This window comes from Peribacillus simplex (assembly GCF_001578185.1).
Taxonomy (GTDB): Bacteria; Bacillota; Bacilli; order Bacillales; family DSM-1321; genus Peribacillus; species Peribacillus simplex_A.
The window spans coordinates 2,797,958-2,913,300 of the sequence record NZ_CP011008.1; the positions used below are offsets into that span (position 1 = coordinate 2,797,958).

A 115,343-nucleotide genomic window follows, 5' to 3' on the forward strand; every position below is an offset into this window, starting at 1 on the left:
TTGATTGATAGTTCGGCCTCGAAACTATCCCTTTGGCGGCCAAACCCGTTTCTTTTCACGGAAATGTCCATTAGTTCAAGATAGGCCTTCTCATCACCATTCAATTCTTTGGCCGCCAATACCATCCCCGCACATGTACCGAAAATAGGTTTTTTATGTTCGAAGAAAGTTTTGATCGGTTCCATAAATCCGTATCGATCCATTAGCTTTCTCATCGTAGTGCTTTCCCCGCCTGGAATGATTAAGCCATCGATTTCATGCAACTGTTCGGGTTTTTTTACTATTATTGCTTGTTGGCCGGCAGCTTTGATTTGGTTCAAGTGTTCTTCGACTGCACCCTGTAATCCCAAAACACCGATAGTTATCATATTACCATCCACGTTCCTGCATCCGTTCTGCTGGAGCTAGTTTAGAAATATCAATTCCTTTCATTGCACTGCCCAACTCTTTGGACAAACGGCCAATCAACTCATAATCGGTGAAATATGTAGTAGCTTGAACGATTGCCGATGCGAATTTTTCTGGATTCTCTGATTTAAAAATACCAGATCCCACGAATACGCCATCTGCTCCCAATTCCATCATAAGCGCTGCATCTGCTGGAGTGGCAATTCCGCCAGCTGCAAAGTTAACTACAGGCAATTTTCCTGTCCGTTTGATTTCTCTTAAAATTTCGTAAGGGGCACCGATATTTTTTGCTTCAGTCATTAATTCATCATCACTCATGATGCTCACTTTACGAATTTGGGACTGTACCTTTCTCATATGACGCACAGCTTCCACAATATTACCCGTACCTGGTTCTCCTTTTGTACGAAGCATCGATGCTCCTTCACCAATACGGCGTGAAGCTTCGCCTAAATCACGGCAACCACAAACGAAAGGAACTGTGAAATCACTTTTTAAAATATGGTATTCTTCATCGGCAGGAGTCAGCACTTCACTTTCATCGATATAATCCACTCCCATGGATTCCAGAATCCTTGATTCAACAATATGGCCAATCCTTGCTTTAGCCATGACCGGGATAGATACAGCATTCATTACTTCCTCAACGATTCGCGGATCCGCCATTCTTGCTACTCCACCAGCAGCACGAATATCTGAAGGTACCCTTTCCAATGCCATAACTGCAACAGCACCTGATGCTTCAGCGATTTTTGCTTGTTCTGCATTAATGACGTCCATAATTACGCCACCTTTTTGCATTTGTGCCATTCCTCTTTTTACAGTGTCAGTCCCTAATAATTTTTCCATTTCTCTTCCCCCTAATATTTGCATTTTTTAGATTTGTTAGGCTTAGTATAAAAAAATGTTGACCGCATTGAAAGTGTCAGTTTTAATAAATTTAATGGGTTCAGTTTATTTTATCTAAAAAGGTGGAAACAAAATGAATATGCTAACTTGTGATTTAAATCGATTTAGTGAAGTTCCTTTGTACGAACAATTATATTCACATATTAAAAAAGAAATCATTGATGGCCGTCTACTTTACGGCACAAAACTGCCCTCGAAACGTAAATTGGCAGAGTTCCTTCAGATTAGCCAAAACACTGTCGAGACTGCATATGAACAATTAACTGCTGAAGGATACGTTGAAGTCATACCAAGAAAAGGTTACTATATTCAAACATTTGAGGATCTAGAGTATACACAAACCAACCAAGTTTCCTTGGAAAAAATTAATGATAAACAAGGGGAAGTGTTGTATCATTTTCATCCCAGCCAAATTGACACGGAAAACTTCCCATTTGAAAAATGGAGAAAATACACGAAAAATAAAATTGATGAAGCACATCAAGAACTTCTTTTATTGGGGGATTCTCAAGGAGAATATGAATTACGATGTGAAATTGCCCATTATTTGTATCATGCACGCGGAGTTCAATGCGTTCCCGAACAGATCATCATTGGTGCTGGAATGGAAATTTTATTGCAGCAGCTTGTCCTTCTTTTCGATAAAAATACCATTTATGGTGTTGAAGATCCAGGGTATCACTTGATTCACCGGATATTACGCAGCTACCCAAATGAAGTCCATCCACTGCAAATTGATGAAGAAGGCGTAAAGGTCAACCCAATTGAGAATTCAAAGATCGACGTAGTGTATGTCACTCCATCACATCACTTCCCCTATGGGACAATCCTATCTGTTAACAGACGGACTCGATTGTTGAACTGGGCTCAAGGTGCAGCAAACCGCTATATTATCGAAGACGATTATGATAGTGAATTTCGTTATAGTGGAAAAACAATTCCTTCCTTACAAAGTATGGATGCTGGAGAAAAGGTGATTTACTTAGGATCATTCTCCAAATCTTTGATGCCATCAATTCGGATCAGTTATATGGTTCTTCCCGCCCCATTGTTACAAATGCATCAACAGGAATTATCCTTTTACCATTCAAGCGTTTCACGGATTGATCAACATGTGTTGACACAGTTCATGAAGGAAGGGGATTTCGAAAAGCATTTAAATCGGATGAGGAAAGTTTACAGGCGCAAGTTGGATAAAGTGATCGATCTGTTTAAACCCCATGAGCAAATAAACATCATTGGTGAACGCTCAGGATTACATATCGTTCTCATCGTTAAGAACGGCATGGACGAACAGACACTTATTCAAAAGGCAAACAAAGACCATATTAAAATATATGGACTTTCCACATATTCAATCGAAAAAATTGACGAAAATCCTCCAAAAATCATATTAGGCTTCGCGGGGATTCCTGAAGATGAATTGGAAAAGGCCATTCACCTTTTATTGAAATCATGGGGTTTATAAAGACTTGAACTTCTTTAAGTTTGTCGATTAAAATGGGGTTTGGAATGCTCTAATCCCCCGATTCCCTTTCATGATTTTAATACAAGACTTTTATTTGTGATGAAACCACATTAGATTGAAGAATTTTGCAACACTCCTGCCGAAAGTCTGAAGCCGAGCCCACGCTAGATTCTTGCGGTGAAGAGGTTTGGCAAGAATCCGGCTGAAAGGGCGCGATTTCAATATGTGGACCGCAAAAAGAATGCTACGGAGTCCGAATAATCGGGACGGTCGAATAAAGTGCGATTTAGGACGAAAAAGTACTGTGTACGGCCGAATTTTTGCTCCGGCTGAAAACAACTGAGACGTTTTTTTAAAAAAAATACTGCAGGCAAACTCGCTTTTCTTCGAGTTTGTCTACAGTCTGAGAAGTTCACTGTCGTGAACTTCTTTTTTTAACTATTAGATAAATATTGTTCCAACATATCCTTTGGTACCATGCTACCACCTGTCGCCAAGATGATATGTGTGGACTGGTTCATTTTATCCAGCAGTAACATGGAAGTCATCATACTGGAATCTAATCCTGAAGGCCTTCCGATAGCCAGTCCATCCGCTTCCGTCAAATTATCGATTCCAAATTCCTGTGCCATGACTTTATCATGAAGGCCTGTCATCAATCCGGGGGTCATGCATGGTGAATGCGTGGCTCTGCAAAAAAACAATGAACAGCATCTTCGAAGGCCAGCTTGAGCCCATATTTGATACCACCGGGACCGCCGCCGACTCCGGATGGTAAGTACACAAATAAAGGGTGATCTTCGTCAATTGGAATTGACATATCTTTCAGCTGATTCTTCTGGCGTATTACAGCCGTCGCGTAACCGAGCAGCAGATCGATTGAATTTTCATCATCAATAAAATGGCAATCTGGATTAAGTGAGCTTCATTACGGCCTTCTTCTACAGCTTTACTATAATCATCATCATATATCTTTACAATGACACCAGGACTTGTCATTTTATCCTTTTTCCACTGTTTGGCATCTGCCGACATATGGACGGTTACGAAAGGCATTAACAAAATAATTTGCGAACCTATCCAATCTGTCCTCTGCAAATTTAACCCTGTTCCTCTTGACGATTGGATCTTCTTGATCTGCACCAATCTGGATTCATCCAGAAGACTTCCATCCATCTTTATAAGGTTTTAAGGTAATGGATCTTTCGCCTTCCACTTCGTCATCGATAAAACCTGCGATTTTTTGCTTCTCCATAGCAGCCCCTCCCAGAATATGTATGAAACAGTATTCATCATCTGCTATAACGCAACAAACTGCCATGGAGATTACATCATTTTTTTAGGGGAAATCAGCTTAGAATGTCAAATTCACTTTTAATTTCCCTCGCACACTATTAATAAACCAAATTTCCTCAGCGCTATTAAGGTCAGCTTTTAAAATGGGTTTTTCCTTGATTTCCTTCTTCCTTATTAATTCTTGACGAAAAGTTCCAGCGAGCAGACCTGATTCCACAGGAGGGGTATAGTAGTCACCATTTATCTTCACCACTACATTCCCGTTCGAGAATTCCGTGATGAATCCTTCTTCATTCCAAAGTAGAACGTCATCGAAGTCAGGATTATTCTTTTGAAAGCCTTCATATACATCACGATTAGTCGTCTTATGAAAAAGAAAGGGATTTCCACTTGATATTGGAGTTTCAGCCAAGATAGCCGTTAATTCTGAATCAATGGGCTTAATTGCTTGTCCTGAAACTTCCATTTCTCCATTTTCTTTAAGCAGTACCCTTACCTTTTGCAATTTGCCTTGGTTTAAATCCGCATACTTTTGGAGTTCATCTCTAAATTTCAATTCAGAGAACTGATAATTGAAGTAATTAGCAGATTGTTTCATTCGATCGATATGATCATTCAACAAATAATATTCGCCATCGCTTAGCTTCATCGATTCCAATAATTCGTAAGCAGGCCTTTCCACCGTCAATAATTTGGCCTTTAAAAAGGCTTCGTCATATTCTTCGGTTAACTCAGAATCCCAAGTGATTCCCCCGCCTACCCCATACTCGGCATTACCTGTTTCCTTTTCGATCACGACCGTACGGATCGGCACATTAAAAACGGCTTCGGATTCAGGGGTGATAAACCCGATTGCACCGCAATAAACTTCACGTGGTGAATTCTCGATATCAGTGATGATTTCCATTGTTTTTATTTTAGGTGCACCTGTTATCGAACCACATGGAAAAAGAGCCTTGAATATATCAATGATTGTTGTTCCAGGTTTCGTATCAGCTGTTATTGTGGAGGTCATTTGCCAAACGGTCGGATATTTTTCAATTTCCTTAAGTTGTGGAACCTTGACGCTTCCTGGTTCTGCAATCATTCCCAAATCATTTCTGAGCAGGTCCACAATCATGTAGTTTTCAGCTTGGTTCTTTTCCGAGGCTGCTAACCAGTCTGCATTGTATTGATCCATTTTCAGTGTCGTTCCCCGCTTTACCGTTCCTTTCATAGGCCTTGTTATTAGCTGATCACCTTCCCAGCGGAAAAATAACTCGGGTGATGCTGAGAGGATTCGATGTGTCCCCACGTTCAAATATGCACTATAATTCGATCGTTGAGCTCTCTTCAAGCGATCAAAGAAAGCGAAGTCGTCCCCTTCGAACTTGGATTGCAAACGCATCGTATAATTCACTTGATACGTATTGCCTTTCTCAATTTCGGATTTTATTTTTTGAAAGCCTGAATGATAGGTAGTTGAATCCATTTCTGATTGCCATTCAGCTAACTTAAAAGCCCCTGGCATTTTTTCAGGTAATTCTTCCGGTTTATCAAAAATACCGAACCATAATAATGGCATTTTGGCTCCATCTTTTACTTTAAAAGATTTTTCAAAAGCAGGTGCCGCTTCATAGGATACATATCCCGCTGCATAATGCCCCTGGTCGATCGCTTCCTGGACTTTTTGAAATTGAGGAAGGACATCGCCAATGGAATGGGCAGTGAACACTTTTTTCGGGTTCGTAAAATAGAGCGGCCTGCTCTCACCTTGTTTATCTGTGAAGTGAAATATTAAGGATATAGGGTCTTCTCGTTTCATTCTTCTCTCCTAACTTTGTTTAAAGAGTCAATCGGTATGTATTTTATAAAAAAGCTTGCAGATATGTGATCTGCAAGCTCATTCATTGACACTTATTTCATTCCAGTAACTTCTGCAATGATTTCATAAGAACGAAGGCGCGCATTCTGATCATAAATGGCAGAGTTTATAATCATTTCATCCGCCTGTGTTTCATTTAAAAAAGTCTGCAACTGCTCTTTTACCTCTTCCGGATTTCCGATAATGGAGGCATTCAATTGTTTCATGACAATGGACTTTTCATATTCTGTCCAGATGCCTTCCATCGTATCAACTGGAGGAGCAAGTTGTCCAGGTGTGTTCCTTATCAAATTCAAAAACTGCTGTTGATAAGATGTGGCAATCCTTTGTGCCTCATCAGTTGTATCAGCTGCAAATACATTGACACCAACCATCACATAAGGTTTATCGAGAACGTCGGATGGTTGGAAATTATTGCGGTAACGAGCTAAAGCCGGTTGAGTATTTTCAGGGGAAAAATGGCTTGCAAATGAAAATGGCAATCCAAGCTGTGCTGATAATGCTGCACTGAAGCCGCTTGAACCAAGAAGCCAAATCGGGATATCCTGTCCTTCGCCAGGGATGGCCCGAACACGATTATGTTTAGAATCCGCATCTAAATAACTGCGGAGCTGCGCCAATTGTTCAGGAAAATCCTGTCCATTATTACGCACATCACCCCGGAGCGCCATGGCAGTATATTGGTCGCTTCCCGGAGCGCGCCCCAGTCCTAAATCTATTCTACCGGGATACATTGCTTCCAATGTTCCAAATTGTTCTGCGATAACCAGTGGTGCATGATTTGGTAGCATTATGCCTCCAGAACCCACACGAATTCTTTCTGTCTTCCCTGCAACATATCCTATCAGCACGGAAGTTGCAGAGCTTGCGATCCCAGGCATACTATGGTGTTCTGCAACCCAGAAACGGTTGTAGTTCCATTGTTCCGCATGTTTTGCTAAATCTATTGTATTTTTAAAAGCTCCCGAAACTGTACCACCTTCAACAATTGAAGCTAGGTCCAGTACGGAAAAAGAAATGTCGCTAAGTTTTTTTCCATGTTGATCAGCATTCATATCTTCAACTTCTTTCAATTATGATATTAAATGGACGCAAAGTCATCATATAGAAAATGCACACAAAATGCACATAAAATGCTCGAAGGGGATTAATTGTTAAGGAGTTCCTTAGCAATCAAGCGATAAGAATTCAGCCTGTCCTCCAATTTATGAGTGATGGTTATCAGCATTATTTCATCTGCTTGATATTTTTCCTGAATTTCCAAAAGGCGATACTTCACTTGAGAAGGTGTACCAAAAATCAGTTTTTCATGCATGGTTTCCATCAGTACTTTTTCTTTTTCAGTCCAATCATGATTCCTTACCTCTTCTATACTTGGAACCTGTTTTCTGTTCCTTTGTCCACTTTGTATTTTCCATAGGGTGTTGCTAAGAGCGATTTCTTTCGCAAGTTCCTCTGTTTCTGCACATATGGCCGCAACCGAAACGATTGTTTTTGGCCCTTCAAGAAAGCCTTTTGTTTGGAAGTTTTCACGGTACTGTTGAAGACTCTTCAATCCATCATTTTCACTCATAAATTCACCAAATGCGTATGCAGTACCATTTTCAGCAGCAAGTTTTGCACTTTTCCCGCTTGTTCCCAATATCCACGGTTCAGGCGGTACCTTTGGGATAGGAGCAGCAGAGGTATTTGAAAACAAATGTTCTTTCGGAAATTCATCTCTAAGAAAATTCAACAGCTCCTCAACAAGTTCAGGCATTTTGTAAACATTCTGCAAAAAATTATCGGATAATGCCATCGTAGCTTCGGCAGATCCCCCAGGAGCACGTCCTATGCCCATATCGACCCTGCTTGGAAATAGGGTGGCAAGCATATTATAAATCTCTGCTATCCGATATGGCTTATAATGAGGAAGCAGAACTGCCCCAGATCCAATTCGGATATTTTTTGTTTGCGCACCAATATAGCTTATCAATACCTCTGGAACGGAACATGCCAATCCCGGCAGATCATGATGTTCAGTTAACCAGATCCTGCTATAACCGAGTCTATCTCCTTCTTGTGCAAGTTGCAGTGAAGCCTGCAATGCCTCTTGTGCTGATTGTCCGGTTGCAATTGGTGATTGATCTAAAATGCCCAGTTTCATTTTGTTACCTCCTTTCTTCTCTTTCGTAACGTAATGGTAAATCATAATTAGCCGAAAGTCGCCTGAAAAGCTTGGTTTGTTATTTTAGTTTGCAACCTTTAGCGGAAATTATATGGAGTTGAATCCAGACTGGAGTTTGTGAGTGGAATATATATTCTGACGAGGTCTTTGGTTTAATATATTGTTATTTTAGAAGGTGTTCCTATTAATATTTATTCTATCGAGGTCACTTAGGGAATATACACTTTGAAAAATGAAGAAAAGCCCTAATATAGGGCCTTTCCAGAGCTATTCACTTTTTATGAACTGAGATAGTAATTCATCAGCCATTATTTGCGAATCCAAACGAGCCGCTATAAATGGGGGCTGGATCCGATTATTGGACTCTACGGGCAAACCTAACCAGATTACTCGTTTATCAAAGATGATAAAGGAAAAGGAAACTGGTGAACAAATAAAATGATCAGAGATGATATCAGGGTTCCTTTTTGCTGATATGATCGTCAATTTCACTGCAGGGTTTCGTTTCATTAAAAACTCTTGCCATTCTTCCGACAAACTGTTCAAATCTGGCACTGCCATTACCAACTCTTGTTTTGTTGATTCAATATCTTCCAGAAAATCGCTTAACTTACGGGCATGCATCCATTTTAATTTCGGGTGCTGGTGTTTAACCCATTTTCCAATGTCTTTCTTTGACACAATCTGATCATTTTGAATTTGATGATCGACAAGTTGACGAAGAGTTTTGCTGCGATAAACATGTTTGTTAACAAATGAATTGTCACTAACATGTACGAACTTACCCTTAGTCCTTGTTATTGCAACGTTAATGAGCCTTTCACTTTCTCTTCCGGTCAATAACATTCCTGCCCTGTTTTGCGGATAACTATCAACTGTGTCAAAAATCATCATCTCCCGTTCGCTTCCCTGGAAACGATGTACAGTTGCAGCGATGATATCGGCCGTTTGCCGTTCTTTGGCATATAAATCATCCAATAGTTTTTCCATCAAGTCTGCCTGTGCACGATACGGAGCGACATAACCAATTGACCTTGTCCCTCCCACATAAGCTTCATGAATCAGTTGAAAAGATAAAAGTAATTGCCATATATTCATTCTCGAGTGGGAAGTGCGTTCCGTGATGCAATATTCACCTGATAAGCTAGTATCTACAAGTGCCGCCGCCTTATTGGCAAATGGTTCCGCCAGCATTATGCTCTCCCTGCTTGTGGCAACACTTTCATGATCACCTACAAAATTGTTATAGACGACACGATTAGTGAATGCTGAAATATCCGGATGCATGCGGCGCTGTTCTTTTAGTAGGAATAAATGAGGATGAAGTTCCCCTTCCTCCACAGACTGAGCAACACCCGCCCGATGAAAGATGTCTTCCTTTAGCCAAAGTTTCACAAGTGAATCACGAGCGGAAGCAATGGGCGGCAATTGTTTGAAATCACCACAAACGATAATATGTTTGGATAACGCTGCAGCGAAAGCCACCTGTGGTACGTAAGCCATGCTCGCTTCGTCCAAAATTACTAGATCATACTCCTTTTGATAAACCGTTTCATCATTTGCGGCCTTTGCCAAGGTCGTTCCGATGATTTTTGCTTCTTTTACGAATTGCATCTCTTTATGGCGTATTTTCTCCAAAACTTTTGCCAGTTTTTTCTCTATCTCGATTAATTGATCCGTATCCCTTTTGCTGAAGGAGCCAGCCAAGTCATGTTTTAATAAACGTTTCTCTTCAGCTAGCTGTTCTTTTTCGTTAATTAATGCCGGTTCATGTTTACCTAATAGTTGCCCCGTAACAATATCATCATGGATGGCAAGGGATTCACCGATTTGAGACCCATAGCGAAGCACATCGCCTTCTTTGAAAAGATCTTTCTTTTTAATGAATGAAGAAATTTCAGCCATCAAAACATCGACAGCCTGGTTGCTATGGGACAAGACCAGCACTTTTTTATCTTGTAAATAATGATTGGCTACCGTACGTGCCAATGTATAGGTTTTTCCTGTTCCAGGTGGACCCCAGACAAATGTGACAGGATTGAATTTCGAGCGGGCATATAATTCTTTCACACTGCTTAGTTTTTCATTTACAGGATGTTTTTGCGGCATGGACGGATCCATCAGGCGTTTGATCCGAAGCCTTTTCTTTTTGCTTCTCTTGATTTCGTCCAAGCGGATAATCAATTGTTCAAGCAATTCCCATGGATCATGGTATAAAAAGGCTTCGCCGATCATATCGCCTAACGAGCGATCAAAAACAATGATTATACTTTTCCCCTCCGATGAGAGTATCCTGCCATCCTGTTTAATTCCTCCCCATTCAAGTCGAACGACGGAACCGACAGGAACTTTTATCGATGAACCTGTTTCAAAATAATAGCTGAAAGAACCGTCACTTGTAAGCAGATGACCGTTCGAAACCAGGTATTTTGTGCTGCCATATTTTTTTAAATGCAGGATTTCAAGCTGAAGTGCCTGCTGCCATTCTTTTATAAAATTAACTGTTGAATTCATTTTTTCACTTTCCTCACAAAATATGCCATTGAAGTATTAAGAAGCTGGCCCAGTGGCTAGGCTCTGATGTAAAATAATTTACTGTCCATATGGAATTGTTTACAAAGGCACCTGTTTTTTTACCATATAAAAGAAGGCCCAATCAAAAGATTGGGCCTCTCATACGCCAATAGTGTAACTATAGCATTTTTATAACAGACATACCATGGGCTCTTTTGGAAGAAATGGTTTAGATTAGCCCTCTGACAACTCTGTGAATTCGTCGACAAGATCACTGAAAATTCTCATTGCGTTTTCGATTGGATCAGGTTTAGTCAAATCTACGCCTGTTTTCTTAAGCAGCTCCAATGGGAAATCGGAACTCCCGCTTTTCAAGAAGGTCAAATAACTTTCAAGAGTTTTTTGGTCCCCAGAAAGGATCTTATCTGCGATTGTAATTGCTGAAACGTAACCAGTGGCATATTTGTAGACGTAAAACGGACGATAAAAGTGTGGGATGCGTGACCAGCCAAACTTCACTTCTTCATCAAAAATTATCTCATCCCCATTATAAGCACGGAATATCGATTCATAAGCTGTGTTAAAAACCTCGGCATTTAGAGGCTCATCATTTTCAGCTTTTTCATGTACGATCTTTTCAAATTCCGCAAACATCACCTGTGTGAAGAATGTTCCTTTAAAACTATCTATGAAATGGTTGAGTAAGTGTTTTTTCTTTTTCACGTCTTTTGTTGTTTTAATTAAATGGCGAATCAGCAGGATTTCATTCACTGTGGACGCAACTTCAGCAACAAAAATGGAATACCCTGCACTTATTTGCGGCTGGTACTTTGAGCTATAGTATGAATGCATGCCATGTCCGGATTCATGTGCAAGTGTAAATACACTGTCTAAATCATCACGGTGATTTAATAAGATGAAAGGATGAACACCATAAAGTCCTAAATTATAAGCGCCTGAACGTTTTCCAGGTGTTTCCCTGACGTCGATGTATCTTTTTTCCTTAAAGGTTTTCAGAATTGTGATATATTCTTCGCCAAGAGGTTTCAATGCTTCCATCATCAAAGCAAATCCATCATCGTAAGAAATCTCCTCTTTAGCACCTTCGACCAATGGTATACTTAAATCATATGCACGAAGTTCTTCTACCCCGAGCAATTTTTTTCTTAAATTGATGTATTTATGCATGGGTCCAATATTTTGTTTAGTAGACATAATCAAATTATCATATACTTCTTTTGGAACCTTATCTCCGAATAAGGATTTTTCCAAGGCAGATGGATAATTTCTTAATTTTGAAAGATTCACATTATTCTTGATTGCCGTAGAAAGTGTGGAAGCGATGGTATTTTTCAACTGTACATATGGCTGATAATACGCGATATACGCCTCTTTTCTCTTATCACGATCATCGTGTTCAATCAATTTGGAATACATTCCTCGTGTAAGCTCAACCCTTTCGCCGTCTTCATTCGTGACTTCCCCAAATTTAATATCAGCATTGTTGATCATCCCGAACGTTTTTTGTGGTGCTGAAAAGGCTTCGCCTACTTGAGAAAGGACCTCTTCTTGTTCTTTCGTTAACACATGGGATTTATAGCGATAGGAATCCAGTAGATCTTCTTCAAAATATTTTAAGCCCTCGATTTCTTTTATGTACCCTTTTAATGTTTGTTCTTCAAGGCTCAAAAGAAATGGCATGAAAAAGGCAGATGCATTACTAATTTTTTGCCCTAACTGACCTGCTCTATCTTGTAATGCCTGCGATGAGGTAACCCGTGTATCCAAATCTGTTTGCAGCATGGCATATACATATAGCTTGTTATAAATGTAGCCGAGTTCCTCACTTAATCGTAAATACTCGAACAAATCTTTAGCAGACTGAATATGCCCATCATAAGTTTTTAATTTTTCTGTCATCCTAAGGACTTCTTGATAATCTTTTTCCCAATTGGCCTGATCATCGTAAATATCCTTTAAGTTCCATGTTTCTTCTTCTTTGATTTCATCACGTGATTTAAACGTTTGCATATGACACTTCCTTTCAGGCTTATAGGCTTACCCTTTATTATAATCGACTTTCAGAAAAATCTGCATAGAAAAACCAGTATGCTAAAAATACATACTGGTTTTCCTTTTTATCAATTAGAATTTTGCTGCAGTTTCAGCAACCTTTGCCAATCCTTCTGCAACGATATCCTGTGTACGGTCTGGATATTGATTATGTCCCTCGATAACAACTGTTTCCGGGTTCGTTATGCCCCATAATTTTAAATTCATCGTTACGTATTTCACTGCCATTTCAGCAGCTTCCATTCCAGGTAAAGCATAATCCGATCCGCGAGCATTAAGTACAGCCACTTTTTTCTCAGGAATAAGACCAACTGGGCCTTCAGCAGTGTATTTAAAAGTTGTACCCGCTTGGGCAAGATAAGAAATATATGTTACGAGTGGAGCTGGTACAGTTGCGTTCCATAGTGGGAAGGCAAATACCACTTTGTCGGCAGCAAGGAATTGATTCAAGTATTGTTGCACGATATCAGCAATCTCCACTTCTTCCTCAGTCAATTCCATACCTTGGCTGCGTTTATAAAGGGCAGTAATCGCTGTATTCCCATAGTATGGTAAGTTCAGTTTAAATAAGTCCAATTCAGTTACTTCATCGTTACTATTCGCTTCCTTGTATGTGTTCAAAAAAGCTTCATACATTTTCACGCTAATGGCTTGATCCGCTGGACGGTCATTTGATTTAACAAATAATACTTTAGACATTGTCAGTTCCCCCAATAGTTAATTTTTATATATTTGCCATGAAAAAATAGTACAGTTTCAAAATAAATATTCAATCCATATATCTCGAATTAACTGCAATTACTACATTCACATTATAAGACTGATAATCCAAGAAGGCAAGAAATATGTTTTTTATATTAAAATGGGCATTTCAGAAATTTTCTCTTGGTTTTTTTACAACCCTAAAGTCATAATAAACCGAGAGCAATTTGCCCTCGGTTAAGTTAACTCTTTATGATGGAAGGGACATTTCCCTTTTATCGGCTCTATATCATCCCCGATGAAAAATTGTTTCCATTCATTATGATCTACATCACCAAAATGACTGATATCAGGATGTTTAGGCAGGTTATCCCATTCCTCTACTCGTTCACGAACTTTTTCACGTGACATAATCCCGCCTTTTTCCGTTCCTTCTAATCCTTCAAAAATCATCCGGGGTTGAAATCCAAGAACAAGGCTATTTCCTAAATCACGGGTTTTTCGTTGTTTATAAGCAGGTGCATTGCCAAAGACGAAGATTGGTTCACCTGCAAAATGATAGTCCCATAAATAATGCTCGGGATCTTTCGGCTTTTTAATTGGCCAAGGTTTTTTATCCTCTTTATGTAGGTATTGCAGGATATCCCAAAACTTTTTTCGGTACAGTCCTATATCTCCCTCTATTTGTTCAGGCTCCATAAAGACAAACAGGCCATGCCTGATATATGGTGGTTCTTGAAATAAATCCAGAAAGCTTTCCACTGCTTTTGGAAGATTGGACCAATCTTCCTGTGTGATATAAGCATAACGAAGTTCCCCTTTATTTTCAGCTTTCATACCAAAATAACAAGGAAACGTTTTATCCGTCACTGTATTATGGAAAGTTTGATATTCTTTAATTAGCCATTGCGGCACTCGATCGGGATTTGTCATATCTTCTTTCGTTAACAAATTTGAATTAACAGTCAGCATCATTGTTCTCCTTAAATCGTTTTACTAAATGATACCCGCTATAAATAAACTAAAACATCTCTCGAACTGCCAATCACCACAATCAGGTACACCTCATGTAAATTCTTCTTTATTTAAGATTTGATAAGTGCCTCCCCGTTCCATTGTGATTCCAATTCCCACTCAAGAAATGTAATACCGGTTCAGCAAAAAAACAATTGACTCCGCATGATAATCATTTTCTTTCCTTTAGGTTAACCTAACAAAAAACAAGGAGTGATGTTTGATGGCAAGGAGAAAAAAAATTCTGGTAGCTGAAGCGCGAAAAGGACTCGATGATTTAAAAGCCAAAGTTGCTGGTACAAAGAATCCTGAAGAGGCCAAGTTTGAAGTAGCAAAAGATATTGGCGTACCGCTGAAAAAAGACTATAACGGTGAGCTGACATCCAAGCAGAATGGAAAAATAGGCGGAAAGTTAGGAGGCGGCATGGTCAAGGAACTTATAAAGATGGCACAGGAAAACTTAGGAAAAAAACATTAACCTTTCAATCCAAAATGTTACGCTCGCATCAGTAGACATATCATCGAAAACTGACAAAACGAATATTTTGGGACTTATCATGATGGAGGGCAGTTATTGCACTCGCAAAAAAGCTACCCTTCTTGGGCGGCTTTTTTTAAAAATTAATGATGGTCACGGGTAAAACTCTTGAAATTTCTGAGCTTATTAATTCCGACGACTTCGGATAGTTAGTGACAGCTGTATCCCTCAATATTACAGTCAGCATTCTCTCCATATGTGTCTGGCTAATTCCATATCACTGAAGTCAGAGGATGCCCAAGATCAAATAGGGAACCCGGAGCTTTTCTACCACTTTCGCTAAGATCCCTTTTGAATCTTCATCATGTATTTTCACTTTAAAGGCTTTGGCTCTCAATTCGTCTATGGCAGGTATTACTTAGGGAATTTACTCCATGACAACCGGTTATAACACCGCATTGGCCAAACCATTCGGAATACGTCATACCGCTCCATATGCCTTTATGAACCGGAATCGCATTTAGCGGACTTCAAAATGCAGTGATTCCCATCATGCTTCCACTTATCATTTCCATTCTTGCCTTAATCTTTTTCCATCCTTCACCGCTATCAGTAATTTTTTCCAATAACCCAAATCGCCTGAAATGCATGAGCAACAGTTATTGATGTCTTTGTAGGTGGAACGATCGCTTCAATTGCACTTGACGATGCATCTGTACCAGTAAACGCCGTAATATCAGGCGGAAGGCCGACTGTTAACTCGGGATTTAGAATGGCCACATCCGAACTTACGAAAACATTGCATTTATTCATTTAACTTTTTTTATGCTCATTATATATGACTGTTATTAGGGATACTTCCGAACCGGTGCCTGCTGTTGTGGCCATGGGGTGCCCATATGTGGGGCTTTTGGAAAACCCTCATACAGATAACCTCCTGATATCGCATCATTTATATCCGTAATCCCTTTAAATAATCCCAATTTCAATGCGGTATCAATGACACTCCGCCAATAGCATGTATGGCATTGGCATTCACTTCGTGTGCATATTTCACGCATTCACTTGCTGCATCTTGTGTAACATCGAGAAACTGCCCAACTATTTCAGCTTTGGTGCCTAAAGACTGCTCAAAAATTTCGGAACTTTTTAACGACACCTGCATTATCCAAACCCACATCACTCACGAGAATAATCCTATGGGCCCCATGACCATTGACTAGGTCCGGAATGATTGAACGAGTATTGGGACCACTGTAAATCTAAGGCATTAACCAGAAACTAGGATTTCCATTCACCATAGATAAATTTGTCTTTATTTACGATTAAGATTTTTCAATTCAAGCTTCCAGGTTCCTGGTATTCATTGTGGAATCCTTCTTTAGCATCCAAAATCAGAAATGCAGCATAGTAACCTGTATCTGCTTCACAAAACCCCATATTCCTTTACGTTACTTTGATAGATTTCTTCAATGCCCTTTCCTTTTGCCCTTGCCAAGATCTCCATCCGTACTGATAATTGTTTCATGGTAAAATCGAAAACAGCTTGTTTGTCATTACCAAATGGATTGCCTAACCGATCATATCCCTCTGTATTTAACGCGATTGCCAATGGTGAAAGTTCCTCCATCCTCTTTTCAACTTGTTTAAAGATATGTGGATGTTCACTGATGATTCTCTGTAGCAGGAAAGTCCCATAAGCAATATGGCGTGATTCATCTTTTTTCAAAAGACCCACACCCTTTAATAAACCAGGCATCATTTTATTAGCTTCGAGAGTCTGATAGAACCCGAAATATCCAGTTTCTGCAAGAACGCCCTCTGTAAACATATTATAAACAGTGGCCGCTTCTGCCAATGCTTCAGGGGATTGGTCTGATAAAAGTTTCCCCATCGCTTCCGGCAATATTTCATAAAAAATGGATTTATAAATGTCTGAGTGATAAACCGACAAATCACCCTTTTCACCAACTTGATCTAATGCATGTCGAAAGAACTCCATATGCTTCGCTTCCTCGAATAAAAATGTCGTTAAATACATTTCTTCCTCGATTCTACCTTCTTTGGCTATCGTCATAATGAGGGGGAGCAAATCCAAAGTCACGGCTTCTTCTCCGCCCTGAAAAAGGGAGATGATCCGTAATAATACTTCCCTTTCATTATCAGTAAATGACTTCCAATCTTCTTTATCTTGGCTGAAATCAATGTCACGGGGATTCCATATACCGAATTTCTTTGCCTTTTGATAAAGTTTAAATGGTAGGGTATCTTCTCTAAAACTCCGGCTGGTGGTCGTTAAATTCTTTCTTTTCATGTAAATGCCTCCTTGAAATATGATCTGAAAACTTCTGAATCCATAAGGAATTATTTAATTTGTAAGAGTTTTCATTATATTGTAAGATATTACTAGCATTTAGCCTAGCACTGAAAATGTAGGGAGGAATAAAGTCGAATGCTTGAGGAAACCCTGATGAATCATGTAAAAAAGATTTCCCAACAAAAGGATATGGCAAATAAATCACAAATGATTGTAAAGGGCTGTGTGAATTTTTTTTCTTTTCAACGTGCATCTTTATTCAGTTACTCATGTTTAACAGGAGTGGGTGAAGGAATATGCGCATGTACTGGTGAAGATACTTTTTCATTACATAATATTAAAGAAAACATTCATGATATATACCCTATCCACCAAGCTGTCATCCATAACAAACCCATATACTTAACCATTCAACATGCGCAATCCTCCATTCCTGCAAAATACGTTAAAAAATTTTCCATCTCATCATTGGCAATCATACCGATAATTGTAAATGACATGGTCATCGGTTTTGTTTTGGTTGACCCCATTCAGGCAAACGAGCCAGTTACCAAGAATGATTTAATGAAGCTGTCCCATTATTTGAAACTGGCTGTCAGTTCAACATTGGATTCGGCTCCTCCCACTTACCTTCTAAGTAAACGTGAAACGGAGGTCCTTCAATATTTAGCCAATGGTTTAGGATTAAAGCAAATGGCATCAAAAATGAGCGTTAGTGAATTTACTGTCAGAGATCATATTTCTTCTGCAATCAGGAAATTAGGAGTGAATCACCGGACTGAGGCCGTGGCTGTTGCAATAAGGCACAAAATGATTATGTGAAAACAAAAAAACCTTCAAAGAAGGTTTCAGTTTGTCGACAAAAGGGGTTCGGAATGTATTAATTCCGAACCCCTTTTGATATTTTCTTGGAATTTTGCTCAAGATTAAGAGCTTGGGTCTCTACGAGCCCACTATGTTAGGCCATTTTTGGACCTTGCCATGTCCAATTGGCCATCTTCTTTACATTCATGGCAGCGAAAGTAAGCATCGCCTGCATCTACAATTTTTTAAGTCCCCTTAAAGTAGTCCAACGCATACCATGCTTTTCTTTTGCATCTGCGAATACACGCTCAATCGTTTCCTTGCGTTTCGCATAGATAGGTTTTACATCTTGATGATGACGCAGGTGATCTGCTTCTTCCATATTTTCTTGCCAGATATGGCGCGTCACCATTTTTTGATGGTCTTTGCTTTCTGTACACTGTGATAAAAATGAACATGTCTTACAAATGTGTTTGGGAGATTTGTACTCACGATATCCCTCTTTATTTGTTGTTGAGTACTTTAAAATCTCGCCCGATGGGCAAAGGTAACAGTCAAAATGTTCATCGTAAACATACTCATGTTTGCGGAAGAATCCTTCTTTTGTTCGAGGCCGTGTATAGGGTAAAGCCGGTGTGATTTCTTTGTCAAAGAGGTAGCTTGTAATGGCTGGTGTTTTATAAGCTGCATCTGCGGCAACAGCTTCAGGCTTTCCAACTTTCTCAATCACTTGTTCAACCAGTGGCTCTAACATATGGCTATCATGCGTATTTCCAGGTGTTACAATCGACCCTAGCACAAAACCATTGCGGTCTGCAGCCGTGTGAAATGAATAGGCAAACTGTTTTGTCCGTTCATCTTTCACATAGTAACCACTCTCAGGATCTGTTGTACTTTCTTTAATCTCTTTGGTTTCTTCCTTATAAAATTTATCTGGTGGAAAAGGTTTCTTTCTATGGTTTTCACGATCTTGATTTATTTCTTCTTGAAGGCGTTCTTGATACGCTCGTGTTTCCTTGCGAACGACTTTCTTTGCGAACTTTCGCTTATTTGCACTGGCTTTCACATGAGTGGAATCAACGAATACATGTTCAGCACTTATTAACTTTCTTTCGGAAGCTGTCATTAAGATGCGATAGAAAATCTGTTCAAACAGGTCAGTATCTTTAAATCGTCGCTCGTAATTTTTCCCGAACGTTGAGAAGTGAGGCACTTTATCATGGAAACCGTAACCTAAAAACCAACGGTAAGCCATATTCGTTTCAACTTCTTCAATTGTTTTACGCATCGAACGAATACCGAAGGTATATTGAATGAATGTCAATTTAACTAAAATAACTGGATCAATACTTGGGCGCCCTATCTCTGAATACATATCTTTCACCAAGTCATAAATGAAAGTGAAGTCAATGGCCGCCTCAATTTTACGAACCAAATGGTTCGCTGGCACTAGTTGATCCAAAGTAATCATTTCAAGTTGATCTCGCTGAATAGAATTATGTTTCGAAAGCATCGTCATCACCTCAAGTTTTAATACTCCTATTTTAAAACAAAAAAGACTGTAGCGAAAAGCGGTTATATCTAATTGTTAAAACAAAGTTGATTGGAACGGAAGGCGCGAGACTCCTGCGGGAAAAGCGCGTCCAAGGGAGACCCCACAGGCGCAAAGGCGCCGAGGAGGCTCCCGGACCGCCCGCGGAAAGCGAGTGCCTGGAGTGGAAATCAACGTTCGAATTTTTAAAACCCTCAAAAAAACTGTAGACAAACTCGATTTTCATCGAGTTTGTCTACAGTCTGAAACCTTCAAAGAAGGTTTTTTTGTTTAAGTATCATTGAGTCACTTTTTCTTCAACTTTCGCAGTCCAATTTAACTCGTCTGAAATTTTACCTGTTTGGACACCTGTCAGTGTATCATAAAGCTTTTTAGATAGTTCCCCAGTTTCCCCGCTTTGAACGATCATTTCTTCACCATTCCATAAAAATTCACCAATTGGCGATATAACCGCGGCTGTACCCGTTCCGAAGGCCTCTTCCAGATGACCTGATTTATATGCTTCTTTGACTTCCTCCATGGAAATACGTCTTTCCGTCACGGGAAGATTCCAATGTTTAAGCAATTCTATAATGGAATCACGGGTAATACCCGGAAGGATACTTCCATTTAAAGCAGGAGTGATAATTTCACCATTAATTTTGAAGAAAACATTCATGCTTCCAACTTCTTCAATATATTTTTTCTCTACCCCGTCTAACCAAAGAACTTGGGCATAACCCATCTTTTCGGATACTTCCTGGGCTTTAAGGCTCGATGCATAATTCCCGCCCGTTTTAGCTTCTCCTGTACCACCATTAACTGCACGTGTGAAAGCTGACTCCACGGCTATTTTAACTGGATGAATGCCTTCTTTATAATAAGAACCTACAGGTGACATGATGATGATGAACTGATATTTTTCTGATGGAGAAACTCCAAGGTAAGGCTCAGTAGCTATTATGAATGGCCTGATATATAAGGATGTACCTTCTGCCTGAGGAACCCAATCCTTATCAACGCTAATTAAAGTTTTTAAGGCCTTCAATGCAAAATCAACGTCGATATCCGGTATGCACAATCGGCTATTTGAACTATTTAAGCGTTGGAAATTCTTTTCCGGACGGAATAAGATTATTTCATCTTCTGGTGTTGCATATGCTTTTAATCCTTCAAAAACAGATTGACCATAGTGGAAAATCATAGCTGACGGCTCTAGTGCGAGCGGTTGATAAGGAACAATTCTTGGATCATGCCACCCTTGCCCTTGTGTGTAATCCATAATAAACATATGATCGGTAAACTGCTTACCGAACTCAAGCTGGTCCGCCTGTGGTTTTTCTTTCTTTGTTGTACTAAGCGTGATTTGCATGTCATGTTCCTTCATTACCAAAACCCCTTGTTGAATAAATTTACAAGATTTCACTTCCATAAAATCTATCTTTAATTAGTTTACTCCTATCAGGAATCATAGTTCAAGCCTTTTGACCAAATTTTCGGAATTTTTTAAAATAAACGAGTTAGACTTCCTACTATGATTCCTGAAAAAAGAACCGGTTATTCCTAAAACTTCTCAATAAATATCAAAACCGGTTGTTCGTTCAGGTTTCTTGAATTCCTGAATATTAGGGTTAATTTTAACAAATTATCAACAATAATGCCAATGCGAATTTTGTATTTCTTTCAACATGGAACAGGCAGTAATCCGCTTGTCGTTTCCACTCCTTTAAAATGGAATGACTGAATAAAAAGATGTGTAGCGGATTCCTTATGAGCTACCGCATCCGAACCGATACTCAACTTAATACTTATATGTATATTAACAAGGAACATATAAGGAATGAAACACTTTCTATACCATTTCATAAAGTGGGATCATGAATGGTTTTTTAGATATATTTCCAATTTCAATCCATTATGGTACATAGATACAAATTTGTCGTTAAATTCAATTTAGTAGTTTACTACTAAAAAATAATCTTATATACTTATCCCCAAGATAGATAAAACGCATGCAAATCAAAATATTATAGATAAAACGCATGGTACTTTATTATTTTTGACGAAAAGGGGTAACAACATGACAAAAAACAGGTGGTTAATCGCTTTATCCGCTATCGCTATTCACCTTTCCATTGGCGGTGCATACGCATATAGCGTATACAAAAAACCTTTGGTTGAGACTATGGGGTGGTCAGAAACTGAAGTCACGTTAGCATTCACAATAATGATGGCGCTTGCAGGAACTTCTGCAGCCTTCTTTGGGAAATTTGTAGAAAAAAATGGTCCAAGAAAATCAGCTTTGGTCGCGGCTTTATTATTCGGTTTAGGACAAGCTGGTTCCGGGTTGGCTGTAATGGTCGATTCACTACCACTTTACCTATTGACATATGGGGTTTTAAGTGGTCTTGGTATGGGGATCGGGTACATTTCACCAGTATCCACTTTAGTTAAATGGTTCCCTGATCGCAGGGGATTGGCGACAGGAATGGCAGTATTAGGTTTCGGTGCCGGTGCCCTCATAACAGCCCCAGTAGCTGCAAGCCTTATGGAATCCGTTGGCATTTATACAACTTATTATATTTTAGGCGCAGGCTATTTCATCCTAATGTTCTTAGGTGCAACCTATATTGCACCTCCAAAGGCTAACTGGCTACCTGAAGGAATGATGAGAGATATTGAGTCCGGTAAAAAAGAATTGAAGAAAGACCTAAGGCAATTAACTGCAAAAGAAGCGGTTAAAACTAAACACTTCTGGATGTTATGGTCAATGAAATTAATTAATACAAGTGCGGGTATCATGATGATTTCGGTAGCTTCACCTATGGCTCAAGACGTTGTTGGGCTTTCTGTGGCAGGTGCTGCAACATTAGTCGGTATTATGGGAATCTTTAATGGCGGAGGTAGACTTGGCTGGGCAGCGGCCTCTGATTATATAGGCCGTCCAAATGTCTTCGTCATTTTCTTCATCATACAAATTGGAGCGTTCCTTTTACTTCCAACTACTACAAATACACTATTGTTCCAAGGACTCATCTTGTTAGTCGTTAGTTGTTATGGGGGAGGATTTTCAAATCTACCTGCATTTGCCGGGGATTTATTTGGAACCAAGGAAATTGGGGCCATTCACGGGTATCTTTTAACTACATGGTCTCTAGGCGGAGTTTGCGGACCAATGTTGGTTACTGCGATTAGGGAAAGTACGAACAGTTATATCCCGGTATTCTACGTTTTCGCCGTATTAATTGCGATAGCATTCGCCATCTCTATCTGGTTGCGTTTGGACATTAAAAAAATGCAAAGAAGACAGAAACAAGGATTAACGAATACATTAAGTAAAATATCCTAATTTATAACAAGTATCTTATGACCTGGAAAAAAGGCATTTCTCAAGTAAACTTCCGAAAACGGTGGTTAACTTTGATGATGCCTTTTTTTAGTTTTTTGAACTTTATCCAATAAATATAAGTCTTCACAAGCATCTGGATAGACTCCCCTTTCCTACCTTGGCGCCCGTCAAAAATATGGGAACTTCAAAAGTAAAAGAAATTCGAATTCCAGCCCTGTTACTGGTCATAGGAAACTGAACAAGTTATATAGTTTAACATGAAGCCAAATAAGGGAATCAAGTAAGAGATGGAATTAGGGGGGGATTGTTTTGTGGATCAATAAACCGTTTTTTAAATATGCAAGCGGAATAATTTTGATCATTTTAATTATATTTTTACTAGGTAAGATTGATTATGTTTTGCTCCCGCTACAAAAAATCATTGCAGCTATATTCTTCCCTATTATAGTGGCTGGGCTTTTATACTACATATTACGGCCAGTCGTTAACTTTTTAACTGAATATATCCCTAGGACTTTTAGCATCTCCATCGTCTTTTTGATTATATTCAGCATGATTGGGATGGTAAGTTACTTTGGAAGTCCTGTAATTGTGGACCAATTTCAAAAATTATCTGAAAACCTCCCAAGCAAAGTCAAGGAATTCTCTAAAGAATCCGAAGAGATAATTGAAAAAAATGACTTTGGCATGGTTAATATGGAAGATCTGAAAGTAAAAGCGGTTACACATTTAAAAGATTACTCGGAAAAACTCTTAGGGAATGTCCATACTATTTTCTCCACGATCACTAGTGTATTGACCGTTTTGGTCATTACACCATTCATTTTATTTTATTTCTTGAAAGATGGAGATAAACTAAGACCATTTCTATTAAAATTTATTCCGAACGACGTAGAATCAGAGGGGAACACGATTTTAAAAGACGTTGATAGAGCTCTATCAATTTATATTATCGGACAATTCATCGTATCAATCGTCATTGGGACTTTGATGTATATTGGCTACCTTATTATCGGTCTCGATTATGCACTCGTATTAGCCCTATTCGCCATGATTTTTACTGTTGTACCATTCCTTGGTCCATTTATAAGCATCATCCCTGCTCTTTTCATCGCCTTACAGCAAGACATTGGATTGGCAGTGAAAGTGCTCATTGTACTTACAGTCGTTCAACAGGTCGAAGGGCATTTGGTTACACCGAATATTATGGGAAAACGGCTCAACATTCACCCACTGACGATTATTTTATTGCTGCTTGCTGCAGGATCAATATATGGTTTCATTGGCATTTTAATAGCTATCCCCACTTATTCCGTAGTAAAAACGATTATAGGAAACTTCAGGAAGTTTTATAGGTTACGAAAAAGGATCACATAATCAGGAATGGTTGTCTCCCCCTTATCCACCAATTTAAGGGGACCTATCCTAGAACTGCACCCCAATTGTTAATCACCATCTAACAATTGGAGGTTTTTTATGACCAATTCTTCATTAAGATAAATGTAATAGCTGTTTTTCCATAAAAGCAAAGGATTCTTTTTCAACGGTTGCCACTGAAATATATTGTTAATCTAATACTTAATAAAGAATTGGGAGGCTCAATTTAAAGAACATGGCAATGTTAGTTTGGTGTCTAACATTTTCGGGGCAGTTCACTTTTGCCTGCGGTCTTTTTTGTTTTAAAATAGAAGGATTAAAACTTGAGGTGATAAGGATGCTTTCTAAACATGATTCTATTCAGCGAGATCAACTTGAAATGATTACTAGCGAACCATTTGGCTCGTAAAATGGAGGTCGCCATTGTTTTGGGGACAATTGTACACCTGGAAATACGCATGATAGTCACATCTTAGAGCCACTTGTTGGACAAGTAATTGAAAAAGTTGGGAAACCAGAAGCTGTTGCAAGCAGATGCAAAAGAAAAGCATGGTCTGCGTTGGACTACTTTAAGGGGACTTAAAAATTGTCGATCAGGCGATGCTCACTTTCCCTGCAATGAAAGTAAAGAAGATGGCCAATTGGTCCTGGCAAGGTGTAAAAATGGCCTAACAGCTCGTAGAGACCCAATTCCATAAAAATTGAGAAAAATTCAAAGGGAATTTCAAAAGGGGTTCGGAATGTTTTAATTCCGAACCCCTTTTGTCTACAAACTGCCTTATCCGATTTTTTTTGTTTTCAATAGGTGTAATGAGTATGGATCGAGATTGCCAATTTTAAAAATTAAGTGCCTGATTTCAGAAAAGAATAGTGTCCGGCCGCAAGAAAAAGCAAAAGTAGTTTACGGGCTAAGGGAAGATATTTAGTTAGGCAGCATGAACCCGATAATCTCGGGCCCATGCCTTAAAATTTCAGCTTGATTCGTTGATGATTGCAGGAATGTATATAATCTTCTAGCTCTTGTCTAAAAAATGCACAATGCTCTCGAATTCCTGTAAATAAAGTAATTCAGATATTAAACATCTGTGACTCATTTTTAGGCTTTGTTCTTCAGTGTTTGTTTAATATTTTTTTAATCCACCGTTTGAAAAACGCTTTGACGCTTTTCTTTTTTATTACTTGAATGGCTTGATTTTTCTTCTCAATATAAATTACTTCATTGTTTATGGCGTTATTTTCTGCTAGTACTAGACCCAAAACGGAGTTATGGTCTTTGTTGAGAACAATTTTGTAAGGAATATTATGACTTATTGCCAATTTAATATATTTCCCTAGATATTGATAGTCCATCTGACCATTTAAAAACAAATTTGAACGGGGATGCCGCTTCATCATTTGCTCAATCTCCGGATATACATTCATTTCAAAGACTTGGCTTTTTTTTAGGACGATGACGACTCGCTCTCGTAATGTACCCAGGAATTCCCTTCGTTCGCCAGGCTTGATTTCTTTTGGACCGTAGATTCCTTGCTCTAGATAGTCCTCCACTTTTAGGCGTGACAATTCTTTCCCACCTCCGGTTTCACTTCAATAATGTATGAAAAATGGCCAAAAATAGTGCCCATCTCCTTTGGAATGCTAAATGTAAAAAGTGGTTGGGGTTAACTTTCCCCTTTTGTAGTCTACCCTTCCTTAAAAAAATTGTCACCCTAGCTTCGCTTCATGCATAGGATAGTATATGTGTGAATGTAGGTTGCTTAAAAGAGGGACGGGGAAAAACATGAAAAAATTAATTGTATTTGTATTGATATTCGCCTTTAGTTTTGTTGCGTTCAGCAATACTTCAGGTGCAGCGGCAAGACAACTGATCATCATCAATAAAGCCAATAACCAGCTAGCCTATTATGAAAATGATAAATTGGTGAAGGTGTTCATCGTGGCGACAGGAAAAAAAGCCTCCTATACTCCTGAAGGAAAGTTCAAGGTCGTGACAAAGATTGTGAATCGTCCCTATTATAAAGGCAACATAAAAGGAGGAGACCCAAAAAACCCTCTGGGGAAACGATGGCTGGGGATAAATGCACGGAATACACCAGGTAATACGTACGCAATACACGGCAATAATGATTCTAAAAGCATTGGCAAATATATAAGTGCCGGTTGTATTCGCATGTATAACGATGATGTTCAATGGCTGTACGATAAAGTGGGAATGAACACTGTTGTCTTAATTGCCAGTTCGAATAAATCATTTGCTTCCATAGCTGCTACGAATGGATATAAGGTAAGCGGATCTAAAAGCCTACCTGTACAGAATACCTACATTTTCCTGAAGAAAGGAAGTAGTGGCCCCCAAGTAATTGAGCTACAAAAAAGATTAACGAAACTTGGATACAGCACTAAAGGAATTGATGGGGGATTTGGAAAAAATACCGAAATGGCTGTAAAGAAATTTCAAAAGGCTAAAAATCTTACATCTGATGGGGTCGTCGGACCACAAACAAAAAAAGCACTTGGACTTAAATAATTACTATTACTGATATCCCCTGATTAGAGGATATTTTTTTTTGTCTAAACTGTAACAAACCATACATTATTACCCATATTGTCTGTAATTTCCCACCACCACTTATTGGCTTTATGTTATAATTTTTACATAAACAGCTAATCATAATCGCACTGCATTACATATAAGGAGGGAATACAAATGTACGATGAACTTCTCATATTATCCATTAAGTCAATTTTTGTTATCGGCACCATCGCAATGTTTGTGATTTTAGGATTCGTAAAAGGACGCAAGTTTTAAATTACCCAATTCTTTAAAATATCCTTATTGCCTGATTACTTGTATTATGTTCATACTGGTAATCAGGTTAATTTCACTCAGAAAAAAAAAGCATATCCTCACTGGGCATGCTTTGCTTTACCAATTCCAGTAATCCGTTTTATCTAAAAGTTGATCAATATCAAATGTATCAATAAGGATTGGAACTGATTCTTCTGCAATCTCTTCAGTCGCTAGCAATAATTGGTCGATATCAATAATGGCCAAAATAGTCCTCTCCCTTTTTTAATGGTCTTTACCCTCATTTTTAATACATTAAACAGTTCGTTCAAAAGATATTTTATTAGAGGGTAGCCCTTTAATTTTACATTTGACAATTATTTAAGGTGCAGTGAACCATTTTTTTCAGATCCTTCCGGAGAAAGCGTATGTATCAATTTAACCAGTTTATAAAATGTTCCACTGCAGATGGTTACCTCGGGCAGATTATGAAAAATTGATTTTTTATTAATATGATAATTGTCTTTCTCAGGTGAATACAAAATAATTTTCTTATTTAAAGATAAAGCATATCCAAGCTCATAAAGATTGCCTTTACCTGCAGTTAGGAAGATCAGCATGAAATCAGCTTCCTCAATCCCCCTTTTTTCATATTCTCCAATACCTTCAGCAATTTGGTTATTCTCATCATCCTCAATTAAATTCCAGTCATTCACACATGTAAATCCTTTTGAAGTCAATTTCTTGATCAATGACCTTACTTGCTTCAAATTTTTTTCGTCTGATGCTATATAATATTTCACTCATACACCTCCAAAATATTTAACTATTGATACTTTTTACCTATATTAACTATACTATACATATTCGTTATAAAGAACGCAATATCCTTTCCCTAAAAATTAAAAATAATTAAATGACACCGTTTCAATCAAAGAAATTTGAAGCGAAAAAAACCATCATTCCTTTACAGATAATGATGGTTTTTCGTTAAAAAAATTAAATTCCGGAGCTAACCTTACAAAAAGGATTATGTACTTATGTAAAAAAAATTGATGATTTAGGGCTATTAGAATCCACCGATCCATTTTGTATAGATTTTCATTCTTATAAACTGATATTCCGGGTGATAAAGTATGATTAACCCTTCAAGAAATCCAAAATAAAAACCTTGTCCTCTACCCGGCAAGGTTTTTTTATTTTTCATATGTGATATTTTCTATTTCAATCCTGAAGGGTGCAGCCTCACATATATTAATTCCCCTATCTAGATTTACCTTTTCCAAATCACTTGCATCCGGTATTGTTTTTTTATCATGAATAAAATGTTCGACCATGGATTCCAATAATTCTTGAGCGCAAGCTAAGGCATCTACCCGATTCCTACCGCTAACGGTAGAAATAATTCCTTCTCGCCTAAAATCCGGGAAACAAACTTGAACGGAAAAAGAGTCGATAATCAATGGGTGTTTTTCATAATAGAATACGGCTGGATACTCAAATATTTGAATGGTCAAAATATCATCCCTTCATACAATATATAGCATTTTAGTTAATTATAACATGAAATTCTATTAAAAATAGATTTACTTACTTTTTCTTTGTTTGTCAAGATTATTTTTACATTCAATAGGTTGTTATGTCCGTATCTACTACGAAACAAAAAAACACCAGAAAAATCAAAATCACGATAACATTAAGGATTATTCCAATAATGCTGCACACTTTACCAGCTGTCACTAAACCATTTCCGGATTCACCAGTAAGATTAATTTCTTGTTTACTCTTAGATGCAAATATTAAACCTAGAATACCCAATATGATGCCGATGAATGGAATAAGCAGGGACAATACCCCCATGATTAATGATACAATCGCTTTGCTGTTGGTTGGTTTAATTTCCGACATAAATTCCACCTTCTTTCTTCCCCTTATATATACGGTTATTAAAAGCAAAAGATTCATATTTTTGTATTCACCATCTCTAAGATTCCTTGCTACCCTCCCGGTAAATTCCATACCCTTGGTCGGATCCTTACATTTATACCAGTTGATTTCAGAAATCCGTCCCCTTTTCGCCAACTGTCTGACAAGGCACCTCGCCGAAAGCGTCTGTGAGGCCTCCGCCAGCCAGTTATTCGGCAGGAGTTTCGCGAATTTCGTCAATTTAATGAGATTTTCATAAAACAGGGAAAAACCATAAAGTATAAACTAGTCCTAATTAAAGGTTCGGGATCAGACCTAGCCTACAGTTTTTTCTTAAAACGTTCCAGTTGATGGGAACGGAAGGTAGAAGACTCCCCCTGCAGGAAAGCGTGTCCAAGGGTGACCCACAGGCGCAAAGAACGCCGAGGGCCGTAAGCATATCGAGCTTTAAATGAAAAAAAGACAGCAATCGCTGTCTTTTTCGTCAATCCTTTATCGCATCTTCAAATGGCGCTGAAAATAAACCACTTGGCGCCAACATATCCGTATCCGATTCACGGCTTTCCCCAACTACAATATATGAACCAGCTGGAAAAAAATCAAACATATCACTTTCCTTATGTATGATCAAGAAATATTCATATAAATCATCCATAAGTTCCTGATGTTCGTCTAATTTCATGATTTCTCCACATTCATCGATTTCAAAGTTTTCATTAATTGCATCTTGGAGTTCTTCATTATTTGAATACGCGATATAAAAATCCACATCTCCACACTCCATGCATAGCAGGAGTTTTTCTTCTAGTGCTTCTTCATAGGATTTCTGAACGACCGCTTTTAAAATGGCATCAATCCTTTCAGGATTAGTTAGTTTAATTTTAGTCTTGAACACAAAATCCCTCCCCAATTAAATACAATGCCATTGAAAATTATATGACAGTTGAATGAAAAATAAAAAAAGTAAGCTCATACTTAGAGTACTAATAATCGAAAATCGGTACCTGTCCGTTTCCTATTAAATCCAAATACCATAGTTCGTTCCTTTTCCAGGGCACCGGTTCCCTTTGTAGTTTCCTCCCTTATTATAACTTGATAGGAATCCTCCGCGCATATATTAATTTTGCCCGTATATTTAGAATGATAATCTTCTATAATACAAAGAAAAAGATGATCGGAAGCGTAATCAAGCTTAATGAAGTACTAATGAACGTAGCACTTGATACGAATTCAGGCTCTGTATTGAATTGGAGTGCATACATCGTAGTGTTGGCCGCCGTTGGCATGGCAGCTACGATGATCATGATATGCCTGACCATATCATCCACTGGTAAGGCAAGTGATAACAGGAAAGCAATGGCTGGGGAAACAGCAAGTTTAAGAAGCAGTGAAACTGATAGTTTTCGGTAAGCAATATTTTTCAGTGAAATGTTGGCAAGCTGCATCCCGAGTGTAATCATGATTGTCGGAATCGCTGCATTTGCAACTAGGTGAATAGCTTCCAAAACCGAATTGCTTAAAGGAATGTTCACTAACTGAAAAACCGCACCTGCAATAGCCCCATACACAATAGGCATCCTACATACTGCTTTAAGCGCTGTTTGAACCCCGTTTCCTTCCGGGCTGCCCTTCGCAGCGAAATAAATGCCAATAGTACACATGACTAACTGTTGACCCACCATCAGGATAATTGCATAATCAAGGCCTGCCGCTCCGAATAGCAGGAAAATGACAGGTGTTCCATAATTCCCGTTATTCATGAATGCGGACGCCAAAATCATTCCGCTTGTTTCAGTGACTGTATACTTACGGAAGAACGATATAATATAGACTAGCAAGACGAGAGAAAGGCAGAGCACTATCGTGAATAAGAACAGGTAAAAATAATTAATCGAAAATTCTGCTGAATAAAAGGTTCGAAACACAAGAAAAGGTGACATTAAATATAATGCCATCGTGGAAATGGATTTTGTATCAAGTTTAAACTTTTTCTGACCGACGAACCCTAAAACAAAAATACCGAATATCGGTAAAAGAACACCCAAAAACCCCATAATATCACCTTCATAATCCTAATGATTTTATTCTAACAATATCAGTTTTATAATTTTTTGTAAAAAATTCTTTCATACCGCTCCTGATTGAAATGTTATATATTCTCGTTAAGTAATTAATTTCCTTTATTTTCAGAAAATTCACTTCGGTTTTCGTCTTCAAATGGTATATTTTTATAGTATTCACGTTAAAAGAAGTAACATTAAGCTTTTGGCTTATTAAATATGAAGGGGTGTTTTTTAATGGATGTAAAATTCATGGAGATGGCTGTTCGACTTGCATATGAAAATGTATTGGCAAAGAACGGAGGACCTTTTGGTGCAATAATCGTAAAAGATGGCACAGTTGTAGGAAGAGGATGTAATAATGTCACAACAGTCAACGATCCAACAGCTCACGCCGAAGTACAGGCGATTCGTGATGCATGCAGGCACCTCAACAGCTTTCAGCTTACAGATTGTGAAATATACACTAGCTGTGAACCTTGCCCAATGTGCATTGGTGCCATTTATTGGGCACGTCCAAAAGCCATTTATTACGCATGTACGAAAGAAGACGCTGCACACATCGGCTTTGATGATCACTTTATCTATCAGGAACTTGGCCTGCCAATGGAAAAGCGCATAATTAAAATGGAACAAATGTCTTTTAATAACCACGATTTACCATTCCGAACATGGGAGACCTATATTGAAAAAGTGAAATATTAATCGGTTATATTTTTGCCAAAGGGGTTTCAGAATAGATGTCGCCGCAGGGAAAACGCCTGCAGATTGCGTCATTAAAAACGGTCAGATAATAGTTGTAAATGGTGATGCCCTAAACAGGCGACATAGCTATCGTCGATGGTTTTTTCGCTATCATCGGGAGTTATGAGCGTCTTTCAGAAATCGATGCTGCCGGAAGATTCGTCTCTCCTACATTCATTGATGGCCATGTCCATATTGAATCTCCGATGGTCAGGCATTCTGAACTCTCAAACATTCCCCTTTTTCGTGGTGTTACCTGCATCGTTACAGATCCCCTTGAAATAGCCAATGTTTCTGGTAAAAAGGCATTCAATTTATGATTGAACAATCCGAGCATCTTCCTTTTGACTTCTACTTCATGATGCCATATTGTGTACCTGCGACGGCGTTTGAACATTTTCGTGCTGCCTTAAGAAGTGAAGATTTAATTTCATTTTACCAAAACAAGAAAGTGATTGGTTTAGCCGAAGTGATGGCTTTCCCGGACGTTTCACATGCGGAGGAGGATATGCTGCAAAAATTATACGATTCAAATAGACTAGGCAAAAGCATTGATTGCCACTTAGCTGGATTATCCGAACAACAGCTCGATGTTTATATGAGTGCCGGCATTAAAACGGATCATGAATGCACTGCATCGGAGGAGGCAAAAGAATGACTGCGAAAGCGAATGTATCTTTATGATCAGGGAAGGCACCGTTGCCAAAGACTTAATAAACCTGGTTCCAGCAATTAATGAGAAGAAATCCCGCCGTTGTTTATTCGTCACCGATGATCGGCACCTGGATGATATTGTATCTAAGGGGAGTATCGACCACAATGTTCGAATATCCTTAGAAACAGGTGTCCAGCCTATTACCGCCATTCAAATGGCGACCATAAATGCAGCAGAATGCTTTGGTTTAACGGAACATGATGTCATAGCACCTGGATTCAAGGCAGACTTCCTTCTATTAGATGATCTTGATTCAGTCATCATCCACTCGGTCTTTAAAGAGGGAAGCTTATGGTGCAAAATAATCGTTTACTTAACTTTCCAGCTGAAAAGGAACAGGCTATTGACGACGAGTTGAAGCACTCCGTTCAATTTCATGAAATAACGGAAGATGATTTGACGATACCTTTTAAAAATAAGCTTCCTTCTATTAATATTTAAAACTACAAACAGTTTGATTACAAAGCATTCGATTGAACCGGTTAGGGTTAATCATGGTCTATTCCAGTTCCCTGAACAAGTTGATCATATAAAACTGGCTGTAATTGAACGGCATCATTTGACCAACCAATTAGGTCTTGGGATCGTTAAAGGGCTCGGATTGAAATCAGGCGCAATTGCCATGACAGTAGCCCATAATTCACATAATTTAATCATTGCCGGCACGAATGACCAAGATATGCTAATGGCCGCATAGGAAATCAAAAAGACTCAGGGTGGATTGGCCGTAATTCAAAAAGAGAAAATACTAGCCTCCCTCCCACCCCCAATTTCTGGATTGGTGAGTAAATGAACTTATATGATGTCGTTCATTCATTGAAACGAATCGATGGTGCCCTATTGAAACCCGGTGCAAACAGGCATTTCAACCCTTTCCTTACACTTGCTTCCTTGGCGTTACCTGTCATCCCGGAAATTAAACTGACTGATCAGGGCTTATTTTCCGTTTCTGAGTTTAGGCATATTCCTATCGAAGTCTCAAAGCCAGTCGATAAAATTTGACCCCCTTGTCGTTTTTTTTCTTCTCGCCCCAGTAATTTCTAAATGAATCAGGTTCCAACTCGACTTAAACCGGGAAAAGGATATAATGCGTATCATCTATGTTAAAATAAAAATAAACACAAATCTTTCTTGGAGGAGATAAATATGGCAAAACATGATCAACAAACCATAATTGGATACATTGGCACTTACACAAAAGGAAACAGCAAAGGCATTTACCGCTTTACTTTAGATACAGCAGAAGGAAAACTCAGTACACCGGTTCTTGCAGCAGAATTAACCGATCCGACTTATCTCGCCATAAGCCAGGACAAGAAGAATCTCTACGCCATTTTAAAAGAAGCGGGCAGCGGTGGAGTTTCAGCCTATTCGATTAGTGAAGAATCTGGTGAGCTTACCTACTTGGGCAAACAACTGACACCAAATGGTTCTTCCTGCCATATAAGTGTCGACAGCAAGAAACAGGTTTTGGTCACTTCCAGTTATGGAGAAGGCGTGATTGAATCATATCCGCTTCAGAACGAAGCGGTCCCTTTACCTGTATCATCCACTGTTCGACATGAGGGTCACGGACCTAATGAAGAACGTCAGGAAAAAGCACACACTCACTTCGCTGGTTTTACACCGGACGAAAGATTCATTGCTGTAGTCGATCTAGGAATAGATAAAGTGATAACTTATAAAATACATAATGGGATTATGGAAGAAGTAAACAGTTTATCCGTTGCACCAGGCAGCGGACCACGGCATTTGACCTTCCACCCAAACGGAAAATTTGCGTATGTCATGTCTGAGCTTGTACCAGAAGTCATTGTTTTAAGTTTCGACAGTCTAACCGGGAGTTTTTCTGAATTACAAACGGTCCGGACCATTCCCGAAGATTTCAAGGAAAACAGCCAGGGCAGCGCCATTCATATTTCTGATGACGGGAAATTCGTATATGCCGCAAACCGCGGACATGATAGTATAGCCGTTTACCAAATCAATCAAGAAACAGGGAAATTGGCATTCGTGGAACTGGTCAATTCCGAAGGGCATTGGCCACGAGATTTTTCATTGGACCCTAGCGGAAAATTCCTGATCGCTTCTAATGAACAATCAGGAAACCTGACACTATATGCACGGAATGAACAGGACGGAAAATTAACATTATTGCAAAAAGATGTTCAAGTTCCCTTTCCCGTTTGTGTGAAATTCCTTTAAAATCTCTCATTAAAAAAGGATTGAAGCTTTTACCACAGCTTCAATCCTTTTTTTATAATTTAATTCCATTTCTCCGCCATTTCGGGGAAATCTATAAATGGGTTTCGATTACCCTGAATCTCATGTATAGCCTGGTTTCTATGTTTTTCATAAGTGCTGACCGGAAAGAGCCGGTGCCATTCCATTAGCAGTGCCAGGTCAATATTGCCGTTATCGATGATTCCCTCATACCTGAGTAAAAAATACATGGTAGCCCTCGCTACGATGCCTTTCCCGTATTCAGGTTCGAATTTACCTTCGTCCGATTTCCCGCAACCCGCTTTTATTCCTGCAGCCGATGCTTCTGGGATATAATCCTCAAAATCATGGTATGGATAGTTACCCCGGCTACTGTTACAAGTTGGTTCGCAGGCGAACAGATGGTGCAAATCCCCCCTCATCGGTTCTTTTTTATTGAACCATGATTGAGGTACGACATGTTCACAATTAACGAGCATGTTCTCCATCTTCGTTGATTCAATCCCTTTTGACAACTCTTCTAGGATACGGATATCTTCCTCAATGACTTCTATAGGATCCATTCCTTTACCGGAATACAGGCTTTTCAGCTTGCCATTTTCCTGTAAGTCAACCCAAGGGTAAACATGACGATGTGGTGAGTAGTTCAGCTGGTTTTTATGGGTTGCTACTAGTAGTTTCTTCAATCCTTCTCGGTCCAAGGAACCATCTTGATAGTATTCTCGCTTAAGTTCCTGATCTTTCGTTTCATCGTAGTATTCGCGGTTTTCATTGAAGTTCACATGCGCAGCCATTGCCATTTCCCGTTCTTTTTCAAGTATTTCAAAACTATTCTTCATCCACTCATCCCCCCGATTCTATTAAAACCTAACTTTTACCATAATTTAAGTTTAATAGAAATCCATTGAGAAAAAAAGGTGCTTTAGAAGTGTCTAACGAAGAATTTCTATAAAATGGGTAAGGATTTTCGCTGTCATTCCCCAGATTACTCGATCGTTATATAAGTAAAAATATTCTTCCATTTGTTTTGGCTGCCATTTATAATTCTCCCCGCCAACAATTAAATCTTGGGGGAAGTTTTCATGTGGTTCTATTTTATATTTCACATGATATATCTCTGGCGGTTTTTCCATGAAAAAGGAAAGCGGTACACTAAAAATGGTTTCTACCTCAGCTGGATTAGGGATTATCCGTTGATAGTTACGAACAAATCCTGCATAAGGATATACAATCATCCCAAAAGGGGATACCAAATAATCAATTGGAAAGACATTATAAATATCTTCTTTTTTCAAACCAAGTTCCTCATATGTTTCCCTAAGGGCAGCCGATTGTTCATCATGGTCCGACTTGTCTATTTTCCCGCCTGGAAAACAGATATCCCCTGGCTGCCTCCTAAGTGTGTGTGAACGCTCTTCAAAAAGAACATGTATTCCATCTTCTTTTTCTATAAGCGGAACCAATACAGCATACTTTGAAAAACTCTCACTACCTAAAATTTCAGGGGTATGTAATGTGAGTTTTTTTGTTATATCTTCATTCTTCATGTACCACACCTCTTCTGAAGTTAATATTGACAATATGAAATCGGTATTTTTCAACCAATCATTATCATTCCATTTTCAAACATCCGCTATAACTAAGCAAGGAAAACGATTCCAAAAATCCCCCCTTTAATTCGTCATAGATCTCTTATTCTTTCTATCCTTGTTATTTCATATAAATATAGGCCTTTTAAAAATCTAAGTGATAGAGGAATTAAATCTTATCCATTACTCCAAATCTAACTTTTCGTCACGAAAGGGAAATTCATTTTCTATTTAACCTACGGAAAAGCTAATTTATGTATGGACAAACCACAGGCTTTTAGAGTTTTTTTACGCGTTATACCCGGTCCTTTGACCATATATAAAAGCACCGTTCAAAGTTTCTGAACGGTGCTAAAACTAAACGCAGCATCCTCAATTAAAAGGAAATATTTCCGAAAAAAACCGAATGTTGAAATAGGGAAAATCAACAAGTACATATTGAACTCTATTTATATACCGAATTTTCAGGAAACGTATTTCAAGGCCACCTATTCTATTTCTGAAGTTTTTTTATTTATAGTTCTGTTAGTGTTCGCTTTACAGTCGTTACGATGAATAAGAAATCCTCTTCAGTGATACTTAGTGGGGGAGCGAGAGTCAGGACATTATTGAAGCCTGCTACTGTATCACCATTTTTACCTATAATCAGCCCCTTTTCTTTGCATGACGCAATCACTTTATTGATTTTGGAAAGATCGATCGGTCGTTTTATCTGTTTATCTTCCACTAGTTCAATCCCTACCAACAAACCTTTCCCGCGTACATCCCCAACATTAGGATGAGATTTGATTTCTTCAAACTCTTGCAGAAAGCGAAGCCCTAACTCTTCAGACCGTTCTATTAGTTTTTCATTTTCATATATTTCAATATTTTTTAAAGCAAGGGCACAGGAAGCTGGATTGCCACCAAATGTATTTACATGTCGAAAGCGATCATATTCATCTGAACCAATGTACGCTTCATAAATTTCACGTTTGACGGCTGTAGCGGATAATGGCAGGTAAGCGCTTGTGATTCCTTTAGCCATTGTTACGATGTCCGGTTTTACATCATAATTCATAAATCCGAATTTCTTTCCAGTACGGCCAAACCCGCAAATGACCTCATCCGAAATGAGAAGGACACCATTTTTCTCACAAATTTCTTTTACCCGCTTCATATATCCATCAGGTGGCATCAGGATTCCGCCTCCAGTGATGATTGGTTCCATGATTACCGCGGCCACCGTTTCGCCCAATTCCCATGTAATGGTACGGTCAATTTCAGCCGCACTTTTTTCACCGCTTTCATCCTCTGGGTTTCGGTATGAATCCGGCGGTGATACATGAAGAAAACCTGGGGCGAGTGGTTCATATTTAAACTTTCGTTGTGCTTGCCCGGTAGCTGCCAGTGCCCCCATTGAATTGCCATGATAACCTCGATAACGGGAAATGAATTTATAACGTCCATGTTCACCTTTTTGCTGATGATACTGCCGAGCAATTTTAAAAGCTGTCTCATTTGCTTCTGAACCGCTGTTAGAGAAGAAAATCACATAATCCCCATCCAGCCATTCATTTAACTTCTCTGCTAGCTTAATAGCCGGGATGTGGCTGTTCGTTAAAGGGGCATAAGGAAGCTCTTTCAACTGCTCGTAAGCTGCCTCGGCCAGCTCCGTGCGACCATATCCTACGTTGACACACCATAAGCCTGACATCCCATCCAGGAAACGATTCCCATCAACATCCGTAATCCATGCTCCTTGCCCTTTTTGGACTACCATTTTCCCAGGGTTGGGTTCAGCCCCTTTCATATGATGCCACACATATTTGCCATCCATCGTTTTAAGATCATGACCCTGTTTTTCAACCGGCATATGCCACACTCCTCCTATAATAATGTATAAAGCTATAAAGGAAGGCCGACCACAAATAGCGTCGACCCCTTTTTCCTATCAATATCTTGCCGTTAACATTTTCTTTCTAGTGTAAAATTCCACGCCGTCCTTCCCATTGGCATGAAGGTCTCCATAAAATGAACTTTTATAGCCGGAAAAAGGAAAGAATGCCATAGGCGCGGGTACGCCAAGGTTAATACCAAGCATCCCTGCATCAATTTCTTCACGAAATTCCCGGATGGCTTTTGCACTATCCGTATAGAGGCAGGCACCATTGGCAAATTCGGATTGATTGGTCAAATCGATTGCTTCTTCAAGCGTATTAACCCTTACTATGGATAAAACAGGGGCAAAAATTTCATCCTTCCATATTTTCATGTTTGTTTTTACATGGTCAAATAATGTCGGCCCAACATAATAGCCATTTTCCTGATCGCCTTCTTTTCTGCCATCACGAAGGAGAACCGCTCCTTCTTTTTCCCCGATATCAATATATTGTTCTGTTCTCTTTTTATGAGTATCACGGATCACAGGGCCCAAGAAAACGTCCTTATCCATTCCATTGCCAATCTTGATGTCATCCGCTGCAGCCTTTAATCTCTCAACAAGCAAATCTCCCACTTCTCCTACCGCAACAACCACCGACGCGGCCATGCAACGCTCGCCTGCTGATCCGAAGGCGGCATTCGTTATGTTCGTTACGGCATTATCCAAATCCGCATCAGGCATGACGATTGAATGATTTTTCGCTCCTGATAAAGCCTGGACACGTTTTTTATTGGCAGCTGCCGTTTTATATACATACTCTGCTACAGGTTGGGATCCGACAAATGATATCGCTTTAATGTCTTCATGCTCCAAAATTCCATTCACGACATCGTGGGCACCATGGACAATATTGACAACACCATTCGGAACGCCGGCCTCCGTCAGTAATTCTACAAGGCGGTTGGCTAAAAGCGGGGTCCGTTCTGAAGGTTTTAAGATAAACGTATTTCCACAGGCTATTGCAAGCGGGAACATCCAACAGGGAACCATCATTGGGAAATTAAATGGCGTAATCCCGGCAACGACACCCATTGGATAACGATACATGCCAGATTCAATTCCAGGGGATATATCAGGAAGCTGACTGCCCATCATCAAAGTAGGCGCACCTGCAGCGAATTCTACGCATTCAATTCCACGTTGAACCTCACCATATGCTTCTGTATAGCTTTTTCCATTTTCTATCGTGACCAGCTTTGCAAGTTCATCCCAGTGTTCTATCAATAATTGCTGGTAACGGAATAAGAAGCGCGCTCTTTTTGGCACGGCCACCTTTTTCCATTCTTTATACGCCTTTTTAGCAACCTGCACCGCCTGGTCGACATCTTCCTTTGTGGAAAGGGGTACGATTGCCAAAGCTTCTCCTGTTGCCGGATTAGGCACTTCTTCATGTTTCGATGTTGTGGAATTCACCCACTTGCCACCGATATAATTTTTCAACGTTTCTACATCATTGATAACAGTCATTAAAGAAACCCTCCATTTCAACACGATTTCATAGTTTTATTATATTTTTCAAACGGGCTTTTTACATTAGACGTTTTGTATAGTTTTTGATTCAATATTTGCACAAATTGTTTGATTTCGATTTTCCTATATTCATAATAATCATGAAAAGAAATTTCCCCACTCAATACTCATGGTAAAATCCGCTTTTAACCTTTTTAGAATATTTCTTTCCCTTTAATCAGCAGGCTTTCAAATCAACATTTAATAATCGAGTATAACTTTAGGTCCTCATGCTTTCCTTTAACAAACATCCCTTTCCTTATGATTCCCTCAAAAGACATTCCAGCCTTTTGCATGACTCGCTCCGAACCCAAATTTCCTACAAAGCAGCGTGCTTGTATTCTGACAAGGTTCATATTATCGAAGCCAAATTCGATTATCTTTTTGGCTGCCTCCGTCACCAAGCCATTCCCCCAATATTCTGGTGCCAGCACATATCCAATTTCAGCTCTATGATGATCAACCTGCCATGAAACAAAGTCAATAGTGCCAATCAACTTACCACTTTCCTTGTATTGTATTCCCCATGGAGCGATTTTCTTATCCTCATAATTCTGTAATGCAAATCGGATAAAATCCCTTGTATCGCATAGGGAACGATGGGCTTCCCATGTGACGAAGCGGGATACATCACTATTGGATGCATAAGCGAACATGTCTTCGGCATCATTCATGGTGACTTTCCTCATAACTAAACGTTTTGATTCTATGGTAGGCAGCTGTCCATATATGTCTTTCACGTTCATGATTACACCCCATTCCATTAATTATTTGTATTATAGCAAGATTGGAAAGCAATCACTGTTCCCAATTGAAATATCATTGAACTTATGTTTAATTCAGAAAAATAGGCAGGGGGAGGATCATGCCAAGAAAACTCATAATAAGCCAAGCTTGAATGGACCTTTATTACAGAGAGTTAAAGAATTGGTACCCGAGTGGATTGTGATTTCCTGAAGATCTCCGGAAATTTGGAAGGATCATATTACCGATTCGGAAGTGATCGCAGGCTGGAAAAAGGAAATGTCTGAATCAATTGACACAAACGAAATAAAAAGGTTCCAGACACGGAGTGCCGGAGTGAATGCTTTACTCCTGGAAAACTTAGAAAAAAAGAATGTGCAGATTACAACTGCAAATGGCGTCCATGCCCCCCCATTCTAGAAACCATTTTTCTTGTTAATGCTTGCTTTAACAAGAAAAATACATGTACTAAGCAAAAGCTGGAAAAGGCTTGGCATCACGCAAATATAAGCAGGAAATTCATGAAAAGACCATCGGAATCATCGGTATTGGGAAAATCAAAAAAGAAACCGCTAAAATTGCCAAGTCTTTTCCTTTGACCGTATTATGAATGCCCATTCCGGTAAATCAGAAATTGTCGATGAGATGTTCACACAAAACAATTGAATCCCTTCTTCCTAAGTGCGATTATATTGGCGGGACATTACCCGCACACATCCGGAAATACGGAATTTTACGAGCAACGGCTTATTCAGGATATATTTTCATGGCGAATTTAATGAACGATCTTAATGGTAAAAAACCCTTCAACAAATTTACTTGATTACAAAAAAGGGCATTAATAATTTTTTAACATCTAGCATTATAAATAATCTTGCTTTGTTTACTTGCAGATTCCGACAATATCTGTTATATTTAATAAGAATTATTTTTGTTCGGGAAGATTGATAAGTGAAACACTTTTCGTCTAATGATTGAGCAAGGGTAGTAACACAATGTGTGGATTCACACTAGGAGGCAACAACAATGGAACAAGGTAAAGTAAAATGGTTTAACGCAGAAAAAGGATTTGGCTTCATCGAACGCGAAAACGGAGACGATGTATTCGTACATTTCTCAGCTATCCAAAGCGAAGGATTCAAATCATTAGACGAAGGTCAAGAAGTTACTTTTGAAGTTGAGCAAGGTCAACGTGGACCCCAAGCTACTAACGTTCAAAAAGCATAATTTTAAATACAATATATAACGGACTCTACTTGTAGAGTCTGTTTTTTTTATTGAATTGCAATAATTAAAAAACCCCTATTCACAGGGAATAGGGGAACATGAAACAAGTTTAGTAAATGGTAAACACAGTATAACACACTAAGAAACGAAACCCTAATTTATCCGAAAAGTAAAAATTATCACGCACTTCCCTAGGCTTTAACCCTACCATTCATTTCTTATCCACTTCATATGTTCGATCCGTTCCCCAAGGATAAAACGGGGGCATATCGGAGCTGCTTTTCATTTTGAAATCAGCTTTCCTTTTTTCAAGGAAGGCTTCGATCCCTTCTTGTGCATCCGCTTGTTTTCCGGTCCAATGAATCATTTTCGATTCTATTTTATGCGATTCAACAGGATGGTTTGCACCGAGCATGGTCCACATTAACTGACGGGATAACGTCACTGAGACGGAAGATGTATTTTCCGCAATGTCTTCTGCAATTTCCATTGCCGCAGACATCAATTCATCCGGCTCAACGATCTTGTTTACCAATCTTCCCTCATATGCTTCACTGGCAGAAATCATTCTGCCGGTAAAAATCCATTCGGAAGCTTTGCCCATTCCGACAAGCCTAGGTAAGAACCAACCGCTGCATGCTTCCATCGTTATCCCTCTCCTCGCAAATACAAAACCCATTTTTGCATCTGTTGAAGCAATTCTAATGTCCATAGGCAAAGTCATTGTTATCCCAATCCCAACTGCCGCTCCATTAATGGCTGCTATCATGGGTTTCTTCATCTCAAAAATCCGTAATGACAACATCCCCCCTGCATCTCGGTATTCAACCAAAGGGGTATGATCCATAAAGGTTTCTGCACCTTTCTCCAAATCCATTCCAGCACAGTAAGCATCCCCAGCGCCAGTTAAAATAACGGCTCGTACGTCATCACTTTCATCCGCTTCATCTAAAGCAAGAATCATCTCCTCACACATCTTTTCATTGAAAGCATTCATTCTTTCAGGACGATTAAGAGTAATTATCATGACACGATCGACGATTTCACTAGTTATCGTGGAATACAATATCAGTCCCTCCTTCTCTTACAAATTGGTACAAGAAACAATTATTTATTTTTACATATAATTACATTTTATATGTTTTATTTTCAGATTCCTAGTTATTTATTTTGACATACTATAAAATAATTTATTCTTCAAGATAATCGCTTATATCTAAAAATATTTTAAATAAATATGTAAAAAAGGACCAGTCGCAAACGCAACTGGTTTTTTTGTTTACCAATATAAATGACAAGCTACGAAATGTCCCGGTTTTTGTTCTTTCCATTCAGGTACAGCACTGGAGCATATCTCCATCGCTTTAGGGCAGCGAGTCCGAAATACACAACCGCTCGGCGGATTTATCGGACTTGGTACATCGCCTTTAAGTACGATTCTTTCCCGTTTAATAGTGGGATCCGGAATCGGCACTGCAGAAAGCAAGGCTTGCGTGTATGGATGTAGCGGATCATTCGTTAAAGAATCACTATCCGAAAGTTCCATCATCCTTCCAAGGTACATGACTAAAATGCGATTTGAAATATACTTGACCATCGATAAATCATGTGCGATGAATAAATAGGTCAAGCCCATTTCTTTTTGTAGCTCTTTTAATAAGTTAACCACTTGAGCTTGTATCGAAACATCCAGGGCAGAAATCGGTTCATCACAAACGATGAATTTAGGATTTAATGCCAAAGCCCTTGCAATTCCAATACGCTGGCGTTGTCCACCGCTGAATTCATGCGGAAAACGAGTGATATGTTCCGGACTTAAACCAACCAGCTTTAATAGGTCTTCCACCCTTTTTCTTCTCTCTTTACCTTTTGATATCCCATGTATGGCAAGTGGTTCCCCAATCAATTCCTCCACCTTCATCCTTGGGTTCAAGGATGCGTAGGGATCTTGGAAAATCATTTGTATTTCACGGCGGATTTGTGACATTTCCCCCTGTTTGTAATCGAAAATATTTTTCCCCTGAAAAAGAACTTCGCCATCTGTCGGTTCATATAGCCTTGTGATTGTACGCCCTGCAGTCGATTTACCACAACCGCTTTCCCCAACCAGACCGACAGTTTCCCCCGGATAGATTTTGAGATCCAAACCATCTACCGCTTTCAGCGTCTGAGAACCAACGGGAAAATACTTCTTCAGATTCTTTATTTCAACAAGAGGAGAATTTTCGTTGACTGTCTTTTCTTTAACTGACTTATTTTTTAGTGAAACCATTGGTTCTCCTCCTTTATACATTAGTCGGTGCTTGTACCTGTGTTGCTTTTGCCATTGGGTGGTGCAGCCAGCATGCAGCTGTCTGACCCTCTTCCACTACTTCAAGTTCCGGATCATGGTCTTTGCACACTTTCATTGCGGATTCACATCTTGGATAAAATGGGCATCCTTTTGGCGGATCCAATAAATCCGGCGGTGATCCGATAATGGGAACCAACGGAGCCGTTTTTTCCATATCCAGCCTTGGCACCGTTTTAAGCAGGCCTCTTGTATATGGATGCTGTGGGTTTGAAAATATAGCTCCTACCGTTCCCGTCTCCACAACCTTGCCTGCATACATGACGACTACCCGTTCACAAGTTTCCGCAACCACACCTAAATCATGAGTGATTAATATAATGGAAGTATCCATTCTACGTTGGATATCTTTCATCAGTTCCAAAATTTGCGCTTGTATCGTTACATCCAATGCCGTTGTAGGCTCATCCGCAATTAGCAATTTCGGTTCACAGGCTAAAGCCATTGCTATCATTGCCCTTTGGCGCATACCACCTGAAAACTCATGTGGATATTGTTGCATCCTTTTTTCCGGCTGAGGAATACCTACAAGTTTAAGCGTCTCCAACGCCCGTTCGTATGCATCTTTTCGGGACATATTTTTATTATGCTTTAAAATACCCTCCATGATTTGGCTGCCAATTTTTGTCGTTGGATTAAGCGAAGTCATTGGATCCTGAAAAATCATGCTGATTTCATTTCCGCGAATCTTCTGCATTTCCTTTTCACTCATTTTAATAAGATCTTTACCGCCAAAGTTTATAGACCCTTTTCCATACTCTGCTGGAGGTGTTTCCAATAATCTCATGATGGATTTCGCAGTAACACTTTTACCGCATCCGGACTCTCCAACAATGGCGACGGCTTCCCCTTTTTTAACTTCAAAGTTCACGCCGCGAACCGCCTGCACTTTTCCTGCATAAGTATGGAAGGTGATGTGTAAATCATTGACTTCTAATAGGTTCTCCATCATCGTCCCTCCTATTCTAGTAATATCAAATCTTTATGTTAGGACTCTATTATTTCCGAAGTTTTGGATCCAGGGCATCCTGCAGTCCGTCACCAGCCACATTGAACGCGAACATGGTTAAGGAAATCAATATTGCCGGGATTAAAAGTTGATAGAAATTCCCTACCAAAATGCTTCCCAGGGCATCACTTGTCAATGTTCCCCAGCTTGCTTGAGGCGCTGGCACTCCAAGACCCAAAAAGCTTAGTGTAGCTTCGGCAAAAATCGCAGTGGGTACAGTCAACGTTAAATTGACCAGGATCGGTCCCATTGTATTTGGAATCATGTGTTTTCTTAAAGTCCAGCTCGTATTGGCTCCAGAGATGGTTGCTGCATGGATATATTCATTCTCTTTAAGTTGTAAGACCTGTCCCCTTACTAGTCGTGCCATGGGAATCCACCCTGTAATCGACATCGCAATGATGATCGGCAGAATACCAGGTTTTAATACGACCATCATTAAGATAACCATCAATAGGTAAGGGATTGCATAGATCACTTCAGCAAACCGCATCATGATATTATCTGTGCGTCCGCCACGAATGGCTGAAATCCCGCCATAAAGGACACCAATCAAGAAGTCAATCAGCGCAGCCATCAATCCAATGAACAACGATATCCTCGCACCATACCAAGCTCGCGTGAATAAATCCCTTCCTGAAGAATCCGTTCCAAACCAATGCTCGGCATTTGGACTAAGATTCTTTTTCTCGAAATCTTGTCCATAATAAGTATACCCGTTAATATATGGACCAAAAATCGCCAGTAAGACCAAGAGGATAATAAGTACGAATCCCGTCATTGCCAATTTATTTTCTCTAAAACGACGCCAGACGTCAGACCAATATGAAACTGTAGGTCTGGCAATTTTTTCAGCTTCCTTAAAGTTTCCTTCAGCGGGTTGGAACATATCTTCGGTTAAATGCACTTTATCTGCCATTATTTCTTCTCCCCCGTCACTTTAATTCTTGGATCAATCAACGTGTAGGCTATATCAACGATGAATATCAATAGGATAAGCACTGCACTATACACAATTGTGGAACCAAGAATGACCGGGTAGTCTCGGTTGGATATTCCCTTTACGAACATATCTCCCATGCCCGGAATACCAAAAATACGTTCAATGATGAAGCTTCCTGTAACGATATTAGCCGTCAGGATACCTAGAATCGTGATAATCGGCAATAACGCATTCCGAATAGCATGTTTGATTATGACACCGCTCCGTTTTAATCCTTTGGCCTTCGCAGTCAAAATGTAATCCTGCCCCATTACTTCAAGCATGCTTGTCCGCATCAATCTGGCGATGAAAGCAAGAGGCATCATTGACAGGGCAATGGATGGTAAAATGGTATGCTGCCATGTCGCCCATGTAGCAACTGGGAATATATGCCATTTTATTGCGAAATAATTGATTAAAATAGTCGCCAAGATAAAGTTTGGAACAGAGATCCCTACGATGGCAATGACCATTGATAAATAGTCGGGCCATTTATTTCTTTTCAGTGAAGCAACTACACCCAAAATTAGCCCAAAAAAGATGGCAATCACCAATGCTTGTGCCCCTAAGTGCAACGACACTGGAAATCCTTTCAAAATGTAATCATTCACAGAAATGGATGAGGATTTCAATGATGGACCAAAATCGAATTGTACGACTTCCAATAAATAATTCCCATACTGGGTCAACAACGGCTTGTCCAATCCATAGTGGACTTGAAGGTTCTCATAAACTGCAGGAGGCATTGCTCCTTCTTTAGCAAATGGATTTCCCGGAATCGTATGCATTATGATGAACGTTAATGTAATAACCGCCCATAAAGTAATAATCGCCCATTTAAAACGGTTTAATGTATATCTCAACATGGTAATCACCCCAATCATCGATTTTCTAAGGAGTTGAAAACGGAAATGAATTCATGAAATATTCAAATTCGCAATTGAAAAATGGGGTATGTCCTTATTCGGACATACCTCCCATTTCACTTTTATCCTTCTCTTATTTTTTATCCGCGTAAATAAAGTTCGGATAAGCATTAATCGGTGCATAAACTCCAGTAACATTCGATTTAACCATGTATGGTTTTGTGTAGAAGTACACCGGAAGGATTGGCATATCTTCAATCAGAACTTCCTCTGCTTTATGTAAAGCAGCCATGCGTTCTTTTGGTTCCATCGTAGATTTTGCCTCTTTTAATAAATTATCATATTCTTTGTTGGACCAACCTGCATCATTATAGGCACCATCTGTTTCCCAAAGCATGAAGGTCATTGGGTCAACATAGTCACCAACCCATCCGGCACGGGAAATTTCAAAGTCGCCAGCTTTTTCACGGTCAAGCTTAACTTGGAATTCAGCATTTTCAAGTGTCACTTCAACACCTAGGTTATCGCGCCACATTCCTTGAACGGCTTCAGCAATTTTCTTATGGGAATCTAATGTATTATACAAAATTGAAAAATTAGGTAGTTCTTTCATGCCTTCTTCAGCAAGACCTTCTTTTAACAATTTTTTGGCTTCAGCAACGTTTTCCTCAAACAAGTTACCTGTATTTTCCTGGAAATCTCCATTTGCATCAGGAATACCTGGCGGGATTACTCCAAATGCAGGCTTTTGACCACCCTGAGCAACATTTTCCGTGATTTTTTTACGTTCGATAGCCATTGATAGCGCTTTCCTGACTTTTGCATTATTGAAAGGTTTTACTTTCGTATTAAAGTTGTAATAGTAAACAGCAAGTTCTGCGCCGTTTTTGAATTCCTTGTCTCCAGAATTAACCAATTGCCCTTGCACATCCACTGGCAGTGGATAAGCGATGTCCAATTCGCCACTCTGATACATTTGCCATGCAGTATTTTCATCTTCTATTAGAGCAAAATTAACAGCGTCCAATTTGATTTTGTCTTTATCATAGTAATTTTCATTCTTTTCGATTTTTAGGCTTTCTTTATGTTTCCACTCCGTCAACTTGAATGGACCATTCGATACGTGTGTCTTTGCATCCAAAGCCCATTTTGGATTTTCTTCCTGTACCTTTTTATCGATTGGATAGAAAGTATAGAAGGAAGTTAAGTCAAGGAAATATGGTGTAGGCTGTTCCAAAGTAACGACTAATGTATGATCGTCTGTCGCTTTAACGCCTACGTCCTCTTCCTTCCCTTTCTTACTGTTGTAAGCTTCCCCGCCTTTAAGATAATAAAGTTGGTAAGCATAATCAGCAGCTGTTTCCGGTTTCAAAGCATATTTCCAAGCATATTCGAAGTCATTGGCTGTAAGCGGATCTCCATTTGACCATTTCAAACCATCTTTCAATTTGAATGTCCAAGTTAATCCATCTTCACTGATTTCCCATGATTCAGCAGAACCAGGTACGATTTTGCCCTCTTCTGTTTTCTTTGTCAGTCCCTCAAACGTATGTTCAAGGATCCATGATTCATGAGTACCTTGCGCATTGGCAGGGTGAAGCGAACCAGGTTCACTTGAGTTGTTTACGTTTAATACTTTTGATCCGGATGAGTCACCCGAGCCGCCTTCTTTTTCATTCGAAGTTTCCTTCGAACCGCCGTTGCATGCCGCAAGTATAAGCATGATGGCCATAAGAAGAGCAAGCACTGAAAATTTAGACTTTTTCAAAAAATATTCCCCCTATCTTTATCTTTCTTCGAATATTCCCATTTAAGGGATTATCCTTATACCACCTATTAATTGTTGGTATAGTACATTCTGAATATCAGCGTGGAAAGTTAGAAGCATCCATAGCAGGAATTCACCGAAAACAACTAGCGAACCGTTTGCATAAATCTGTGAATCTCCTAAAAAAAACCAATTAATGCAATTTACTAGTTAAAAAGCACACTCTTTCCAACCTCGCTAAGGGTACTATACCTCGAATTAAAGATGTTGAATTTTAAGTATATTACGAATAAACCGAAAAATCAATAAACCAATGAGTACTTTTTCACAACATAGTAATTATTTGCTAATCAATTCGATCTAGATATTAGGTAAAAAGAATGGAAAACCTAATTAATATAAAATGACTACCGACATCTTGTGGTTTTTTCAAACTCTTTTATACCAGTATTCATATAGTTTCGCTTGTCTTTTTTTACTAAATATTCCAATAATTATAGTTAGTCCGGTTGCTAAGACCACTTTCCTAGCAAACCGATTCCTGATCAAATAATATATTTTAGTAGGATAATACTTTTTCCATCGAGGTCTTTTCAAGAAAATCCCAAATAACGGATAATAACTATGTAGGAATAAAGTTATTCATCAGTCTCTCACCTATATGTACCCTGTAAATCCAATGAATAATGATGACCATTCCTATTTATGATTAAATAAATATAATGACACGAAAAGTAAACATATTCCTGCAACCTTTTTCGCATCCAATGGGATGCGAACCCCGCCAAATAAACCGAAATGGTCAATGAGGGCCCCAATCAGTATCTGGCCTGCGATAACCCCAACCAAGGCAGGAGCCACTCCAATCTGAGGGATAACCACTATTATAACAATGACATAAATGGCCCCTAGAAGTCCGCCTATCAATTGCCATTTTGGTACAGACGCGATGGCGGAAATGTTTCCATTTCCCGCGAACAAAACAATAAATAATAAAGCGAGTGTCCCGATGCCAAACGAAATGAAAGAAGCTTCAATAACCCCCACTTTTTTCCCTAATCCACCATTGATTTGCCCTTGTATGGCAATGGTGATGCCACCTAGGACCGCAAGCAACGGAAATAATATCTTCACAATGATTATCCTCCTTTTTATGTCCACCCGGACTGATTAACTGACTCCGCTTTCTAATTTTAACATGAAGAATATGTATATTTCCCCTACAAGTGGAGAAACATTCTTTAACTTGAAAAACCGGCACTATTGGCCAGCTGCTATCTTCTATCAACCTTTTTGAAAATGAATCCTAAACGCTTTGCTGTGGTAATTGACTATACTCTGTGCTTAACAAGGAAAACACTAGGGCATCATGCGATTGTTCACGAAGAAATATATAACTTCTGAGACTTCCTTCCTCTTTAAAACCAAATTTCTTCAAGAGGTTTCTGGATGCAAAATTATCCTTGAAAGTTAATGCAGCCATTCTGTTTAGTTTCAATTCTCCAAATGAATAGCGCAATACTTCGTTGACAGCCTCGGACGTAAAGTGTTTTCTCCAATATTCAGGATGGATTTCATACCCGATTTCAGCTCGTTTGTTGGCAAGGCTCAATTGATTCAGGCCAACGGTACCAATGAATTTACCTGAATCTTTCACAACAACTCCCCACCGTATCCCCCGTTTGTTTATATAAGCACTTTTAAACGAGTCGATTAAACGGCGGGCATCTTCAACTTGTGTTAAACTTTCTATCCCATCATATTTGGTCACTTCATCTTTAGACAAAATGTCAAACAGACTCTCAGAATGCTGGTGACCTATTTCAATTAACTGCAGCCTTTTTGTTTCCAATTCCCTAAACCCCATCGAAGAATCCCCCCGTATATTCAACTGTCTACTTAATTCTATTCCTGAAGAAGAGATACCTGTCTTAAAGAACAATACTTTTTGATAAACTCCTTTCCTTAACATACAATGCCGCTTCCTTATAACCGTCCTTTATAATTAAAACCCGAATGAATTTGTTAAAGAATGATACTGAAGGCCGTCCGGGTTCCCGCATACTCTAATAAGAAAAAAGATTTAGGCTGAACAGGATAAAACTCCTGTTGTCCGTATACCATCGTGGGCCCGCCCTAGATAACGACCCGATTCATTCAAGCCATTTATTTAATCCAGTCATCATTTTTTCTCGCTTATAAATAAATCCGTGCCGTTTCCCAAATCATCCTACCCTCAAGCCATTTGATTTGTTGCGATGGAAAATAACTGAGAATAACAGCATTTTATCCTTAACTTCTCCCTGGGCTTCACACCCTTTGCAAAAATGATCGCCAGTGCAAGTATCATATCCGTGGTAAATGACTGAGTTTGTTTCTCTTTTAAAATCTTCCCATTGATTTTCGTTTTTGAATATTCGCATACGCCTTTCAATATGCCTTTTCAATCAATGTGCATGTACATAAGGATTGATTTCGGCATCTCAAACAGTGCTCTTGATTTGAAAACGAAAACTTGTCTCAAATCTCTTTTTCAGGATAATATTTCACAGGAAAATATCCCCTATATACTTAATATCTATCCTTCCCAATACCCTCCCGGCCTTAAAATCCATAAAGCTCAACCATTAGGGCAATTTATTATCATTTCCACATTATTATAATTACTTCCATTTAAATGCTTTTCGTTTTGATGTCCATATTATTTACCCTGACAAACATATCCCGCAAACGAAAAATGATTCTTTTTTTACATGTAATAATTCTTCCCGTCTATCAAAAGGCCCTATGATTTTGGTTTACTATAAACACTCTCAGGTCATATGGACCCTCATCATGCATGCTCCCATTCGCTACCTTCTGCCCATTTCAATAAAGAATGGGCATGACCTAATTTTACATACAACAATTTTTATAGGATACTAGACTTCCAATCCAGATATTCTACTAGGAGGAAACAAAATGAAGAAAATCATCCTTTTATCAGCACTATCCCTATCCCTATTATCTCCAACAGTTGCTCAGGGAGCCAATACTTACGAGGTTGCAAAAGGGGATACCCTAACGAAAATTGCGTCTGAATATGAAGTCAGCCTTTCCGAATTACTTAAGACGAACACGGCTATAAACAATTCAAATCAAATTCAAATCGGACAAATCATAAATCTTCCTTCAACCATCCACACAACTAATCAAGAAAAAGGTCAGTCAGTTGAACAGCAGGTTCTTAGGTTAGTTAACGAAGAACGTTCAAAATCGGGCCTCCCTTCCCTTGAAATGGATACCGCCGTTTCCAACATTGCAAATATGAAATCTGAAGATATGCGTGATAATAATTATTTCAATCATACAAGCCCAAATTACGGATCGCCCTTCGATATGATGAAATCCTTTGGGATCGGCTACAAATACGCAGGGGAAAATATCGCAGCAGGTCAACCTAGTGCGGATGCTGTCATGAAATCTTGGATGAACAGCCCTGGACACAAGGCAAACATCCTGAACAAGAACTATACCCATATTGGAATTGGGCATGCTACAGGAGGGAAATACACCCACTATTGGACTCAGCAATTCATTGGGAATTGAGATCGTAAGAGGTGGCAGATTGCCGCCTCTTTTTTTAACCTATTTCCAATTCCAAATCTAGGGCTTCTCCTCATCCGTTATTATGAATTAATATTAACTCTCTGCAATAAGATAGAGTGACCTTTCTCACTTAAATCGAAAAGATGTCATGCAGTTTGATAGCTTCAATAAAAAAACCGAACGTCATTATTTTTTTGTTGGGCGGATATACAGGAAAAATACTTAAAGTAGTTATATCATACTATTTTTCAATTATTTTACTGATAAAAATAAAATTATGTTAAAATAGAATTCTAGACATAGGTATAAAGGGGCAATTGCAATGAAAATAGAGGTTGGCTCTGTTATCAACGAATTAAGAATCAAACAAAATCTTACAAGAGAAGAACTGGCAAAGGATATATGTGAACCTAATACCCTGTTAGATTATGAAAGGAGCATCACTTCTCCAACAATTGATGAATTGGCACTTTTTGCGGATAAACTTAAAGTTGACCTTCCGTATTTCTTCACTACCAAAAATGAACCAATATATAATTACATAGAAACCATTAAACTTTTGATAAACAAATATAAACGTACACGTAATTTTGAAGCAATCTATGAAATAGTCCAAAAAGAAATGGCAACGGCACCGGAAAAATCGATATCTTTTTATCAATTCTTGAAATGGCATGAAGGTATATCTTTTTTTTATTTGTACAATGACAAACAAAAGGCTATAGACTTATTGAATGAGGCCATTCAGATTACAATGGGTAAACGTGTCATTTTTCATCAACAGGAGATAGAAGTTTTAAATAGTATTGGAATTATCCATTTTAAAACAAAAAATTATGAAGAGGCCATCACCATCTTCAATGAAGCACTGGAATTCATCGAGAATATTCCCCATGTGAATCAAGAAGGTACAATTGTCGTAAAGATCATTCATGGATTAGCACTGACTTTGTCTGAACTTCATTACTATCAAGAATCGCTAAATTATACCCTTAAAGGGATCAACATTTGCAATTCGACAGAATCATTATATTTATATGCAGAACTCCATCTTTTAACTGGTAAGAATCTGATTCATCTTCAGCAACCTGACGAAGGACTGCAATATATAAATAAATCCAAGAGCATTTTAAGACTTCAAAAAAACGAAGAGACTATACAAATCGTCGACCATGAATTGGAAATCATTTTACAATGCTTGTGAACTTCAACTAATAAAAAGATAGAGATTGCTGTGAATCTCTATCTTTTATAAAATAGTTCGATTCGAAGGGAAATCTCTTTAAACTATGTTATACAACCTCATCTTTACCAAAACATATATGGTTTAATGTTATCCTCGTCCTAACCAGCATGTACCATTCACTTCATTCTGAAATCCCTTCACTTACCAAGTGATTTTTGAGAATGCCTAATTGTTTTTAGGTCATTCTGAAAGGGCCATTCAAAATGACCTAAAAACAATGCATCACACTTCCAATCGCTATCCTATGTCAGCTATAATAGATGAATGTAACCCAACTGGAGGAAAAAAAATTGTCTAATAGAATAGGTTTAGTGCTAGACGTAGAAACAACTGGTTTACGTCCCTCTTCTGATGAAATTATCGAGCTTGCCCTTATACTGTTTACCTATAACAGCGAAACCGGGGAAATTATTAATCTTATTGATCAAGAATCATTTTTAAGGGAGCCTCTCTCCTATCAAGCAAGAATGAATTATGATCAAGCATACAGGATTCATGGAATTCCATATTGCACCGTGGAAGGAAAAAGTTTTCACGATGAAAAAATTAAATCCTTCATTGCCCGCACTGATTCGATTTTCGCACATAATGCTTCTTTCGATAGAAGTTTTCTCTACCAAATGTATCCGGAAATCAATGATCAAAAGTGGTTCTGTACGATGCGGAATGTTCCTTGGAAGCAATATGGGTTTGAGAATAGTAAACTCTTAACATTATTGCAGGCACATAATATTACCAATTTCCAAACACACAGGGCTTTAGACGATATTTCTTACCTAATGGAACTTATGAGGAAACCGGGTCCTTCAGGTCTTCCTTATTTAAAAGATGTCATTGCTAAAAATCCGATGAAGAAATATGCACCTGCTTCTCAAAAGACAAGGGTATAGCTGTTAACAACATATACAAGTGATTAACATGGTTTTGTCACTTTAAACGTTTTTTACATATTTCCCTTTCCATGGGAGCAGCAGTATATTTACGGGTGTGATTAACGGGGGCTTTTTTACGCCTTTCTTGGAAGCGCTTGGCAAATAGGATATTAATGAAAAAACAGCGACCATCATGGGTCGCTGTTTTTTCATTGTTATACAGTTGCCTCTTTCTGTTTTTCATCTAATGCACCATTCAATTTTTTATACCGGTAAATAAAGTAAATGAGTGATAATATTAATGCTACAACAAGGAATATGGCCAATATGCTAAGATTATGCCACATGAAGCTATAATCTCCTGTTGAGATGACTGCCCGAAAAGCATTAATAGAATAAGTCATCGGTAAGAATGGTGTGAATCCTTGCAGGAAGCCAGGAACCAATTCATTTGGGAATGTTCCGCCACTGCTGGTCAGTTGAAGAATCAAAATTAATAATGCTATGAACCGGCCAGGATTATCAAAGGCTGAACCTAAGAACTGAATGATAGCCATGAATGTGCAGCTAGCAAGAATGCTTACTGCAAAAAATAGCGGCAGGCTCGTAACATTAATTCCAAGTCCTAAAATTAAAATAGAGTCAACCAATATGGCTTGACAGATTCCTATGACAGCCATGACGCTGTATTTACTAATAAACCAGCTAAATCCACTTGCAGGCTTAACAGCAGGATCTCTTAACGGGAAAATGATTGTCAGGACGATTGCCCCGATAAATAAACTCAATGAAATTAAATATGGTGCAAAACTAGTGCCATAGTTCGGTACATTATTAATTGGCAATTTATCCAGTTTAACTGGGCTTGCAAACATGTCATATACTTCTTCATTGGATTTTATGTTGCCAGCTTCGTTTGCCCCATCCTTCAATTCGTCATGTAATTCTTCAGATCCATCTGAAAGTTTAGCGATTCCATCTTGTAACTTAATAGCCCCATTAGCCAGTTCTCCCATACCACTAGTAAGGCTGGATGAACCTTCTTTCAACTTATCCGTTCCTGTAACAAGACCTTTCGAGCCTTCCGAAAGCTGTGAGGTTCCACTTGATAATTGCTTTGAGCCATCTTCAAGCTGATCGAGACCGCTTACCAAGTTATTGCTGCCTTTGGTTAACTGTCCAAGCCCACTCTGTGCTGATTCTATACTGGCGCCAAAAGTTGTCAATCCAGACACCAATTGACCTTGACCATTTTTCAGTTCATTCGCTCCATTGGCGAGTTTATCCTGAGCTTGCTTCAATTGAGTAAAACCACCGCTTAGCGCACTTGTGCCTTCACCTACCTGATTTGCGCCATCACTAAGACTGTTTGAGCCTTTTGCAATATCAGATGCACTGGCTGATAGTTTTCCCACTCCTTCAGAAACACCTTTACTACCTTCACTGATGCGGGATAAAGAAGCAACCACTCCATCCAAACGCGATTTCTCGGCTGGATCATCCGTAGCTTCTGATTGTTGTTTCAATCCGGAAATAACTTCTTCCAAACCTGCTGAGACTTCAGAAGCCCCCGCTTTCGCTTCGCTCGATGCTGCACTCCATTCAGATAATGCACCTGACAGCTGATCAGCACCTGCAGCTACGCCATTTGCCCCCTCTGTCAAAGCGGGCAGCTTTTCTTCTATTTGATTGAAGCCCTCTAGTGACTGTTGCAGTCCAGAAGCCAATTCACCGGTTCCCGCTTCAGATTTCTTGGCACCTTGCAAAAGCTCGGATTGTCCATCTTTCATTTGTCCAACACCTGAGCTAAACTGTTGTAACCCTTGATTGAGCTCTTTTGATCCTGCAGCTGCCGAACCGACCCCATTCGAAAAGGTCAATGATTTTTCAGCTAGTTTTTCCAGGTTTTCATGGATTTCGACGGAACCTGAATGAACGGAATCAATCCCTTCATCCACTTTTTTGGAACCTTCTTTAGCTGAGTTAATCCCATCACCAAGTTCGCTTGTTCCGTTCTTCACTGTATCTGTTCCATCTTTCAATTCTCCAGCTCCATCACTGGCACTTTTGAGTCCGTCAGCCACTTCGTTCAAATTGTCAAACATTGACTCCGCATAGGTTTTCGTTACCGCAGACGAAACTTCCCCTTTGATCCTCTCTGAAGCTGCGTCACCTATTTTAGTAGATATATAGTTGAACCCTTCATTAGACGTGTAAATTAAATCCAGTTTTTGCGGATTGTCCTCCTGTAAGGTCGTTGCATTTTTCGAAAAGTTTTTCGGGATTTCTATTTTCATGTAATAATCTTGATTTTCCAGACCTTCATTGGCTTCTTTTTGACTGACGAAATGCCAATCGAAATCCTTTTTCTCCTTTAACTCTTTGACTAAATCTTTTCCTATTGTTAGTTCCGAATCATTGAACTCGGCTCCCTCATCCATATTGACAATGGCAACAGGCAATTGGTCCACCTTTCCATATGGATCCCAAAATGCCCAAAGAAACGTACCGCTGTATAATAAGGGGACCATTATGATCCCTATTATAGAAATGAGTATCATAGGGTGTTTTAGTATGGCTAAAAATTCACCCTTAAAAGATTTTAACACGCCTAACAATTCCTCCTTTACGACGAATATGCCGTTTAATTTATCTATTTCAGTGATAAATGGATTGAAGAATACTTAATTAAATCATTTGCTTCTGCAATATATATTTAATGATTTTATCTTCACCATTAATATATATAACTTTCAAAACAACTAATGACTATTTTGTTCATTCGGTCATTATCACGAAAATAATATAACACTTATATATTCTTTTATCAATATTTTTTCACTGTCTTATATCCTTTTTACTATTTTTCTCTGTACATTTTATTTTCATGGTATTTTTTTTAAGAGAAGAGGCTTTTATCATCAGCTGAAAAAATAAGCCCTGTTAGCATGCAAAAAAGGGCATCCCTTATGGATACCCTTTTTTACGTGAAAATAAACTATATTTGCATAATTATTGAAGCGCTTTCATATCATTTGGATATAATGCCTTTTAATTTTTCCGCCTGCCCGGTCAATGTCTCTAAAGATTCATGATACTCTCTTTCTAATTGTTTGATGATGCCGGCAGCGGTATCTATTTTTTTTATTGCCCCTACACCATGACCTGCCGACCAAATATCCCGCCACGCTTTAGACTCAGATGACTTGGACATGCTGTCAAAATCGACCTTATCTTTTTTTGCTAATTGATCTGGGTCCATGCCTTCCTTTCTTATGCTCGGTTTCAGCATATTACAATTAACGCCGGAAAATGCATCAGTCAAGATGATGTCATCATGATCAGAATCGACAAGCATTTCACGATATTCATCATTTGCCCTGCTCTCTTTTGCCACGATAAAACGTGTACCCATATAAGCAAGATCTGCTCCCGCAGCCTGAGCTGCCAAGATACTGTGACCAGTACTAATCGACCCGGCAAGCAAAATGATTCCGTCCCAGAATGTCCTTACGCTGTCAACGAAAGCAAAACTATTTATCTCACCCGCATGACCACCGGCTCCAGAAGCAACTAAGATCAATCCGTCCACACCTGACTCAGCTGCTTTTTTTGCAAATTCCACACTGCTTACATCTGAAAAGACCAAACCACCATAACTATGTACGACATCCACTACGTGTTTTGGTGAACCTAATGATGTAATGATGACGGGAGGCTGATGCTTTTTGACCAGTTCCAGCTCTTCTTCAAGACGGCTATATGTACGGTGGACAACCATATTCATTGCCCATGGAGCAATCTTGCTGTCTGGTTTTTTAACCCTTGCAGCAATCAGTGTGTCGTTTATGTCACCCATCCATTGATCCAGTATCTCTATCGGCCGCGCATTTGGCGCTGGAAATGAGCCAATCACCCCATTTAAACAGCATTCTTTCACTAACTCAGGACCAGATATTAAAAACATGGGTGCTGAGATAACTGGTAAAGATAATTGATTCCACCAATGTTCAGGCAAACTTCTTCTCATCTATGAAACCTCCCATTTTTAATACATTACCAAAATATAACACTACTAGATTATCTTACTTCTAAAATACACAATTTTCAAGAAATTAATTCAGAGCTAATTTTCATATCGTTCAGGCCATTTCAATAAAAAACACCCCGTAAATGTTAGTTTGGTGTCTAACATTTACGGGGCAGTTCAAAAACGTCCCATATACAGTTTCGATTAGTTTGAAAGCACCCATTTACGAATGGCCTTGGCCACACCGTCTTCTTCATTTGTTGCTGTAACCCAATCTGCTTTTTCTTTCACAATTTCTTGGGCATTACCCATTGCAACTCCCACTTTTGCTTCAGAAATCATGGCAAGGTCATTAAGGCTGTCTCCTACCGCCATAACATTATTCATAGTAATATCGAGCAATGAACAAACAAGCTCTATAGCTTTGGCTTTATTGACGCCCATGGCATTCACTTCAATATTCGTTGGACTTGAATTGCTTATTTCAAAGTTTCCTTTTGATATCAGTTCATCCATGATAATTTGGCGGGTGGCTACATCATTAGTATCAAAACCGAATTTAAGCCATTGCGAATCATGGATTTTTTCAGGCATTTCAGCCCTGTAAATATTATCGCAACTTATTGCCCAAAAATGTGTACCATGTTTTTGGCTTAATTCCCACATCCATTGTATGGACTCACTATCAACGGTATTCCTTTCCACCAGTTTTCCTTGATTATCGTAAATTTCACTTCCGTTTACCGTTATGAGGTATGAGCGGAGTTCCATTGACTTTGCGAAATCACTGCATGTCGCATAGGATCTTCCTGTGCTCAATACAACAAAAACCCCTTGATTTTCAGCTTCTTTAATCGCTCTCCGGTTTTCTTCAGAAATCGCTCCTGCGATATTCAGAAGCGTGCCATCCATGTCAAGTGCAACTAATTTAATATCTGGTTTCTTCATTCTCATTCACCCTTTCTTAATCCTTCTTTATGTATCTAAGTCCATGATAGCTTATTTTGCTTACGTAAGGAAAGAACGTGAAGAATTGAACAGAGATTCCTTTGAAGGAAGGTTGTGATTTCTCCATTTTCAAATTGAGATATCAGACCTTGATGTTTTTGGATATGAAAAAGGTCACAAAAATTTTTGTGTCCTTTTTCATCAGGTTCCACTGATACTAATCAATCATATATATCCTAATCCGACACTTTATATTTTACCAGTCAATCACCTGCTACTCCTTTTCCTTTTCCTTTTCCATTTCATTCAATTCCTTTTCAATCTGACCTTCCCATTTTGAGACACCATCATTTTCATCAAATTCTATAATGACATCCGTTACTCCTCTTTCCTTGAATATCTCATCAAACAGCCGGTCTTTAATGTCATCAGCCTGGGCAATTGACATATTGGGATCAAGTTCCACTTCAAGTTCTACATGAAAGTCTTCCCCTTCTTTTAATACTGCGAGTTTCTGTATATCTCTTACATCTGGGTCATCCATTACCAAAGTTCCAATCTTTTGACGCATTTCTATATCCGCTTCCCCAAGAGCACCCGCAGCATTGTCAAGGAACACCCTTCCAACTACATAGAACATACCGAGACCAATCATGACAGAAGCGACACCTTCCGCTTGAATGAAGGGCGTGAAGTTTGCCAATAAAATGGCAATTATCGCAAGCACCCCACCCCCAGTTGCCACCATATCTTCCATGAATACTAATTTCGTAGCTGGTTTTGCCCGTTTTAAACCATTAAAACTCTTAAAGATGACGGCTGCTCCTTTTGCTTCAATTCCAGTCTCATGCAACACTTCTTTCATAGCTTTAAATAAAACATATGATTCCAACACAACCGCTAAGGAAAGGATGGACAGATTAATAATGATTCCAGTTGATTCTACAGGGTGAAATATGTGATGAAACCCTTCTTTAATCGTTTCATAAGACATGATCCCGACAACCAATACCGCACCTAATAATACGAGGTTTACTAAACGCCCAAAGCCATCGGGGAATCTATCAGTTGGTGACTTTTTACTTAGTGCTGAACCAATGAAGACGAAAAACTGATTCGCAGCATCACCCAAAGTATGTAATGTTTCAGCAAACATAGCGACATTCCCTGTCATGAAATAAGCAATCCCCTTAAGTACAGCGATGATACTATTCACACAGGCAGCAATGAACGCCGATTTATTACCCTGTTTTAATAACTGAAATAACTCTTTCAAATAAATGCCCCCCATCTTTTCAATCATCTTAATGTATTATCCCCAACACTGGAATATATGAAACCACAAAAGGGAAAAACCCCGAACGATACGAATGGAGAATGATCTGGCATTACTTTGGTGTTTACATGTTGTACCTACCACACACGAATATATTCCAGATCACAAAAACCTATTTGAAACTGATAATGCAATGAGATATGCATACAAAAAAGGGAGTCAGCAGCGGCTTACTCCCTTTTTTGTATAACTTCATGCATTTTAAGCGTCCATCCCCTTTTTCACTAACTTGGATGGATTATTTACTTTATATCGTATTTCTTTATTGTATTTTTTATCGACCACTTTTCCATCAAATTCGATTTCGTCCCCTTCTTCGAGCTCAGCTTTTTTTAATGTCTTGCTATATCCACACCATGCATCACCGATTGTAAGTTCGGGTTCCGTTGTCACTTTGACATTCTCCAAGAGTATGACTTCATCTTCTTCACCAGTGAAATGGTTCATTTTCGCCGTGAACTCCTTGACGGTTGCGGTGAAATGAACTTTTTCTCCAGGTAACTCCAATTTAGGTTTTGCTGTCGTCCTTTTACTTTTGGTTTTTGCCTTTTTTGGTTCTTCACTTAGCTGATCGGAAGTTTCCGTTATTGGAGCATCTATTACCTGTTCCTTTTCACTTGGTACTGCGGATGTCTCGGAAACCGGTCCACTCAACAACTCTTTTCCGAAACTGGAACTTTGCATTTCCTTTAAATAGGAAGGGTGAATGCAACTAAGCTTACCATTTTCAAATTCAACGACTACCGTGTCAAGACCGTTGCCATATTGTTCATACCCTGCTAATTTGACTTTTCCTTGAAAGCTACCGCTTTTATATAATAGTTCCCTTTTTACCGAACGGGCAGTGAATAATTTCCATTCCAATCCTTTAGCGATATAGTCCGTATCATCTAAAAAAGGGATATACTCTCCTTTTGGTGCGATATAATGAATCAAATCTTCAGCTGGAGTTTCAGCCACAGTAACCACTCCTAATCTTTTCTATAGATTATATTCTAGCAAAGGATTTCAAAGTTGCAAATGAATGAGTATCATAATCACCGTCTGCACTAAAAATCAGCCAGACATGAAGTGATAGAAAACCATTTATATCCAAATTCCCAACAAGTTTTTCTTCGGTATAATTACCATCCTTTTGGACGCAAAAAAGGCTGCTCACTAAGAGCAGCCCCAGTTTGTAGACAAAAGGGGTTCGGAATTAAAAAATTCCGAACCCCTTTTTGAGATTCCCTTTGAATTTTTGCCTGAAGTTAGGAGATTGGGGCTCTACGAGCCCACTATGTTAGGCCATTTTTGGACCTCCCCATGTCCAATTGGCCATCTTCTTTAAATTAATGGCAGCGAAAGTAAGCATCGCCTGCATCGACAATTTTTTAAGTCCCCTTAAAGTTGTCCAACGCATACCATGCTTTTATTTTGCATCTGCGAATACACGCTCAATCGTTTCTTTACGTTTCGCATATATAGTTTTTACATCTTGATGATGACGCAGATGATCGGCTTCTTCCACATGTGTTTGCCAAATATGCCGTGTCACCACTTTTTGATGGTCTTTGCTTTCTGTACACTGAGATAAAAATGAGCATGTCGCACAAGTGTGTTTGGGTGATTTATACTCGCGATAGCCCTCTTTATTGGTTGTTGAGTACTTTAATAGCTCTCCCGAAGGACAAAGGTAACAATCAAAATGTTCATCGTATACATAGTCCTGTTTGCGGAAAAATCCTTCTTTGGTGCGAGGACGTGTATAAGGTAAAGCCGGTATGATTTTTTTGTTAAATAGGTAGCTTGTAATCGCTAGTGTTTTATAAGCTGCATCTGCGGCAACGGCTTCCGGTTTTCCAATTTTCTCAATCACTTGTTCAACTAGTGGCTCTAAGATCTGACTGTCATGTATATTTCCAGGTGTTACAATCGTTCCAATACAAAACCGTTGCGGTCTGCGGCCGCGTGGAATGAATAGGCAAACTGTTTTGTTCGTTCATCTTTCACATAGTAGCCACTCTCAGAATCCGTTGTACTTTCTTTAATCTCTTTGGTCTCTTCTTTATCAAATTTATCTGATGGAAAAGGCTTCTTTCCATGGTTTTCACGATCTTGATTGATTTCTTCTTGAAGACGCCCTTGATACGCTCGTGTTTCTTTACGAACGATTTTCTTTTCAAATGTCCGTTTATTCGCACTGGCTTTCACATGTGTGGAATCCACGAAAACGTGTTCAGCACTTATTAACTTTTTATTAGCAGCTGTCATTAAAATGCGATAGAAAATCTGTTCAAACAGGTCTGTATCTTTAAAGCGTCGCTCATAATTTTTCCCAAACGTGGAGTAGGAGGTACTTTATCATGGAAACCATAGCCTAAGAACCAACGGTAAGCCATATTAGTTTCAACTTCTTCAATCGTTTTACGCATGGAACGAATACCGAAGGTATATTGAATGAATGTCAGTTTAACTAAAATAACTGGATCAATACTTGGGCGTCCTACCTCTGAATACATATCTTTCACCAAGTCATAAAATAAATGAAAGTGAAGTCAATGGCAGCCTCTAGTTTACGAACCAAATGGTTCGGTGGCACCAGTTGATCTAACGTAATCATTTCAAGTTGATCTCGCTGAATAGAGTCATGTTTCGAAAGCATCCTCATCACCTCAAGTTTTAATACTTCTATTTTAAAACAAAAGCGACTCAGGGCAAAAGTGTTTATCTAAAAGATAAGACAAAGTTGATTGGAACGGAAGGTACGAGACTCCTGCGGGAAAAGCGCGTCTAGGGGAGACCCCGCAGGCGAAAGCCGAGGAGGCTCCCCGACCGCCCGCGGAAAGCGAGTGCCTGGAGTGGAAATCAACGGCCAAATTGTACAACTCATAAAAAATAGACAAACTCGATTTTCCTCGAGTTTGTCTACAGTCTGAGGCTGCTCACTAAGAGCAGCCCTTTAATAAGAATAATCAATCTTTATGGCATATGGTTCGCCAAAAGTGGCTCAGATCAATTCTTTCCTTTCACCCTTCTTTTACCTCATCCATTGGCAAATGGACTGCGTTGTACTTCATTTCTCCAGAACTGTAATTTTTTCTCATTTTAAACATGAGGAGAAAACCAATTGCCCACCAGCCTGCAAAAATCAGCCATTCATAAGGCCAAATTAAAGCCGCTGGCATACCTGGTAAGTATAAGGCAATAAATCCTATGCTAAGAATCAACGCGATCCAGCCCACAATATTTGATTTTCCAGCACGGAAAGGTCTTACCATCTCAGGAGCATTTTTTCTCAATTGAACAAATGCGATAGCTACGAATAAATATGCCAATACAATAGCCAGCCCGCCAGCATCCACCAACCAAACTAACATAGGTCTCCCTAATAATGGACTAATCATGGATAAAGCACCTATAAATAAAACAGCATTTGTAGGCGTATTTGTTTTCGGATGTAATTTACCAAACCAAGCTGGAATCATCTTTTTTTCCGCCATTGAATAGAGAACTCGGCTGCCGCCAATGATAAATGCATTCCAGCTCGTCAAAATACCTGCAACACCACCTATAATCAAGATGGTTGCAAAAATGCTCGATCCATAGACTTTGGCCATTGCATCTGCCGTTGGTAATACGGAAATTGCTAATATACTTTTATCTAAAGATACTCCTACCGCGTATATAATGGCAATATACCAGATAACGGCAAGACTTACTGAAAATATAAGAATTTTCCCAATTAATTTCGGCTCAACATTCATTTCTTCAGCTGTTTGAGGTATTACATCAAAACCCACAAACATGAATGGAGTCATGATCAGTACAGTTATGATTCCTACTGTGCCATCCAAAAATAGTGGTTTCGCATCTCCCAAATCACTAGTGAATCCAGCTCCAAAGATTAACATTAAACCAATGAGACCTATTACGATGGTTAAAACCATTTGGAGAATGGCTGCCGATTTCACACCAAAATAATTAATCAGTGTAACTAATATGGAACCTATTACCCCAACAAGCACCCATGTTAAATACACATCATATCCAGTAATAGAATACATGAGTCCTACCTTATAATTTGGAAATACATATTCAATGACAGTTGGCAAAGCAACCGCTTCAAAAGCAACCACAGATATATAACCTAATGCGAGGGCCCATGATGCTACAAATGCAGCTTTAGGACCGACGCCCCTTAATACATAAGATAGGGCACCTCCAGCAGCAGGCATGGCTGAAGCTAATTCTGCATAGGTCAGACCTACAAAAGTGACCAATACTCCACCTAATAAAAATGCTATCATCGCTCCAAGTGTACCTGCTGATTCAATCCAAGTACCTGATAATACTACCCAACCCCAACCAATCATGGCCCCGAATGCCAAAAATAATATATCTACCTTAGAAAGAACTTTATTTAGACTTTTAGTTTCTTTAATGGTGATCCATCCCTTTCTTGAAAGACTGCAGAACAAAACAAAAACTTGTGAATCTTTATCAAAGAAGAAATTAAAAAAACATTTGGTTGATATGTATAGAACTTATGGACATTTTGCATGAAAATTGCTGACTTTAAAGAATAATTGGTTATGTATCTGATTCCACCAAATTCATCTATACCTGACTATCTTTCTCAATAAACATCCCCTCTTACTAAAAATTTGTAATAATATAATTATAGTAGCAATATCCATGCCAAAAAAAGTTTATTAGTTTATAAGGATTTGGGATTGTTCATATCCATAGATTCGATTCATTACTGAATCGAAAAGAAAAAAAACGAATCATTTATTAATTATTCTTACTTTTTAATTCACAAACGAATCACATCTTTTTCCTAAAAAAATTAAAAATTTCTAATAATTAATGATATCTAGAAAAAAAGAAGCCTACACTCAAAGTTTAGAGAATGTAGGCATTTTCCACTTAATTTATAATGATATTTTCATAATTGATGATTACAGCTCTTTTTCGTATTTAACGATATAATTATAGATTATGTATTAAATAATAATAGAAATAGAAGAACCTTATTATTAAAAGTAATTAGATAAGGGCATTTGTGTTTCGAATTAAGTATCATATAAGTATTTTCCAGTACTCATCCGGAACGTGTAAACGTTCGGTCGTTACACCAATCACAAGTTCAAAAAAACTTATTGCAGCAGTAAATGTATATATGAAAAAAATAAAAACATAATCAAACACCATTGAATTATGACAAATCTGGGAAATGGATGCTGAATGTGGTTAAATTTTCATTAGAGACACAATTCATATACCCATCATTCCTTTCAATGATCTTTTTACATACATATAATCCAATTCCCGTTCCTAACTCTTTTGTTGTGACAAAGGGCTCAAAAATTGATTCGATCAATTCACTGGCAATGGCCGGTCCATTATTAGAAATTCGAATTATTTTCTCATTCGCCTCAATTAAAGAGTCTATCTTCAAAATTCTAGGGTGTTCCTTATCCTTTAATGCATCAATGGAATTTATAAAAAGATTCAAGAACACTTGTTTCAACCCATCCTTGTTCGCTGTCATGACTAAGTTTGGATAAATATCTAATTCCACATTTACGCTGGCATCCACAATATTCGCGTATGTCAGTTCTTGTATTTCTTCAATTAACTTTAACACGGAAATTTCTTCTCGTTGTTCCTCATTAAAATCAGATTTAGAGGTGTGCAGGAATTGGGTTATCCTGAAATTCAACTGATTTAATTCATAATCAATGATATCCAAATACTTTAAGCCTGGATTCTCCCTCTTCAATAATTTATTGAAGCCCATGATAGCTGTAAGCGGGTTTCGGAACTCATGTACAAAGCTTGATGATATCTGTCCAAGTACCGCTAATTTATCTTTATGATTTTCACTGATATAAGACTTTTTTTCCTCAATCACTTCATTTGTAAGATTCGTATATCTCGTTACGGCATGATAGCTGAACGTATCAAAGTGCAAATTGATTTCATTAATGAATTTCTGCATATAATAAATGGGGATATTGGCACCAAAAACATTCCTGATTATGATATTTCTCCCTAAATTAATATTATATAGAAAGTCCCCGATGTTGATATTAGCTTCAAGGCGTTCTTTCGCAACCTGGTAAGCTAATTTTATCAACACATCTTCAAACAATGCCTCCTTAAACGTTTGGATGACCAGCGAGTACATGCCATATCCATTTTCTTTAATTCTTTCTTTGTAGGGGTCTATTTCATCGATTTTAATGGTCTTGTTCCATTCATTTAAAAACAAAGATTCATTTTCTTCCAGATATTGAATCAATACATTTTTATACTTCATATGTTCAAATGTCAATTCCATACTTTTGACCACCACATCCCCTTGCGGAATTTTAGATACTATATCAATAACATCATTCTATATGAGATTTTGATTTTCTGCACTTCATAAATTATTGTTTTTGAGGTTGAAATGTAGCTCATTTTGGTAGTGCTTGCTATAACAAAGAACCAACAAATCAGGCGGGAGCAGGAAATGGCAATAAAAGGGAACCACTTTATTCCCGCTTTTTATATCCTATGAAACTCTTACTTTTGATAGGAAATTCCGTACTTTCCCATTTTTCTATAAAGTGTATTTCGGCCGATGTCAAGTTGTTTTGCGGCGGTACTAATATTTCCATTTGTTCTTTCCAACGCTTTTCTAATAAGTTGGGTTTCATGTTCTTGAAAGTTTCTTGGTTCCCGATCGGCATCTGCCCTTTTTTCCAGTGTAGTTGAAACAGGGCAAAGTGCCCTGAGCGTGCCCCTTGTAATCGGACCATTATCAGCTAGGAATACAGCCTGGCCGAGCACGTTTTGTAATTCGCGGAAATTTCCTGGCCAAGAATATTCCAAAATGAATGATTTAGCATCGTCCGTTAGTTCGGTATATTCATTCTTATAAGGTATTTCAGCTAAAATGTATTCTGCTAACAGTAATAAATCTTTACGACTCCTTAAATTTGGAAGTTTTAATGATAATCCACACAGTCGGAAAAATAGATCGGCACGGAATTCTCCCGCTTCCATTTCTTTTTGTAAGTCTTTGTTGGTGGCGGCAATGATCCTTACATCGATTGGAATGGAAGCATGTCCACCGACACGCGTCACACATCGTTCCTGAAGCACGCGAAGCAGAGTCGCTTGAGCTGAAAGCGGCATGTCCCCGATTTCATCCAAAAACAGGGTTCCGCCATCAGCAGCTTCGAATTTCCCCTTATGTCCGCCGCTTTTTGCGCCAGTATAGGCACCCTTTTCATACCCGAATAACTCACTTTCCAATAAGTTTTCGGGTATTGCGCTGCAGTTGATCGCGATGAACGGTTTATCACTTCTTAAGCTAACCCCATGAATGGATTGAGCGAACAGCTCTTTTCCCGTTCCACTTTCTCCAGTAATTAGCAGGCTGATATCAAGCATTGCAGCTTTTTTAGCAATGGATATGGTTTGATTCATTTGTGGATCATTACTGATCATATCGGTAAATTGATATCGATTAGTTAAACCATCATTCAATTTTTGTTTTTTTAACCGTAGGATCACGGAGGATTGATGTTCTATGTTTTCACCAAGGGTTTGAACTGCGAATTCCTGGTCTTTTATTGAAATCCTTTTTCCTAAAACAAGTGGGTCTAATCCTGATATTATATTCGATATCGGTTTTTTCAATGTGCCAATAATATTTGACGCCGCAATATTGAGATTTGTAACTTTGCCCTCTTTATCAATGGTAATTAGAGGATCTGGGTATTGATCATATATAAAATAAAGGTTTTTCTCCCTTTTCTGAGTATGGGACAATTGGAGTGCCTGTTTGATACTATCAGCCACCCTCTGAACTAAACTAATGGAAAAAGGATGATAATTCTGTTGATGACTGCTTAAGTTCAAAACACCTAGTAGATGCCCATCAGGGTGATAAATGGGGGAAGCGGCACAAGTAAGGAAATGGTTATCCTGATGAAAGTGTTGATTGCCGTGAATCAATACAGGTTTTTTCTCTATTATGGCCGTTCCGATTGCATTTGTCCCTTTTGTTTCCTCTAGCCAATTGGCCCCTTTTCTGAGGGAAACATTATCTGCATGCCGTATGAAGGCTGGATCGCCAACTGTTTCGATGATATATCCTTCAGGAGCAGCAAGTAATAAAATCGACTCCAGGCCATTGATCGAACTATAGACTTCTTCTAAAAGGGGGGAAGAGTGGTACAAGAGTTCTGCGTATTGATCGTGATATTCAGCCAACTCAAATTCGCCAAGCATATCTTCCTTATCCATCATGCTTGGCTGAAGACCTTTTGAATGGCACCGCTTCCATGATTCTTGAATAAATGCCGGAATGGTTTCTTTACCTGCGTTAATATTAACAGACATTGAATAAGTCCTCCCATATGTAAAATTCAATAAACGGCAACGGTTATTTTGATTCAATTTTTCATTAAGGTCACAATAAGCTCTCTTCAGTTTCAGAGCATTAAAGGTTCATCCATATAATTTAATCATAACAGAAAATTCAGATATTAACCAAAATGAAAACTGAGTTATGCCAAATATTATACTTTTTTGCTCCATTTTGGAACACATAACTGTTCCATATTGGAACAGTTATATGCCTTCCTTCGCTCCACTTCAATTGATTTCATTGTTTTTTTGTTATTGGCATATGACTTGCATAATTACATGACAAGAAATTGAATCCTTTTTGATAGGGAGGGAAATAATTCCAAAAATAAGAGCCTTAGATTCCAATGACTAAAGAAATTCATGCATGCCACAGACCAGCCAAAGATAAATTGTAGACATAAACATTTTACTTAGAGAACGCCATGTCCGAACAGAGTTACATGATCGAACTTTACTTTGAAAAGGGGTATTATACATGGAACAAACTATTAAACTTAATCCGCGAGTGCAAGATTTCTTAAAAGGCACTAAAAAGCTTTTGATTAATGGAGAATTGGTGGAAGCTGCTTCAGGAAAAACCTTTAAGACCCTCGATCCTTCAAACGGCAAGGTTCTGGCCATTGTGAGTGAAGCAGGACCAGAAGATGTAGATAAAGCCGTCAAATCAGCCCGTAAGGCTTTCGACAACGGTCCTTGGAAAAAAATGAGTGCATCAGAACGCAGTCGCCTCATTTATAAATTAGCTGATCTTATGGAGGATCATAAAGAGGCGTTAGCACAATTAGATACCCTGGATAATGGTAAGCCAATTGGCGAAACCACAAATGCAGACGTCCCTCTTGCAATCGATCACTTCCGTTATTACGCTGGATGGACCACTAAAATAGTAGGTCAAACAATACCTGTTGCAGGGAATTACTTTAATTATACCCGTCATGAAGCAGTTGGAGTGGTAGGACAGATCATCCCTTGGAATTTCCCTCTACTTATGGCCGCATGGAAATTAGGTGCAGCCCTTGCAACCGGATGTACGATTGTTTTAAAACCAGCGGAGCAAACGCCGCTTTCAGCATTATATTTAGGGCAATTGGCGCTTGAAGCAGGTTTTCCTCCTGGCGTACTTAATGTGATACCTGGATTTGGTGAAACAGCAGGGTCACCGCTTGTTGACCATCCTGATGTCGATAAAATTGCGTTTACAGGTTCAACCTCAGTAGGGAAAATGATCATGCGCCAAGCATCCGGTACAGTGAAAAAAATCTCGTTGGAATTAGGCGGGAAATCACCTAATATCATATTACCGGATGCAGATATGAGTAAAGCCATTCCTGGTGCTTTAATGGGCATCATGTTTAATCAAGGACAAGTTTGCTGTGCCGGTTCCCGCCTGTATATTCAGAAGAAATCCTATGATAACGTAGTAGCTGACTTAGTGTCCCACGCAAAAAATATTAAACAAGGTGCCGGTCTTGATCCATCTACCCAGATAGGGCCTTTGGTATCCAATGAACAATTGGAAAGAGTGGGCAGTTATATCGAAAAAGGGAAGTCTGAAGGAGCTGAAGTGGTTACAGGGGGCAATTACGGACAAGGAGAGGGTTATTTTGTAGCACCTACAATATTTGCTGGTGTTGAAGATGAAATGACAATCGCTAAAGAAGAAATTTTCGGTCCTGTTGTGGCTGCCATGCCTTTTGACGATTTGGACGATGTGATAAACCGTGCAAATAACTCTGAATATGGATTGGCTGCTGGTTTATGGACACAAGATGTAAAAAAAGCCCATTATGTGGCCAATGAATTACAAGCAGGTACAGTATGGGTAAACTGCTATAACGCCTTTGATGCAGCATCTCCATTTGGTGGTTATAAACAAAGTGGAATCGGTCGGGAAATGGGCAGTTATGCATTGGATAATTATACGGAAGTTAAAAGTGTATGGATTAACTTAAACTAATAAATACGCACTATATCAAACAGGGATCGATTGGCCCAGATAGATATAGAGATCGGAATGTAGCTGGAATTTTTAAGATTAATCATATTCCTTTAATGGATTAAGACAAAAGAGCATATCATCGTTTCCTTAAATAGTTGCAAAAGGGTGTACCAAAATCAGGACTTTGGTACACCCTTTCCTTGTTTTGGTAACTTGTATCAATTCGGGCTTAGACAAAAAGAAGAGACCTTTCATTTGCGAAAGGTCTCTTGGTCCCCATTATCCATTACGTTCAATTTGCATTTTATCGCTGTTTGCTTTCTCTTTTTCTATCTTTTGCTGTCTTGAAGTTCCAGCAACCAGGATTCCAATCACGACAATTGCTTCAAATCCATATTTGATGAAGGGATTTACAAAGTAGTCGTGCATGAACGGTTCAGCTACAATCATTTTAGAAGCTGTCCAGCCTAGAATTCCCGCACCAATTATTATGATGAATGGGAAGCGTTCAATCAGTTTCAAGATCAAAGTGCTTCCATACATCACTACTGGAATGGATACAAGTAAACCGATTACCACTAAAGTGAAATTACCATGAGAAGCTCCTGCAACCGCTAGGACATTATCCAATCCCATCAAAGCATCTGCAATAATAATGGTTTTTATGGCAGCCCACATGGAGTCTGCAGGCTTCAAATCGTGTTCCTCTTCATCGATAAGGAGCTTATAAGCGATCCATACCAGAAGTAATCCCCCTATTAAATGCAGTCCAGGCACCTTTAAGATTACGACAACCAGCAGCGTTGCAATGATCCTTATCACGATTGCCCCGACCGCTCCCCATATTATCACCTTTTTTTGCTGATCTTTTGGAAGCTTTCTTGCAGCCAATCCAATAAGGATCGCATTATCACCAGCAAGAACCAAATCTATCATAATGATCGCTAAAAGTCCTGAAATAAATTCACCTGATAAAAAATCCAATACATTTTCCTCCTTTATACAAAAATAAAGAGACCTCTGCCATAAATGGCAAAGGTCTCGCTAAGCACTAAATGAATTAGGCCAATAAAGCCGGTGGAATTCCCACGTAATGACGACTTTATTTCAGGTTATCCCTGACGCTACTCCCCTTCACGGGAATAAAGAATATGTAATTCTTTTGATATCTTTCCATTAGGAAACTACCAAGAAAATTTATCACTAATCAATTATACCAAAAATACAAATAAAATAAAGTAAAAAATAACGGAATGTTAATGCACATTCATTTTGGAAAACATATGTTCATTTCACTTTTACTGATCTTTCAAGTGCAAACATTCACCGCTGACGGGCTATAATATAAGAGATTGGAAGGTTATTCATCAACTTTACTTTACCTAACCAACAACCGATAATTTCAGTCCATCATCCCTTCCAAATATCGACATAATTCGTTTCCTAGGTTCGTGATATCGCTCAAATCCTTCCCCCATAGATATTGATTACTTAAGGTGGCCTCTATCAATTGTCTAAGTGGGATTTCCCCCATCACATAGTGAACCAAAGCTTTCACCTATATAATTCCCTTCACTTCTTGAACCTTATAAAATCGAGTCTGGCCCGAAAAACCTCGTCTGATACAGTCAGGCCTGCAATTTCGCCTGTGTTGCCACAGTATTCACTAGGACAGTTTTGTTCATGGTAACCTCAAGGGTTTACAGTCCAATTCTTACAACTTTATTATCATTATTATTGGGTTTATCACTTTATGACGATTGAAATTAAATATCTTATTTTTTATTTGAACTAAATTTATAACGGTATTATGCGAGTATTTCAAAACTAAACGACTTTATTGTTGCTGTACCGTTTTTTTATGCTGAACTCTAATTTCTATCCAAAAATATTGCTTTAAGGAATTGGCCTCTATACTATCATAGTGATATGAGTTTTTAGCATTATAAAAAGGACAATTTAGGTGGTTTATTTGACCTTGCATACAAATTAACTAAAAAAAAGCCACTCCCCTAGTGCTTATAGAAGTGGCTGGTACACATTATTATTTATCCAATATCTTTTATCTGTTTCATTTTAGGTACCGCTCTTTGCTTATTGCCTCGGACTCTTTATTTTGGGTTCTAATGACATAATCCACATAAGCACTATTCTTTGCTGTAAATTCAACTTCTGCATTTGATAGCATAACAGAACCGCTTAGTGATACCTCATAAACAATAGACCTTAGTTACCTTAGTACCATTTGGTATTTGTGTCTTAGCTTCAGCGGTATTGAATGTTACAGATTTATCCTCATTAGCAACATCTTTAGTGCATAAATCTTTCCAGCCTTATCATATGCTTTGTCTTGATTTTATTTTTATTTCACCTTTTTCCGAGACATATTTAAGCTTAACCAACGATGAAAAAACCCATATTACGAAAAACGGAAGGGACTTTCTATTGATTAGCGGTTTCTGCTTTTTCATCTTAAGACTTGTATTTCAAATTTTACTCTTTGCTATTAATTTGGAGAAAGCTGTATAATATATTGTTAAATAAGTTTGAAAGGTTGTTTTGAATGAGCTATGTGAAAATTTACATCTTACTTTCCGGAATTATGATCACATGGGGATTAAACGTTTCAGTTATTAAAATTTTAGTTGCGAATACACAGCCCATAACAATAACTTCTTTGAGAATTTTTACAGCTTCCCTTGTAGTAATTCTTATCCTTATCATTCTTGGACTAATACGTCTTCCTAAAAAAAGTGAACTTTTTTACGTTTTTGGTGGAGCACTTTTGAGTGTCGTTTTTCATCATTATTTTTTAGCTGAGGGATTAACGAAAACATCCGCTTCGAATACCGGGCTGATTTTGGGCATGGGGCCTATTTTGACTGTCATCTTGACTATGATATTCTTTCGAAAAAAGCCCACTTTAATTCGGCTTCTTGGCTTTATTTGCGGTGCGCTAGGTGTGAGTTTTACCGTCATGGCAGGAAGTGGAGGAATTCATTCTATTAATCTGGGGGATGTGGATATTTTGCTATCCATTCTTTCACAGGCGTTAAGTTTCATACTCATAAATAAAGCATCAAAAACAATGGATCCACGATTATTAACCGGCTACATGATGCTGATCGGGTCTTTTGTTCTATTTGCCATAAGCTTATGGAAGGAACCTGATGGCTTATCTTCACTGGCAATTGCACCGCCTTCCACCTGGGGAGCGTTCTTTTTCTCAGCTATTTTTGCCACTGCCCTTGGACACATGAGCTATAATTATGCAATTGGTCAGGTAGGCGCAGCCGAATCATCCATATTTCTTAACTTAAACACCTTATTCTCTCTGTTAGGGGCAGCACTTTTTCTTAATGAAGCCATTGTGCCTGCACATTTCATTGGTCTGATCTTCATTGTTTCAGGTGTATTGCTTGGCTCCGGGGCAATGGAAATTTGGATTCTTCAAAGAAAAAATAAAGGTATATCTGCTTAGCACAACAGCATTACCTGATTCCATATCTTTGTACACTAATACTATAGTGGATCATCGAAAAAAATAAGAGACGCTAAGACACTACTATTTCTATCAAAACATGAATTGTAGTGTCTTAGCTTCTTAAATGCTGGTATTATTCATAATATTATATACTGGTACTTTAAGGTATTTCACTATGGTACCTGCCAAACCATCCTCCATCTACAGAAAATAATCAATCTTGAATATTATTTCAGCCTCATTAAGTAGAGCTTCATTCATATCGGTTGGAATATAATCCGGAACGAAGGATTTTCTCTGTTTCACAATAGCTGTATACAAGAGAAACTTTAGTTTAAATAGGCTTTTGTTATTTCATTAAGGTTTTACTGTTATTAAAGAGTATAGATTAGTATCAAATGAAACATCATTTTGGTACATATAATTTCTCAATGTCCCTTCTTTTTTGAAACCTAAATTTGTCAACAACTTATTGGATGCTTTATTTTCAATAAAAACAATTGCTCCAATACGCGTTAGGTCAAGCTCTTTAAAACCATAAGAAATCACCTCACTGGCAGCTTCTGTTGCATAACCGTTACCCCAATCACTTGGGAAAAGTGCATAGCTCAGTTCTGCTCTCTTATGTTCATGAGACCACTCTTGAAATCCAATTGTTCCAATAATGCCATCCTTCCCTTTCAATTCAATTCCCCATTTAATCCCACGTTTTTCATCGAAGTTCTTTGAAAAATTCCTAATAATTTGCTTCACCTGTTCTGTATTTGTTAATGGAGTTTGACCATAATACCGTAGTACATCTGGATTGGAAAAACAATTTAATATATCCCATGCATCACCTTCAACCAATTCTCTCAAGACCAACCGTTCAGTTCTTAATATAGGAAACATTTCTCCACTCCCTAAAACTAGATTCCTCTTAGCCATTTAAATTAGTTTAAACTTGGATAAATCCCTTGAGAAAAACCATCATTATTTGTTTATGAACATTTATTTAAATAACCGCCCCAGGCCCTTACTTTCTATACACGTCCCTTCGCATTGCCCCACTTAGATATGAATGAATTTTTGTGCATCCCCATTTTTTTCATGGCCCATTAATTTTGAACAACCACCTTTAGGCCTCCATAAATTTGTAGCGCAACACCCGTACGAACTGCCCTAGCTACTGATATATCAGACTTCCATTAAAAAAAGGTCAACCAGTATAAACATCCGGCTAACCCTATAATAAGAACGCACCCTTTAGCTTTATGAGGGCTTGACATAGTTTCCCAATCCATAAACAGATTACATGATATATAGACATTCAATGAATACAGTAATTGAATATCCCCTGCCATAATTAGGATTTGCTGTTATGTTCCACAGTTATTACGACATTTCCCTTCTTGTGTCCTTTCTCGACATATCTATGGGCTTCAACTATCTCTTCAAACGCATAATATCTGTCAATGACCACTTTTAACTTCCCCGCTTCAACAAGTTCTTTAAGTAAGTTTAGAGCTTCGGGGGTTTCAGGTGAATTCTGACTCAATATTAGCTTCTTGCCGCTTGTCAATTTAGTCCATAGCATTCGAACACCTGGTAACGGTACAGTGACATTTAGATAAGTTCCGTCCTTTTTCAGCGATTTCATACAAGCTGAAAACGAACTCTTATCTACCGCTTCAAATATAACATCATAGGTCTCATCCATTCTGGATAAATCTTCTTTAGTGTAGTCGATTACTTTATCTGCTCCCAGAGATTTTACCAATTCTAAATTTGTGGTACTGCAAACCCCTGTAACTCTTGCTCCGAGATACTTGGCAATCTGAACTGCATAACTTCCGACACTTCCTGAAGCACCATAAACAAGAACCTTTTGACCACTCTCTATGTTAGCTTTTCTAAGATAAAACAATGCTGTACGTGCCCCTATTGGAATGGCTGCGGCTTCCTCAAATGATAAATTATTGGGCTTAATGGCTACTGATCCGTCTTCAGGCAGACACTTATACTCGGCATAAGCACCAAAACCCACTTGGGAAGCTGCAAATACATGGTCACCTGCTTTAAACAGCTTGACATCCTTACCTACTGACTCAACTTCCCCAGATAACTCCAAGCCTAATATGGATTTTTTTGGACGTCTTAAACCAATTATGATCCGAGCAGGCAGCCAAACAGAGAGAGGAACTTTAAAGCTACGTGACCGAATATCCCCCATTGTTACCGTTGTCGCTTTTACTTTTACCAGTATTTCATTATCTTTAGGAGTAGGTTTTTCTACCTCTTTCAGTTGAAGAACGTGGGGGGGACCGTACTTTGTGTATACAATTGCTTTCATTTACCCTCCTCCAATTCGATATATTCACTTAATACCTACGAATCGTCAAAAACTGTTCTTAAACCATCCTGCTCCGTTATTTTAATAAAGAATAACCCAAACCCTAAATTTTGGCAATCCAAACTGAAGTGAGAGCCATTTTTATAGGAATGATGTTAACAGGAATAATGGAATGGTATGCTTTGCACTTTCATTGCCTTATTCCGGATCCTATCCAAGAAGCGAGTAACTATTGTATAATCTCTAAAGGCGTTTACAATAGCTTACTCAGCTTCATTTCTCTTCATGCCTCTAATAAGTACCTCAGCCACCTCAGGACGCGTAAACTCAAGCGGCGGGATAAGTCCCTTCCGAAGCATTTCCCTGACTTTGGTCCCGCTTAATATAAACCTGTCTTCATCTTTATGGGGACAGGTTTTCATGGAAGCCATGTTCAAGCATTTTTTGCAGAAAAAGCTATGTTCAAAGAACAGGGGTTTTATCCCTATTTTCAGGGGGTCAAACTGGTTAAAGATTTCTTGGGCATCATATGTGCCGTAATAGTCGCCTACACCTGCATGATCTCGGCCGACAATAAAATGTGTGCACCCATAATTCTTACGAACAATTGCATGAAATACTGCTTCCCTTGGCCCTGCATAGCGCATTGCCGCTGGGTATATGGCAAGCAAGACCCTATCCAATGGGTAGTATCCTTTTAGTAAAGCTTGATAACTTTCCATCCGAACATCGGCAGGTATATCATCTTTTTTCGTTTCACCGACAAGAGGATGCAATAATAGTCCATCAACAGTTTCCAATGCTGTTTTTTGCAGGTATTCATGGGCCCGGTGTACAGGGTTCCTCGTTTGAAACCCAACAACAGTATTCCAACCTGAATCCTTGAACATCTTTCTCGTTTCGGAAGGGTTTAAATGAAATTTTTCGAATGGCTCATGTGATGCCCCATTTATTAAATAAATAGGTCCTGCGACATATATATCCCCTTGTCCAAACAGCTTTTTAACCCCAGGATGGTTGGGATCTGCTGTTTTATATACGAGTTCGGCTTCCTCCTGCTTATCGTATTCAAACTTCTCTTCCACCTGAATGATACCAATAAGTTCCCCTTCATCACTGTATAAAGCGACTTCGTCCCCAATGTTCAGCCGACTTGCCTCCTCCTTCGTGACAGGAAGAGTGATCGGTATCGTCCATGGTAAACCATTTGCCAGATGCATATCTTTGATGACGCTCCGGTAATCCACTTTTCCCATGAATCCCACAAGCGGGCTGAACCCGCCGTTTGAAATCATTTCCAGATCGGAAACATTCCATTTCGAGATGGTCAGGGACGATAAGGATTTACACTTTTCCAAATACTCTTGACGGTCAGTTGCTGATAATTCACGTTGAATCAATTTCCCGCCATGTGGATCGATAATGTTCCTTTGTGCCTGCATTTATAACTCCTCAATCATTAGATTTGGTTTGGTTTGTTTCATATTCTCCTTTTCAAATTCGGACATGTACATGTTAAAGACCATTATCCTTTAAATATTTCATGACCTGCTGCACGCATTCTTCAATGGTGTAATGATTGGTTTCTATAAGAATCTCTGGATTTCCAGGTTCTTCATAAGGATCCGAAACGCCTGTGAAGTGAGTGATTTCCCCATTTCTAGCTTTCTTGTACAATCCTTTTGGATCCCGTTTTTCGCAGGCTTCGATGGGACACTTTACATAAATTTCAATAAACTCATCTTGTTGTACCTTTTTTCTTACTTCCTCCCTGTCACTGGCATAAGGCGAAATGAAAGTGGCCAACACAACGATTCCGCTATCCACAAAAATTTTGGAGACTTCCCCGATTCTCCTTATATTCTCTTTACGGTCATCCGAGCTGAAACCAAGGTCTTCATTCAATCCATTGCGTAAATTATCTCCATCTAAAATATATGTCGAAATTCCCATCGCATACATTCTTCCTTCAACCATATTTGCGATGGTAGACTTACCCGACCCTGATAACCCTGTAAACCAAAGAATATAGCTTTTATGTCCGTGCAGAGTTTGCCTTAGCTCTTTCGTAATGGAAAAAGGATGTTGATGGATATTCTCTTGTTGACTCACACTATCTCCCCTTTATTCTTTATGGGACCCCTTTTTATTGTTCCTGATGACAAAGACTAAAGAACCTGCCCACGCAATTAAAATAATCATATATATATAGGGTGCCCAATGATCATGGTTAGTCCAAGTGGCAATCAACGTCCGGGCATTCGTCAAGATGATAAACCCCCCAACAAGGACGCCCAATAAATAAGATGGCAATTTCGTAACGATCCATGCAGCAATCGGGGCAGCAATAATCCCGCCTACCATAAGGGAGATTACCCAAAACCAGTTGACTTCCTGCCAACCTAATGCAATGAGGAACCCTAAGGTTGCGGAAACAGCAATAGCAAACTCGCTTGTGTCAACAGTTCCAACAACTTTTCTGGCAGGAACGCCTTTTTGGGATAATAGGACAGGAGTTGTGATGGGACCCCAACCTCCCCCACCGGTTGCATCTGCGAAACCGGCTATCAAACCTAATGCTATCGATTTTTTTCTGGATAGATTAATTGATTTCTTTTCATTTATTTTCTGAGACGTTTTTAAAAAGCGAAAAAGTACATACACGCCAAGAAACAGCAAAAATATTGAAATGTATGGTTTTATCACATCTCCTGGTAAATTACTTAAAAAACACGCTCCTGCAAATGCCCCAACAGATCCTGGGATGATTAATTTGAAAAGGGCTTGGCGGTCCACATTTCCGAATTTCAAATGAGAAATGCCTGATGCCGCAGTTGTCACGACTTCTGCCAAATGAACAGATGCCGAGGCCACTGCCGGTGCGATTCCGAATGTCAGCAACAACGTTGTGGATGTAACCCCATATGCCATACCTAATGACCCATCGATCAGCTGAGCCAGAAATCCGATAAACGCGAATATAATGAGCTTTCTCATTTTCTCCTCCTACATGAGCATTCCCTTATTTTTATAACCTACATGTTGCCAAGTTTCTGTAACTTACCAATGAATTACGCTCGTCCAATGTCGATTATCGGAATTAAGTCTTGCTAACAAAAACTTTTTCCAATTGGTGACAATCCCCTATTATTAGGGAAAAATGAATGATTTCTATAAGATATGCAAAGAGCTTTATGTATGTTAATTGACTTAAGACGAAGTTGGAAAATTAATTTGGGCACTCTCGAGGTCTGGTGATGATATCCAAGCTAAAGAAGCCCCTGTTTTATAAACAAGGACCTTCACTATCCATCATGATCATCTATTGCTTCCTAAGTTCATTTACCAATAATTGTTTCATTTTGGCATGATGTCGATTAACCACATGCCTATTTTCCAATTTGATGCTACCTTCATGTTTTTTAGAGCCCATTTCTGTATGAATCCTATAAAGTAATAGGGGTTGAGGCACAAAGTGAAATTTGAAGTTTTGCAAGATCCGCAACCATAAATCATAATCATGTGTGTATTGAAGCGTTTCATCAAAAACTCCGATGAGCTCGAAAACCTTCCTGTGAATCATAACCGAGCAGCCGTTAATAATGTTTCCTCTGATCATTGCTTTAAAAAGTTCAAGTTGATTAGACGGGTATATCCCTATTAAGGGAGAAATGATCTCTCCATCATCATCCATGCAGTAATAACTGGTATAACTAAAATAGGCATTCTCCCTTTTCATTAGATCCAACTGGACTTCCGTTTTTTCTGGGTAAAAGATGTCATCAGAACTAAGCCAGCATACATAGTCACCTGCTGCTTTTTCGATGCCGGTATTCAAGGCACTGGCCGTCCCGCCATTTTCCTTTTTAATGTAAATGATTTTATCTAGAAACGGATCGATTTTTTCTGAATATAATGTAGAGCCGTCATTGACTACGATAATTTCAATATTTTTGTAGGTTTGATTGACCAAACTCTCCAAAGCTTTATCGATATATGGACAATTATAAAATGGAACAACAATCGACACTTTCTCCACATTCACCCTCCTTCAAAGAACAGTGAACCCTAATTTCCCTTCAAAAGAAGTATAACTATATTCGTAATATATGAGACTCATTGAGCGAATATTAACAGATTATCTTATCTAATAACTGCCAATAAATTCAGTCTCTTATCTGTCATATATTCTAAAAATTGGATGAAGTACATATGTTGATAAGGGCTTTCCACCATTTATAACGACTTAAACATGAATTATATGTACATAAACATGCATTCGATTCTTTTTAAAAAACTGCTGGGGGTTTTCAATTATGCAGCACACCACTTTTCCTGCTTTCCAAAAGAATGGCACCATAACGACTAAAAAAAGACTATTCACTGAAATTCAAAATACATTTACCATAGAATTCTGGGCAAAACCTGAACTTCCTCATGAAGTCAAAAAAATAGCGACAAGTGGCTTCTCAAAAATTATTAACGAAAGATTTGCCATAGTACCGGTATTTGGAGCATATGATGATGGGGATGGTACTCGGGCAGGTGTTGGAGTATCGGTGGGAACAAATGGAATTTCAATATATGAGCATACAATTGACCATTTCCCTGCGACTTTGATTCACGAAACTCCAATAAATGATTGGACGCATATTGCTGTTGTATATGCTAATAAAAAACCCACATTATATATAAATGGAAGATATACTAAAACGGGAAAAGTCAGTAGAAAAAAAACAGTAGTTCCTTCGGGAGTTTTTGCGGGAATGAAGGATTTAAGCTTTTATGTTGGTGGTCTAAATGAAATACGAATCTGGAGCACAGCAAGGATGTCCCATGAAATCCAACAAAATATGAGTAAAAAACTTACCGGGAATGAACCAGCGCTTTTTGGCTATTGGAAATTGGATGAAGGTACTGGTATTATCGCTCACGATTCAACCATGAATAAAAACGACGGAACGATTGAGGGAGCAGACTGGCACTCACCTAAAAATTCAGAAAAGCCGAAAACAGACATGAATGTCTTGTTTACTTTTTTTGTTCCGAGCGGCGGAATAGAAACATTAAATAGACAACGCTTTTATGCTCTGGCAAAAGAACAAATAAACTGTCACTTTTTATATACACAAAATGGAACGGGACTACAAAACAAAATTAATACTTCTATTTTTGTTTCAAACAACGATGATGAAATTAAAGATATTATCCTAAAAGGAAATTATGATGCTATTGTTGTTGCTTCCGATCTTGTGCTATTACAAACAATAAAGAAGTTTGGGTACAAGGGAATTTTAATTTACGAAAATCAAGGGTTAGGTTTCAACAAAGAATATGCAGATAATTATCTACAAGCTCACGCACCCATAATAGATAATTATTGTGACGCAATTTTGTACCCCCAAACACCTCATCTTATTCAAGCGTTTGAGACTTATTTTCCTAATAAGAAAAAATTTTGTTTTCATAATTGCTTCAATACTGATGATTTTAAATACCAGATACACACAAAGAGAAATAACCCCATTATTGGCTGGGTAGGAAGGTTGGAGGAAAATAAAAACTGGAAAGACTTTTTATCTATTGGGTCTAAATTAATCACTAAAAATCCTTCTATCCAACTTTGGATGTTTGAAGATGACACATTGTCAAATCAAGAAGAGAGGTTAGCCTTTGAACAAAAAGTTAATGAATTAAGCCTGAAGAACCACCTTAAGATGTATGTAAATCAGCCACATAATAAAATGGCTGAATATTTTTCAATCATTGGTGACTCCGGTGGCTTTTTATGTTCTACATCAAAAGTAGAAGGGTTTGGATATGCAGTTCTGGAAGCAATGGTTTGCCGATGCCCTGTTCTATCAACAGACTCTGATGGGGTACGTAGTTTTATCAGACATAATCAAACAGGAAAATTTTTCGATCAGGGAAATATCGATCAGGCAGAATTAGAAGGAAATGAGTTATTGTCAAACATTCCTTTAAGAGAAGATATTAGAAGAAAGGCTGTCAAGCATATTGAAACAAATTTCTCTCCGGGTAAATATTCGAAAAATTTTATAAACATGATCCACGATCTTAAAAATGCAGATCAATAAGACCCATTCCTCTCCAGCCTTTAGCCGCTTATAGTGGTAAGAGTACAACATAAAGGGAATCACCGCTTCCATTCAAAAGGAAGCGGTTTTTCCACATGTTTATTTTCCTACAGGGCTGCCCCTATAGAACTAACTTATATTTTGGGACTCTTCATTTATATATTACCGGTTCTCAATTCTCAATGTTTTGATTTTGTAAGCTTTATAGCCTAAATCTATTTACATTTCCAAATTATTCTATTAATCTGAATAAATTGAAGCGTTGAAGCTTTCTGGGCCTACTCTTATAGTTCCTATTACACTGGTGGTTATGAACGCCGTATAAACTACTTGGTTATTAGCGGGAATGGGAACATTAAAATCAGAAGCTGAAAATGATAGTATCTGCGGTCCTATAACTGATAATTCAAGTTCTTCCCGTGCCGAATAAACAAGGAAATCAGTTGGGTTATTTCCTCTCACAATCGTCATGGTAATAGACGTGGCAACAGGCAAAAGAGGAAGTTGAACTGTTACTGTTCCAGATATTTGAGTTCGGACGAGGCCTGTAGCACCAGCTCCATTAAGAGTTAGTCTAGCAAAGAGTTGAGGTGTAGTAGATACAAGAATTCCAATCGAGTTTGCATAACTAGCATTTTGGGAAGTTCTCGCATCAAGTAACTTAACCAACAATCATCATCCTTTCTTTATGGCTATCCAATAACATATGAAGACATTCATCAAAATGCTTGTACATTTGAAGGATTTATTAAATTAACTAGCAAAGATCCATTATATATTTTTTCATGGTAAAACCCTTACACTCATTTCCGACCTTACTTGATTCATCCCCATTCAAACTTGGAATATTATAACCCAAAGCTGATTGTACTTGATAATATCCCGTACGATATGTAGAATACCTTTTCTCAAAAAATCAGGACGACTAAATAGACTTAACACGGATTTTGAACCGAACCTACCTTCATAAATAACTTTTGAATTCCTTTTTTCATGCACTAAAAAATCGGATACTTTTTATCCAAAGTTATGAAAAAAACTTCCTAGAGGTTTTTGGTCATTATTTCCTAACCTATAGGAAGCCACATGGGTAGTATAAATAATCCCACTTTGAATGAGTCTGCCACAATCAAAATTATTCATATTTACCAGTTATTATCTTTTTCGTAACCTAATTGAATAAGAATGTCTCCCGCAATTTCTTTAAAGGCTTTCTTATGTTCTTCATTAAACTCAATTTTCCAATCACCTATTTTCCCTTTTCTAAATGTTTCTGAAGCTTGATAATTAATATTTTGTTTCATCTTTTCTAACAATTGCTGTTTTGTAAAATTTAAATGTTTTAGATCACCCCATAAAAAATTTATAATTTTCATTATCGATTCATTTTGTGAATGATTATTCCGAGTAAGTTCTTCAAAAGTAACAAAACAAACACCTTCAGCTTTTGCCCATCCTAGGAATTGATTCGTAAATTCATATATGCTGGGTAACATATCTATTCCATATTTGACTTCTTCTTCTTTGTTAAGCTTAACCCCTTGAATAAGTGCCATAAGTCGTTCATCATGGCTCTTTAAATGACTCTTCATATATGGATTCCAAGGGTGGTTATATTTGTTTAACATAACAAAATGAACAAGTGAAACAACAACATCTCTCAAATCTCTACATATAAATATAGCTTTAATATCTGTTTCGCTAATCTTTTCTTCTCTTTCTGACGAATAGGAAAAATGCCCTGTGTTTACATATCCTGTTTCCATCTTTTCTAAATGCTGCTCTTCAAAGACCCAAAAGTTAGATCTTCTTATTCCCGGAATTCCAAGAATTAATTGTAATAACAGATGTGTTCCACTTTTTGGCACTGAATTCACTAATATCCTTGGTAAAAGAATAGCTTTCGTATCCTTTTGTGATAAACTTTTTTTTAATATTTTTGTATCATAGAGCTCCCCAAAACCCGGTTCTTCTCCTAAAATTAAAGAGCGATAGCCTGTAAGGCGATAGCCCTTTTCGATAATCGCAAAGGGATCCTTTTCTAAATCTAATTGTTTTTTTGTTTCAGAGCCTTTAATAATAAGATCATATAGGGAGAATGTTGATGAAGGGAAATTTCCTTTTCCATAAATCAGTGTAAAAGGCGTGTCTGCTACATTCAAACCTTTAAGAATGGCATCTTTTCCTGTAGCACCCGGTAATTTAATAAAGTAAACTCTCGGATCTTCTATGTTCTGAATTATCTTAACTGCAGAATGTTCTAAAGTTCTATCGATAATAATTAACTTATAATTACTAAATGATTGTTCCAACAATTGTTCTAACTTTTCAATTGTTTTTTCAGAACCGTCTGGAATAGGGTAAATAATTGTTAACATAAAAGGAATATTTCTTCGATTTCTGGCTTGCTGTCTAGCTAGGTTAAAAGCATATCGCCATCTACGATGTTGTGCTTTGGAATTTCTTAGCTGTGCCGACACGCTCAAAGGAGAGTCAGTTCTATATTCCATCAAAGCTTCTGCTATATAAACAATATCACAATATTCCGTTAACCGAAGCCAGTATTCATAATCTTCAACTGGTTCTAACATATAGCCCTCTATCATCGCAGCAATTTGTTTTTTATACATAAAGGAAACCCCTATAAAACAAACATCAAGTAAATTTTCTTTTGGCTGATCTTGGTATTTATAAAATTCCTCTAATTGAGGTTCTTTCAAAAAATTTCCGTAGTGATCAATATGACGAAAGCTACTATATGATAAACCTACATTTTCTGGAGCTTTTTCTAATGCATTCCGAAGCTTTTCTACAAACGTAGGATAATAAATGTTATCACTGGAAACCCAAGTGAAATATTTAACCTCATCTAACTGCATAAAATACTTAAATCCTATATTTAATGTCTTTGCCACTCCCTCATTTTTTTCTTTCAAAATAAGGTGTACTCTCTCGTCCCCTTTAGTTACCTTTTGGATTACTTCAACTGTATCAGATGGAGCCCCATCCGATACAATTACTAAGTAATAGTTTCCGTAGGTTTGTTGTAGCACCGAACGCAATGCTAATTCTAGATAATTTGGATCTTGCTTGTAAACTGGCATTACAATACCTACATCTCTCATTAAATCCACTCCCCCTGCTTTTTTGAATGTTTTTCTCAGTCTTTTAATTTAGCGTTTAATTTTGCAATAAAAATATAGAATATCCTCTAAGGAGACTTCAATGAATGAACTGGTTTCCAACTTAAACTCCCTATTTCCACTGGTAAAATTTCAACCCTGCTTTCTTCCTGATCCTTTACTTAACAATTTAGGCATCTGGCTCATTTCTTCTATCCAACTTTTTAATTCTTTTAGCAAATGTTCATAATTAGGAAACTAAAAGAAACCTTCCTTGTATTTTTTAAAGGAGCACTACATTGACAGGATCCCCCTTAGCTTTTCCGTTTTATAAAGATTTCCAAAAACAGGTGCTTCTTTACTAATAATTAAACGTTTACCTACATTAAAGACATTATGATCAACTAGGGCAATATCGTTTACCTGTTGAATTCTTCCTTGAACGATAAGGTTATTTAGAATTAGTTGTGAGGAGGGGAAATTCCCTTTTCCATATATTAATGAAAAAGGTGTATCGGCTTCTTTCATCCCCTCTATGATAGATTCCCTCTCAGTAATACCCGGTAAGTTTAAAAATTTTATTCTCGGGTCTTCAATATGCTGAAGTACATTAATAGCGGATTTATCAAAGCTCCTATCGATAATGATTAGTTTATAATTACTAAATGTTTGTTCTAAAAGTTGTTCTAATTTTTCTATGGTTCCTTCCTTACCATCCAGCACAGGGTAAATAATGGTTAGCAAAAAAGGAACCTTCCTTCGATTTCTTGCTTCCTGCCTAGCAAGATTAAAAGCATATCTCCATCTGCGATGCTCTTCTTTTGAATTTCTCAGTTGAGCGGAAACACTCAAAGGTGAATTCGTTCGATAATGCATTAATGCCTCAGGTATATAAACAATTTCACAATGGTCTGTTAAGCGGAGCCAATACTCATAATCCTCAACAGGCTCGAGTTTGTATCCTTCAATCTTGGCTGCAATTTCTTTTTTATACATAAATGATGTTCCAATGAAACAAAAGTCTAGAAGGGATTCTTTAGGTTGATCCTGATACTTATAAAACTCCTCGAAATTTGGTTCTTTCAAGAAGTCGCCATTATCATCGATATGCAGGAAGCTACTATAGGCCAAGCCAACATTATCTGGAGCAGTATTTAATGCAGTTCTTAGTTTTTCTACATACGTTGGATAATAGATATTATCACTGGAAACCCAAGTAAAATATTTAACCTCATCTAACTGCATAAAATAATCAAATCCAATATTTAGTGTCTTTGCCACTCCCTCATTTTTTTCTTTCAAAATGAGATGTACTCTTTTATCATCTTTAGTTACCTTTTTGATCACGTCTACTGTATCGGATGGCGCCCCATCCGATACAATCACTAAGTAATAGTTTCCGTAGGTTTGTTGCAGCACTGAACGTAGTGCTAATTCAAGGTAATTTGGATCTTGCTTATAAACTGGCATAACAATACCTACATCCCTCATTAAATCCACTCCCAATGTTTTTCTCAGTCTATTAATTAAGGTTATTTTTTACGATAAAAATAAAGGGTATCCTCTAAGGATGACTTCAATGAAAGAACGGGTTTCCAACCTAATTTCACAATTTCCACTGGTGAAATTTCAACCCTGCCTTCTTCCTGTTCCTTTACTTTAGACTTTATTTCAAAGTCAATCGTTGTTAAATTTCTAAAACCGGTGATCACTTCTCCTAAAGAGTGGCTATGCCCTGAAGCAATATCATAGATTTTCCCTGGTTTCCCCTGGGTTAAAAGTATTTCATAAGCATTTACCGCATCTCTTACATCCACAAAATCCCGTTTTGCTTGCAGATTACTTACTTCAAGTACTTTTTCAGCTTTATTTTCTTCCATATCGACTATCTTTTTTGCAAATATGGAACATACACCATTTGATATTCCTGGGCCTATTAAGTTTGAGGGCTTAGCTATAACGACATTCATGTTGTAAAGTACTCCCCATGATTGGGCAATAAGTACTTGAAGCGTTTTACTTAAACTATAAGGGTGTGTTAGAGTTGTAATATTTTGAGGGTCAAATTGCAGGGCTGAACCCACTATAACCACTTTACAGGCTGGATTTTCTTGCCTAAGGGCTTCAATTAAATATAGGGTTGACATTGCATTTGCTTCCAGAGAAGAAACAGGATCAATCCATGATTTCCCTACATGGTTTTGCCCTGCTAAATGAAGAAGATAATCGGGTTTCACTTTCTTTATTAACTTACCTACATTTTCCTTGTTTGTTAGATCACAAAGCTCTGTCTGAACTTGACCAATTCCGAAACCCTTTCTAGACACAGCAGTAACAGCAAAACCTGCGTTTACAAAGTGATTACACGCATGCTGACCAGTGAACCCGCTTCCCCCCGTAATTAATAATTTTGGCATCTGGCCCATTACTTTTCCATCCAACTTTTTAATTCTTTTAGCATATATTCATAAGTGGGAATCTGATAATAACAATCATTCCTTGTATTTTTTATTGTTCGATCCAGTACGATTTTTGAGTCAGGTAAAATCTCAACATCTGTTTTATTAAAGGTCCTCTTGATTAATTTCAATAGATTATATTTTGACACTTTAATCTCAGAACCTAAATGATATAAGCCCGTTACGTTATTCTTAATCAATGCTTCAATGGCTTTAGCTAACTCAAGTGTTGTCACTCCATTCCACAGCACTTTCTCATAACCAATAATTTGATCTCTTTGTTTCATAAACCATTGAAACAACCCTATGCCATCATCTTTTAACTCTGGACCGATAATTGAGGTACGAATAGTTAAATGTTTATCGCTAATGATTTCTCCCAGTTGTTTTGATTGAGCATAAAAAGAAGTACCGTCAGGAATGTCACCCTCCGTATAATTTCCTTTCGTTCCTGAAAACACGCAATCTGTACTAATATGAATTAATTTACCATTGTTCCGTTCAGTTAATTTGACCAACTCATGTGGCAGTAAGCTATTTACCTGAAAGGCCAGCTTTGGATTATTGCTCGCATGATCATTTAATATACCAATACAGTTAACAATAATATCAGGCTTTATAGATTCAATGATTTCCTCCAACTTTGTTGGGATCGTAATATCTAGGTAGATACTATCCTTATCTTCAGGATCCCTTGATGTATAGAACACTTTATACTGTGGATTTTGTTGAAAATAAGCTGTAATTACGTGTCCTGCCATCCCTTTTCCGCCAAGGATTAGTACTTTCATTTAAATAAACCTGCCTTTTTGTAAAATCTCTTTGATTTCGTCTTTACTCATCAATTCTTTGCTGGAATTGTAGTTCAATAAGTTTACAGGTTTATATTTTGAATAATGTTCCTTTAATTCTTCTGATTGGTTTGTAGGAAGAATAACAAAGTACTCATCATCAAAAGTAATCGTTGTTTTACTTTCGTATTCGGAGAGGAGGAGTTCATGCAATTTTTCTCCAGGCCTAATACCTAGGATATCCACGTCAACGTTTTCCACATCAGAAGAATCGATCAATGCTTGAGCAAGGTCAATAATTTTACAGGATGGCATTTTCATCACGAATATTTCTCCGCCAATGCTTTCAAAGGTTGCCTTAAATACCAATTTAATCGCATCTTCAATGGTTAAAAAGAACCTTGTCATATTTAAGTCCGTGATACCTATTTTTCCCTTTTCTTTGATTTGCTTTTTAAATACATGGATGACACTTCCGTTCGTTCCTAAAACATTTCCGCCCCTGATACAAACAAATCTTGTTTTTGTGTTTAATGTATTAGCGTGTATGATCAGTCTTTCCGCCATTGCCTTTGATAGACCATAAAAATTGGATGGATTCGAGGCCTTGTCTGTAGAAATGTTCACAACTGAATGCACATTACAGCTTATAGCGGCTTCTATAACATTCTGGGTTCCAATTACGTTCGTCTTTAAAGCTTCAATAGGTTGATCTTCACATACAGGAACATGCTTTAACGCTGCCAAATGGAAAATATAATCAACACCTTGGCATGCTTCCAATAAAGCTTCCTTCTCTTTTACATCTCCGATTATGAAATGCAATTTAGGATTATTATCAAACTCTTGTTTCATTGTAAATTGATTGGACTCATTTCTTGAAAAAATCCGTATTTCATTCGGTTCAAAGTCCAATAGCTGCTTAACCAATTCATATCCCCATGAGCCTGTACCGCCTGTTACCAAGATTGTTCGATTCTTAATCAATTTCATGGCCTCCCAGTATTATTTTAAGCACTTTATCCGAAACATTTTTATGGTCGTAGCCTTCTGGAAAAGTCCAGTTCTTTTGCTGGTTAACCATAACCTTCACACAATTGACAATTTGTTTAGCGTTAATTCCCGATAACATATTGCTGCCCGACTCAATTGTTTCTGGCCTTTCCGTTGTTTTTCGAATCGTCACGGTCGGTACATGGAACAAGCAGCATTCCTCTTGAACGGTTCCACTATCGGTCAGCACACAAAAAGCATTTTTTTCAAGCTTTACGAAGTCAAAGAACCCAAATGGCTCATGGAATTCAATTAATGGGTGCACTTCTAATTTGGGGCTGAGTTCTATGCGGGATTTTGTCCGGGGATGTAAACTGCATACGATTCTTTTTTGATAGGTTTCGGCGACCAAATTAATGCCCTTCATAATTTCGATCAATCGATCTTCATAGTCAACATTTTCGGCACGATGGGCTGTAACGAGGAAATAATCCTCCTTATCGAGATTCAATTTGTCCAAAATTACACTTTGCTCGATCTCATTGTTGTAATAGTTCAAAACCTCGAAAATGGGGTTTCCCGATAAATAGATTCTTTTACTGGGGATACCTTCATTCAAAAGATTCTCTTTACTTTGAGGAGTGTAAGGTAAATTCAAGCTTGATACAGCATCAATGATCTTTCGATTTTTCTCCTCTGGCACTTCCAGGTCAAAGCAACGGTTTCCTGCTTCCATATGAATGACGGGGATACCCATCCGCTCTGCTAAGATGGAGCTGAGCCCAGAGTTCGTATCCCCCAACACCAATACTTTGTCAGGCTTTTCATTTAATATGATAGTTTCTAAATTCTTATAAATGGCCGCTAACTGTTCCCCGAGGGTTTGCTGCTGTTTCAACAAGACATAATCAGGGGTTCTTACCTGTAGCTGTTGAAAGAATATTTCGCTTAAGGATGTGGTGAAATTTTGTCCGGTGTGCACTAAAATATGTGAATCGGCATACTGATCTAATTTCTTGATTATTAGACTTAATCTGATGATTTCAGGTCGAGTCCCTAAAATAGTCATTACTTTCACGATTTACACTCCTTACTTTTTTCTGGTTTATGGCCTCTCCGTCTCCCCTTTATTGTATGCACTGCCAATCCTATTGATATAGGCGAACCTATTAGATTTCGCCTCAATTCGAACGTTTAACCTGCTAATACTTCCCATCCCCTCGCAACCTTGAGTGTTAAAAGACGAAACGGAATTTCTATTTTTCTTTTTTGGGAAAATAGAAATAATGGCAAAGTTTCTACCATTTTTCGATTTCTTCATTAAAAGGGAGCTGTAATTTGTTGGATTCCTTTTGTAATATCAATTTAAAATTGTGTTTTATCCAAATCATAATTGATTGAACACCATTCCATTCTATTAAAAAAGCTATATATCCTCGTAAGGACATATAGCTTTTTATCATTTTTGGTATTGTAATTGATGTAGATTGGAAAAAATCCCCCCCTGTTTAAGTAAGTCATCATGACCGCCTTCTTCAACAATTCCTTCTTCCGTAACAACTACGATTTTGTCAGCATTACGAATGGTTGCCAATCGGTGTGCGATGATTAACGTTGTTCTGTTTTCGGCAAGTTCAGTAAGGGCCTTCTGAATTATTCGTTCCGTCTCAGTATCGAGTGCAGAGGTTGCCTCATCGAGAATTAATATTGGCGGATTCTTCAAAAACATCCTTGCTATTGCAATCCGTTGTTTCTGTCCCCCCGATAATTTCAAACCACGTTCACCTATTTGAGTCTCATAGCCTTTTGGAAGTCCTTCAATGAAATTCTCTAAATGGGCCTTCCTTGCGGCTTCCACAATTTGTTCATCTGATGCATTAAGCATTCCGTACGCAATGTTTTCTTTAACAGTTCCTGTAAATAGGAAAACATCTTGCTGGACAATGCCAATTTGTGACCGCAATGACTTTTTCGTCATCTCACGAATATCAATTCCATCAATGGAAATCGAACCGGCATTAACGTCATAAAATCGTGGGATCAATGAACATATTGTGGTTTTCCCTGCTCCAGATGGCCCGACAAAAGCGATGGTATCACCCGCTTTAATAGTAAGATCAATACCTTTTAAAACGGATTTTTTTTCTTCATAGTTGAAAGATACGTCTTTAAAGGAAATATCCCCCAAAAGGGAAGAAACCGCTATTGCATCCTTTTTATCCACGACATCAGGCGCGACATCAAGAAGTTCCGTAAAACGCTTAAAGCCGGCCATCCCTTTTGGATAGAGTTCCATCAACGCACTGATTTTGTCGATTGGTTTAAATAATACGTTAACATATAAGACGAATGCAACCAGTTCACCATAAGATAGCTGCCCATGAAAAGTTAGCCAAGCTCCCATCACCAACACGGCAAGGGTCATAAACCTCGTCATCATGTAAATGCCTGATAAGCTAAAGGACATTACCTTATATCCAAGAAGTTTCGCTTTACGGAATCTGCGATTATTAGTAGAAAATCTATTCATTTCATATGTTTCATTAGTAAAGGATTGGACAACCCTCACTCCTGAGACGCTATCCTCTACACGGGCATTTACATCAGCAACTTCCGTATACATCTTTCTCCAGGCTTTATTCATTTTTAAATTACTAATGACAATCAATAAAACGAGGAACGGTAATATACATACGGATATGAGTGCCAGTTTCACATTGATTGTCAGCATAATCCAAAATGCACCTATAAAAGTCATGAAGGCGATGAATAAATCTTCGGGACCATGGTGAGCAAGTTCACCAATATCGAACAGATCATTGGTTATACGGCTCATGATATGGCCGGTTTTCGTGTTATCAAAAAAACGAAAAGATTGTTTTTGCACATGTTCAAATAATTCTTCACGCATATCAGTCTCAATATTGATACCCAATTTGTGACCCCAATACCCTACGATGAACTGTAAGAAGGTACTAATGATATAGAGAAGGAACAAACCGGCACTTACTGAAACAATTGCAGACCAATCATCGCCAGGCAGGAGTGTATCGATAAACCACTGAACTGCGAGCGGAAATGCAAGTTCAAGTACCGCTACGACCACTGCACTGAAGAAGTCAATAATGAATAACCGCTTATGTGGCAGGTAATATGAAGCAAAACGTCGAATCATCAAATTTTTCTCCTTTTTAACATATATTAAGGAGTATAATTCCATATTCAATAATCAGCAAGCATTTCAGAACCTACATATTCATATTATGGTAAAATCATCTATATAAAACAGCCCAACCCGGCTCTTTCAATCTATTAAATGAAGGAGTGAATCCAGTGTAAATAAAAAACCATTCTAATTATCAATGGACTTTATTCTCGTAAAAGGATGGTACTTATGAAAAACAAATCGTTTCGATGCCTTTGGATTGGTCAGGCGTTTGCAAATCTAGGGGATATATTTTATGTAGTCGGGTTGATTTCAATATTATATACCTTAACGGGATCGGCCTTTTATTTGAGTCTGCTCCCTTTCACTACAACGATATTTCGGTTTATCAGTAGTTTACTTGCCCCCCTTGTCATCGACAGGTTTCCTTTAAAAGGAATCCTTGTACAATCTCAATGGTGGAAGACTATCTTACTCGTTGTCTTAGGAATCTATATAACAAATTTCAATCATGGTTTTGCTGTTGCCGTCATGTTCTTCATTGCCATGATTTCATTATTGGATGGAGTCGCTGCCCCGGTTAGCGCAGCTTTGGTTCCTCAATTAGTTCCAAAAGAAGAACGGATGAAGGCGAATGGTTTCTTGAATATGATCACCCAGACAATCTTTGTAGCAGGATGGCCTCTCGGTTCCGTCTTATTAATAAGTACCAACAGCAGTATCATTATCTGGCTTACGATCATACTGTTTGCCGTTTCAACCCTCTATACAGTAAAAATTGAAGTCTCAGAACAAACAACGAACACCGTTCGTCCGTCAAACCGGGATTCGATTAAATCCGGATGGATAGCGATTAGCCATATCCCAACTATCCGTACACTCATTTCCATTGATTTTATCACAACGTTAGCTTCAAGCGTTTGGGTAGCTGCCGTTATTTATGTATATGTTGATGAGAACTTGCAATTAGGTGAGGAGTGGTGGGGATACATTAACACAAGCTACTTTATCGGCATGATTTTCAGTGGATTGATCGTCATCCGTTTTGCCAAGTTACTAGAAAAACATATGGGATTCTTCATCATTTTCGGGCTATTTCTCAGTGCTATGCTGATCCTGCTTTTTGGATCTACCAGTATTCCAGCTTTCGCATTGCTGCTGGCATGTCTGTATGGACTCCCTGAACAAATCCGGGAAGTGATTTACACCAAGCTATTCCAAGACCATGCTTCGGAAAAGACGCTTGCGAAAATTTATGCAGTTTGGGGAGCGGTCATCAATCTTACATTTGCCGGTTCTGTCTTGCTGTTAGGCTATATAACAGAAACATACAGTGTCGAAACAACGTTCCGATTTTCTTCCACCCTGATTTTCCTCGCCTTTCTTTATGCAATCTTTAAAAGGAAGCACTTACATGGGAAGGAAACGTGATCAACCACTGTCAAGATCTAATATGCCTAGCCTAGCCGACCCTTCATTCCTTTCGATTCGCCGTTAAAGAAAAGGAGCCTTGTTTTTTGAAGTGAACCCAAAAAGTTGGACACTTTATTTAATTAGGCGGCCTTGAGGGCAGGGATTTAATTTCTGTGTATTCAAGGCGTTTGCCCGTGCCATGTTAGAAATGGATAGAAGCAGATTTAAATCAATTTGTTTACTTAGTTCATGGACTGCTTTCGCTTTGTCTTTCTTGTAGGGCTTCCTTTTCTTGAACTAAGGCATTCAACTTTTTTAGATAGTCATTCCCTTCTCATTCGGCAAGAAGTGCTTCTTGAGAGCATTTAGATGGCGATGTTTCCTTGGTTTCTTTTTTTCATTGATAGACGCCCATTTTTCATTGATTAAAGGGCGTCTATACCTCCTTCCTGTAGAATCGAAGGAAGGTTATAGTGTACAACGGAATCGCTGATCCATGTCCTATATTCATTCATATATTTAAGTACATCTTGTTTAAAGGACAGAGTGTAACTTGTATTGGATAAAGCAAGTCCTTCCATCCCATGTTCAAGATAGCGAGCGACCCATCCTTTCAGAGGGGATACACCTACATTTCTTTTGTATGAAAATACATTAGTAAAAAAGCCATGCTAAAATAAACCCTCCATATTCTTATTTTTTTTCGAAGGGCGTAAATGTACCATGTCGTTATTTTAATTGGGTTATGCAGTTTGTTGTTTAGATGGAGCGATTGAATAGCCTTTCTTTTTTAGGTATTCGATCATTTTTAATTCTTTGTTATTTTGTTTTTCTTCAAGGTAATTTGAGCCTAGTTCCTGATAGGGTTCTCCTGTTTTTAAGATGTTGTAAGCAATCGTCAATAGTAAATGAGCAGAAGCAATTCGTCCTTTCATTTTTCCCTGCCGTTTGGTAATCCTTTTTCGATGTGAAGCAATTCGATTATTTTGCCTTGATGTCGCTAATACACACTCTACGGCCATCGTTTTCAAAGCTTTGTTACCTTGTGTGGTTTTACTCGTTTTTTTTTTACCAGCACTTTCGTAATTTCCAGGACTCACACCAGCCCAAGAGGCAAGGTGTTTAGCTGACTTAAATACGGACATATCAACACCCATCTCCGCAATAAAAGTAGCTGCCGCAGCTTTGTTCACACCAGGTATACCATCCAATAATTCTACTTCCTTACGATAAGGGGACAGGAGTTGATCAATTTGTTTTTCTAATTCTTCTATGGTTTCTTCTAAATAACCCATATGCTCCCAATGGAAACGCAACATATCACGATGATGACGGCGAATACGACCATTAATTGCACTGGCAATGTCAGTAATACTTGCTTTTGTTCGCCAATCCACCATTTTTCGAAGACCATCGGTCTCTATTTTTTCACCGTTTAGAATCGCTTCAAGGATACGGCGTCCCGATACACCAAAAATGTCTGATAGAACGGATGTTAGCTTGATATTAGCATCTTGAAGAATTTTGTGAATGCGATTCTGCTCTGATGTGCGATGATGAATCAATTTTTTTCGATAACGAGTAAGATCTCGTAAATCACGAATATCCTCTGGTGGGACAAAATTGCTTTCTATAAGTCCGCATCTTAGAAGCTTGGCAAGCCATTCGGCATCTTTCACATCCGTTTTACGCCCTGGAACATTTTTGACATGCCTGGCATTGGCAAGAACAAGGTGAAAAGAACCTTCGAGTATATTCCATATTGGTTTCCAGTAGACTCCCGTACTTTCCATCACAACATCGGATACCTGAAGGGTAGCGAGCCAATCACTTAAAGCCAAGAGTCCCGTTGTTGTAGTTGAAAAAGTTTCAATAGAGGTTTTTGGCTTTTTATCTAATGGACCAAATAATACACAGGCTACTACTGTTTCTTGGTGTACATCTAGGCCAGCACACCGTTCAATCATTGCTTCCATAGGAGAATCACCTCAATAAAAGATTAACAATACATATGACAGGAGATTTGTTACAAAAATTTTTGTATACGTACTAGCAGTACACTAAATGGTTCTTCAATACTGTCACAACCAGTTTCTTATACAGGGTATCTTCCTTAAGATCCACCAAAAAGGGTTCAGCCTGGTTGTATTGTTATCATCCATTATTGTCAAGGGTTTAATGGGTTAGACTTTATTTTGGGGTAATAAGCAGGGTTTCGTGATAGATGGTGGCGGCGGGGATCGCCGCCATAGAAGTTTCTTATGCAATGGATTTATAGGATCTTTCCCCTTCCAAGTACTCTAAAACTGCATGTATTTTTTCTTCTATCGTATATTTAGTCAAAAAAACGGCACCTCCAATTGATCGATGTTGTCTAACAATTGGAGGTGCCGTTCATTTTCCATGGCTCCCTTCTTTTTAACGGTTAAAAGGCCACGAACACGATAGACTCACATTAAAATCCCGGTGTGATTGTCTTGGTCCTGATGAAAGTCACATAAATAAACAGACAAAAAAATAAATTCTCCTCCTCTTTTCCCAAATTCGTTTTATTTTATTATCAAGATATTCTGTTCCATAAACGCCCAATTCTGAGGGAATTGCAAACCAATCTGCCAATAAGTAGCCCCTATCAGTTCATATGCATCAATCAATTCATATTTAGCGCTTATCGAACGAATATCTTCTAACCAAACGACATGTTTCGAATTCTCTCTTCTATAAGAATAGGTAGGTGATGCCGCGGAAGTATCGAAAGTGATTTCAGAACTAGTTGCAATCGCTAGATTTTGGGCATTTTGCGCTGATAAAGCCTTAGTCTCATGGCTAGGCACTATCCAATCGTATCCATACATAGGAAATGCAGACTGTAATTTACTTCCTGGTATATTCGCCAAAGCATAACGGATAACCTCGCCCATCCACCAAAGAGGGGAAATTGGTTCAGGCGGGCCAGTTGGATACCCATAATCAATGGTCATCACGGCAACTAGGTCGGCTGCCTCTCCAATCCCCCGATAATCATGACCGCCTACAATTCGATTATCGGGATTATCTGCTGTTTTTGCATGTACGTTCACATGGAGGATCAGTTCGTTCAACTCCGCCTTTAATTCTTTTAAAAAAAGCACATAATCTGAACGTCGTGCAGGAGGGATGAATTCGATATCCATACTGACTCCCCCATAGCCCTTCTCCCTTACGAAATTCAGCATACTATTGATTAAATTCGCTCTGAATCCTGAATTAGTGAGAACATCACCAGCCAAGTCAACATTAAAATCCCCCTTTTGGAAATTCCGGATCATCAATAGCGGCGTCACCCCGGCTTGCTTGCATTTCGCGATTAGGGGGAGGTCATCACCGTCAATGAATGCAAAGCCTTCCTCGGTAAAGGAATAAGCTACAATGGCTAAGTAGGATAATTTATCACCATTCTCCTCAAGTGTTTCAAATACTACCCCACTAGAAGTCGGGAAGGCAAACCCCAGCGTAATCAATTGATTTTTGAAAGGAGACGGAATCGAAATTTCTGTGCCAACCTTTAGCGAGCTCGCAACAATTCCTGGATTGGCCTTCATGATTGCCGCAGCACTTGTTCCAAAACGACTGCCTATTTCAGAAAGGTTATCCTGATTTTTAATAAGATACCTTCGATTCACCACATTTTGATTAGGTATATACAATGCCAGACCAGGAACCAAAGCTGCTGATTCCAATCCGTTGACTTCAATTATCCTCGATGGGTCAACTTTATTTTTCGTGGCGATTTCCCAAAGACTGTCACCTTTTTTCACAACAATGATCGTCATTCAAAACCCTCCAAACCCCCTCCAAAAAGTTTATGTTATTCAGGTTAATAGATAGAACGAATTATCTCATTTCCATAATGATGGTATCCCATGCGATATTTAAATGATGGGGTTTTTACGAAGTGGAATAAAGGAATGCTTAATAAAAAAGAGGATGTCCAAAAGGACACCCCTCAATATGAGCCATCAATTGATTTTCCGTTTTACCCATTCTTACATACATCAAAGTAAATTCTTAATATCGTAAAACTTCCCATTCTCCAAATCTTCCACTTCAATTAGCTGCAATAGTTTTTCTGCCACAAATTCGGGACTCTTTAACATACCCTTCTCTTTATATTCATGGAATTTGTCTCGATTGGAAAAGTCCCGTTCGTCCGCTGACCGGATTGTTCCCTGCATCTCCGTATCCATTACACCTGGTGAAAAAGATATGAGAGACGTAGGGAAAGGTAATTTACCCTGTTCCGACCCTGCAACCCGCGTGAACATTTCTAGCCCTGCCTTAGTACTGCAGTAGGCAGCCCAGCCATGATAGGGTTTTTTTGCTGCACCTGAAGATATGTTAACCACTACCTTCTTTCTATTCCAGTCCCGGGTTAGTTTAACAAATTCATCGGTCAATACGATGGGTGCCATGAAATTCACCCGCATGCTTGTTTCCAAATTTACCTGACCAAGGTTCCCTACCGGCTTTATCGGTTCTATGACACCTGCATTATTAATGAAGTAAATGTCACTTTTTTCATCGACAGCAGCAAGAATCTCAATGATTAAGGAAGGTAACTTATCAGTCTCATTCAAGTCCATCGAAATGAATGTAAGTTTCGTCCCGAATTCTCCAGCCAGCCTCTCCATTTCAGGATGGGCTGTACGGGAAACTAAAATGCAATGATCACTCGTCCGCATACATCGCTTGGCAATGGCAGCACCTAAACCTTTAGAAGCTCCTGTGATTATAAAAGTTTTCACGGCATTTCCCCCTTTAATTGATCATTTTCTATTGTACCAAAAGAAGCGGCCCACATAGTAATGGGCCGCTTCTTTTTAAATTATAAAATGGGCGATACCAGTCTTGCAATGGACTCCTTAAAACGAATCCATCTTGATCGCTTTTCAAACTCTTCAATTGTAAGCTGCCTGCAGACTTGGATATCCTTATAAAAAATGCTTGTCAGTGTTTCGGCCATTCCTTCATCATAAATGAAGGCATTGACTTCAAAATTCAATTTAAAACTTCGGACATCAATGTTAGCTGTCCCCACCGAAGAGACCTCTTCATCCACGACGATCATCTTCGCATGTATAAAGCCGTTATCATAGATGTATATTTTAGCTCCCGCTCTTAATAATTGCCCTGCATTGAAAGTTGTTGCCCAATAAACGAAAAGGTGATCCGGTTTATTCGGAATCATGATTTTTACATCCAATCCAGACAAGCTGGCAATCCTGAGTGCATCCAATAAACTTGCATCCGGTATGAAGTAAGGTGTTTGAATGAGAATCGATTTCTTTGCTGAAGAAATTATTTTAATATAGCCATTTTTAATTTGTTCCCATTCAGAATCCGGCCCACTTGTCACAATTTGCAAATCTATATTGCCTTGAGGCTCTAAAGTAGGGAAATAATGAGGCTGATATGTTATATCATGGTGCTTTGATGCCTGATTCCAATCCAGGATAAAACGGGTTTGAATGGCTTTTACAGCTGAACCCCTTATTCGAAGGTGTGTATCACGCCAATAACCGAATTTTGGGTTAAGCCCTAAATATTCATCCCCTACATTAAAGCCGCCAACATACCCTACCTTTCCATCTATGATGACAAGCTTTCGATGATTACGGAAATTCAAACGTAAATTTATAAATTTTAACTTGGATGGAAAGAATGCCTCCACTCGTCCTCCTGCCTGCCTAAATTCCCTGAAGAAACTTTTAGTCATTCCCCTAGATCCCAACTCGTCATAAAGAATTCGCACTTTGACGCCTTCATTAGCTTTTTTAGTCAAAGCCTCAATGAATCGCTTACCAAGGCCGTCCCTTTGGATGATGTAATATTGTATATGTATATGGTTTTCAGCCTCTTCAATATCTTGAAAAAGCTGGTCAAACTTCTTTTTTCCTTCCGTAAAAATATCGACTTGATTATCTTCCGTAAGAACGGCATCATTGTTCCGGAGGTGCATATAAATCAAATCACGATAATTACTCGAAGAAGCATTTCGAAAGGGAAAATGATTTGTAGAAAGCTCTTCCATCTGTTTATCAAGGATTTCTTCAATCCCGACCTTCTTCTTGTCCTCCCATTGGAACAAATGGGCGTGCCTTAAACTCGTTCCAAAAAGAAGATATAAAATAAAACCAACTACAGGCAGAAAATATAACACCAATAACCAAGCCCAGGTCGTGCTCGCTTCCCTTCTTTCGAAAAATATGACAATCGTGGCAAATAATATATTAAGAATGATAACAAGGCCGAGCAAAACCGATGTAACATGCGTAAATTCCATAGCATACCCTCACTCAATTTTTATCCCCTTAAGGATAACATGCAAATTCTTTATATCAAAGGATTTGCTTATTATAAAAGGAAAACAGAGAATTCACAAAAATAGGCCTCCTCCGGTAGAGACCCATTTAATAAAAACATCCACCGCCCTACCAATATTCCCCAGTATGAACAGATTGTTTTATAATCATTCTCTTAATAATCCCAACTCAACATTAACATAAATGTAAATTGACTTACCGGCTTTTCACCAATAAATTCACAGCTTCCTTGACTAGTTCCTCGGGATTCTTTTCTCCGGTTTCATTAGCCTCCCGAACGCAATCTACAAGATTGGAACTTACAATTACCCCAATTGTCCTGTCGATTGCGGATCTAGTGGCAGATAACTGCGTTACCACATCTCTACAATCTTTGTTTTCCTCCATCATTTTCAATATCCCACGAAGCTGCCCTTCAATTCGCTTCACTCTATTCTTCATCTGCTTATCATATTCCATGTGAGGTCTGCCTCCTACCTGCCAATTACTTTTGAATCCTATCCAGACTTCATCATAAAACCCGTTCAGTTTGAAGTGAAGCTTGAATAAAAATCTTACAATTTATAATACATACCACTTAGGTATAATTGTCAAGTGCCAATGATCAATATTCCTAAATCCATATGTAAATTCTACTTTTGTACAAGTAGACTTTGTGCAATAGCCTCAGAAAACTCGATTATCATTTGGGGAACGTAGGTTTTTAACAAAGCATTGACAATCGGGGCTTTAGCACCTTTTGCCGTTATCGCCAGGCAGCCAGTCATTTTAGTCTGTCCACTGCTGCACTGTTCTGCTAAAAAATAGCCATGGCCCTCAAATTTTTCATTTAACCCCTTAAGTTTAAATGTTACCTTATCGGGTTCGTTCCATTCCAATATATTCACTTCAAGTTTAATTTTCTTTTTCATTAGTCCCAAATCGCTTTTAAACTCCCATATAAGTGTCCCATCATTTATCATCTCATGATTGATATACCCTGGGACAAGAGGTGCCCAACGATTTATGCTACTTACAAAACCCCATACTGTTCTAATCGGAACCGGTAAAATGATACTATGCAATCCTTCTGACAAAGCACTTCCCCCTTAATCATTTTACTTACATCTTTTTAACATATGGCTGAACAATAAAGATTAGACCGGATAGCAAATTAGATTCCGAAACAAATTTTCACAATATTACTGTCGTATTTGGCTTTAAAAAAACTCTTTAAAGATAGTACACTATCAGCTCATAACTTTAATAAAAGATATCTTCACCATTTCAAAGAATCGACCCTCTGAAATGGTGACCATCCTTTTTGTATCGTGTTATTACTCAGTATAAATGGTTTGTTGGGACCCATAATCTGCCTAATCAAGAGATTTGGTGTGGGCAGCCAAATCATAGTTGATAATACCATCTCCAAGGACGTTTATATTTTCAAAAAAGGTGATATTTTTTTGGAAACAATTATTTGCCATTTGGAAACTGAGCGAAGAATTCTATTTAAACAAATACAGAAAGAAGGAAGGAAGTGTAAACAATTGGAGAGCCGGGCCTAGCCGTAAGCAGCTATTTCGTTTCAAGAGGGGAACAAACGATTTAAAGGTGGCTTAATGACACCTTTGACGATTGCATTACCGAGGATGACTGAGTGAAAATTTCACATTAGAATATTATTGACAAATAAATAACTATGCCTTTAAACCAATGGTCCGAAAGGCATAGCTATTCCATCATTATATAGATTAATATTATCTTTTACTGGTTATTCCCGATTGAAAAGAGACGCTCCCGCTATACCAGGCTTTGTCATCTCATAAGGATTTAAAATCAAATCCAGTTCTTCTTCTGTTAATACATCATACTGTAAACAAAGTTCACGAACTGATTTCCCCTTTAAAATCGCTTCACGCGCAATACGTGAAACCACTTCGTAACCAAGATGCGGGTTGACTGCTGTAATCACACCAACACTTTGTTCAACATAATCTTTTAAATGTTGCTCATTCGCTTCAATACCTTCTAAACAATAATCTGTAAAGACATTGAATGCATTATTCATTATGCTAATAGATTGTAGTAAATTGAATACAAGCACTGGCTCCATTACGTTCAATTCTAATTGCCCTGCTTCTGAAGCTAAGCATATTGTATTATCGTTCCCGATCACTTGGAAAGCAACTTGATTAATTAATTCTGGCATTACCGGATTTACTTTTCCGGGCATAATCGATGAACCTGGTTGACGTGCTGGAAGTGTGATTTCTCCTAATCCCGCTCTTGGTCCTGAAGCCATCAAACGTAAATCATTAGCAATTTTAGACATATTCATCATGCATACTTTCAATGAAGCTGACACTTCAGTATAGGCATCCGTATTTTGTGTTGCATCTACTAAATGTTCTGCTCCTACAAGTGGCAATTCACTGATTTCAGCTAAATACTTAACAACATTTTCAATGTAGCGCGGATCTGCATTTAATCCCGTTCCAACTGCTGTTGCTCCCATATTCACTTCATATAAATGTTGACGTGATTGACTAATTCTTTTGATATCCCGCTCTAATACGCGACTATAGGCCTCAAATTCTTGACCGAGACGAATTGGCACTGCATCCTGAAGATGTGTGCGTCCCATTTTGATAACATGATCAAATTGTTTTGCTTTATTCTTTAGGACCGTACTCATCTTTGTCATTGTTTGTATCAATTGCTCTAATAGTCGTAGTGTTGATAAATGAATGGCAGTTGGAAATACGTCATTTGTTGATTGCGACATGTTAACGTGACTGTTTGGACTAACATGTGCATAATCACCTTTGTTGTGTCCCATAAGTTCTAACGCTCGGTTGGCAACGATTTCATTGATGTTCATATTCATCGATGTACCCGCACCGCCTTGAATTGGGTCAACGATGAAATATTCATGCCACTTTCCATCGATCACTTCATCTGAAGCTTTAACGATAGCGCTTCCAATACCTTCATATAACCGTTTCGTGTCCATATTCGCTAAAGCGGCTGCTTTTTTAATCATAGCAAGTGCACGAATCATTTCTTCATTAACTTTGTAACCGGTAATCGGAAAATTTTCTACAGCTCGTAAAGTTTGTATCCCATAATAAACATCTGCTGGAATTTCCTTTTCCCCAAGAAAGTCTTTTTCAATTCGGTATGTTTTTTCATCTATTAACATTTCCTCTTGCCCCTTTGTATGTTCTAGAATGTAATGTCCTCTGCAATCGGTGTTTCCATCATTTCCTTCACCTTTTTGGGTTCCTGTGTTTTTGCTAATACCCACATCAACTTAGGAACGATGGCTTCTGTATTCATATTTCTCGAACGAATGATGACATTCTTATTTACTTTTCGTCCCACTTCGTATATATCCATATCCTCCCCTTCTTCTAAACATTGGGTAGTAATGACAACGGATATTCCACATTCGACCAACTCATTCAATTTCTCTAAAATATTTCTTCCTTGAAATGGAATACCGCCGCTTCCATAACTTTCAATTACAATTCCCCGATATTGTTTTTTCAGAAAATCAAAGAATTCCGGCTTAATTCCGGGATGCAGCTTAACTAAAGCAACATCAGTACAAAGGGATCCATCTAACTTAGGTTCCTTATTCTTTAGTGAATGAACTGGCTTAAGATACTCAATTTTATCTTCATATATGGAAGCAATATAAGGATAATTAATACTTTCAAAAGAATCATAGCTTTTCGTTCTCAATTTAATGGCCCTAGTACCTTGGATGACTCTACCATCAAAAACTACATATACTCCTCCGATATCTTCACAAGCAAACCGAATCGCATCAGAGATATTTCTTTTGGCATCCGTCTTTTTAAAGGCGATCGGGATTTGAGAACCAGTAATAATTATCGGTTTCCCTAAATTTTGTAACATATATGAGAGCGCAGCTGAAGTGTAAGCCATTGTATCTGTTCCATGGGTGATGACGAAGCCATCGTAATCATGGTAGTGCTCATGGATGGATTTTGCCATTTCTGTCCAATCCTCGGGCTGCATATTCGTACTATCAATATTCATCAAAGGCTTACTATCAATCTGACATTGTAAATCTAATCCCGGTAGGTGGCCTAAAATTTCGTCAGCCTTCATCTCCGGTACCAGTCCATTTTTCCCTTCTAACGAAGCAATTGTACCACCGGTAGTAATCAACATCAACTTCTTAATTTTTGACTTCAACTTCTCCAATATACTACCCCCTATAGAGCCTCCCTGTTTACCAATCATTCTAAGCATCTCAGAAAGGATGTACTTTGTGAATGTCTATATTACGCGTACACCATATGTAATTATAGTCATGTTCCACTGTGAAATCAAGCGTAAGTTATTCATTACGCGTACACTTCATTGTAATATGATGTTATAATAGTTTTATATATAAAAGGAGAGTAATAAAGATGATTTTAAATAGATTAACTGCATTAAGGAAGGGCAAAAGATGGTCTTTACAATATACGGCTGATAGACTCGGAATCGCCAAGAGTACCTATGCAGGTTACGAATCGGGGCACCGCCGCCCTTCATTAGAAACAATTAATTTATTAGCCGGCTTATATGAAACATCCACCGATTACATTCTAGGTAGAGTAGATTATCCAGTTTTTCAGTCTGGAAATGTTTCCACAGAGTCCAACCAAATCATGGAATTAACGGATTTCCCAAACATGGAGCTAGCTGTCGATGGAACCTCTCTTTCTGAAGAAGAAATGATTCAATTTATTGCTTTTATTAGATCTAAGCGAGAATTGGAAGTAAATCGCAATAAACAAAATGAAGCAACAAGACATTGTGCTGAAATCTGATAAGTTGGACTTCTGATATAAATATTCGGCAGCAAATAAACGAAACCTGAGTATAGACTATCATATTCTGTAGCATTAAAAAGGTACGGGCCATACAGCATCAGCGTTCCTTAAAGTTATTCATGTCATTAGTATCTTTGAAGGTTTGGAATTGTTTTCACTATCTCCCTTATAGTTGGGAACTTCCGGGAGAAGGAGGCTATTAAGTTCATGAACTCCATTACTTAAAAAAATCAGGTAAGTCGTCCTGGTTATGATTAATGTTGAGTTTTCACGTTCTGACTCTCACCCCAATTAAGAATGAGTAAAAATTACTTACTGGTTTGTAGCTCTTCAATAAAATTTAGTTTTTATTAATTAATAGAAGAAAGTCGTCTTATTCAACGATCAGATCATCCACCATTTTTATCCTATTCCTCATTTTCTTACTTCAAATAATATCAAGGGAATTTGGTCCGATTCAAAATATATACGTTTTTAATAATAATTTCATATCGATATAAAATGGAACGGAAAGACATATAAGCATAAGAAATATCGGTTTAATACTCCGGCTTTTCCTTTTTATTTATTTGCAATGAAGAAAAAACCATAGCAAAGCTCATGGTTTCCCCCATAACATAGCAATGAAATCTTTAAAAGTGAATTTTTAACGGCATCGGAAGTTGCTTAATCTCTCTTTTAATAATGTCCCCACCTACATTCTGCTTCCCTGTTTAAGGCATCTCGTCTTCTTTTTCCCGATTTTTAAAAGCTTCATGTGTGACAATATCCTCAATCTGTTCATACTGTCGGGTGTGTTCCTTCTCTTCGCTTATTCTATTATTAGGTAAATTTCCAGGGTGACCTTTTTCTTTATGATTAAAATTTTTACCACGACTCATACTAATTCTCTCCTTCCTATTCTTGTTTGTTTAGTTTTCCCAAGCAAAAAAAATATATGATTTAATTTCACTTTTTTCTTTTTCGTTAATAACCGACTTACATAAAGGATGTATTTCAGCGTGGTCACAAAGCATTTCGACTTAAAATGAACATGTGAATCCAAAACATCTCTGCAAAATCAAGTAAGCCCCAGTGTCTCGAGAGAGTTGACGACTGGCCCATCAATATTTGTCGAGAACGGCTCCCATCGTAAACTCACAGCAATCCCGGTCAGGACCCGAACAGCATATTTGAGCGATCATTTATATCCCGATCTTACACGCCTTTTTTAAAGGGACTAGACAAAAATAAGCAAGGCGGCTGGTACAGGTCTCTTTACATATTACTGAACCTGAATAAAGAGACCAAACAGAACAGGAACCGCCTGATAAAGACGCTTCCTGTTCTTTTTGTTTTTGGCTTTGTTAAAGAATAATGTTGTTATTTGATTATACCGAAGTTTGTCCTATAACGAGCTAAAATTACTGAGAGGGAGTAAGTTTTAATGGCGGGAGCGGACATAATTAACTAAATCAGAAATCTAATCCAAAGAGAACAGCAGTGCTTGAAGGAGTTCTTTACAAACTCATTAGGGAGTGCGGGAGAAACAGAGTCTGTATTCACTGATGTATCAGAACAGAAGCACAAAGACGGCTACACCTGCACCCATTGTCAATCCACTAATGTCATTCGCTACGGTAAATATCAAGTAAAAACTACAATCAATACCATTGAACGTCAAAGATACCGCTGCAAAGAGTGCGGTAAAACATTCACAGATATGACGAACACTCCTCGTCACAGAACTCATATGCCTAGTAAATGGCTTCAGTTCATCGAATGTTGATTGAAGGGTATTCCCTTCGGAAATCAGCTCATAAAATTCTAACTGCATTGAAACAGATGGATTTTGAACTTTTCGAAGGCATAGTAGAAATGGATGAAACCTATTTCCTCTATGCCGAGAAAGGAAAAAAACGGAATATCCAAGGTCGAAAACCAAGGTTACGCAGTGGTAGTTCGGGGTTTAGAGGAATAAGTAAGGACCAAGTATGCGTTCTTGTAGCCAGAGACGCCAAAAGCGAACGTTTTCCAAAACAATAGGACAAGGGCGTATTATAAAATAAGAGTTCGGACGAAGCGTTAGGTTCCAAGCCATCAATACCAAATGTTCTATGTACGGATGCTTGACAGGCGTTTATGACTTATGCCAAAGAAAAAGGAATTGAGCGTAATCGCTTTAAAGCAAATGGTAGGGAGCGAGTTAAAGGGATTTATCACATCCAGAATGTAAATAGCTATCACAGCCGTTGAAAGAGCTGGATGGAGCGTTTTAATGGTGTAGCGACTAAATATCTAGACCATTATTTGAGCCGGTTCCAATTCTTAGACACCATCAAACATATAAAAGATAACTTTACGATAACCAAAATGGTTTTAGACAGTTGTTCTTTCTCAGTTAACACAACTTATGATAAACTAATGTTATCAGAATTTTCCAAATAACAGAACGTTCATTGTTCCGTTAAAGGGCCAGTTTAATTGAACAAGGAATTGACATGGCACCCTAATTAGTGAGCTATCTACAACACGCCGCATATGAATTTTGACCAAAGGGAATATCAATTAAAGGGATTAAATTGGAGGGAATAGAGAATGGATGTAAAGACCCTTTTGTTACAACAATGGGCAAGCTGCTTAGATGAAGAAGACTGGTTTCCACCACTTGAAAAAGTGCTAGAGGATATCACTTTTGAACAGGCAATTTGGAAACCAGCTGATCGGGCAATGAATTCCATTTGGGAATTAGTTTGTCATTTACTTTTCTATGAAAAGAGATTTCTGATGCGATTTCTTGGTGAAACAGCGAATGAACCACAGGCAGAAAATAATGAATATACATTTCGATTACCAACTGAGACGTTAGAAAATTGGAAGGAAACAAAACAAGAGTACTTTTATGTTCATCGTGAACTTGGAAAAATGCTAGCAAAATCAGAACATGAAGATTTGTATAGACAGATTCCAGGAGAAGATAATTCATTAGTGCTTGAACTGAAGAGTTTAGCAATGCACGACGCATATCATATTGGGCAAATTGTATTCCTCAGTAAAATGCAAGGAGCTTGGGCAGGGAAACGCAGCTTTTAAAAAAGCTTCTTTAGCTTTACAGTTATTCCATTATAGGGGGCTTTAATGGAATAAGAACGGGAACGTCCAAATCGGCCGTTCCCATATTTTATAGCTGAAAACAACAATACCACTTAACAAAGCCCTGTTTTTTTATATTATGATTATTAAAAACAGTTGATATAGGAATAAAGCTATGAGGATACCACTTCGGAAGGTCGCCACTTTCTTGAAATCTCTTCAATATGATGAGGTGCCGTTCTGCAGCATCCTCCGATTAAACGTGCCCCAGCATGGTGCCATTCTTCAGATTTTTGTTCGAGCGTGTTACATGATTCTTGACCATGCCATGTTTTAGTTTGTGGATCATAGGTTTCACCAGAATTCGGATAAACTATAATTGGTTTTTTTGTGTTCGCACTTAACACCTTGATGGCGTCCGTGACAACTGATACTGGTGCACAGTTAATACCGATCGCAGCAATTTGCTCACTGTCCTCAAAGAACTTTGCACAATCCTCCAGCAATGTACCGTCACTTATTGCTTTCTCATTTTTCAAAGAAAAGGATAACCAAGCATATACTTCTGGATAATCTTTCAATAATGAATTCAATACTTTTGCTTCTTGCAGGGATGGAATCGTTTCAAATGCTAAAAGGTCAGCACCTGCTTCAATCAAAGCTGATATTCTTATTCGATGAAATTCTGCTAAAGTTTCATCTGAAACACCATAGTTTCCTACATATTCTGAACCATCAGCGAGGTAAGCCCCATAGGGTCCTACTGATGCAGAAACCAATGGCTTAGGTCTATTCGTTTGCGTCTCTTCCTTCCAAAAATCATCTCTCGCTCTTCTTGCGAGAAACACCGTTTTCTGAATTAACTTCAGGGCCTCTTTTTCTTGTATTCCACGCAGGGAGAAACCTTCAACAGTAGCTTGGTAGCTCGCAGTTATCGCACAGTCCGCTCCTGCACGGAAATAGTCAGTGTGAACCCGATAAATCACCTCTGGATTTTCAAGTAATACACGGGCAGACCACAGCGGATCGTCCAAATCACACCCATACCGCTCAAGCTCTGTAGCTAAAGCTCCGTCCAGAATCATGACTGAATGTTCTCGTAAAATAGCGTCAATTGGGTTAATTTTATTCTTCAAGATCTACGCCTCTTTTCTTTGAAGTTTGTGTTACATAATAACTTCCATAGCAAAACAAAATAAATGGAATACCGCAATAAAGCGCAATCCGTTGTGTAGGATCAAATGCAATTCCTATACAAGAAGCAAGACAAAGCATGAAAGAAATGATTGGTACAAGCGGATATAATGGTGTACGATAAGCCAAGTCATTTACTGAATTTCCTTCTTTTATAAATCGTCTCCGAAATAGGAACTGTGAAGCGCTAATACTCATCCAAACTACAACCACGGCCAGACCCGAAATGGACACAAGCACTATATATACAGTATCCGGTGCAATAACACTAGAGAACAGGGCTAAACCACCGCCCAACATACTGAAAATGACTGCATATATCGGAACACCTCGTTTTGTTAATATTGCGAATATTGGTGATATGGTTTTCTTATCTGCAAGTGACCAAAGCATTCTGGAAGAGGCATATAGACCTGAGTTTGCAGCAGACAAAATGGCAGTTAAAATAACAAAGTTCATAATATCCGCTGCATATGGCACTCCAATTCGTTCAAGAACGGCCACAAAGGGGCTTTCTAATACGCCTGCATCCGAAATAGGCAATAATGCAGATAATACAACGATGGTTCCTACAAAAAAGATAATCAATCTCCACAATGTCAGACGAATTGCCTTTGGTATCGTTTTTTCTGGATTCACAGTTTCTCCAGCTGCAATTCCGATTAATTCAGTTCCAGAAAATGCAAAATTCACCGCAAGCATCGTCATGATAATGGCAAAAGCACCATTAGGAAATAACCCTGCACTTATAAAATTCGAAAATAGCGGTGCTGATTGAGAGTTATTCATTGGTATAGAACCTACCATTGCAGCAACTCCCAAAATAATAAATATCACGATCGCAATTACCTTTATTGACGCAAACCAAAATTCAGATTCAGCGAAAAACTTGACAGTCAGCGCATTTAATCCAAAAACCAAAATGGCAAATAGAGCACTCCAAATCCAGACATTGATTGATGGATACCATCGCTGCATCAACAATCCAGCGGCCGTGAATTCCGAACCTAGCGCAACAGTCCAAGTTAGCCAATACAACCAGGCTACTGTATAACCTGTCCCAGGTCCAATGTATTTGGCTGCATAGCTATGAAACGCACCTGTCTCGGGCATATGTACTGCCAGTTCACCTAAACATAGCATGACAAGATAAACCACTAGTGCCCCTATCAGATACGAAAGGATAGTGCCAAACGGGCCAGCCTGTTGAATCGTATAACCCGTACTTAAGAATAAACCAGTTCCAATCACCCCCCCAAGCGATAGCATGATTAAATGCCGTGCTTTCATTTCCCGTTGAAATTCATGCTTCCTTTTGTTCTCCATTCATACTCCCCTTCATCCTGCATCCAGAAAAAACGAAAACGCACTCTAAAAAGAGTGCGTTACTGACAAATAAAAACGTAGGGTCTCATCTATCAGGGCTTCACCCCCTGGAATTAGCACAGTGTCATAGCAGACCTGTTGCTGAGGTTTCATAGGGCCAGTCCCTCCACCTCTCTGGATAAGAAATTTATTTTTTTATTACTTTATCAATCTATGAAAAAATTGTCAAGTATTTGTTTTGGATTGTAAAGACTTGCTTTTTTGCGGGTAAGTCGCTCAAGACTTGGAGATAACGGAAGATAGAAGAAAAAAGACGACATCTTTTTAAAGGTGTCGCCACAATTCTTAAGGACGTTCCAATTCAAATAATTCTCCTAGTTTTGTATAAGTATGACCCGCTAATCTTGCGACAGGTTTTAGTCCATTCTGGTCAATTCGGCCATTATGGTAAATATCTTGCTCTATATGATAGCAGACTATTTTCCCTATCAATAAATCACAACCGGGTTTATTCTGGGAACCTGCCAATTGTATCGCATGCTCTAATATGCACTCAAAGCGTACCTTTGCTTCTTGCAATCCTGGTACGGATACCTTATCACTGACAGCCGGCGTGAAATTGGTAAGACCCAATTCACTTTCGTCAGATGGGAGTTCCTTCGCCGTTCGATTTGCATCAGCTACATTATTCTCATCAGTGATATGAACAACGAATTCACCTGTTTGAATTGCATTTCGGGCCGTGTCCTTTGAAACTCCTTCTTTCCGTTGAACAGAAATGGAAATCATCGGAGGATTTGAACTGACTATGTTAAAAAAGCTGAACGGCGCTATATTGATTGTACCGGTTTCGGATTGTGTCGTAACCAAGGCTATAGGTCTCGGTATAATGCTTCCAGTCAAAAACTTATAATTATCCCGTTCAGTAAGACTTTCAGGATTAACAGAAATCATCTTCATTCCCTCTCATTCTTATAAAAAGTTCTTTTGAAACCATGAACCCGCTGCCTCAACCTCTGAACGTGTTAACTGATGTCCGTAATTTTCCCATTGAACATCCACTGTAGCACCAGCTTGCAGTAAAAGTTGATTAAGTTCATCAGTTTCTGCTGCCGGGCAAATCGGATCGTTTTTACCTGCAGCAATAAATACAGGTATATCCGAAAGGGACGGCAAAGCAATCCCTCGTCTAGGCACCATGGGATGATGAAGAATCGCCCCTTGTAATGCCCCTTCGAAATGGAACAGCAAACTTGCCGCTATATTTGCACCATTGGAATAACCTAATGCTACCACTCTTTCACGGTCGAAGTCATATTTTTTGGACGCTGATTCCAAGAAGTCATAAAGCTCCTTCGTACGAAAGATCAAATCTTCTTCATCAAAAACCCCTTCGGATAACCGGCGGAAAAAACGAGGCATTCCGTTTTCAAGTACATTTCCCCGTACGCTCAATACAGATGATCCCGGTGAAACCATTTCCGCTAATGGCAGGAGATCTGTTTCCGTTCCTCCAGTGCCATGTAAAAGCAAAAGCAATGGCGCTTCTGGATTACTTCCTTTTTGAAAAATATGCTTCATCATTTATCCTCCTCAAGTACTCTCTGCACTGCCGGCAGTAACGTTTTCTCCATGATTCCCCTTTTTTCTTCAAGCCATGGCGGCAGCATTAATTTACTACCCATCGTTTCCTTCGTTTCATCATGAGCGAAGCCAGGTGGATCTGTGGCAACTTCAAAAAGTATGCCTCCATCTTCCCTGAAATAAATGGCATCGAAGTATTGACGGTCTGTAAAGGGTGTCACACCATAGCCATGGTTGGCGATATGCTCCCTCCATTCTTTATGATCTTCATTATCGATTGCACGCCATGCAAGATGATGGACAGTTCCCACTCCGATGTTCCCATTTGGCAAAACCGTTTTTTTAACATCTATCAAATTTCCGATGTCCGATGTGGATTTGAAGCGGATGTAATCGCCCTCTTCCCCAATTTTTTGCAGGCCCATCACTTTCTCTAATAGTTCCATCGTTTTGATCGGTTTAGACGTCAATAATACGGCACCGCCGAATCCCTTGACCGCCTTGGAAGCTGGTACACCGCCGAATGACCACTCGCTATTTTTCCCTTCTTTACGCTCAACCAGTTCAAGTTGCAAACCATGTGGATCTTGAAATTCCAGATATTCCTCTCCAAAACGGGAAACTTTCTCGAATACTATATTAAACCTGTTCAACCGCATTTCCCAGAAATCCATTGAACCTTCCGGAACCGCATATGTTGTAATCCCCACTTGTCCAGAGCCAATTTTCCCTTGGTATGCCGCAGGCCAGGGAAAGAAAGTGATGATGGTCCCTGGTGAACCTGATTCATCCCCAAAATATAAATGATAGGTTCCTGGGTCATCAAAATTGACGGTTTTCTTGACCATGCGCATTCCCAATACTCCAGCATAAAAATCCACATTCTCTTGAGGATTGCCTACAATTGCTGTTATATGATGTATTCCCGCGGTTTTCTTTTGCATGCCGATTACTTCCTTTCCCGGTTGATTAATTTGTTGATTTTGTATTTAGCGGTTTTAAATTCGATTCAATATCCTGTCTTTTCGATTCTAAAAAAGGTGGTAAGGCAAGGTTTTCACCTAGATGCTGCTCTGCTTCATCCACAGTAAAACCAGGTCCATCTGTCGCTAGTTCAAATAAGATGCCATTCGGCTCCCTGAAATAGAGGGAACGAAAATAAAAGCGGTCTACATAACCCGAGTTCACAAAATTCGATTCTCTAATTTTTTCTATCCATTTTCTCAGTTCCCCTTCATTATCCACCCGAAAGGCAACATGGTGCACTCCGCCCCTCCCCAATCGTTCTCGAGGGATATCCTTCCTCTCTTCAATATGGATTTCCGCTCCTGTTCCACCCTCACCTGTCTCGTAAACGACAATCGGATTTTGCCCCCTTAAAGAAGATGGGTATGTTCCTGATTTCCGGAATCCCAACACCTCCGTTAGAACGCTTTGTGTCTGGTCAATATTGGGTACAGTGAGTTTTACTGGTCCTAATCCAATGATGGAAAACTCTTGCGGTACCGGGCTTCCATCCCATGGTACACCTGCTTGAATTCCGTTACTACCCTGATCGGAAACCAGAAGAAGCCTTTGCCCCTCAGGATCTTTAAAAGAAAGCACCTTTCTTTTAAAACGGGTCGATATTTCATCATGCTCAACATTGCATTCTACAAACCGTTTTTTCCAATATTCAAGTGCTCTATCATCCCTAACCCTTAAAGAAATTTCTGAAATGCTATTGTTTCCTTCGTGAGTGCGGGCGGCATTGGGAATTTCAAAAAACGTCAGTTCTGTACCCGGTGACCCAATTTGATCTCCATAAAATAAGTGATACACACGAACATCATCTTGATTCACCGTTTTTTTGATTAATCGCATCCCTAACACTTTCGTATAGAATTCAAAGTTGTTTCCCGCTTTAGCTGTAATCGCTGAAACATGATGTAATCCTTTTAATTCCATCTGTACCACTCCTATCTTTATAAATCTCCCCTTACGGAGATGAATTATCCGAAAAACAATATCTTGAATTCGAGATATTTAACTAGAGGTAAATTACAT

General features: G+C 38.5%; 95 protein-coding genes, 5 pseudogenes and 1 riboswitch (1 of these 101 cut by a window edge). Of the genes and pseudogenes, 25 read left to right on the forward strand and 75 right to left on the reverse strand.

Going from position 1 to position 115,343, the window contains the following annotated elements:
• Positions 1-368 carry the 5' portion of a pyridoxal 5'-phosphate synthase glutaminase subunit PdxT gene (gene pdxT / locus UP17_RS12990; protein WP_061463386.1) on the reverse strand. The gene continues 232 nt to the left of window position 1, outside the view, so the window shows 368 of its 600 coding nt (coding positions 1-368); the start codon lies at positions 366-368; its stop codon lies off the left edge, out of view.
• A gap of 1 nt (position 369) precedes the next feature.
• The gene (gene pdxS, locus UP17_RS12995; protein ID WP_061463387.1) at positions 370-1,257 is read right to left on the reverse strand and encodes a pyridoxal 5'-phosphate synthase lyase subunit PdxS; all 888 of its coding nucleotides are present in this window, start codon (positions 1,255-1,257) and stop codon (positions 370-372) included.
• A 133-nt stretch (positions 1,258-1,390) separates the two neighbouring features.
• On the opposite strand from pdxS, the gene UP17_RS13000 reads away from it, so the two are divergent.
• Entirely contained in the window at positions 1,391-2,785 is a 1,395-nt protein-coding gene (locus UP17_RS13000; RefSeq protein WP_061463388.1) for a MocR-like pyridoxine biosynthesis transcription factor PdxR, read from the forward strand.
• Positions 2,786-3,219: 434 nt separating this feature from the next.
• Here UP17_RS13000 and UP17_RS28860 read toward each other — a convergent pair.
• From UP17_RS28860 to UP17_RS13045, 8 genes and pseudogenes are all read right to left on the reverse strand, one after another.
• Positions 3,220-3,832: pseudogene (locus tag UP17_RS28860) on the reverse strand (D-serine ammonia-lyase); the annotation flags it as partial.
• A gap of 307 nt (positions 3,833-4,139) precedes the next feature.
• On the reverse strand, positions 4,140-5,885 hold the full coding sequence (pabB, locus tag UP17_RS13015; RefSeq protein ID WP_061463391.1) for an aminodeoxychorismate synthase component I: 1,746 nt from the start codon (positions 5,883-5,885) through the stop codon (positions 4,140-4,142).
• A 92-nt stretch (positions 5,886-5,977) separates the two neighbouring features.
• Positions 5,978-7,000 carry an LLM class flavin-dependent oxidoreductase gene (locus tag UP17_RS13020; RefSeq protein WP_061463392.1) on the reverse strand — a complete coding sequence of 341 codons (1,023 nt, stop codon included), beginning with the start codon at positions 6,998-7,000 and terminating at the stop codon, positions 5,978-5,980.
• A gap of 92 nt (positions 7,001-7,092) precedes the next feature.
• Positions 7,093-8,091, reverse strand: a complete 999-nt coding sequence (locus UP17_RS13025; RefSeq protein WP_061463393.1) for an LLM class flavin-dependent oxidoreductase — start codon at positions 8,089-8,091, stop codon at positions 7,093-7,095.
• Between the two features lie 288 nt (positions 8,092-8,379).
• Complete coding sequence (locus UP17_RS13030) at positions 8,380-10,626, reverse strand: AAA domain-containing protein (protein WP_061463394.1); 2,247 nt, start codon at positions 10,624-10,626, stop codon at positions 8,380-8,382.
• A 234-nt stretch (positions 10,627-10,860) separates the two neighbouring features.
• Positions 10,861-12,657, reverse strand: a complete 1,797-nt coding sequence (gene pepF / locus UP17_RS13035) for an oligoendopeptidase F (RefSeq protein ID WP_061463395.1) — start codon at positions 12,655-12,657, stop codon at positions 10,861-10,863.
• 114 nt (positions 12,658-12,771) lie between these two features.
• Complete coding sequence (locus UP17_RS13040) at positions 12,772-13,413, reverse strand: FMN-dependent NADH-azoreductase (RefSeq protein WP_061463396.1); 642 nt, start codon at positions 13,411-13,413, stop codon at positions 12,772-12,774.
• A gap of 225 nt (positions 13,414-13,638) precedes the next feature.
• Positions 13,639-14,373: a YqcI/YcgG family protein gene (locus UP17_RS13045; protein WP_061463397.1), complete on the reverse strand. Its 735-nt coding sequence runs from the start codon at positions 14,371-14,373 to the stop codon at positions 13,639-13,641.
• 265 nt (positions 14,374-14,638) lie between these two features.
• Between UP17_RS13045 and UP17_RS13050 the strand changes: the two genes are divergently transcribed.
• On the forward strand, positions 14,639-14,893 hold the full coding sequence (locus tag UP17_RS13050) for an alpha/beta-type small acid-soluble spore protein (protein WP_061463398.1): 255 nt from the start codon (positions 14,639-14,641) through the stop codon (positions 14,891-14,893).
• A 609-nt stretch (positions 14,894-15,502) separates the two neighbouring features.
• Here the strand turns inward: UP17_RS13050 and UP17_RS13055 are convergent.
• From UP17_RS13055 to UP17_RS13065, 3 genes are all read right to left on the reverse strand, one after another.
• Positions 15,503-15,706, reverse strand: a complete 204-nt coding sequence (locus UP17_RS13055) for an iron-containing alcohol dehydrogenase (protein ID WP_061463399.1) — start codon at positions 15,704-15,706, stop codon at positions 15,503-15,505.
• A gap of 172 nt (positions 15,707-15,878) precedes the next feature.
• The gene (locus UP17_RS13060; protein ID WP_061463400.1) at positions 15,879-16,058 is read right to left on the reverse strand and encodes a hypothetical protein; all 180 of its coding nucleotides are present in this window, start codon (positions 16,056-16,058) and stop codon (positions 15,879-15,881) included.
• Between the two features lie 261 nt (positions 16,059-16,319).
• Complete coding sequence (locus UP17_RS13065) at positions 16,320-17,207, reverse strand: R2-like ligand-binding oxidase (RefSeq protein ID WP_061463401.1); 888 nt, start codon at positions 17,205-17,207, stop codon at positions 16,320-16,322.
• A gap of 138 nt (positions 17,208-17,345) precedes the next feature.
• On the opposite strand from UP17_RS13065, the gene UP17_RS28865 reads away from it, so the two are divergent.
• Positions 17,346-18,032, forward strand: coding sequence for a response regulator transcription factor (locus tag UP17_RS28865; RefSeq protein ID WP_061463402.1), 687 nt, complete (start codon positions 17,346-17,348; stop codon positions 18,030-18,032).
• A gap of 136 nt (positions 18,033-18,168) precedes the next feature.
• On the opposite strand, the pseudogene UP17_RS13075 reads toward UP17_RS28865, so the two are convergent.
• Positions 18,169-19,527, reverse strand: a pseudogene (locus tag UP17_RS13075) (IS1182 family transposase).
• Between the two features lie 316 nt (positions 19,528-19,843).
• A complete protein-coding gene (locus UP17_RS13080; protein WP_061463403.1) occupies positions 19,844-20,932 on the reverse strand; it encodes a branched-chain amino acid aminotransferase in 1,089 nt (362 codons plus the stop codon).
• A 693-nt stretch (positions 20,933-21,625) separates the two neighbouring features.
• Between UP17_RS13080 and UP17_RS13085 the strand changes: the two genes are divergently transcribed.
• From UP17_RS13085 to UP17_RS26580, 3 genes and pseudogenes are all read left to right on the forward strand, one after another.
• On the forward strand, positions 21,626-22,894 hold the full coding sequence (locus UP17_RS13085; RefSeq protein ID WP_061463404.1) for an L-lactate MFS transporter: 1,269 nt from the start codon (positions 21,626-21,628) through the stop codon (positions 22,892-22,894).
• Positions 22,895-23,203: 309 nt separating this feature from the next.
• Positions 23,204-24,271 (forward strand): AI-2E family transporter, encoded by a 1,068-nt coding sequence (locus UP17_RS13090; protein ID WP_061463405.1) that lies wholly within the window; start codon positions 23,204-23,206, stop codon positions 24,269-24,271.
• 530 nt (positions 24,272-24,801) lie between these two features.
• A pseudogene (locus tag UP17_RS26580) lies at positions 24,802-24,943 on the forward strand (IS5/IS1182 family transposase); the annotation flags it as partial.
• A gap of 438 nt (positions 24,944-25,381) precedes the next feature.
• Here UP17_RS26580 and UP17_RS13095 read toward each other — a convergent pair.
• Positions 25,382-25,834, reverse strand: coding sequence for a YueI family protein (locus tag UP17_RS13095; RefSeq protein WP_061463406.1), 453 nt, complete (start codon positions 25,832-25,834; stop codon positions 25,382-25,384).
• A 217-nt stretch (positions 25,835-26,051) separates the two neighbouring features.
• Here UP17_RS13095 and UP17_RS13100 point away from each other — a divergent pair, with 217 nt between their 5' ends.
• Positions 26,052-26,798 carry a L,D-transpeptidase family protein gene (locus tag UP17_RS13100; protein WP_061463407.1) on the forward strand — a complete coding sequence of 249 codons (747 nt, stop codon included), beginning with the start codon at positions 26,052-26,054 and terminating at the stop codon, positions 26,796-26,798.
• 399 nt (positions 26,799-27,197) lie between these two features.
• On the opposite strand, the gene UP17_RS29260 is transcribed toward UP17_RS13100, so the two are convergent.
• The 6 genes from UP17_RS29260 to UP17_RS13125 form a co-directional block, all read right to left on the reverse strand.
• The gene (locus tag UP17_RS29260; RefSeq protein ID WP_284149524.1) at positions 27,198-27,326 is read right to left on the reverse strand and encodes a hypothetical protein; all 129 of its coding nucleotides are present in this window, start codon (positions 27,324-27,326) and stop codon (positions 27,198-27,200) included.
• Between the two features lie 110 nt (positions 27,327-27,436).
• Positions 27,437-27,862, reverse strand: a complete 426-nt coding sequence (locus UP17_RS13105; RefSeq protein ID WP_061463408.1) for a nucleoside 2-deoxyribosyltransferase — start codon at positions 27,860-27,862, stop codon at positions 27,437-27,439.
• A 393-nt stretch (positions 27,863-28,255) separates the two neighbouring features.
• Entirely contained in the window at positions 28,256-28,576 is a 321-nt protein-coding gene (locus tag UP17_RS13110) for a type II toxin-antitoxin system HicB family antitoxin (protein ID WP_061463409.1), read from the reverse strand.
• A 109-nt stretch (positions 28,577-28,685) separates the two neighbouring features.
• Entirely contained in the window at positions 28,686-28,967 is a 282-nt protein-coding gene (locus UP17_RS13115; RefSeq protein WP_061466093.1) for a DUF4190 domain-containing protein, read from the reverse strand.
• A gap of 502 nt (positions 28,968-29,469) precedes the next feature.
• Complete coding sequence (locus tag UP17_RS13120; protein WP_061463410.1) at positions 29,470-29,880, reverse strand: hypothetical protein; 411 nt, start codon at positions 29,878-29,880, stop codon at positions 29,470-29,472.
• 256 nt (positions 29,881-30,136) lie between these two features.
• On the reverse strand, positions 30,137-31,039 hold the full coding sequence (locus tag UP17_RS13125; RefSeq protein WP_061463411.1) for an AEC family transporter: 903 nt from the start codon (positions 31,037-31,039) through the stop codon (positions 30,137-30,139).
• Positions 31,040-31,282: 243 nt separating this feature from the next.
• On the opposite strand from UP17_RS13125, the gene UP17_RS13130 reads away from it, so the two are divergent.
• Positions 31,283-31,750, forward strand: a complete 468-nt coding sequence (locus UP17_RS13130; protein ID WP_061463412.1) for a nucleoside deaminase — start codon at positions 31,283-31,285, stop codon at positions 31,748-31,750.
• 160 nt (positions 31,751-31,910) lie between these two features.
• Here UP17_RS13130 and UP17_RS28870 read toward each other — a convergent pair whose 3' ends face one another.
• Positions 31,911-32,117, reverse strand: coding sequence for a hypothetical protein (locus UP17_RS28870; RefSeq protein WP_250211666.1), 207 nt, complete (start codon positions 32,115-32,117; stop codon positions 31,911-31,913).
• Here UP17_RS28870 and UP17_RS29265 point away from each other — a divergent pair.
• The 5 genes from UP17_RS29265 (at position 32,106) to UP17_RS13140 (ending at position 34,709) form a co-directional block, all read left to right on the forward strand.
• Positions 32,106-32,447: an amidohydrolase family protein gene (locus UP17_RS29265; RefSeq protein WP_284149525.1), complete on the forward strand. Its 342-nt coding sequence runs from the start codon at positions 32,106-32,108 to the stop codon at positions 32,445-32,447. The two genes, UP17_RS28870 and UP17_RS29265, sit on opposite strands and share 12 nt — an antisense overlap.
• Positions 32,448-32,469: 22 nt before the next feature.
• Positions 32,470-32,862: an amidohydrolase family protein gene (locus UP17_RS29270; protein WP_284149526.1), complete on the forward strand. Its 393-nt coding sequence runs from the start codon at positions 32,470-32,472 to the stop codon at positions 32,860-32,862.
• Positions 32,863-32,958: 96 nt separating this feature from the next.
• Positions 32,959-33,201: an adenine deaminase C-terminal domain-containing protein gene (locus tag UP17_RS29275; RefSeq protein WP_284149527.1), complete on the forward strand. Its 243-nt coding sequence runs from the start codon at positions 32,959-32,961 to the stop codon at positions 33,199-33,201.
• A gap of 92 nt (positions 33,202-33,293) precedes the next feature.
• Positions 33,294-33,506, forward strand: coding sequence for an adenine deaminase C-terminal domain-containing protein (locus UP17_RS29280; RefSeq protein ID WP_284149528.1), 213 nt, complete (start codon positions 33,294-33,296; stop codon positions 33,504-33,506).
• A gap of 144 nt (positions 33,507-33,650) precedes the next feature.
• A complete protein-coding gene (locus UP17_RS13140) occupies positions 33,651-34,709 on the forward strand; it encodes a lactonase family protein (protein ID WP_061463413.1) in 1,059 nt (352 codons plus the stop codon).
• 59 nt (positions 34,710-34,768) lie between these two features.
• On the opposite strand, the gene UP17_RS13145 is transcribed toward UP17_RS13140, so the two are convergent.
• The 5 genes from UP17_RS13145 to UP17_RS13165 form a co-directional block, all read right to left on the reverse strand.
• Positions 34,769-35,566, reverse strand: a complete 798-nt coding sequence (locus UP17_RS13145; protein ID WP_061463414.1) for an endonuclease I family protein — start codon at positions 35,564-35,566, stop codon at positions 34,769-34,771.
• A gap of 93 nt (positions 35,567-35,659) precedes the next feature.
• Positions 35,660-36,274 carry an NUDIX hydrolase gene (locus UP17_RS13150; protein ID WP_061463415.1) on the reverse strand — a complete coding sequence of 205 codons (615 nt, stop codon included), beginning with the start codon at positions 36,272-36,274 and terminating at the stop codon, positions 35,660-35,662.
• A 556-nt stretch (positions 36,275-36,830) separates the two neighbouring features.
• Complete coding sequence (locus UP17_RS13155; protein WP_061463416.1) at positions 36,831-38,171, reverse strand: aspartate aminotransferase family protein; 1,341 nt, start codon at positions 38,169-38,171, stop codon at positions 36,831-36,833.
• A gap of 78 nt (positions 38,172-38,249) precedes the next feature.
• On the reverse strand, positions 38,250-39,707 hold the full coding sequence (locus tag UP17_RS13160) for a CoA-acylating methylmalonate-semialdehyde dehydrogenase (protein WP_061463417.1): 1,458 nt from the start codon (positions 39,705-39,707) through the stop codon (positions 38,250-38,252).
• A gap of 236 nt (positions 39,708-39,943) precedes the next feature.
• Positions 39,944-40,495, reverse strand: coding sequence for a GNAT family N-acetyltransferase (locus UP17_RS13165; RefSeq protein WP_061463418.1), 552 nt, complete (start codon positions 40,493-40,495; stop codon positions 39,944-39,946).
• Between the two features lie 488 nt (positions 40,496-40,983).
• Between UP17_RS13165 and UP17_RS28885 the strand changes: the two genes are divergently transcribed.
• Both UP17_RS28885 and UP17_RS13175 read left to right on the forward strand, forming a co-directional pair.
• Positions 40,984-41,103 carry an NAD(P)-dependent oxidoreductase gene (locus tag UP17_RS28885; protein ID WP_081108815.1) on the forward strand — a complete coding sequence of 40 codons (120 nt, stop codon included), beginning with the start codon at positions 40,984-40,986 and terminating at the stop codon, positions 41,101-41,103.
• Positions 41,104-41,519: 416 nt separating this feature from the next.
• Positions 41,520-41,720 (forward strand): cold-shock protein, encoded by a 201-nt coding sequence (locus UP17_RS13175; RefSeq protein WP_029714163.1) that lies wholly within the window; start codon positions 41,520-41,522, stop codon positions 41,718-41,720.
• A gap of 211 nt (positions 41,721-41,931) precedes the next feature.
• Here the strand turns inward: UP17_RS13175 and UP17_RS13180 are convergent, their stop codons facing one another.
• The 8 genes from UP17_RS13180 to UP17_RS13215 all read right to left on the reverse strand — a co-directional run bounded on the left by UP17_RS13180 (position 41,932) and on the right by UP17_RS13215 (position 50,667).
• Positions 41,932-42,786 (reverse strand): crotonase/enoyl-CoA hydratase family protein, encoded by an 855-nt coding sequence (locus UP17_RS13180; RefSeq protein WP_208857022.1) that lies wholly within the window; start codon positions 42,784-42,786, stop codon positions 41,932-41,934.
• Positions 42,787-42,999: 213 nt separating this feature from the next.
• Complete coding sequence (locus UP17_RS13185; RefSeq protein ID WP_061463421.1) at positions 43,000-43,992, reverse strand: ABC transporter ATP-binding protein; 993 nt, start codon at positions 43,990-43,992, stop codon at positions 43,000-43,002.
• A 13-nt stretch (positions 43,993-44,005) separates the two neighbouring features.
• Positions 44,006-45,019: an ABC transporter ATP-binding protein gene (locus UP17_RS13190; protein WP_061463422.1), complete on the reverse strand. Its 1,014-nt coding sequence runs from the start codon at positions 45,017-45,019 to the stop codon at positions 44,006-44,008.
• Between the two features lie 49 nt (positions 45,020-45,068).
• Positions 45,069-45,998, reverse strand: a complete 930-nt coding sequence (locus tag UP17_RS13195; RefSeq protein WP_061463423.1) for an ABC transporter permease — start codon at positions 45,996-45,998, stop codon at positions 45,069-45,071.
• Positions 45,998-46,927, reverse strand: coding sequence for an ABC transporter permease (locus tag UP17_RS13200; protein ID WP_053346403.1), 930 nt, complete (start codon positions 46,925-46,927; stop codon positions 45,998-46,000). The genes UP17_RS13195 and UP17_RS13200 overlap by 1 nt, the downstream gene beginning before the upstream one ends.
• Before the next feature lie 133 nt (positions 46,928-47,060).
• Complete coding sequence (locus tag UP17_RS13205) at positions 47,061-48,695, reverse strand: peptide ABC transporter substrate-binding protein (protein WP_250211667.1); 1,635 nt, start codon at positions 48,693-48,695, stop codon at positions 47,061-47,063.
• Positions 48,696-49,394: 699 nt separating this feature from the next.
• Complete coding sequence (locus UP17_RS13210) at positions 49,395-49,829, reverse strand: DMT family transporter (RefSeq protein WP_061463424.1); 435 nt, start codon at positions 49,827-49,829, stop codon at positions 49,395-49,397.
• Positions 49,830-50,001: 172 nt separating this feature from the next.
• A complete protein-coding gene (locus UP17_RS13215) occupies positions 50,002-50,667 on the reverse strand; it encodes a GNAT family N-acetyltransferase (protein WP_349817571.1) in 666 nt (221 codons plus the stop codon).
• Between the two features lie 989 nt (positions 50,668-51,656).
• On the opposite strand from UP17_RS13215, the gene UP17_RS13225 reads away from it, so the two are divergent.
• The 3 genes from UP17_RS13225 to UP17_RS13235 all read left to right on the forward strand — a co-directional run bounded on the left by UP17_RS13225 (position 51,657) and on the right by UP17_RS13235 (position 54,419).
• Positions 51,657-52,283: a CAP domain-containing protein gene (locus UP17_RS13225; protein WP_061463426.1), complete on the forward strand. Its 627-nt coding sequence runs from the start codon at positions 51,657-51,659 to the stop codon at positions 52,281-52,283.
• 322 nt (positions 52,284-52,605) lie between these two features.
• Positions 52,606-53,487, forward strand: a complete 882-nt coding sequence (locus UP17_RS13230; protein ID WP_061463427.1) for a tetratricopeptide repeat protein — start codon at positions 52,606-52,608, stop codon at positions 53,485-53,487.
• Between the two features lie 332 nt (positions 53,488-53,819).
• Positions 53,820-54,419 (forward strand): exonuclease domain-containing protein, encoded by a 600-nt coding sequence (locus UP17_RS13235; RefSeq protein WP_250211668.1) that lies wholly within the window; start codon positions 53,820-53,822, stop codon positions 54,417-54,419.
• A gap of 197 nt (positions 54,420-54,616) precedes the next feature.
• Here the strand turns inward: UP17_RS13235 and UP17_RS13240 are convergent, their stop codons facing one another.
• From UP17_RS13240 to UP17_RS13280, 9 genes and pseudogenes are all read right to left on the reverse strand, one after another.
• On the reverse strand, positions 54,617-57,010 hold the full coding sequence (locus UP17_RS13240; protein WP_061463429.1) for a YhgE/Pip domain-containing protein: 2,394 nt from the start codon (positions 57,008-57,010) through the stop codon (positions 54,617-54,619).
• A gap of 422 nt (positions 57,011-57,432) precedes the next feature.
• The gene (locus UP17_RS13245) at positions 57,433-58,431 is read right to left on the reverse strand and encodes an NAD(P)H-dependent flavin oxidoreductase (protein WP_061463430.1); all 999 of its coding nucleotides are present in this window, start codon (positions 58,429-58,431) and stop codon (positions 57,433-57,435) included.
• Between the two features lie 204 nt (positions 58,432-58,635).
• Positions 58,636-59,385, reverse strand: a complete 750-nt coding sequence (locus tag UP17_RS13250; protein WP_061463431.1) for a Cof-type HAD-IIB family hydrolase — start codon at positions 59,383-59,385, stop codon at positions 58,636-58,638.
• Positions 59,386-59,653: 268 nt separating this feature from the next.
• On the reverse strand, positions 59,654-60,655 hold the full coding sequence (locus tag UP17_RS13255; protein WP_061466096.1) for a cation diffusion facilitator family transporter: 1,002 nt from the start codon (positions 60,653-60,655) through the stop codon (positions 59,654-59,656).
• Between the two features lie 261 nt (positions 60,656-60,916).
• Positions 60,917-61,675: a hypothetical protein gene (locus UP17_RS13260; protein ID WP_155727324.1), complete on the reverse strand. Its 759-nt coding sequence runs from the start codon at positions 61,673-61,675 to the stop codon at positions 60,917-60,919.
• Positions 61,676-61,997: 322 nt separating this feature from the next.
• Positions 61,998-63,359, reverse strand: a pseudogene (locus tag UP17_RS13265) (IS1182 family transposase).
• Positions 63,360-63,723: 364 nt separating this feature from the next.
• Entirely contained in the window at positions 63,724-65,145 is a 1,422-nt protein-coding gene (locus UP17_RS13270; RefSeq protein ID WP_081109004.1) for an APC family permease, read from the reverse strand.
• A gap of 770 nt (positions 65,146-65,915) precedes the next feature.
• On the reverse strand, positions 65,916-67,043 hold the full coding sequence (locus tag UP17_RS13275; RefSeq protein WP_061463434.1) for a histidine kinase N-terminal domain-containing protein: 1,128 nt from the start codon (positions 67,041-67,043) through the stop codon (positions 65,916-65,918).
• A 227-nt stretch (positions 67,044-67,270) separates the two neighbouring features.
• Positions 67,271-69,097, reverse strand: coding sequence for a sigma-54-dependent Fis family transcriptional regulator (locus UP17_RS13280; protein WP_061463435.1), 1,827 nt, complete (start codon positions 69,095-69,097; stop codon positions 67,271-67,273).
• 505 nt (positions 69,098-69,602) lie between these two features.
• On the opposite strand from UP17_RS13280, the gene UP17_RS13285 reads away from it, so the two are divergent.
• Positions 69,603-71,084 carry an aldehyde dehydrogenase family protein gene (locus UP17_RS13285; RefSeq protein ID WP_061463436.1) on the forward strand — a complete coding sequence of 494 codons (1,482 nt, stop codon included), beginning with the start codon at positions 69,603-69,605 and terminating at the stop codon, positions 71,082-71,084.
• A 261-nt stretch (positions 71,085-71,345) separates the two neighbouring features.
• On the opposite strand, the gene UP17_RS13290 is transcribed toward UP17_RS13285, so the two are convergent.
• Entirely contained in the window at positions 71,346-72,050 is a 705-nt protein-coding gene (locus tag UP17_RS13290; protein ID WP_061463437.1) for a TerC family protein, read from the reverse strand.
• Positions 72,051-73,629: 1,579 nt separating this feature from the next.
• On the opposite strand from UP17_RS13290, the gene UP17_RS13295 reads away from it, so the two are divergent.
• A complete protein-coding gene (locus tag UP17_RS13295; RefSeq protein WP_061463438.1) occupies positions 73,630-74,547 on the forward strand; it encodes a DMT family transporter in 918 nt (305 codons plus the stop codon).
• 360 nt (positions 74,548-74,907) lie between these two features.
• Here the strand turns inward: UP17_RS13295 and UP17_RS13300 are convergent, their stop codons facing one another.
• The 6 genes from UP17_RS13300 to UP17_RS13325 all read right to left on the reverse strand — a co-directional run bounded on the left by UP17_RS13300 (position 74,908) and on the right by UP17_RS13325 (position 80,927).
• Positions 74,908-75,441, reverse strand: coding sequence for a GNAT family N-acetyltransferase (locus UP17_RS13300; RefSeq protein WP_061463439.1), 534 nt, complete (start codon positions 75,439-75,441; stop codon positions 74,908-74,910).
• A 454-nt stretch (positions 75,442-75,895) separates the two neighbouring features.
• Positions 75,896-76,882 carry an NAD(P)-dependent alcohol dehydrogenase gene (locus tag UP17_RS13305; protein WP_061463440.1) on the reverse strand — a complete coding sequence of 329 codons (987 nt, stop codon included), beginning with the start codon at positions 76,880-76,882 and terminating at the stop codon, positions 75,896-75,898.
• Between the two features lie 263 nt (positions 76,883-77,145).
• Positions 77,146-78,324, reverse strand: a complete 1,179-nt coding sequence (gene sat, locus UP17_RS13310; protein ID WP_061463441.1) for a sulfate adenylyltransferase — start codon at positions 78,322-78,324, stop codon at positions 77,146-77,148.
• A gap of 73 nt (positions 78,325-78,397) precedes the next feature.
• On the reverse strand, positions 78,398-78,994 hold the full coding sequence (gene cysC / locus UP17_RS13315) for an adenylyl-sulfate kinase (protein ID WP_061463442.1): 597 nt from the start codon (positions 78,992-78,994) through the stop codon (positions 78,398-78,400).
• Between the two features lie 12 nt (positions 78,995-79,006).
• Positions 79,007-79,879: a sulfite exporter TauE/SafE family protein gene (locus tag UP17_RS13320; protein WP_061463443.1), complete on the reverse strand. Its 873-nt coding sequence runs from the start codon at positions 79,877-79,879 to the stop codon at positions 79,007-79,009.
• 325 nt (positions 79,880-80,204) lie between these two features.
• Entirely contained in the window at positions 80,205-80,927 is a 723-nt protein-coding gene (locus UP17_RS13325) for a glycosyltransferase family 2 protein (RefSeq protein WP_061463444.1), read from the reverse strand.
• A gap of 271 nt (positions 80,928-81,198) precedes the next feature.
• Here UP17_RS13325 and UP17_RS26590 point away from each other — a divergent pair, with 271 nt between their 5' ends.
• Positions 81,199-82,980 carry a glycosyltransferase gene (locus UP17_RS26590; RefSeq protein WP_081108816.1) on the forward strand — a complete coding sequence of 594 codons (1,782 nt, stop codon included), beginning with the start codon at positions 81,199-81,201 and terminating at the stop codon, positions 82,978-82,980.
• A gap of 240 nt (positions 82,981-83,220) precedes the next feature.
• On the opposite strand, the gene UP17_RS13335 is transcribed toward UP17_RS26590, so the two are convergent.
• The 8 genes from UP17_RS13335 to UP17_RS13370 all read right to left on the reverse strand — a co-directional run bounded on the left by UP17_RS13335 (position 83,221) and on the right by UP17_RS13370 (position 93,520).
• Positions 83,221-83,649, reverse strand: a complete 429-nt coding sequence (locus tag UP17_RS13335) for a hypothetical protein (RefSeq protein WP_061463445.1) — start codon at positions 83,647-83,649, stop codon at positions 83,221-83,223.
• Between the two features lie 476 nt (positions 83,650-84,125).
• Complete coding sequence (locus tag UP17_RS13340) at positions 84,126-86,105, reverse strand: glycosyltransferase (RefSeq protein WP_061463446.1); 1,980 nt, start codon at positions 86,103-86,105, stop codon at positions 84,126-84,128.
• 291 nt (positions 86,106-86,396) lie between these two features.
• Positions 86,397-87,593: a glycosyltransferase family 2 protein gene (locus UP17_RS13345; RefSeq protein WP_061463447.1), complete on the reverse strand. Its 1,197-nt coding sequence runs from the start codon at positions 87,591-87,593 to the stop codon at positions 86,397-86,399.
• A 41-nt stretch (positions 87,594-87,634) separates the two neighbouring features.
• Positions 87,635-88,528 (reverse strand): NAD-dependent epimerase/dehydratase family protein, encoded by an 894-nt coding sequence (locus UP17_RS13350; RefSeq protein WP_061463448.1) that lies wholly within the window; start codon positions 88,526-88,528, stop codon positions 87,635-87,637.
• The gene (locus UP17_RS13355) at positions 88,528-89,352 is read right to left on the reverse strand and encodes a dTDP-4-dehydrorhamnose reductase family protein (protein WP_061463449.1); all 825 of its coding nucleotides are present in this window, start codon (positions 89,350-89,352) and stop codon (positions 88,528-88,530) included. Before UP17_RS13355 ends, UP17_RS13350 begins: the two co-directional genes overlap by 1 nt.
• A complete protein-coding gene (locus UP17_RS13360; protein ID WP_061463450.1) occupies positions 89,353-90,339 on the reverse strand; it encodes a polysaccharide biosynthesis protein in 987 nt (328 codons plus the stop codon).
• On the reverse strand, positions 90,332-91,423 hold the full coding sequence (gene wecB, locus UP17_RS13365) for a non-hydrolyzing UDP-N-acetylglucosamine 2-epimerase (RefSeq protein WP_061463451.1): 1,092 nt from the start codon (positions 91,421-91,423) through the stop codon (positions 90,332-90,334). Before wecB ends, UP17_RS13360 begins: the two co-directional genes overlap by 8 nt.
• A 381-nt stretch (positions 91,424-91,804) precedes the next feature.
• A complete protein-coding gene (locus tag UP17_RS13370) occupies positions 91,805-93,520 on the reverse strand; it encodes an ABC transporter ATP-binding protein (protein ID WP_061463452.1) in 1,716 nt (571 codons plus the stop codon).
• 219 nt (positions 93,521-93,739) lie between these two features.
• Between UP17_RS13370 and UP17_RS13375 the strand changes: the two genes are divergently transcribed.
• Entirely contained in the window at positions 93,740-94,942 is a 1,203-nt protein-coding gene (locus UP17_RS13375; RefSeq protein WP_061463453.1) for an MFS transporter, read from the forward strand.
• A 725-nt stretch (positions 94,943-95,667) separates the two neighbouring features.
• On the opposite strand, the gene UP17_RS13380 is transcribed toward UP17_RS13375, so the two are convergent.
• The 8 genes from UP17_RS13380 to UP17_RS13415 all read right to left on the reverse strand — a co-directional run bounded on the left by UP17_RS13380 (position 95,668) and on the right by UP17_RS13415 (position 105,483).
• Complete coding sequence (locus UP17_RS13380; RefSeq protein ID WP_061463454.1) at positions 95,668-96,900, reverse strand: IS110 family RNA-guided transposase; 1,233 nt, start codon at positions 96,898-96,900, stop codon at positions 95,668-95,670.
• 573 nt (positions 96,901-97,473) lie between these two features.
• The gene (locus UP17_RS13385; protein WP_061463455.1) at positions 97,474-98,736 is read right to left on the reverse strand and encodes a glycosyl hydrolase family 18 protein; all 1,263 of its coding nucleotides are present in this window, start codon (positions 98,734-98,736) and stop codon (positions 97,474-97,476) included.
• A gap of 222 nt (positions 98,737-98,958) precedes the next feature.
• A complete protein-coding gene (locus tag UP17_RS13390) occupies positions 98,959-99,708 on the reverse strand; it encodes a (S)-benzoin forming benzil reductase (protein ID WP_061463456.1) in 750 nt (249 codons plus the stop codon).
• Positions 99,709-99,788: 80 nt separating this feature from the next.
• Positions 99,789-101,246: a cardiolipin synthase gene (gene cls, locus UP17_RS13395; protein WP_061463457.1), complete on the reverse strand. Its 1,458-nt coding sequence runs from the start codon at positions 101,244-101,246 to the stop codon at positions 99,789-99,791.
• Between the two features lie 235 nt (positions 101,247-101,481).
• Positions 101,482-101,745: a metal-sensitive transcriptional regulator gene (locus UP17_RS13400; RefSeq protein ID WP_061463458.1), complete on the reverse strand. Its 264-nt coding sequence runs from the start codon at positions 101,743-101,745 to the stop codon at positions 101,482-101,484.
• A gap of 173 nt (positions 101,746-101,918) precedes the next feature.
• The gene (locus tag UP17_RS13405; protein ID WP_061463459.1) at positions 101,919-102,362 is read right to left on the reverse strand and encodes an SRPBCC family protein; all 444 of its coding nucleotides are present in this window, start codon (positions 102,360-102,362) and stop codon (positions 101,919-101,921) included.
• Positions 102,363-103,039: 677 nt separating this feature from the next.
• Positions 103,040-104,470: an aspartate ammonia-lyase gene (gene aspA / locus UP17_RS13410; protein ID WP_061463460.1), complete on the reverse strand. Its 1,431-nt coding sequence runs from the start codon at positions 104,468-104,470 to the stop codon at positions 103,040-103,042.
• A gap of 23 nt (positions 104,471-104,493) precedes the next feature.
• Entirely contained in the window at positions 104,494-105,483 is a 990-nt protein-coding gene (locus UP17_RS13415) for an asparaginase (protein WP_061466098.1), read from the reverse strand.
• Positions 105,484-105,713: 230 nt separating this feature from the next.
• On the opposite strand from UP17_RS13415, the gene UP17_RS13420 reads away from it, so the two are divergent.
• Positions 105,714-106,118, forward strand: a complete 405-nt coding sequence (locus tag UP17_RS13420; protein WP_061463461.1) for a helix-turn-helix domain-containing protein — start codon at positions 105,714-105,716, stop codon at positions 106,116-106,118.
• 716 nt (positions 106,119-106,834) lie between these two features.
• On the opposite strand, the gene UP17_RS28325 is transcribed toward UP17_RS13420, so the two are convergent.
• Positions 106,835-107,002, reverse strand: coding sequence for a hypothetical protein (locus UP17_RS28325; RefSeq protein WP_167555984.1), 168 nt, complete (start codon positions 107,000-107,002; stop codon positions 106,835-106,837).
• A 572-nt stretch (positions 107,003-107,574) separates the two neighbouring features.
• On the opposite strand from UP17_RS28325, the pseudogene UP17_RS13425 reads away from it, so the two are divergent.
• Positions 107,575-108,548: pseudogene (locus UP17_RS13425) on the forward strand (IS1595 family transposase).
• Between the two features lie 150 nt (positions 108,549-108,698).
• On the forward strand, positions 108,699-109,193 hold the full coding sequence (locus UP17_RS13430) for a DinB family protein (RefSeq protein WP_061463462.1): 495 nt from the start codon (positions 108,699-108,701) through the stop codon (positions 109,191-109,193).
• 173 nt (positions 109,194-109,366) lie between these two features.
• Here the strand turns inward: UP17_RS13430 and mmuM are convergent, their stop codons facing one another.
• From mmuM to UP17_RS13460, 6 genes are all read right to left on the reverse strand, one after another.
• Positions 109,367-110,329: a homocysteine S-methyltransferase gene (gene mmuM, locus UP17_RS13435; RefSeq protein ID WP_081108819.1), complete on the reverse strand. Its 963-nt coding sequence runs from the start codon at positions 110,327-110,329 to the stop codon at positions 109,367-109,369.
• Complete coding sequence (mmuP, locus tag UP17_RS13440; protein WP_061463463.1) at positions 110,319-111,713, reverse strand: S-methylmethionine permease; 1,395 nt, start codon at positions 111,711-111,713, stop codon at positions 110,319-110,321. The genes mmuM and mmuP overlap by 11 nt, the downstream gene beginning before the upstream one ends.
• Positions 111,714-111,795: 82 nt before the next feature.
• Positions 111,796-111,898, reverse strand: a riboswitch (SAM riboswitch).
• Between the two features lie 160 nt (positions 111,899-112,058).
• Positions 112,059-112,667 (reverse strand): flavin reductase family protein, encoded by a 609-nt coding sequence (locus tag UP17_RS13445; RefSeq protein WP_061463464.1) that lies wholly within the window; start codon positions 112,665-112,667, stop codon positions 112,059-112,061.
• 18 nt (positions 112,668-112,685) lie between these two features.
• Positions 112,686-113,294 carry an alpha/beta hydrolase gene (locus UP17_RS13450; protein WP_061463465.1) on the reverse strand — a complete coding sequence of 203 codons (609 nt, stop codon included), beginning with the start codon at positions 113,292-113,294 and terminating at the stop codon, positions 112,686-112,688.
• Complete coding sequence (locus tag UP17_RS13455; protein ID WP_061463466.1) at positions 113,294-114,241, reverse strand: ring-cleaving dioxygenase; 948 nt, start codon at positions 114,239-114,241, stop codon at positions 113,294-113,296. The genes UP17_RS13450 and UP17_RS13455 overlap by 1 nt, the downstream gene beginning before the upstream one ends.
• A 25-nt stretch (positions 114,242-114,266) precedes the next feature.
• Positions 114,267-115,244, reverse strand: a complete 978-nt coding sequence (locus UP17_RS13460) for a ring-cleaving dioxygenase (protein ID WP_061463467.1) — start codon at positions 115,242-115,244, stop codon at positions 114,267-114,269.
• Positions 115,245-115,343: the final 99 nt, after the last annotated feature.

Bases quoted from the DNA above. Each gene is read 5' to 3' on its own strand.
- UP17_RS13045 (WP_061463397.1), bottom strand. From the start codon at position 14,373: ATGCTGACTGTTAATTCAAATTTGTTAACGAAAGAAGATATGACAAAT.
- mmuP (WP_061463463.1), bottom strand. From the start codon at position 111,713: ATGGAGAACAAAAGGAAGCATGAATTTCAACGGGAAATGAAAGCACGG.
- UP17_RS13000 (WP_061463388.1), top strand. From the start codon at position 1,391: ATGAATATGCTAACTTGTGATTTAAATCGATTTAGTGAAGTTCCTTTG.
- UP17_RS13375 (WP_061463453.1), top strand. From the start codon at position 93,740: ATGAAAAACAAATCGTTTCGATGCCTTTGGATTGGTCAGGCGTTTGCA.
- UP17_RS13430 (WP_061463462.1), top strand. From the start codon at position 108,699: ATGGATGTAAAGACCCTTTTGTTACAACAATGGGCAAGCTGCTTAGAT.
- UP17_RS29270 (WP_284149526.1), top strand. From the start codon at position 32,470: ATGATCAGGGAAGGCACCGTTGCCAAAGACTTAATAAACCTGGTTCCA.
- UP17_RS13200 (WP_053346403.1), bottom strand. From the start codon at position 46,927: ATGTTGAGATATACATTAAACCGTTTTAAATGGGCGATTATTACTTTA.
- UP17_RS13055 (WP_061463399.1), bottom strand. From the start codon at position 15,706: ATGAATAAATGCAATGTTTTCGTAAGTTCGGATGTGGCCATTCTAAAT.
- UP17_RS13130 (WP_061463412.1), top strand. From the start codon at position 31,283: ATGGATGTAAAATTCATGGAGATGGCTGTTCGACTTGCATATGAAAAT.
- UP17_RS13020 (WP_061463392.1), bottom strand. From the start codon at position 7,000: ATGAATGCTGATCAACATGGAAAAAAACTTAGCGACATTTCTTTTTCC.
- UP17_RS13355 (WP_061463449.1), bottom strand. From the start codon at position 89,352: ATGAAAGTACTAATCCTTGGCGGAAAAGGGATGGCAGGACACGTAATT.
- UP17_RS13195 (WP_061463423.1), bottom strand. From the start codon at position 45,998: ATGGCAGATAAAGTGCATTTAACCGAAGATATGTTCCAACCCGCTGAA.
- UP17_RS26590 (WP_081108816.1), top strand. From the start codon at position 81,199: ATGCAGCACACCACTTTTCCTGCTTTCCAAAAGAATGGCACCATAACG.
- UP17_RS13460 (WP_061463467.1), bottom strand. From the start codon at position 115,244: ATGGAATTAAAAGGATTACATCATGTTTCAGCGATTACAGCTAAAGCG.
- UP17_RS13280 (WP_061463435.1), bottom strand. From the start codon at position 69,097: ATGTCTGTTAATATTAACGCAGGTAAAGAAACCATTCCGGCATTTATT.
- UP17_RS13245 (WP_061463430.1), bottom strand. From the start codon at position 58,431: ATGAGAAGAAGTTTGCCTGAACATTGGTGGAATCAATTATCTTTACCA.
- UP17_RS13385 (WP_061463455.1), bottom strand. From the start codon at position 98,736: ATGACGATCATTGTTGTGAAAAAAGGTGACAGTCTTTGGGAAATCGCC.
- UP17_RS13150 (WP_061463415.1), bottom strand. From the start codon at position 36,274: ATGAAGAATGAAGATATAACAAAAAAACTCACATTACATACCCCTGAA.
- UP17_RS13145 (WP_061463414.1), bottom strand. From the start codon at position 35,566: ATGAAGAATAGTTTTGAAATACTTGAAAAAGAACGGGAAATGGCAATG.
- UP17_RS13160 (WP_061463417.1), bottom strand. From the start codon at position 39,707: ATGACTGTTATCAATGATGTAGAAACGTTGAAAAATTATATCGGTGGC.
- UP17_RS13080 (WP_061463403.1), bottom strand. From the start codon at position 20,932: ATGAAGGAACATGACATGCAAATCACGCTTAGTACAACAAAGAAAGAA.
- cls (WP_061463457.1), bottom strand. From the start codon at position 101,246: ATGGAATTTACGCATGTTACATCGGTTTTGCTCGGCCTTGTTATCATT.
- UP17_RS13400 (WP_061463458.1), bottom strand. From the start codon at position 101,745: ATGGAATATGATAAGCAGATGAAGAATAGAGTGAAGCGAATTGAAGGG.
- UP17_RS13275 (WP_061463434.1), bottom strand. From the start codon at position 67,043: ATGGAATTGACATTTGAACATATGAAGTATAAAAATGTATTGATTCAA.
- UP17_RS13165 (WP_061463418.1), bottom strand. From the start codon at position 40,495: ATGAACGTGAAAGACATATATGGACAGCTGCCTACCATAGAATCAAAA.
- UP17_RS13115 (WP_061466093.1), bottom strand. From the start codon at position 28,967: ATGTCGGAAATTAAACCAACCAACAGCAAAGCGATTGTATCATTAATC.
- UP17_RS29280 (WP_284149528.1), top strand. From the start codon at position 33,294: ATGAACTTATATGATGTCGTTCATTCATTGAAACGAATCGATGGTGCC.
- UP17_RS13370 (WP_061463452.1), bottom strand. From the start codon at position 93,520: ATGATTCGACGTTTTGCTTCATATTACCTGCCACATAAGCGGTTATTC.
- UP17_RS13125 (WP_061463411.1), bottom strand. From the start codon at position 31,039: ATGGGGTTTTTGGGTGTTCTTTTACCGATATTCGGTATTTTTGTTTTA.
- sat (WP_061463441.1), bottom strand. From the start codon at position 78,324: ATGCAGGCACAAAGGAACATTATCGATCCACATGGCGGGAAATTGATT.
- UP17_RS13305 (WP_061463440.1), bottom strand. From the start codon at position 76,882: ATGAAAGCAATTGTATACACAAAGTACGGTCCCCCCCACGTTCTTCAA.
- UP17_RS13225 (WP_061463426.1), top strand. From the start codon at position 51,657: ATGAAGAAAATCATCCTTTTATCAGCACTATCCCTATCCCTATTATCT.
- UP17_RS13100 (WP_061463407.1), top strand. From the start codon at position 26,052: ATGAAAAAATTAATTGTATTTGTATTGATATTCGCCTTTAGTTTTGTT.
- UP17_RS28865 (WP_061463402.1), top strand. From the start codon at position 17,346: ATGCTTGAGGAAACCCTGATGAATCATGTAAAAAAGATTTCCCAACAA.
- UP17_RS13175 (WP_029714163.1), top strand. From the start codon at position 41,520: ATGGAACAAGGTAAAGTAAAATGGTTTAACGCAGAAAAAGGATTTGGC.
- UP17_RS13450 (WP_061463465.1), bottom strand. From the start codon at position 113,294: ATGAAGCATATTTTTCAAAAAGGAAGTAATCCAGAAGCGCCATTGCTT.
- UP17_RS13295 (WP_061463438.1), top strand. From the start codon at position 73,630: ATGAGCTATGTGAAAATTTACATCTTACTTTCCGGAATTATGATCACA.
- UP17_RS13420 (WP_061463461.1), top strand. From the start codon at position 105,714: ATGATTTTAAATAGATTAACTGCATTAAGGAAGGGCAAAAGATGGTCT.
- UP17_RS13140 (WP_061463413.1), top strand. From the start codon at position 33,651: ATGGCAAAACATGATCAACAAACCATAATTGGATACATTGGCACTTAC.
- UP17_RS13455 (WP_061463466.1), bottom strand. From the start codon at position 114,241: ATGCAAAAGAAAACCGCGGGAATACATCATATAACAGCAATTGTAGGC.
- UP17_RS13060 (WP_061463400.1), bottom strand. From the start codon at position 16,058: ATGCAGGTGTCGTTAAAAAGTTCCGAAATTTTTGAGCAGTCTTTAGGC.
- UP17_RS13345 (WP_061463447.1), bottom strand. From the start codon at position 87,593: ATGAGGGATGTAGGTATTGTTATGCCAGTTTATAAGCAAGATCCAAAT.
- UP17_RS13050 (WP_061463398.1), top strand. From the start codon at position 14,639: ATGGCAAGGAGAAAAAAAATTCTGGTAGCTGAAGCGCGAAAAGGACTC.
- UP17_RS13350 (WP_061463448.1), bottom strand. From the start codon at position 88,528: ATGGGCCAGATGCCAAAATTATTAATTACGGGGGGAAGCGGGTTCACT.
- UP17_RS13445 (WP_061463464.1), bottom strand. From the start codon at position 112,667: ATGATTTCTGTTAATCCTGAAAGTCTTACTGAACGGGATAATTATAAG.
- UP17_RS13215 (WP_349817571.1), bottom strand. From the start codon at position 50,667: ATGTTAAGGAAAGGAGTTTATCAAAAAGTATTGTTCTTTAAGACAGGT.
- pdxS (WP_061463387.1), bottom strand. From the start codon at position 1,257: ATGGAAAAATTATTAGGGACTGACACTGTAAAAAGAGGAATGGCACAA.
- UP17_RS13155 (WP_061463416.1), bottom strand. From the start codon at position 38,171: ATGCCGGTTGAAAAACAGGGTCATGATCTTAAAACGATGGATGGCAAA.
- UP17_RS13320 (WP_061463443.1), bottom strand. From the start codon at position 79,879: ATGAGAAAGCTCATTATATTCGCGTTTATCGGATTTCTGGCTCAGCTG.
- pabB (WP_061463391.1), bottom strand. From the start codon at position 5,885: ATGAAACGAGAAGACCCTATATCCTTAATATTTCACTTCACAGATAAA.
- UP17_RS13285 (WP_061463436.1), top strand. From the start codon at position 69,603: ATGGAACAAACTATTAAACTTAATCCGCGAGTGCAAGATTTCTTAAAA.
- UP17_RS13340 (WP_061463446.1), bottom strand. From the start codon at position 86,105: ATGAGAGATGTAGGTATTGTAATGCCAGTTTACAAGCAAGATCCAAAT.
- UP17_RS13300 (WP_061463439.1), bottom strand. From the start codon at position 75,441: ATGTTTCCTATATTAAGAACTGAACGGTTGGTCTTGAGAGAATTGGTT.
- UP17_RS13185 (WP_061463421.1), bottom strand. From the start codon at position 43,992: ATGGTTTCACTAAAAAATAAGTCAGTTAAAGAAAAGACAGTCAACGAA.
- UP17_RS13250 (WP_061463431.1), bottom strand. From the start codon at position 59,385: ATGAGAATGAAGAAACCAGATATTAAATTAGTTGCACTTGACATGGAT.
- UP17_RS13065 (WP_061463401.1), bottom strand. From the start codon at position 17,207: ATGAAAAGAAAGAATTTAACGACCACCAGCCGGAGTTTTAGAGAAGAT.
- UP17_RS13190 (WP_061463422.1), bottom strand. From the start codon at position 45,019: ATGGAGAACCTATTAGAAGTCAATGATTTACACATCACCTTCCATACT.
- UP17_RS13380 (WP_061463454.1), bottom strand. From the start codon at position 96,900: ATGGAAGCAATGATTGAACGGTGTGCTGGCCTAGATGTACACCAAGAA.
- UP17_RS13030 (WP_061463394.1), bottom strand. From the start codon at position 10,626: ATGAATTCAACAGTTAATTTTATAAAAGAATGGCAGCAGGCACTTCAG.
- UP17_RS13025 (WP_061463393.1), bottom strand. From the start codon at position 8,091: ATGAAACTGGGCATTTTAGATCAATCACCAATTGCAACCGGACAATCA.
- UP17_RS13230 (WP_061463427.1), top strand. From the start codon at position 52,606: ATGAAAATAGAGGTTGGCTCTGTTATCAACGAATTAAGAATCAAACAA.
- UP17_RS28325 (WP_167555984.1), bottom strand. From the start codon at position 107,002: ATGAGTCGTGGTAAAAATTTTAATCATAAAGAAAAAGGTCACCCTGGA.
- UP17_RS29265 (WP_284149525.1), top strand. From the start codon at position 32,106: ATGATTGAACAATCCGAGCATCTTCCTTTTGACTTCTACTTCATGATG.
- pepF (WP_061463395.1), bottom strand. From the start codon at position 12,657: ATGCAAACGTTTAAATCACGTGATGAAATCAAAGAAGAAGAAACATGG.
- UP17_RS13085 (WP_061463404.1), top strand. From the start codon at position 21,626: ATGACAAAAAACAGGTGGTTAATCGCTTTATCCGCTATCGCTATTCAC.
- aspA (WP_061463460.1), bottom strand. From the start codon at position 104,470: ATGTTAATAGATGAAAAAACATACCGAATTGAAAAAGACTTTCTTGGG.